The organism is Nocardioides flavescens, assembly GCF_009823805.1.
GTDB lineage: Bacteria > Actinomycetota > Actinomycetes > Propionibacteriales > Nocardioidaceae > Nocardioides > Nocardioides flavescens.
The window spans coordinates 312,631-425,313 of the sequence record NZ_WUEK01000001.1 but is presented as its reverse complement, the minus strand read 5'-3'; the positions used below and the strand labels follow the sequence as shown (position 1 = coordinate 425,313).

Annotated in this window: 110 protein-coding genes, 2 tRNA genes and 1 pseudogene (2 of these 113 cut by a window edge); 74 read left to right on the top strand and 39 right to left on the bottom strand. The window is 73.1% G+C overall.

Annotated elements, in window-relative coordinates; genetic code table 11:
- Window positions 1-776: the 3' portion of a homocysteine S-methyltransferase family protein gene (locus GRQ65_RS02015; protein WP_160874598.1), read on the top strand. Its footprint begins 103 nt before the window's first position; only the last 776 of its 879 coding nucleotides appear in the window; its start codon lies off the left edge, out of view; its stop codon occupies window positions 774-776.
- A 64-nt stretch (window positions 777-840) separates the two neighbouring features.
- Here the strand turns inward: GRQ65_RS02015 and GRQ65_RS02010 are convergent.
- Window positions 841-916, bottom strand: a tRNA-His gene (locus GRQ65_RS02010).
- Window positions 917-949: 33 nt separating this feature from the next.
- A complete protein-coding gene (gene orn, locus GRQ65_RS02005) occupies window positions 950-1,588 on the bottom strand; it encodes an oligoribonuclease (protein ID WP_202387157.1) in 639 nt (212 codons plus the stop codon).
- Between the two features lie 103 nt (window positions 1,589-1,691).
- On the opposite strand from orn, the gene GRQ65_RS02000 reads away from it, so the two are divergent.
- Genes GRQ65_RS02000 through GRQ65_RS01985 form a run of 4 tightly spaced genes read left to right on the top strand, consistent with a single transcriptional unit; the run spans window position 1,692 to window position 4,665 of the window.
- The gene (locus GRQ65_RS02000; RefSeq protein ID WP_160874594.1) at window positions 1,692-2,177 is read left to right on the top strand and encodes a MauE/DoxX family redox-associated membrane protein; all 486 of its coding nucleotides are present in this window, start codon (window positions 1,692-1,694) and stop codon (window positions 2,175-2,177) included.
- Window positions 2,177-2,908, top strand: a complete 732-nt coding sequence (locus tag GRQ65_RS01995) for a DsbA family protein (protein ID WP_160874592.1) — start codon at window positions 2,177-2,179, stop codon at window positions 2,906-2,908. Before GRQ65_RS02000 ends, GRQ65_RS01995 begins: the two co-directional genes overlap by 1 nt.
- A 16-nt stretch (window positions 2,909-2,924) precedes the next feature.
- Complete coding sequence (locus GRQ65_RS01990; protein WP_160874590.1) at window positions 2,925-3,974, top strand: adenosine deaminase; 1,050 nt, start codon at window positions 2,925-2,927, stop codon at window positions 3,972-3,974.
- A 19-nt stretch (window positions 3,975-3,993) separates the two neighbouring features.
- The gene (locus tag GRQ65_RS01985; protein WP_160874588.1) at window positions 3,994-4,665 is read left to right on the top strand and encodes a LuxR C-terminal-related transcriptional regulator; all 672 of its coding nucleotides are present in this window, start codon (window positions 3,994-3,996) and stop codon (window positions 4,663-4,665) included.
- A gap of 4 nt (window positions 4,666-4,669) precedes the next feature.
- On the opposite strand, the gene GRQ65_RS01980 is transcribed toward GRQ65_RS01985, so the two are convergent.
- Window positions 4,670-5,608 carry a M56 family metallopeptidase gene (locus GRQ65_RS01980; RefSeq protein ID WP_160874586.1) on the bottom strand — a complete coding sequence of 313 codons (939 nt, stop codon included), beginning with the start codon at window positions 5,606-5,608 and terminating at the stop codon, window positions 4,670-4,672.
- Window positions 5,605-5,973 (bottom strand): BlaI/MecI/CopY family transcriptional regulator, encoded by a 369-nt coding sequence (locus GRQ65_RS01975; RefSeq protein ID WP_160874584.1) that lies wholly within the window; start codon window positions 5,971-5,973, stop codon window positions 5,605-5,607. Before GRQ65_RS01975 ends, GRQ65_RS01980 begins: the two co-directional genes overlap by 4 nt.
- A 198-nt stretch (window positions 5,974-6,171) precedes the next feature.
- On the opposite strand from GRQ65_RS01975, the gene GRQ65_RS01970 reads away from it, so the two are divergent.
- Window positions 6,172-7,875 carry an alkaline phosphatase gene (locus GRQ65_RS01970; RefSeq protein WP_160874582.1) on the top strand — a complete coding sequence of 568 codons (1,704 nt, stop codon included), beginning with the start codon at window positions 6,172-6,174 and terminating at the stop codon, window positions 7,873-7,875.
- A 63-nt stretch (window positions 7,876-7,938) separates the two neighbouring features.
- On the opposite strand, the gene GRQ65_RS23700 is transcribed toward GRQ65_RS01970, so the two are convergent.
- The gene (locus GRQ65_RS23700) at window positions 7,939-9,756 is read right to left on the bottom strand and encodes a glycoside hydrolase family 15 protein (protein WP_160874580.1); all 1,818 of its coding nucleotides are present in this window, start codon (window positions 9,754-9,756) and stop codon (window positions 7,939-7,941) included.
- Entirely contained in the window at window positions 9,749-11,182 is a 1,434-nt protein-coding gene (zwf, locus tag GRQ65_RS01960; protein WP_160874578.1) for a glucose-6-phosphate dehydrogenase, read from the bottom strand. Before zwf ends, GRQ65_RS23700 begins: the two co-directional genes overlap by 8 nt.
- A 530-nt stretch (window positions 11,183-11,712) precedes the next feature.
- On the opposite strand from zwf, the gene GRQ65_RS23695 reads away from it, so the two are divergent.
- The gene (locus tag GRQ65_RS23695; protein ID WP_160874576.1) at window positions 11,713-12,978 is read left to right on the top strand and encodes an FAD-binding protein; all 1,266 of its coding nucleotides are present in this window, start codon (window positions 11,713-11,715) and stop codon (window positions 12,976-12,978) included.
- Here GRQ65_RS23695 and GRQ65_RS01950 read toward each other — a convergent pair.
- The 3 genes from GRQ65_RS01950 to GRQ65_RS01940 all read right to left on the bottom strand — a co-directional run bounded on the left by GRQ65_RS01950 (window position 12,944) and on the right by GRQ65_RS01940 (window position 15,032).
- A complete protein-coding gene (locus GRQ65_RS01950; protein ID WP_160874574.1) occupies window positions 12,944-13,537 on the bottom strand; it encodes a hypothetical protein in 594 nt (197 codons plus the stop codon). The genes GRQ65_RS23695 and GRQ65_RS01950 overlap by 35 nt on opposite strands.
- A complete protein-coding gene (locus GRQ65_RS01945; RefSeq protein WP_160874572.1) occupies window positions 13,534-14,316 on the bottom strand; it encodes an Abi family protein in 783 nt (260 codons plus the stop codon). The genes GRQ65_RS01950 and GRQ65_RS01945 overlap by 4 nt, the downstream gene beginning before the upstream one ends.
- Window positions 14,317-14,777: 461 nt before the next feature.
- On the bottom strand, window positions 14,778-15,032 hold the full coding sequence (locus tag GRQ65_RS01940; protein ID WP_237447523.1) for a hypothetical protein: 255 nt from the start codon (window positions 15,030-15,032) through the stop codon (window positions 14,778-14,780).
- Window positions 15,033-15,126: 94 nt separating this feature from the next.
- On the opposite strand from GRQ65_RS01940, the gene GRQ65_RS01935 reads away from it, so the two are divergent.
- The 3 genes from GRQ65_RS01935 (at window position 15,127) to GRQ65_RS01925 (ending at window position 18,598) form a co-directional block, all read left to right on the top strand.
- Window positions 15,127-16,506, top strand: coding sequence for a glucose-6-phosphate dehydrogenase (locus GRQ65_RS01935; protein ID WP_160874568.1), 1,380 nt, complete (start codon window positions 15,127-15,129; stop codon window positions 16,504-16,506).
- On the top strand, window positions 16,503-17,435 hold the full coding sequence (locus GRQ65_RS01930; RefSeq protein ID WP_160874566.1) for a formylglycine-generating enzyme family protein: 933 nt from the start codon (window positions 16,503-16,505) through the stop codon (window positions 17,433-17,435). Before GRQ65_RS01935 ends, GRQ65_RS01930 begins: the two co-directional genes overlap by 4 nt.
- A gap of 215 nt (window positions 17,436-17,650) precedes the next feature.
- Entirely contained in the window at window positions 17,651-18,598 is a 948-nt protein-coding gene (locus GRQ65_RS01925) for a TauD/TfdA dioxygenase family protein (protein ID WP_160874564.1), read from the top strand.
- 58 nt (window positions 18,599-18,656) lie between these two features.
- On the opposite strand, the gene GRQ65_RS01920 is transcribed toward GRQ65_RS01925, so the two are convergent.
- On the bottom strand, window positions 18,657-20,579 hold the full coding sequence (locus GRQ65_RS01920; protein WP_160874562.1) for a right-handed parallel beta-helix repeat-containing protein: 1,923 nt from the start codon (window positions 20,577-20,579) through the stop codon (window positions 18,657-18,659).
- Between the two features lie 198 nt (window positions 20,580-20,777).
- On the opposite strand from GRQ65_RS01920, the gene GRQ65_RS01915 reads away from it, so the two are divergent.
- The gene (locus GRQ65_RS01915) at window positions 20,778-21,464 is read left to right on the top strand and encodes a DUF1275 family protein (RefSeq protein ID WP_337191425.1); all 687 of its coding nucleotides are present in this window, start codon (window positions 20,778-20,780) and stop codon (window positions 21,462-21,464) included.
- Window position 21,465: 1 nt separating this feature from the next.
- Window positions 21,466-22,473 carry an alcohol dehydrogenase catalytic domain-containing protein gene (locus GRQ65_RS01910; protein ID WP_160874560.1) on the top strand — a complete coding sequence of 336 codons (1,008 nt, stop codon included), beginning with the start codon at window positions 21,466-21,468 and terminating at the stop codon, window positions 22,471-22,473.
- Window positions 22,474-22,613: 140 nt separating this feature from the next.
- Here the strand turns inward: GRQ65_RS01910 and GRQ65_RS01905 are convergent, their stop codons facing one another.
- From GRQ65_RS01905 to GRQ65_RS22045, 3 genes are read right to left on the bottom strand one after another with little or no spacing between them, the layout of a single operon-like run.
- Window positions 22,614-23,849: a hypothetical protein gene (locus tag GRQ65_RS01905; RefSeq protein WP_160874558.1), complete on the bottom strand. Its 1,236-nt coding sequence runs from the start codon at window positions 23,847-23,849 to the stop codon at window positions 22,614-22,616.
- Window positions 23,846-24,361, bottom strand: a complete 516-nt coding sequence (locus GRQ65_RS01900; RefSeq protein WP_160874556.1) for a SigE family RNA polymerase sigma factor — start codon at window positions 24,359-24,361, stop codon at window positions 23,846-23,848. The genes GRQ65_RS01905 and GRQ65_RS01900 overlap by 4 nt, the downstream gene beginning before the upstream one ends.
- 46 nt (window positions 24,362-24,407) lie before the next feature.
- Window positions 24,408-24,992, bottom strand: a complete 585-nt coding sequence (locus GRQ65_RS22045; RefSeq protein ID WP_202387039.1) for a TetR family transcriptional regulator — start codon at window positions 24,990-24,992, stop codon at window positions 24,408-24,410.
- Window positions 24,993-25,088: 96 nt separating this feature from the next.
- Here GRQ65_RS22045 and GRQ65_RS01890 point away from each other — a divergent pair, with 96 nt between their 5' ends.
- On the top strand, window positions 25,089-26,066 hold the full coding sequence (locus GRQ65_RS01890) for an NADP-dependent oxidoreductase (RefSeq protein ID WP_237447522.1): 978 nt from the start codon (window positions 25,089-25,091) through the stop codon (window positions 26,064-26,066).
- A 105-nt stretch (window positions 26,067-26,171) separates the two neighbouring features.
- Window positions 26,172-26,936, top strand: a complete 765-nt coding sequence (locus GRQ65_RS01885; RefSeq protein ID WP_160874554.1) for an SDR family NAD(P)-dependent oxidoreductase — start codon at window positions 26,172-26,174, stop codon at window positions 26,934-26,936.
- On the opposite strand, the gene GRQ65_RS01880 is transcribed toward GRQ65_RS01885, so the two are convergent.
- The 4 genes from GRQ65_RS01880 to GRQ65_RS01865 all read right to left on the bottom strand — a co-directional run bounded on the left by GRQ65_RS01880 (window position 26,933) and on the right by GRQ65_RS01865 (window position 29,923).
- On the bottom strand, window positions 26,933-27,283 hold the full coding sequence (locus tag GRQ65_RS01880) for an iron chaperone (RefSeq protein WP_160874552.1): 351 nt from the start codon (window positions 27,281-27,283) through the stop codon (window positions 26,933-26,935). The two genes, GRQ65_RS01885 and GRQ65_RS01880, sit on opposite strands and share 4 nt — an antisense overlap.
- Window positions 27,284-27,401: 118 nt before the next feature.
- Complete coding sequence (locus tag GRQ65_RS23690; RefSeq protein WP_202387038.1) at window positions 27,402-27,950, bottom strand: cupin domain-containing protein; 549 nt, start codon at window positions 27,948-27,950, stop codon at window positions 27,402-27,404.
- Window positions 27,947-28,882, bottom strand: a complete 936-nt coding sequence (locus tag GRQ65_RS01870; RefSeq protein WP_160874550.1) for an MBL fold metallo-hydrolase — start codon at window positions 28,880-28,882, stop codon at window positions 27,947-27,949. Before GRQ65_RS01870 ends, GRQ65_RS23690 begins: the two co-directional genes overlap by 4 nt.
- A gap of 102 nt (window positions 28,883-28,984) precedes the next feature.
- Window positions 28,985-29,923, bottom strand: coding sequence for a LysR substrate-binding domain-containing protein (locus GRQ65_RS01865; protein ID WP_160874548.1), 939 nt, complete (start codon window positions 29,921-29,923; stop codon window positions 28,985-28,987).
- Between the two features lie 59 nt (window positions 29,924-29,982).
- On the opposite strand from GRQ65_RS01865, the gene GRQ65_RS01860 reads away from it, so the two are divergent.
- From GRQ65_RS01860 to GRQ65_RS22380, 7 genes and pseudogenes are all read left to right on the top strand, one after another.
- On the top strand, window positions 29,983-30,915 hold the full coding sequence (locus GRQ65_RS01860) for a LysR family transcriptional regulator (protein WP_160874546.1): 933 nt from the start codon (window positions 29,983-29,985) through the stop codon (window positions 30,913-30,915).
- 148 nt (window positions 30,916-31,063) lie between these two features.
- Window positions 31,064-32,227, top strand: a complete 1,164-nt coding sequence (locus GRQ65_RS01855) for a sugar ABC transporter substrate-binding protein (RefSeq protein WP_160874544.1) — start codon at window positions 31,064-31,066, stop codon at window positions 32,225-32,227.
- 1 nt (window position 32,228) lies between these two features.
- Window positions 32,229-33,803: a sugar ABC transporter ATP-binding protein gene (locus GRQ65_RS01850; RefSeq protein WP_160874542.1), complete on the top strand. Its 1,575-nt coding sequence runs from the start codon at window positions 32,229-32,231 to the stop codon at window positions 33,801-33,803.
- The gene (locus GRQ65_RS01845; protein WP_160874540.1) at window positions 33,800-34,891 is read left to right on the top strand and encodes an ABC transporter permease; all 1,092 of its coding nucleotides are present in this window, start codon (window positions 33,800-33,802) and stop codon (window positions 34,889-34,891) included. The genes GRQ65_RS01850 and GRQ65_RS01845 overlap by 4 nt, the downstream gene beginning before the upstream one ends.
- 286 nt (window positions 34,892-35,177) lie before the next feature.
- Window positions 35,178-35,609, top strand: a pseudogene (locus GRQ65_RS24255) (hypothetical protein); the annotation flags it as partial.
- 263 nt (window positions 35,610-35,872) lie between these two features.
- Window positions 35,873-36,370 carry a hypothetical protein gene (locus tag GRQ65_RS22385; RefSeq protein ID WP_237447520.1) on the top strand — a complete coding sequence of 166 codons (498 nt, stop codon included), beginning with the start codon at window positions 35,873-35,875 and terminating at the stop codon, window positions 36,368-36,370.
- Complete coding sequence (locus tag GRQ65_RS22380; RefSeq protein WP_237447519.1) at window positions 36,313-36,819, top strand: hypothetical protein; 507 nt, start codon at window positions 36,313-36,315, stop codon at window positions 36,817-36,819. The genes GRQ65_RS22385 and GRQ65_RS22380 overlap by 58 nt, the downstream gene beginning before the upstream one ends.
- Before the next feature lie 40 nt (window positions 36,820-36,859).
- On the opposite strand, the gene GRQ65_RS01835 is transcribed toward GRQ65_RS22380, so the two are convergent.
- Both GRQ65_RS01835 and GRQ65_RS01830 read right to left on the bottom strand, forming a co-directional pair.
- Entirely contained in the window at window positions 36,860-38,209 is a 1,350-nt protein-coding gene (locus GRQ65_RS01835) for an FAD-binding oxidoreductase (protein WP_160874538.1), read from the bottom strand.
- A complete protein-coding gene (locus GRQ65_RS01830; RefSeq protein WP_160874536.1) occupies window positions 38,209-39,369 on the bottom strand; it encodes an FAD-dependent monooxygenase in 1,161 nt (386 codons plus the stop codon). The genes GRQ65_RS01835 and GRQ65_RS01830 overlap by 1 nt, the downstream gene beginning before the upstream one ends.
- A gap of 215 nt (window positions 39,370-39,584) precedes the next feature.
- Here GRQ65_RS01830 and GRQ65_RS01825 point away from each other — a divergent pair, with 215 nt between their 5' ends.
- The 8 genes from GRQ65_RS01825 to GRQ65_RS01790 all read left to right on the top strand — a co-directional run bounded on the left by GRQ65_RS01825 (window position 39,585) and on the right by GRQ65_RS01790 (window position 46,606).
- On the top strand, window positions 39,585-39,875 hold the full coding sequence (locus tag GRQ65_RS01825; RefSeq protein ID WP_160874534.1) for a putative quinol monooxygenase: 291 nt from the start codon (window positions 39,585-39,587) through the stop codon (window positions 39,873-39,875).
- A gap of 3 nt (window positions 39,876-39,878) precedes the next feature.
- Entirely contained in the window at window positions 39,879-40,862 is a 984-nt protein-coding gene (locus tag GRQ65_RS01820) for a fumarylacetoacetate hydrolase family protein (RefSeq protein ID WP_160874532.1), read from the top strand.
- A complete protein-coding gene (locus tag GRQ65_RS01815; protein ID WP_160874530.1) occupies window positions 40,859-42,235 on the top strand; it encodes an aldehyde dehydrogenase family protein in 1,377 nt (458 codons plus the stop codon). The genes GRQ65_RS01820 and GRQ65_RS01815 overlap by 4 nt, the downstream gene beginning before the upstream one ends.
- Window positions 42,232-42,675, top strand: coding sequence for a VOC family protein (locus tag GRQ65_RS01810; RefSeq protein WP_337191424.1), 444 nt, complete (start codon window positions 42,232-42,234; stop codon window positions 42,673-42,675). Before GRQ65_RS01815 ends, GRQ65_RS01810 begins: the two co-directional genes overlap by 4 nt.
- A gap of 85 nt (window positions 42,676-42,760) precedes the next feature.
- Window positions 42,761-43,708, top strand: coding sequence for a VOC family protein (locus GRQ65_RS01805; protein ID WP_160874528.1), 948 nt, complete (start codon window positions 42,761-42,763; stop codon window positions 43,706-43,708).
- Window positions 43,709-43,712: 4 nt separating this feature from the next.
- Window positions 43,713-44,501, top strand: a complete 789-nt coding sequence (locus GRQ65_RS01800; RefSeq protein WP_160874526.1) for an SDR family oxidoreductase — start codon at window positions 43,713-43,715, stop codon at window positions 44,499-44,501.
- Window positions 44,498-45,370 carry a fumarylacetoacetate hydrolase family protein gene (locus GRQ65_RS01795; RefSeq protein ID WP_160874524.1) on the top strand — a complete coding sequence of 291 codons (873 nt, stop codon included), beginning with the start codon at window positions 44,498-44,500 and terminating at the stop codon, window positions 45,368-45,370. Before GRQ65_RS01800 ends, GRQ65_RS01795 begins: the two co-directional genes overlap by 4 nt.
- Window positions 45,371-45,457: 87 nt before the next feature.
- Window positions 45,458-46,606, top strand: a complete 1,149-nt coding sequence (locus tag GRQ65_RS01790) for an alpha/beta fold hydrolase (protein ID WP_160874522.1) — start codon at window positions 45,458-45,460, stop codon at window positions 46,604-46,606.
- A gap of 19 nt (window positions 46,607-46,625) precedes the next feature.
- On the opposite strand, the gene GRQ65_RS01785 is transcribed toward GRQ65_RS01790, so the two are convergent.
- Window positions 46,626-47,378 carry an IclR family transcriptional regulator domain-containing protein gene (locus GRQ65_RS01785; protein WP_160874520.1) on the bottom strand — a complete coding sequence of 251 codons (753 nt, stop codon included), beginning with the start codon at window positions 47,376-47,378 and terminating at the stop codon, window positions 46,626-46,628.
- 91 nt (window positions 47,379-47,469) lie between these two features.
- Here GRQ65_RS01785 and GRQ65_RS01780 point away from each other — a divergent pair, with 91 nt between their 5' ends.
- From GRQ65_RS01780 to pcaC, 6 genes are read left to right on the top strand one after another with little or no spacing between them, the layout of a single operon-like run.
- Window positions 47,470-48,660, top strand: a complete 1,191-nt coding sequence (locus tag GRQ65_RS01780; RefSeq protein ID WP_160874518.1) for a 4-hydroxybenzoate 3-monooxygenase — start codon at window positions 47,470-47,472, stop codon at window positions 48,658-48,660.
- Complete coding sequence (pcaH, locus tag GRQ65_RS01775) at window positions 48,645-49,466, top strand: protocatechuate 3,4-dioxygenase subunit beta (protein WP_237447518.1); 822 nt, start codon at window positions 48,645-48,647, stop codon at window positions 49,464-49,466. Before GRQ65_RS01780 ends, pcaH begins: the two co-directional genes overlap by 16 nt.
- The gene (gene pcaG, locus GRQ65_RS01770) at window positions 49,463-50,008 is read left to right on the top strand and encodes a protocatechuate 3,4-dioxygenase subunit alpha (RefSeq protein ID WP_160874516.1); all 546 of its coding nucleotides are present in this window, start codon (window positions 49,463-49,465) and stop codon (window positions 50,006-50,008) included. Before pcaH ends, pcaG begins: the two co-directional genes overlap by 4 nt.
- Window positions 50,009-50,012: 4 nt before the next feature.
- Window positions 50,013-50,957, top strand: coding sequence for a lyase family protein (locus GRQ65_RS01765; protein ID WP_160874514.1), 945 nt, complete (start codon window positions 50,013-50,015; stop codon window positions 50,955-50,957).
- On the top strand, window positions 50,954-51,703 hold the full coding sequence (locus GRQ65_RS01760; protein WP_160874512.1) for an alpha/beta fold hydrolase: 750 nt from the start codon (window positions 50,954-50,956) through the stop codon (window positions 51,701-51,703). The genes GRQ65_RS01765 and GRQ65_RS01760 overlap by 4 nt, the downstream gene beginning before the upstream one ends.
- Window positions 51,700-52,077, top strand: coding sequence for a 4-carboxymuconolactone decarboxylase (pcaC, locus tag GRQ65_RS01755; protein WP_237447517.1), 378 nt, complete (start codon window positions 51,700-51,702; stop codon window positions 52,075-52,077). Before GRQ65_RS01760 ends, pcaC begins: the two co-directional genes overlap by 4 nt.
- A gap of 161 nt (window positions 52,078-52,238) precedes the next feature.
- Here the strand turns inward: pcaC and GRQ65_RS23685 are convergent, their stop codons facing one another.
- Window positions 52,239-53,423: an MFS transporter gene (locus GRQ65_RS23685; protein WP_202387036.1), complete on the bottom strand. Its 1,185-nt coding sequence runs from the start codon at window positions 53,421-53,423 to the stop codon at window positions 52,239-52,241.
- A gap of 53 nt (window positions 53,424-53,476) precedes the next feature.
- Between GRQ65_RS23685 and GRQ65_RS01745 the strand changes: the two genes are divergently transcribed.
- On the top strand, window positions 53,477-54,253 hold the full coding sequence (locus tag GRQ65_RS01745; RefSeq protein WP_202387035.1) for a DeoR/GlpR family DNA-binding transcription regulator: 777 nt from the start codon (window positions 53,477-53,479) through the stop codon (window positions 54,251-54,253).
- Window positions 54,254-54,256: 3 nt separating this feature from the next.
- Here the strand turns inward: GRQ65_RS01745 and GRQ65_RS01740 are convergent, their stop codons facing one another.
- The gene (locus GRQ65_RS01740) at window positions 54,257-55,480 is read right to left on the bottom strand and encodes a TerC/Alx family metal homeostasis membrane protein (RefSeq protein WP_160874508.1); all 1,224 of its coding nucleotides are present in this window, start codon (window positions 55,478-55,480) and stop codon (window positions 54,257-54,259) included.
- A gap of 96 nt (window positions 55,481-55,576) precedes the next feature.
- On the opposite strand from GRQ65_RS01740, the gene GRQ65_RS01735 reads away from it, so the two are divergent.
- On the top strand, window positions 55,577-55,930 hold the full coding sequence (locus GRQ65_RS01735; protein ID WP_160874506.1) for a VOC family protein: 354 nt from the start codon (window positions 55,577-55,579) through the stop codon (window positions 55,928-55,930).
- An 11-nt stretch (window positions 55,931-55,941) separates the two neighbouring features.
- Here GRQ65_RS01735 and GRQ65_RS01730 read toward each other — a convergent pair.
- A tRNA-Arg gene (locus GRQ65_RS01730) sits at window positions 55,942-56,015 on the bottom strand.
- A gap of 122 nt (window positions 56,016-56,137) precedes the next feature.
- On the opposite strand from GRQ65_RS01730, the gene GRQ65_RS01725 reads away from it, so the two are divergent.
- Window positions 56,138-57,280, top strand: a complete 1,143-nt coding sequence (locus tag GRQ65_RS01725) for a glycoside hydrolase family 6 protein (protein ID WP_160874504.1) — start codon at window positions 56,138-56,140, stop codon at window positions 57,278-57,280.
- Window positions 57,281-57,528: 248 nt separating this feature from the next.
- Here GRQ65_RS01725 and GRQ65_RS01720 read toward each other — a convergent pair whose 3' ends face one another.
- The gene (locus GRQ65_RS01720; RefSeq protein ID WP_337191423.1) at window positions 57,529-59,022 is read right to left on the bottom strand and encodes an aminopeptidase P family protein; all 1,494 of its coding nucleotides are present in this window, start codon (window positions 59,020-59,022) and stop codon (window positions 57,529-57,531) included.
- 56 nt (window positions 59,023-59,078) lie between these two features.
- On the opposite strand from GRQ65_RS01720, the gene GRQ65_RS01715 reads away from it, so the two are divergent.
- The 3 genes from GRQ65_RS01715 (at window position 59,079) to GRQ65_RS01705 (ending at window position 63,755) form a co-directional block, all read left to right on the top strand.
- Window positions 59,079-60,212: a PrsW family intramembrane metalloprotease gene (locus GRQ65_RS01715; protein WP_160874500.1), complete on the top strand. Its 1,134-nt coding sequence runs from the start codon at window positions 59,079-59,081 to the stop codon at window positions 60,210-60,212.
- Window positions 60,209-61,993 (top strand): dynamin family protein, encoded by a 1,785-nt coding sequence (locus GRQ65_RS01710; RefSeq protein ID WP_237447516.1) that lies wholly within the window; start codon window positions 60,209-60,211, stop codon window positions 61,991-61,993. Before GRQ65_RS01715 ends, GRQ65_RS01710 begins: the two co-directional genes overlap by 4 nt.
- Before the next feature lie 94 nt (window positions 61,994-62,087).
- Window positions 62,088-63,755 carry a GTPase gene (locus GRQ65_RS01705; RefSeq protein ID WP_160874498.1) on the top strand — a complete coding sequence of 556 codons (1,668 nt, stop codon included), beginning with the start codon at window positions 62,088-62,090 and terminating at the stop codon, window positions 63,753-63,755.
- A gap of 60 nt (window positions 63,756-63,815) precedes the next feature.
- On the opposite strand, the gene GRQ65_RS01700 is transcribed toward GRQ65_RS01705, so the two are convergent.
- The gene (locus GRQ65_RS01700) at window positions 63,816-64,196 is read right to left on the bottom strand and encodes a single-stranded DNA-binding protein (RefSeq protein ID WP_160874496.1); all 381 of its coding nucleotides are present in this window, start codon (window positions 64,194-64,196) and stop codon (window positions 63,816-63,818) included.
- A gap of 139 nt (window positions 64,197-64,335) precedes the next feature.
- Here GRQ65_RS01700 and ettA point away from each other — a divergent pair, with 139 nt between their 5' ends.
- Complete coding sequence (ettA, locus tag GRQ65_RS01695; protein ID WP_160874494.1) at window positions 64,336-66,018, top strand: energy-dependent translational throttle protein EttA; 1,683 nt, start codon at window positions 64,336-64,338, stop codon at window positions 66,016-66,018.
- Between the two features lie 28 nt (window positions 66,019-66,046).
- Here ettA and GRQ65_RS01690 read toward each other — a convergent pair whose 3' ends face one another.
- The 3 genes from GRQ65_RS01690 to GRQ65_RS23680 form a co-directional block, all read right to left on the bottom strand.
- Complete coding sequence (locus GRQ65_RS01690; RefSeq protein WP_337191422.1) at window positions 66,047-66,544, bottom strand: MarR family winged helix-turn-helix transcriptional regulator; 498 nt, start codon at window positions 66,542-66,544, stop codon at window positions 66,047-66,049.
- 64 nt (window positions 66,545-66,608) lie between these two features.
- Complete coding sequence (locus GRQ65_RS01685; protein WP_160874492.1) at window positions 66,609-67,835, bottom strand: acetyl-CoA C-acetyltransferase; 1,227 nt, start codon at window positions 67,833-67,835, stop codon at window positions 66,609-66,611.
- Window positions 67,836-67,892: 57 nt separating this feature from the next.
- A complete protein-coding gene (locus tag GRQ65_RS23680; protein WP_160874490.1) occupies window positions 67,893-68,492 on the bottom strand; it encodes a TetR/AcrR family transcriptional regulator in 600 nt (199 codons plus the stop codon).
- A 95-nt stretch (window positions 68,493-68,587) separates the two neighbouring features.
- Between GRQ65_RS23680 and GRQ65_RS01675 the strand changes: the two genes are divergently transcribed.
- Complete coding sequence (locus tag GRQ65_RS01675; RefSeq protein WP_160874488.1) at window positions 68,588-68,767, top strand: hypothetical protein; 180 nt, start codon at window positions 68,588-68,590, stop codon at window positions 68,765-68,767.
- Window positions 68,768-68,806: 39 nt separating this feature from the next.
- Complete coding sequence (locus GRQ65_RS01670; protein WP_337191421.1) at window positions 68,807-69,652, top strand: acyl-CoA thioesterase; 846 nt, start codon at window positions 68,807-68,809, stop codon at window positions 69,650-69,652.
- On the opposite strand, the gene GRQ65_RS01665 is transcribed toward GRQ65_RS01670, so the two are convergent.
- From GRQ65_RS01665 to GRQ65_RS01655, 3 genes are all read right to left on the bottom strand, one after another.
- Entirely contained in the window at window positions 69,639-70,388 is a 750-nt protein-coding gene (locus GRQ65_RS01665) for a HoxN/HupN/NixA family nickel/cobalt transporter (RefSeq protein WP_160874486.1), read from the bottom strand. The two genes, GRQ65_RS01670 and GRQ65_RS01665, sit on opposite strands and share 14 nt — an antisense overlap.
- Window positions 70,388-71,080, bottom strand: coding sequence for a hypothetical protein (locus GRQ65_RS01660; RefSeq protein ID WP_160874484.1), 693 nt, complete (start codon window positions 71,078-71,080; stop codon window positions 70,388-70,390). Before GRQ65_RS01660 ends, GRQ65_RS01665 begins: the two co-directional genes overlap by 1 nt.
- Before the next feature lie 70 nt (window positions 71,081-71,150).
- Complete coding sequence (locus GRQ65_RS01655) at window positions 71,151-76,607, bottom strand: LamG-like jellyroll fold domain-containing protein (protein ID WP_160874482.1); 5,457 nt, start codon at window positions 76,605-76,607, stop codon at window positions 71,151-71,153.
- A 292-nt stretch (window positions 76,608-76,899) separates the two neighbouring features.
- On the opposite strand from GRQ65_RS01655, the gene GRQ65_RS01650 reads away from it, so the two are divergent.
- The gene (locus GRQ65_RS01650; RefSeq protein WP_160874480.1) at window positions 76,900-77,751 is read left to right on the top strand and encodes an alpha/beta fold hydrolase; all 852 of its coding nucleotides are present in this window, start codon (window positions 76,900-76,902) and stop codon (window positions 77,749-77,751) included.
- Between the two features lie 24 nt (window positions 77,752-77,775).
- Here GRQ65_RS01650 and GRQ65_RS22365 read toward each other — a convergent pair whose 3' ends face one another.
- The gene (locus tag GRQ65_RS22365; protein ID WP_237447514.1) at window positions 77,776-77,976 is read right to left on the bottom strand and encodes a hypothetical protein; all 201 of its coding nucleotides are present in this window, start codon (window positions 77,974-77,976) and stop codon (window positions 77,776-77,778) included.
- A gap of 33 nt (window positions 77,977-78,009) precedes the next feature.
- A complete protein-coding gene (locus GRQ65_RS22360) occupies window positions 78,010-78,567 on the bottom strand; it encodes an alpha/beta hydrolase-fold protein (RefSeq protein WP_337191420.1) in 558 nt (185 codons plus the stop codon).
- Window positions 78,568-78,764: 197 nt separating this feature from the next.
- On the opposite strand from GRQ65_RS22360, the gene GRQ65_RS01640 reads away from it, so the two are divergent.
- Genes GRQ65_RS01640 through GRQ65_RS01630 form a run of 3 tightly spaced genes read left to right on the top strand, consistent with a single transcriptional unit; the run spans window position 78,765 to window position 81,015 of the window.
- The gene (locus GRQ65_RS01640) at window positions 78,765-79,364 is read left to right on the top strand and encodes a hypothetical protein (protein WP_160874478.1); all 600 of its coding nucleotides are present in this window, start codon (window positions 78,765-78,767) and stop codon (window positions 79,362-79,364) included.
- Window positions 79,361-80,272 carry a PfkB family carbohydrate kinase gene (locus GRQ65_RS01635; RefSeq protein WP_160874476.1) on the top strand — a complete coding sequence of 304 codons (912 nt, stop codon included), beginning with the start codon at window positions 79,361-79,363 and terminating at the stop codon, window positions 80,270-80,272. Before GRQ65_RS01640 ends, GRQ65_RS01635 begins: the two co-directional genes overlap by 4 nt.
- Window positions 80,273-80,313: 41 nt before the next feature.
- Window positions 80,314-81,015 (top strand): alpha-ketoglutarate-dependent dioxygenase AlkB, encoded by a 702-nt coding sequence (locus tag GRQ65_RS01630; RefSeq protein WP_160874474.1) that lies wholly within the window; start codon window positions 80,314-80,316, stop codon window positions 81,013-81,015.
- A 40-nt stretch (window positions 81,016-81,055) separates the two neighbouring features.
- Here the strand turns inward: GRQ65_RS01630 and GRQ65_RS01625 are convergent, their stop codons facing one another.
- Window positions 81,056-81,424, bottom strand: a complete 369-nt coding sequence (locus tag GRQ65_RS01625) for an immunity protein CdiI family protein (RefSeq protein WP_160874472.1) — start codon at window positions 81,422-81,424, stop codon at window positions 81,056-81,058.
- Between the two features lie 404 nt (window positions 81,425-81,828).
- On the opposite strand from GRQ65_RS01625, the gene GRQ65_RS01620 reads away from it, so the two are divergent.
- A complete protein-coding gene (locus GRQ65_RS01620; RefSeq protein ID WP_202387033.1) occupies window positions 81,829-82,236 on the top strand; it encodes a hypothetical protein in 408 nt (135 codons plus the stop codon).
- Window positions 82,237-82,342: 106 nt separating this feature from the next.
- Here the strand turns inward: GRQ65_RS01620 and GRQ65_RS01615 are convergent, their stop codons facing one another.
- Window positions 82,343-82,762 (bottom strand): globin, encoded by a 420-nt coding sequence (locus GRQ65_RS01615; RefSeq protein ID WP_160874470.1) that lies wholly within the window; start codon window positions 82,760-82,762, stop codon window positions 82,343-82,345.
- 51 nt (window positions 82,763-82,813) lie between these two features.
- Here GRQ65_RS01615 and GRQ65_RS01610 point away from each other — a divergent pair, with 51 nt between their 5' ends.
- On the top strand, window positions 82,814-83,239 hold the full coding sequence (locus GRQ65_RS01610; RefSeq protein WP_160874468.1) for an OsmC family peroxiredoxin: 426 nt from the start codon (window positions 82,814-82,816) through the stop codon (window positions 83,237-83,239).
- Between the two features lie 66 nt (window positions 83,240-83,305).
- On the opposite strand, the gene GRQ65_RS01605 is transcribed toward GRQ65_RS01610, so the two are convergent.
- On the bottom strand, window positions 83,306-84,397 hold the full coding sequence (locus tag GRQ65_RS01605; RefSeq protein WP_160874466.1) for a mechanosensitive ion channel family protein: 1,092 nt from the start codon (window positions 84,395-84,397) through the stop codon (window positions 83,306-83,308).
- A 181-nt stretch (window positions 84,398-84,578) separates the two neighbouring features.
- Between GRQ65_RS01605 and GRQ65_RS01600 the strand changes: the two genes are divergently transcribed.
- On the top strand, window positions 84,579-84,914 hold the full coding sequence (locus GRQ65_RS01600) for a hypothetical protein (RefSeq protein WP_160874464.1): 336 nt from the start codon (window positions 84,579-84,581) through the stop codon (window positions 84,912-84,914).
- A complete protein-coding gene (locus GRQ65_RS01595) occupies window positions 84,895-85,293 on the top strand; it encodes a DUF5130 family protein (RefSeq protein ID WP_337191419.1) in 399 nt (132 codons plus the stop codon). The genes GRQ65_RS01600 and GRQ65_RS01595 overlap by 20 nt, the downstream gene beginning before the upstream one ends.
- 145 nt (window positions 85,294-85,438) lie before the next feature.
- On the opposite strand, the gene valS is transcribed toward GRQ65_RS01595, so the two are convergent.
- Window positions 85,439-88,063 carry a valine--tRNA ligase gene (valS, locus tag GRQ65_RS01590; RefSeq protein WP_160874462.1) on the bottom strand — a complete coding sequence of 875 codons (2,625 nt, stop codon included), beginning with the start codon at window positions 88,061-88,063 and terminating at the stop codon, window positions 85,439-85,441.
- A gap of 152 nt (window positions 88,064-88,215) precedes the next feature.
- On the opposite strand from valS, the gene GRQ65_RS01585 reads away from it, so the two are divergent.
- The 18 genes from GRQ65_RS01585 to malQ all read left to right on the top strand — a co-directional run bounded on the left by GRQ65_RS01585 (window position 88,216) and on the right by malQ (window position 107,624).
- Window positions 88,216-88,689: a holo-ACP synthase gene (locus tag GRQ65_RS01585; protein WP_160874460.1), complete on the top strand. Its 474-nt coding sequence runs from the start codon at window positions 88,216-88,218 to the stop codon at window positions 88,687-88,689.
- On the top strand, window positions 88,686-88,949 hold the full coding sequence (locus GRQ65_RS01580; RefSeq protein WP_160874458.1) for an acyl carrier protein: 264 nt from the start codon (window positions 88,686-88,688) through the stop codon (window positions 88,947-88,949). Before GRQ65_RS01585 ends, GRQ65_RS01580 begins: the two co-directional genes overlap by 4 nt.
- A complete protein-coding gene (locus GRQ65_RS01575; RefSeq protein ID WP_160874456.1) occupies window positions 88,949-90,148 on the top strand; it encodes an acyl-CoA dehydrogenase family protein in 1,200 nt (399 codons plus the stop codon). The genes GRQ65_RS01580 and GRQ65_RS01575 overlap by 1 nt, the downstream gene beginning before the upstream one ends.
- Entirely contained in the window at window positions 90,148-91,068 is a 921-nt protein-coding gene (locus tag GRQ65_RS01570) for an amino acid--[acyl-carrier-protein] ligase (RefSeq protein ID WP_160874454.1), read from the top strand. Before GRQ65_RS01575 ends, GRQ65_RS01570 begins: the two co-directional genes overlap by 1 nt.
- The gene (locus tag GRQ65_RS01565) at window positions 91,062-92,849 is read left to right on the top strand and encodes a hypothetical protein (RefSeq protein ID WP_160874452.1); all 1,788 of its coding nucleotides are present in this window, start codon (window positions 91,062-91,064) and stop codon (window positions 92,847-92,849) included. The genes GRQ65_RS01570 and GRQ65_RS01565 overlap by 7 nt, the downstream gene beginning before the upstream one ends.
- A 5-nt stretch (window positions 92,850-92,854) precedes the next feature.
- Entirely contained in the window at window positions 92,855-93,808 is a 954-nt protein-coding gene (locus tag GRQ65_RS01560) for a DUF1839 family protein (RefSeq protein WP_160874450.1), read from the top strand.
- 7 nt (window positions 93,809-93,815) lie between these two features.
- Window positions 93,816-95,681 (top strand): glycoside hydrolase family 2 protein, encoded by a 1,866-nt coding sequence (locus GRQ65_RS01555; RefSeq protein WP_160874448.1) that lies wholly within the window; start codon window positions 93,816-93,818, stop codon window positions 95,679-95,681.
- Window positions 95,682-95,808: 127 nt separating this feature from the next.
- The gene (locus GRQ65_RS23675) at window positions 95,809-96,711 is read left to right on the top strand and encodes a GNAT family N-acetyltransferase (protein WP_160874446.1); all 903 of its coding nucleotides are present in this window, start codon (window positions 95,809-95,811) and stop codon (window positions 96,709-96,711) included.
- Window positions 96,712-96,723: 12 nt separating this feature from the next.
- On the top strand, window positions 96,724-98,082 hold the full coding sequence (locus GRQ65_RS01545) for a bifunctional folylpolyglutamate synthase/dihydrofolate synthase (RefSeq protein WP_160874444.1): 1,359 nt from the start codon (window positions 96,724-96,726) through the stop codon (window positions 98,080-98,082).
- Window positions 98,079-98,477: a DUF4233 domain-containing protein gene (locus GRQ65_RS01540; RefSeq protein WP_237447513.1), complete on the top strand. Its 399-nt coding sequence runs from the start codon at window positions 98,079-98,081 to the stop codon at window positions 98,475-98,477. Before GRQ65_RS01545 ends, GRQ65_RS01540 begins: the two co-directional genes overlap by 4 nt.
- A gap of 10 nt (window positions 98,478-98,487) precedes the next feature.
- Entirely contained in the window at window positions 98,488-98,892 is a 405-nt protein-coding gene (gene ndk, locus GRQ65_RS01535; RefSeq protein ID WP_160874442.1) for a nucleoside-diphosphate kinase, read from the top strand.
- 355 nt (window positions 98,893-99,247) lie between these two features.
- The gene (locus tag GRQ65_RS01530) at window positions 99,248-100,288 is read left to right on the top strand and encodes a rod shape-determining protein (RefSeq protein WP_160874440.1); all 1,041 of its coding nucleotides are present in this window, start codon (window positions 99,248-99,250) and stop codon (window positions 100,286-100,288) included.
- On the top strand, window positions 100,285-101,211 hold the full coding sequence (mreC, locus tag GRQ65_RS01525) for a rod shape-determining protein MreC (protein WP_160874439.1): 927 nt from the start codon (window positions 100,285-100,287) through the stop codon (window positions 101,209-101,211). The genes GRQ65_RS01530 and mreC overlap by 4 nt, the downstream gene beginning before the upstream one ends.
- Window positions 101,208-101,735 carry a rod shape-determining protein MreD gene (gene mreD, locus GRQ65_RS01520; RefSeq protein ID WP_160874437.1) on the top strand — a complete coding sequence of 176 codons (528 nt, stop codon included), beginning with the start codon at window positions 101,208-101,210 and terminating at the stop codon, window positions 101,733-101,735. The genes mreC and mreD overlap by 4 nt, the downstream gene beginning before the upstream one ends.
- A gap of 29 nt (window positions 101,736-101,764) precedes the next feature.
- Entirely contained in the window at window positions 101,765-103,891 is a 2,127-nt protein-coding gene (mrdA, locus tag GRQ65_RS01515) for a penicillin-binding protein 2 (protein WP_160874435.1), read from the top strand.
- Window positions 103,888-105,075, top strand: a complete 1,188-nt coding sequence (gene rodA, locus GRQ65_RS01510) for a rod shape-determining protein RodA (protein WP_160874433.1) — start codon at window positions 103,888-103,890, stop codon at window positions 105,073-105,075. Before mrdA ends, rodA begins: the two co-directional genes overlap by 4 nt.
- Window positions 105,076-105,269: 194 nt before the next feature.
- A complete protein-coding gene (locus tag GRQ65_RS01505; RefSeq protein ID WP_160874431.1) occupies window positions 105,270-105,695 on the top strand; it encodes a tetratricopeptide repeat protein in 426 nt (141 codons plus the stop codon).
- 51 nt (window positions 105,696-105,746) lie between these two features.
- Complete coding sequence (malQ, locus tag GRQ65_RS01500; RefSeq protein ID WP_160874429.1) at window positions 105,747-107,624, top strand: 4-alpha-glucanotransferase; 1,878 nt, start codon at window positions 105,747-105,749, stop codon at window positions 107,622-107,624.
- 36 nt (window positions 107,625-107,660) lie between these two features.
- On the opposite strand, the gene GRQ65_RS01495 is transcribed toward malQ, so the two are convergent.
- Window positions 107,661-108,233: a TetR/AcrR family transcriptional regulator gene (locus tag GRQ65_RS01495; protein ID WP_337191418.1), complete on the bottom strand. Its 573-nt coding sequence runs from the start codon at window positions 108,231-108,233 to the stop codon at window positions 107,661-107,663.
- A gap of 42 nt (window positions 108,234-108,275) precedes the next feature.
- Here GRQ65_RS01495 and GRQ65_RS01490 point away from each other — a divergent pair, with 42 nt between their 5' ends.
- A complete protein-coding gene (locus GRQ65_RS01490) occupies window positions 108,276-109,247 on the top strand; it encodes an SDR family NAD(P)-dependent oxidoreductase (RefSeq protein WP_160874427.1) in 972 nt (323 codons plus the stop codon).
- Here GRQ65_RS01490 and GRQ65_RS01485 read toward each other — a convergent pair.
- Window positions 109,228-110,496 (bottom strand): FAD-dependent oxidoreductase, encoded by a 1,269-nt coding sequence (locus GRQ65_RS01485; protein ID WP_160874425.1) that lies wholly within the window; start codon window positions 110,494-110,496, stop codon window positions 109,228-109,230. The genes GRQ65_RS01490 and GRQ65_RS01485 overlap by 20 nt on opposite strands.
- 193 nt (window positions 110,497-110,689) lie before the next feature.
- Between GRQ65_RS01485 and GRQ65_RS01480 the strand changes: the two genes are divergently transcribed.
- The 3 genes in view from GRQ65_RS01480 to GRQ65_RS01470 are tightly spaced (at most 51 nt apart) and all read left to right on the top strand, a layout consistent with a single transcriptional unit that may run on beyond the window.
- Entirely contained in the window at window positions 110,690-111,298 is a 609-nt protein-coding gene (locus GRQ65_RS01480) for a molybdopterin-dependent oxidoreductase (RefSeq protein ID WP_160874423.1), read from the top strand.
- Between the two features lie 11 nt (window positions 111,299-111,309).
- Window positions 111,310-112,011: an FAD-binding oxidoreductase gene (locus tag GRQ65_RS01475; RefSeq protein ID WP_337191417.1), complete on the top strand. Its 702-nt coding sequence runs from the start codon at window positions 111,310-111,312 to the stop codon at window positions 112,009-112,011.
- 51 nt (window positions 112,012-112,062) lie between these two features.
- On the top strand, window positions 112,063-112,683 hold the 5' portion of the coding sequence (locus tag GRQ65_RS01470; RefSeq protein WP_160874421.1) for an SDR family NAD(P)-dependent oxidoreductase. 45 nt of this gene lie beyond the right edge of the window; only the first 621 of its 666 coding nucleotides appear in the window; the start codon lies at window positions 112,063-112,065; the stop codon falls past the right edge of the window.

Below are 112,683 nucleotides of genomic sequence, written 5' to 3'. Positions count from 1 at the left end.
GTGAGCTGTGGAACCTCGAGAACCCCGACGCGGTGCGCGCCGCCCACGCGGCGTACGCCGAGGCGGGCGCACGGGTGCTGACGACCAACACCTTCGGCGGCACCCGTCCGCGCCTCGACATGCACGGGCTGGGCGAGCGACTCGCGGAGGTCAACACGACCGCGGCGCGCATCGCCCGGTCGGTCGCCGACGAGCACGCCGGCATCCTGGTTGCGGGCGACCTCGGCCCGACCGGCGAGCTGATGGCGCCCCTCGGCGCCCTGGAGCCGGCCGACGCCCAGGCGCTCTTCGCGGCGCAGGTCGAGGCGCTCGTCGAGGGCGGTGTCGACCTGGTGCTCGTCGAGACCCTCAGCGACCTCGCCGAGGCCGAGGCGGCCGTCGCGGCGGTGCGCCAGGTCGCCCCCGACCTGCCGCTCGCGGTGACGATGAGCTTCGACACCAACCTGCGCACGATGATGGGCGTGCGGCCCGGTGACGCCGTACGCCGCCTCGCCGAGCTCGGGGTGGACGCCGCCGGGGCCAACTGCGGTCGCGGCCCGGGCGAGATGGAGCAGATCGCCCAGGAGATGGCCGAGGCCCGCACCGGCGAGCTGCTGCTCATCGCCCAGTCCAACGCCGGGCTGCCCCAGGTCGTCGGCGACCACTTCGAGTACGACGCCACGCCAGACGACCTCGCCTCCCACGCGCTGCGGCTGCGCGAGCTCGGCATCGACCTCGTCGGCGGCTGCTGCGGCTCGACCCCGGCGCACATCGCCGCGATCGCCGGACGGCTCTGAACCGACCTCTCTGAGCCGGAGACGACAGCAGGCCCCGATCCTCGGATCGGGGCCTGCTGCGTGCTGGGGTGAGTGACGGGACTCGAACCCGCGGCATCTGCGACCACAACGCAGCGCTCTACCAGCTGAGCTACACCCACCGTGGACCTCGGGAGCCGAGGCCGTCGAGAAGTCTAGGGGAGCGGGTCGGGTTCCGCGGAATCGGGTGCGGCTGAGCCGGACGGGGCCTCCGGGGCGGTGATCCCGGTGAGCGCTCCGCCGTGCTTGGCGGCGAGCGCCCGAGCGGTGTCGGAGTCGGGCCCGGGGGCCGGCACGAAGACCGCGTCGCGGTAGTAGCGCAGCTCCTCGATGCTCTCCTGGATGTCGGCGAGCGCCCGGTGGTTGCCGCGCTTCTTCGGGGCCTGGTAGTAGGCCCGGGGGTACCACCGGCGGCTGAGCTCCTTGATGGAGGACACGTCGACGATGCGGTAGTGGAGGAACCCCTCGAGCGTCGGCATGTCGCGGGTGAGGAACGAGCGGTCCGTGGCCACCGTGTTGCCGGCCAGCGGCGGGCGCGACCCCGCGGGGCAGTGCTCGCGGACGTAGGCCAGCACCTGCTCCTCGGCCTCGGCGAGGGTGAGGCCCCCGTCGAGCTCCTCGAGCAGCCCCGACTTCTCGTGCATCGAGCGGACGAAGTCGCCCATCTGGTCGAGCGCCTCGGCCGGGGGCTTGACGATCAGGTCGACGCCCTCGCCGAGCACGGTGAGGTCGTAGTCGGTGACCAGCGCGGCCACCTCGATGAGCGCGTCGGCGCCCAGGTCGAGGCCGGTCATCTCACAGTCGATCCAGACGAGTCTTTCCTTCACCCCCGCACCCTACGCCGGGGAACGGTCCGCCTCTCAGGTCCGGCTCAGCCGAGGTGCCTAGGGTGAGGGGGTGCGTGAGTGGCTCGGGACTGCAGCGCGCCTGGTGACCGGCGCGGTCTGGATCTGGGCGGGTCTGATCAAGCTCCCCCACCCCGAGCAGAGCGTGCTCGCGGTCCGCGCCTACGAGCTGCTGCCCGGCGACACGGCGACCACGGTGGGCCACCTGCTGCCGCCGCTGGAGATCGCGGTGGGGCTGCTGCTCGTGCTGGGGCTGCTCACGCGGTTCGCGGGGGTGCTGTCCGCGCTGCTCTTCGTGGCGTTCATCGTCGGGATCGCCTCGGTGTGGGCGCGCGGGATCAACATCGACTGCGGCTGCTTCGGCGGCGGGGGCTACGACCCCGACGCCGCCTCGAAGTACCCCTGGGAGATCGCCCGCGACGCCGCGCTCCTGCTGGCCTCGGCGTACGTCGCGTGGCAGGGCCGCACGCGCCTCGCTCTCGACCGGCTGATCTTCCGTCCGACGTACGTCCCCGACCACGAGCAGGCAGGAGCCTGATGTCCAAGCAGAACCGTGAACAGCGCGCCGAGCGCGCCGCCGCCCTGGTCAAGGAGCGGGAGCGCAAGGAGCGTCGTCGCCAGGTGCTGAGCGTCGTGGGCGTGGTGCTCGCGATGGTCCTGATCATCGGCGGCGGGTTCCTGATCAACTCGCTGCGCGACGGGAGCGACGACGTGGCCGCCGCTGCCGAGCCCACCGGCAGCGAGCACGGTCTGACGATCGGGGAGGCGTCCGCGCCGCACAAGGTCGTCATCTACGAGGACTTCATCTGCCCCTACTGCGGCGAGCTGGAGAAGCGCACCCACAGCGAGCTGGAGCAGCTCGCGGCCGACGGCAAGGTCCAGGTGGAGTACCGCCCGTTCGTGCTGCTCTCGCGCATCGGCCCCTACTCCCAGTCGGCCACCGAGGCGTTCGGCGTGACGCTCGAGCAGTCGAGCAACGAGGTCGCGCTCGCCCTGCACGACGCGCTCTACGCCGACCAGCCGAGCGAGGAGGGGCCGTTCCCCTCCGAGGACGACATCGCCGAGCTGATGACGAAGGCCGGGGTCAGCGCCGAGACGGTGCAGGCCTACCGCGACGGCGACGGTCAGGCGTGGGCGGAGGCCGCGACGAAGGCCGCGGAGAACGCCGGCGTCCCGGGCACCCCCACGATCATCCTGGACGGCAAGCCGTTCAGCGACGGCGCCAACGTCGACCAGCTGTCCGCCAACTTGCTCGCCGCCGTGAGCTGAGACCACGCTGGCGCGTGTGAGCGACACCCGAGACCTCAGCGCGTTCGTCCGTGGCCTGCCGAAGGCCGAGCTGCACGTCCACCACGTCGGCTCGGCCTCGGCGCGCATCGTCAGCGAGCTGGCCGCGCGCCACCCCGGCACCGTCCCGAGCGACCTCGACGAGCTGCGCCGGTTCTTCGAGTTCCGCGACTTCGCGCACTTCGTCGAGGTCTACCTCGCCGTGGTCGCGCTGATCCGCACCCCCGAGGACATCCACTACCTGACCTACGAGGTCGCCCGCGAGATGGCGACCGAGCAGCAGGTGCGCTACGCCGAGCTCACCTGCACGCCGTTCACCTCCGTGCGCCCCGACAGCGACGAGGTCGGCATGCCGATCGAGGGCTACTCCGAGGCGCTCGAGGCCGCCCGCGTGGAGGCCGAGCGCGACTTCGGGCTCGTGCTGCGCTGGATCTACGACATCCCGGGCGAGTCCGGGGTCCCGGCCGCGGACGCGACGCTGGAGTACGCCACCCGCCACCGCACCGAGGGGCTGATCGGCTTCGGCCTCGGCGGCCCCGAGATCGGGGTCCCGCGCGAGCAGTTCCGGAGCCACTTCGCCACGGCCCGCGCGGCGGGCCTGCACTCGCTGCCGCACGCCGGCGAGACCACCGGCCCGCAGACCGTGTGGGACGCGCTCGACCTGCTCGGCGCCGAACGGATCGGCCACGGCACCTCCTCGGCGCAGGACCCGGCCCTGCTCGCGCGGCTCGCCGAGAGCGGCATCCCGCTCGAGGTCTGCCCCTCCTCCAACGTCGCGACCCGCGCCGTGGCCTCGCTCGGCGAGCACCCGCTCCCGGTGTTCCGCGACGCCGGGGTCGTGGTGACGATCAACTCCGACGACCCCCCGATGTTCGGCACGACGCTCAACCGTGAGTACGACATCGCCGCCGACCTCCTCGGCCTCGACACCGAGGGCGTTCGGGACCTCGCCCGGGCCGCGGTGCACGCGTCGTACGCCGACGAGCCGGTGCGCCGCCGGGTGCTCGCCGAGATCGACGCGTACTCACCCCGACGGGCGGGTGCCTGAGCGTCCTATGCTCTCGGCCATGGCGCAGAGGGACCGCGCGGTGCGCGTCGCCGTGGTCAACGACTACGAGCTCGTCGTGCTGGGGGTCGCGTCGCTCCTGGAGCCGTACGCCGAGCGCGTCGAGGTGGTCGAGCTCGACAGCAAGATGGCGGTCCGCGGCCCCGTCGACGTCGTCCTCTACGACAGCTTCGCGCAGGCCCGCGTCAGCGAGGACCAGCTGCGCGAGCTGATCGGAGAGCAGTCGACCTGCAAGGTCGTCATCTACACCTGGAACGTCTCGCGCCAGCTGGTCGAGGACGCGCTGCGGGCCGGCGCCGCCGGTTTCGTGGCCAAGGGTGCGGACGCCGAGGAGCTGGTGGCCTCGATCGAGGCCGTCCACGCGGGCGAGCGCGTCGTGCCCGGAGGCGGCGACGGGCACGGCGGGGAGCCGTCCCGCGAGCCCGGCCGCTGGCCCGGCCAGCGCGAGGGGCTCACCATGCGTGAGGGCGAGATCATCGCCCTCATCACCCAGGGCTTCTCCAACAAGGAGATCGCCGCGCGCAGCTACCTCTCGATCAACTCGGTCAAGACCTACATCCGCACGGCCTACCGCAAGATGGGCGTCGAACGCCGCTCGCAGGCGGTCGTGTGGGGCATCGAGCACGGCTTCGAGCCCGACAGCGTGCGGATGACCCCGACCGCACCCCGCTGACCGGTCAGGCGCGCACCAGGGGCGCGCAGTGGTGCAGCGCGGCCTCGACGCCCGGGGCCACGGCGAGCAGCGGGGGAGCGGCCAGCACCACGCCGGCCGCAGCCAGGGCCAGCGCCCGTCCGAGGTGCCCCGGCGCCGGCGCGGCCGCCCGCAGCCGGCGCACCCGCCGCAGTGTCGCCGTGCCGCTCGCGGCCAGCCCACCCGACGCAGCCGGGAGGGTGTCGGTGGTGGTGCCCGTGCTGAGGGCGACCAGAGCGCGGCCCAGCACCGCGCGCTCGTGCGGAGCGGCGGCGTCGTCGGCGGCGAGCTCGACGAGCTCGACGACCTCGCGGTGGGCCCGGGCGAAGAGCCCGACGCGACCGAACGTCCCGGACAGCAGCCCGGTCAGCGCGACCGCCCGGTGGTGGCGCGCCTGCAGGTGGCGGTGCTCGTGGCGCAGCGCGACACCGAGCTCGCGCGGCTCGAGCAGCTCGCGCGCGCCGGTCGTGACGACCACCGCCGCGGGCCGGCGCCACCCCCGGGGCAGGCACCACAGCGCGGCGCGTGCGTCGGCGAGCTCGACGTAGCCGTCGGGGTGCGGACGGCCGAGCAGGGTCAGGTCGTCGTGCTGGCGACTCCGGGCCCGGCGGGTGCGGGCGACCTGGCGGACGCCGGTCACCAGCAGCGCCGACAGGGCGGCGGCGAGCGCGACCTGGGCCACGAGGGCGGGCCAGGGGCCGAGCGGGTCGCCGTAGTGGACCCCACCGCCCGGCAGGGGGAGGTACGGGGCGGCGAGGGTCAGCGGCACGAGCGCCGCGGCCAGCAGGACGGAGAGGCACAGGGCCAGCCAGCACCGGACCGCGGCCTGCGGTGAGCGCGACGTCCACGCGGCGTCCTGCAGCAGACGCGGGCCGAGGTGGCCCGCGAGGAGCACGTGCGCGACCAGCGCGGACGCGGCGATCACGCCGGAGGCTCGTCGAGGGCGGCGCGCAGCTCGGCGACCTCCGCCGCCGTGAGCTGGTCGACGAGCCGCAGCAGCACCGCACCGCGGTCGCTGCTGGCGGCCAGCGCCTCGCCCATGACCTGCGCGGTGTGCTCCTCGCGCGAGCAGCGCGGGGTGTAGGCGTAGGCGCGACCGACGCGGCGCCGGGTGAGGTAGCCCTTGGAGTGGAGGTTGTCGACCACGGTCAGCACCGTCGTGTAGGCGAGGCGGCGGGCACCGTCCTGCTCCTCGAGGCCCTCCATCACCTCGCGGACCGACGTCTCGACGTCGCCGCGGGACCACAGCAGCTCCATCACGGCCGCCTCGAGCTGACCCAGTCGTCGCACCCGACCCCACCTCCAAGCGACGAGCGTAGACCGGTCGGGAGGGGGCGTGGAGACGGCTGCCGTCGACGAAGCGTCCTAGTACTACCCGCCTTCGAGACGTTCATCTCGCGTCCATCTCCCGTCCGCCGAGGACGAGGGTGGTTGTTCTGCGCAACCACGACGGTGACCGCGGAAACCCTCTCGAAAGGACCCCACCTCGTGACTCGCAGGACCAGACTTCTCGCCGGCGCGGCGGCTCTCGTCGCCCTCGGCGGCGCCGGCCTCACCGCCGCCCAGGCCGCACCGTTCGGCTTCGCCAACGACCGCTCGGCCGAGCTCGCCGGCCAGATCAATCCCGCCAAGCCGCGCAACGTCATCCTCATCATCGGCGACGGCACGGACGACTCGATCATCACCGCCGCGCGCAACTACGAGCTCGGTGCGGCGGGCCGCTTCGCCCTCGACGAGCTGCCGTTCACCGGCGAGATGACGACCTACGGCCTCAAGACCGCGCCCGACGGCTCGCGCTACCCGATCAACTACGTCTCGGACTCCGCCCCGACCGCCAGCGGCTGGTCGACCGGCAAGAAGACCGTCGACGGTCGCATCTCGCAGGGTCCCAGCTCCGCCGACACCGTGGCGGGCGTCGACTACGACACCGTGCTCGAGATCTACAAGCGCCAGGGCAAGCGCACGGGCAACGTCTCCACCGCGGAGATCACCGACGCGACCCCGGCGGCCGCCGCGTCGCACATCAACGCCCGGGCCTGCCAGGGCCCGGCCAACATGGCGACCTGCCCCTCGGCCCTGAAGGCGGCCGGCGGCAAGGGCTCCATCGCCGAGCAGCTGGTCGACAACAAGGTCGACGTCCTCCTCGGTGGTGGCGCCCAGCGCTACGCGCAGACCCTGCCCAGCGGCGGCACCGTGCTGGACTACGCGACGACCACCCGCGGCTACCAGACCGTCAGCGACAAGGCCGGTCTCGCCGCCGTCACCTCGGTGACGAGCAAGCCGGTCCTCGGCCTGTTCGCCACCGGCAACATGACCCCGCGCTACCAGCCGCTCCCGGTCGCCAGCCCGGCCGGTGCGGGCGACGCCAACACCACCTGCCAGGTCGCCAACCGCGGCAACCAGCCCACGCTCTCGGAGATGACGAGCAAGGCCATCTCGCTGCTGGACAACCCCAACGGGTTCTTCCTGCAGGTCGAGAGCGCGATGATCGACAAGCAGGAGCACGCCGCCGACGTCTGCGGCGCGATCGGCGACGTCGCCGAGATGGACGACACCCTGAAGGTGGCGCAGGCCTACCAGAAGACCCACCCCGACACGCTGATCATCGTCACCGGTGACCACGCGCACTCCACCCAGATCGTGCCCAACAGCACCTCCGCGGGCCGCGCGACGACGACCATCAAGACCAAGGACGGCGACCCGATGACGATCGCCTACTCCACCGCCGACACGACCGCGGCCGGCGGCTTCTCGATGACCCACACCGGCTCGCAGATCCGTGTCGCCGCGTCCGGTCCCCAGGCCGCGAACATCACGGGCACGATCGACCAGACCGACCTGTTCGCCACCCTGCTCGGGCGCACCCCGAGCACGATGCCGACGACGACCACCCCCGCCCCGGCCGCCAAGCCGGTCGCGGCCGTCGCGGCCCAGCCCCGCGTCAGCCGGGTCCAGCTGCGTCGCGGCGTCGTGGTCGACGTCGCCGCCAGCGGCGCCACCACCGTGACCGTAACGATCACCGGCAAGCGCGTCCTCAAGACCGTGACCGTCCCCGCCGCCGGCGGCTCGGTGAAGGTCAAGCTGAAGGCGAAGCAGCTGAAGCAGGTCAAGCGCTCCGTCACCGTCACCGTCACCGCGACGGGCGCCGGTGGCACCACCAGCAGCACGACGAAGATCAAGACCACGCGCTGAGCCTGCGCGTGCACCCGGGGAGGCCGCATCGACGAGGGTGCGGCCTCCCTCTTCGCGTCCGGCTCAGCCCAGCTCTCGGTCGAGGTTGATCGCGGCGCTGATGAGGCTGAGGTGGGTGAAGGCCTGGGGGAAGTTGCCCAGCTGCTCACCGGTGAGGCCGACCTGCTCGGCGTAGAGGCCGAGGTGGTTGGCGTAGGTGAACATCTTCTCCAGCGCGAGCCGGGCGTCGTCGAGGCGGCCGAGCCGGGTCAGTGCCTCGACGTACCAGAACGAGCAGAGGGAGAAGGTCCCCTCGGAGCCGTCGAGACCGTCGGAGGAGCTCTCGACGTCGTAGCGGAACACCAGGCTGTCGGAGACGAGCCGGTCCTCGATGGCGGCCAGTGTCGAGACGAAGCGCGGGTCGTTGGGCGCCACGAACTTCACCAGCGGCATCAGGAGCACGCCCGCGTCGAGGGTGTCGGCACCCTCGTAGGCCATGAACGCCCCGACCTCGTCGTCCCAGCTCTCGGTCATGATCCGCTCGTAGACCGCGTCGCGGACCTCGGCCCAGCCCGACAGGTCGCCGGGCAGGCCGCGCTGGCGGGCGGTGCGCATCATCCGCTCGATCGCCACCCAGCACATCAGCCGTGAGGTGGTGTGGGCCCGGGGCTCGTCGCGGATCTCCCACATGCCCGCGTCGGGGCGGTCCCAGTGCTCCATCACCCACTCCAGGACCCGGGTGAGGTCCTTCCAGGCGTCGTGGCTGATCCCGGGGCCGTACTTGTTGAACAGGTAGACCGAGTCGATGAGCTCGCCGTAGATGTCGAGCTGGAGCTGCTCGACCGCGGCGTTGCCGACCCGCACCGGCCGCGAGTCGCGGTAGCCGCGCAGGTGGTCGAGCTCGTGCTCCTCGTGCGGCACGTTGCCGTCGATGTCGTAGAGCACCCGCAGCGGTCCGAGCTCGTCGTCGAAGTCGTCGCGGTCGCCGAGCCGCTCCGAGAGCCACTCCATGAACGACGCCGCCTCGTCGGTGAAGCCGAGGCGCAGCAGCGCGTAGAGGCTGAACGCCGCGTCGCGGATCCAGACGTAGCGGTAGTCCCAGTTGCGCCCGCCGCCGATCTGCTCGGGCAGGCTGGTCGTGGGGGCGGCCACGATCGCGCCGCTCGGCTCGTGGGTCATCAGCTTCAGCGTCAGCGCGGCCCGGTCGACCATCTCGCGCCAGCGACCCTTGTACGTCGACTGGGAGAGCCAGGTGCGCCAGAACCGCGCGGTCTGCTCGAACAGCTCGGTGGTGCTGTCACCGTCGCTGGCCGTCGGCTCCTCGTCGTCGCCCAGCACCTGCAGCACGAAGATCGCCTCGTCGCCGCCCTCCATGGTGAGCTCGGCGGACGCCGTCCCGTCGTCGAGGTCGAGGCGGGTCGAGGCCATCAGCCCCAGGCGGAGCTCGGGGCCGTCGGTGGTCTCGGCCTCGACGAGGACGCCGCCGCTCACCTCGGTCAACCGCGGGGCCGCCCGGCCGTAGTCGGGCCGCGGCGTGACCTCGGTGCGCACCCGCACCCGGCCGCGCACCGCCACGATCCGGCGTACGAGCCGTTGGCGGTGGTCCTCGTCGTGGGCCTTGAGCAGCGGCATGAAGTCGTGCACCTCGGCCACGCCCTCCTCGGTGAGGAAGCGGGTGACGAGGATGTTGGAGTCGGGGAAGTAGAACTGGTTGGTCCGCACGTCGCCGTCGAGGACGCGCACCGTCCACGAGCCCGCATCGGGGTCGAGGATCGAGCCGAAGACGCTGGGGGAGTCGAAGCGCGGCGCGCAGAACCAGTCGACGGTGCCCTCGTTGCCCACCAGAGCGCAGGTGCGCAGGTCGCCGATCAGGCCGTGGTCGGCGATGGGGAGGTCAGTCACCGAGACGCCAGCCGCCCTCGGGGAGGTCGAGTGCGGCCTGCGGGCCCCACGATCCCGGCTCGTAGGACTGGACCTCGGGGCGGTCGTCGAGCAGCGGCTGGCAGACCTGCCAGAGCCGGTCGACCTCGTCGGCGCGGGTGAAGAGCGTCTGGTCGTCGCGCAGGACGTCGAGCAGCAGCCGCTCGTAGGCCTCGAGCGGGTGCGAGTCGTCGCCGCCGGCCGCGAGCGCGTCGACGAGGTCGAGGCACATCTCGGCCCGCGCCAGCGCCATGTCGGGCCCCGGGCGCTTGGCCCGCAGGTCGACGGTGATCTTCGGGTCGTCGGTGAGCTCGAGGACCAGCTCGTTGGGCCCGGGCTCGCCGTCGAAGAGGGAGGAGTCGGGGGTCCTGAAGCGCAGCGTGATGGTGCGCCGGGTCTCGGCCAGCCGCTTGCCGGTGCGCAGGTAGAACGGCACGTCGCGCCAGCGGTCGTTGTCGACGTGGGCCTCGATCGCCACGAAGGTCTCGACGTCGGAGTCGGCGTCGACGTCGTCCTCGTCGCGGTAGCCGGCGTACTGCCCGAAGACGACGTGCTCCTTGTCGAGCGGGCGCAGGTCCTGGAAGAGCGCGGCCTTGGCGTCGCGCAGCGCCTGCTCGTCGAGGGTGCCCGGGTCCTCCAGGGCCACGAACCCGAGCAGCTGGCACAGGTGGGTCGAGACCATGTCGCGCAGGCAGCCGGTCGACTCGTAGAAGCTGCCGCGACCCTCCATGCCGAGGGTCTCGGGCACGTCGATCTGGACCGAGGCGATGCTGCGGCGGTCCCAGGCCGGCTCGAAGAGCCCGTTGGCGAAGCGGAGGGCGAGGATGTTCTGCACGGCCTCCTTGCCCAGGAAGTGGTCGATGCGGAAGACCTGCGCCTCGTCGACGACGTCCTTCAGCGAGCTGTCGAGGTGGCGCGAGGACTCGAGGTCGAGGCCGAACGGCTTCTCGACGACCAGCCGCGCGCGATCGGTGATCTCCTCGCGCCCCAGCATCGCGATCATGCCGTCCATCGCGCTCGGCGGGACGGAGAGGTAGACGAGCCGGCGCACGTCGTCGACGTCGCTGCCGGTGTCGCCCGCGATCTGCTCCTCGGCGGCGCGCACGGCCTGCGCCAGCTCGCTGCCGTCGTCGGCGTTCGAGGTCTGGAAGCTGAGCCGCTCGAGCAGGGTGCGGGCGGCGTCGTCGTCGAGGTCGTCGACGGTCTCGCGCAGACCGTCGCGGATCTGGTCGCGGAACTCCTCGTCACTGCCGGGGGAGTGGCGACCGCTGCCGATGATGCGGAACTCCTCGGGCAGCCGGTCGGCCACCGCGAGGTGGTAGAGCCCCGGGAAGAGCTTGCGGGCCGCGAGGTCCCCGGTCGCCCCGAAGAGGACCATGACGTACGGCGGGAGGGAGGTGTCGGCCATGCCTGCCCCGTACCCGAGTCGACCCCGGTCCACGTGTGGGAGGAGGACCGGGGTCGACTGCCGGACTGTCCGGCTGGGTGATCCACGCGCCTGCACTCGGGGGGTTGGCACAGGTGAGTGGCTCACGTCATATGCAACTCCCGCGGTCGGACCTCTGCAAGCCGTTTGACAAGTTGTTCATGTCACCCCCGGGGGTGTCGAGAGCCGGCAAGGTGTCAAGCGGTGCCTGACGTCTCGCTGACCTGCGCAAATGTTGACGACTGTCCAGAGGGGTGAGGTCGGCCCAGTGGTCCAGACCAGGTCCCCACAGGTCCGGACCAGGCGCGTGTGAAGGCCTGCGCCGGACGACGTCACGCCGGCGCTGTCGCGACCCGCCCTGAAATGGGCGACGGCCCCGCCTGTTGGGGGTCAGGAGAGGGGCCGTCTGGCCGTCCCCATGGGGTCGAGGGACGGACTACGGCGAGCCTAGGGGTCGGTGATCGGGGTGGGGGGCCTTTTCCGCGCTTTCGTCGGCCGACCAGGATGGTCGGGTGCGCAACTGGGCAGGCAACGTCACCTACACCGCGACCGAGGTGGCCGAGCCGGCCTCCCTCCCCGAGCTGCAGGAGGCGGTCGCCGCGGCCCGGAGGGTGCGGGCCACCGGGTCTGGCCACTCGTTCAACGACGTCGTCGACGTCGTCGCCGCCGACGACCTGCTCGTGTCGACGCGCGGCCTGCCGGGCGAGGTGGTGGTCGACCGCGACGCGGGGCTGGTCGAGGTGCCCGGGCGGACGACGTACGCCGACCTCGGCGCGAGCCTGCACCGCGACGGCTGGGCGCTGCCCAACACCGGGTCGCTGCCCCACATCAGCGTCGCGGGCGCGGCCGCCACCGGCACGCACGGCTCCGGGGTGGGCAACGGCTGCCTGGCCAGCGCGGTCGCGGCCGTCGAGCTCGTGCGCGCCGACGGTGAGCTCGAGACCCTGCGCGAGGGCGACCCGGAGTTCCCCGGCGCAGTGCTCTCGCTCGGCTCCCTCGGCGTGGTCACGCGGCTGTGGCTCCACCTCCAGCCGACGTACGACGTCGCGCAGGACGTGCTGCTCGACGTGCCGTCCGACGTCGTCGTCGAGCGCGGCGCCGACCTGCTGTCGTCGGCGTGGAGCGTCAGCCTGTTCACCCGCTTCTCCGACCCGTCGCGCATCGACTCGGTCTGGCGCAAGCGGCGCGTGGGCCACGGTGGTGACACCGGCGACGCCACCGAGACCTGGGGCGGCCGCGTCGCCGAGACCGCCGTGCACCCGATCGTCGGCCTCGACGCGAGCGCGGCCACCGAGCAGCTCGGCGTGCCCGGCCCGTGGCACGAGCGGCTCCCGCACTTCCGGGCGGCCTTCACCCCCAGCGTCGGCGACGAGCTGCAGTCGGAGTTCTTCGTGCCGCTCGACGTGCTCGGCGAGCTGTGGCCCCGGCTGGTCGAGGCGTCGCCGGAGTTCCGCGACGCCCTGCAGGTCTCCGAGATCCGTGCGATCGCGCCCGACGAGATGTGGCTGAGCCCCTTCCGCGGCGGGCCGATGCTGGCCGTGCACTTCACCTGGGTCAGCGACCTCGAGGTCGTGCGGCCCGCGCTCGCCGCCGCCGAGCGGGTGCTCGCGGCGTACGACCCCCGGCCGCACTGGGGCAAGGTCTACGGCCCCTGGTGGGACACCGCGCGCGTCGCCGCGGCCTACCCCGAGCTGCCACGGTTCCAGGCGCTGGGGGAGCGGCTCGACCCGGAGCGCTGCTTCGTCAACCGGTACGTCGAGCGGCTGGGCGTGAGGTAGTAGCGTCGGCAGAGCGGGCAGCGTCGTAGATGGCGGCCGCCAGTTCGTTGGCGGCGCGTAGCGCGATGGACGTGTGGAGCTGGTGGGCTCCGTGGGTGATGGTCCCGGTCGCGGGGTCGAAGCGGAATCCCCAGTCGTCCCGCGCCACCTCGCGCGGGTCGTCGCCGGCGTCACGGCGGACCTTCTGTGGTCCGTGGCCTCGACCTCCTGACCATTCGTCGAAGTGGATGAGGGCGTTGCGCATGTGTTCGAGGCCGGGGAGATCGTGGAGATAGCGTTCGCGCGCGTCGCGAAGGCGCAGTCGGACGTCGGGGTCGACTTCGAGTTCTTTCAGCGCTGCTTGTTGCAGTGCTTCGGCGCGGAGCAATTGAGCGAGCGCCAGGACGAGGTGCCGGGCGTCGATCTGCCTGGTGCTGACGGGTATGAACCGGCAGTCGTCCTCGCCGGCGAGACGAGCGATGGCCAGTTGTGCCGCCCACTGCCACCACTGGCCCTCGCTGACGGCGATCGCTTCGGGGTGGTCGGCTGGCGACCAGTCGTCGGGAGGCTGAGCGCTCATTGCGCCCCCGCTGGCGTTCCGCCGTCGGTCGTGGGTGTGGCGATGAGTCCCGCGACCGGGCAGTCGTCAACGAGGTTCACGACGCGGGACCGGGCGGCTGCCCAGGCGGCCGCGTGGGGTGCGATGAGGTCGAAGACATAGCGAACGTCGTTCAGCCGCTCGAGCAGACCTGTCCGGGAGGAGAACACCGGCTCGTTGTGAGCCAGCCGGTTGCGAAACCTGTTGATGCGGCTGACGTGATCGTGGATGTCGCTGCGGTTGGTCTTGGCGGGGAAGGCTCTGGAGATCATCGGGTTCCAGAACAGTGGCGCTCGGTCCTTCTCGGTGAGTTTGGTCCAGAAGCCGAAGGTTTGCGCGGCGACGACTTGTCCGTGAGCAGGGTGCGCGCCGTGACCACGTCGCGCGATCTTCAGGTCGACCAGCGAGCGCTCATTCATAGTCCGCTGCTTCGCTCGCGCCGACGGGTGGCCCTGCTCGCGCTGGAACAGCGGACTGTGCGGGTCGATGGCCCAGTTGGGATAGGCGCCAACCAGCTGTCGGTCGTAGGCGTTGCGCAGCGCCACCTCCAGGTGACACGTGTCGGTGAATGCCGCCGCCGCGACCTCACTGTTCCACGCGTACAGTTCGAGTGCGGTCTCGAGGTTGTTGCCGCTTAGACCGCGATACCGGTTGAGACGAGGACTGCTCAACCAGAGCTCGACGTCAGCCTCACTCAACGCCTTCGGATCCGAAGTCTTGGCGGAGGGTGTCAAGCCTTCCGCTTGATTATTTTCGGTCATCTCAAGTAGTCTTTCGTCATCGCCCCGCGGCAACGGCCCTCTGGCTGACTCTCTGAGTCGAGTTAGGCACCGCGGGGCTTAGTCATTTTGTGATCGTGCGTTCCCTTTTAGGGGCTCACCGCACGACTGGTTGTACCGCACAACGATCGTCTACGTCGCGTCGTCTAACGTGGCGGTGCCGCGGCTCGACGCCGCGGTGACCTTGAGGTAGCGATATCGGGTGCGGCGAACAGCGTCGTGGTACCGCAGCGGTAGCAGCCGTCTGAGCGGTGTTCGACCCTGCCCCCCGGGTCGGCAGGACCGCCACGGCTCGGTCGAGGGCCTGAATCTGCGGCTGCTCGCCCACGTAGAGCGCGATCACCTTTTGTGGCGGGCGAGAGCAAGTCCACAGATGTTGGTGGACTTCCTGACCGGTTCGGTAGCGCGTCACAACGGGCGTCTTCGGCGGCGGATTCAGCGCCTCATCCGGTGATCGCGCGATGCTCGAGCTCGCGCGGACCGCCAAACATGAGCGCGTTCGGCAAACCTGCGATCCCGTGCCTCTCATAGCGGCCGCGCCCGTTCAACACAGTCGTGAACGTCGCGTCGGTGCAGTCCGCGATCCTCGCGCTCGCTACGCCGTCAGCGGCCAGCAGCACGATCCTGGCCCGCTTCGCCTTCGCGGCACCGAACCGGTCCGACCGCGCAAGCTCGTCCCGATCGCCGTCACGCTGCACCACCCGAGGGGCAGGACGACTCGCCATGCCCCATGACTCAGATGACGAACCCTCTAGCTGCATACGACACACGCGGTACTAGTAGTTTCGCAGGGTGGCCAGCAACGGTGTCGGGACTCTGGTGGTGCTCGGTGCGGACGGCGACCTCGCGGGGCGGCTGCTGCTGCCCGGCCTGGGTGCACTGCTCGCGAGCGACTGGGAGTCGCGCACGGCGCCGCGGCTGATCGGCGCGGGTCTCTCCGACCTGGACGAGGCGGCCTGGCGCAGGCGCATCCGCGACGCCTTCGCGGCGGGCGGGGCCGGCGAGCGGGTCGACGAGGTCGCGGGGCGCAGCACCTACCGGCGCACCGACGTGACCTCGGTCGAGGAGCTGAAGGCCCTGCTCGAGCAGTGCGACGGCGCCCCCGCGATCTACTTCGCGCTGCCTCCCGCCATCACCGCCCGCGCCTGCCAGGCGCTGCGGCTCATCGACCTGCCCGAGGGCACGGTGCTGGCGATGGAGAAGCCGTTCGGCACCGACCTGGAGGGCGCCCGCGAGCTCAACGCGCTGGTCGCGACGCTCGTGCCCGAGGACCAGATCTTCCGCATCGACCACTTCCTGGGCCGCAGCGACGTCCTCAACATCATCGGCACCCGCTTCGCGAACCGGCTGCTCGAGCCGGTGTGGAGCAACCAGCACGTCGAGTCCATCGAGATCGTCTACGACGAGACGCTCGCCCTCGAGGGCCGCGCCGGCTACTACGACAAGGCCGGCGCCCTCGTCGACATGATCCAGAGCCACCTGCTCCAGATCATGGCGACGCTGATGATGGAGCCGATCAGCCGCGTCCACGAGCGCGACCTGCGCGACGCCAAGGCCGCGGTGCTGCGCGCGACCCGCCTGCACGGCACGCCGGCCCAGGCCTCGCGCCGCGCCCGCTACACCGGCGGGACCATCGACGGACGCGAGCTCCCGGCGTACAGCCGCGAGGAGGGGGTCGACGCCTCGCGGCACACCGAGACGCTCGCCGAGATCACCGTCGAGGTGGCCTCGTGGCGCTGGGCGGGCGTGCCGGTCACGCTGCGCTCCGGCAAGGCGCTCGGCACGGCCCGCAAGGAGGCCGTCGTGACGTTCAAGCCGGCGCCGCACCTGCCGACGGGGCTGAAGGGCAAGGAGACGCCCGACACGATCACCATCGGGTTCAAGCCGCCGCGGCTCGCGGTGCACCTCGACGTCAGCGGCGCGGGCGACCCCTTCGACCTCGAGGACGTCGTCGCGCAGACCGACATCCCCGACGGCGCGCTCCCGGCGTACGGCGAGGTGCTGGGCGGGGTGCTGGAGGGCGACCCGATGCTCGCGGTGCGCGGCGACACCGCCGAGGAGTGCTGGCGCATCGTCGAGCCGGTGCTCGAGGCCTGGCGGGCCGGTGACGTGCCGCTCGAGACCTATGCCGCCGGCTCTGCTGGTCCGCGCTCCTGGGCCAAGGAGCAATGAGCGAGGCCTGCTGCGCCGGCTCGGTCGGCGGCCCGGCTCCGAGCGAGCGGGCCGCGCCGGCCCGGTCGCCGCTGTCGCGGCGCGGTCAGGTGCGGGTGCCCGGCGGCACCTTCGCGATGGGGGACGCGTTCGGCGAGGGCTACCCCTCCGACGGCGAGCGGCCCGTGCACGAGGTCGAGCTGCCGGACTTCTGGATGGACGAGGTCGCGGTCACCAACGCGATGTTCGCGGCGTTCGTCAAGGACACCGGCCACGTCACCGACGCCGAGGAGCTCGGCATCTCGGCGGTCTTCCACCTCGCCGTGGACGCCGAGCGCGCCGACGTGCTCCACCAGGTCGACGCCGCGCCGTGGTGGCTCGCGGTCCGCGGTGCCGACTGGCGCCACCCCGACGGCCCGCGCTCGAGCGTCGACCGGCGACCCCAGCACCCCGTCGTCCACGTCAGCTGGCGCGACGCCACGGCGTACGCCGCGTGGGCGGGCAAGCGGCTGCCGACCGAGGCCGAGTGGGAGTACGCCGCGCGCGGCGGCCTCGACGGCGCGCGCTACGGCTGGGGCGACGAGCTGACCCCGCGCGGGGCCTGGCGGATGAACATCTGGCAGGGCGACTTCCCGCGCACCAACACCCTCGACGACGGCTTTCTCGCCACCGCGCCGGTCAAGAGCTTCCGCCCCAACGGCCACGGCCTGTGGAACATGAGCGGCAACGCCTGGGAGTGGTGCACCGACTGGTTCTCACCCACCTATTACCGCTCCTCGCCGCGCACCGCGCCGACGGGCCCCGAGACCGGGGAGGCGCGGGTCATGCGCGGTGGCTCCTACCTCTGCCACGCGTCGTACTGCCACCGCTACCGGGTCGCCGCACGCTCCTCCAACACCCCCGACTCGGCCTCGGCCAACATCGGGTTCCGCTGCGCCAACGACGCGTAGGTTGCACAGCGTCCGTCTCCACGGTGGTTGAGGAGGTTGCACAGCTTCCGTCTCGAAACCACGCCGGGCTGATCGAGTGGTTTCGAGGCAGGACTTCGTCCTTCCTCAACCACCAGTGCCGGGCTCGCGAGCGATCTCCGGACAAATCTGTAGTAACTTGGTCGAGTTGCTCGGGTCAACCACCGTGCCCGGCTGCCGACCAGGAGGAGACCGCCATGACCATCCACCTCGAGCGCCCCACCCACCAGCGGGCCGAGCTCGCCGTCACCCGGATCGGCGGGCGCATCGGCGCCGTCGTCGAGGGCGTCCGCGTCGGTGGTGACCTCGCTCCCGAGACGGTCGCGGCGGTCCGCGCCGCGCTGCTGGAGCACAAGGTGCTCTTCTTCCGCGACCAGCACCACGTCACCGACGACGACCACATCGACTTCGCCGACCTGTTCGGCGAGACGACCAAGGCGCACCCGACGGTCAACACCGGCAGCGCCAAGGTGCTGAGCGTCGCCGCCAACCGCGGCATGGCCGCCAACAGCTGGCACACCGACGTCACCTTCGTCGACCGGGTCCCGGCGATGAGCACGCTGCGCGCCGTCACCATCCCGGCGTACGGCGGCAACACGGTGTGGGCCAACACCGCCGTGGCCTACGAGCAGCTGCCCCCGTCGCTCAAGGCGCTCGTCGACGACCTGTGGGCCGTGCACAGCAACGACTACGACTACGCGATGGCCACCGAGAACGACGCCGAGAAGGACGACGACAACCTGCAGTTCAAGCGCGACGAGTTCGCCAGCACCGTCTACGAGACCCAGCACCCGGTGGTGCGCGTGCACCCCGAGACCGGCGAGCGGACGCTGCTGCTGGGCCACTTCGTCAAGAAGTTCGTCGGCCTCAACTCCTCGGAGTCGACCGCGATCTACCAGCTGCTGCAGAACCGCGTCACCAAGCTCGAGAACACCGTGCGCTGGCAGTGGCGCGAGGGCGACGTGGCCCTGTGGGACAACCGCGCCACCCAGCACTACGCCGTCGCCGACTTCGGCACCCAGCCGCGCGAGGTGCGTCGCGTGACCGTCGCGGGCGACGTGCCGCGCAGCATCGGCGGTCGCTCGTCGGTGGTGCTGCAGGGCGACGCCACCGAATTCTCGACCGTGGCCTCGCTCGTCAGCTGAGGCGCTGCGGGGCGGGGCTCCCAGACGATCCCGCCCCGCAGCGGGTCTCAGTCGGTCCTCACCGCGCCGTCAGGACCAGGGCCCCGGTGTAGGTGCGACCGGCCTGCAGCGGCGTCGCGACGCCGTCGACGGTGAGCGTGGCGCCGCGGACCGAGGCACGCGAGCCCACCGTCAGCTTCGAGAGGTACGACGTTCCGGTCGGCGTCCAGGTGGTGCGGCCGGCCAGCGTGACGATCACCCCGTTGTTGACGACGGGGCTCGGGGTGTTGGTGACGACCCCGAGCTCGCGGTAGTCGGCCGCGGTGATCGTGTCCTGGCGGTGGCGCGTCCGCGTCGCGGTGACGGCGCCGCGCAGGGTGGCGTCGGTGAGGGTGAGCACGAGGTTCTTGCCCTTCACCCCGGGGCCGAACGGGCCGTCGGGGTTGTTGCCGCGCAGGCCGTTGTAGAGATTGCCCGTGAGGTCGATGTCGCGCAGGTCGAGCACCGCGTCGTCGTCGTGGACCGCCGTGACGTCGAAGTCGGCGACCTTGGTCGGCTCGCCGGTCGGCTCGTGGTAGACGCCGGTGTTGACCAGCTTGCCGTCCACCACGACCGGACCCGGGTCGTCGTCCTCCATCAGCTGGAAGAGCGTGCCGTCGGCCGGCAGCAGCTTCGCGCCGTCCGAGCCGTCGACGGTGACGTCGACCGCCTGCCCCTTGTCGAGGAACGTCGCGCGGCCGGTGCGCACCTGCGTGCCGCCGTCGATGCTCACCGAGCCCGAGCCGTGCCACATCACGCCCCACCGGTCGGAGTCGATGACCGTGCGGCGCCGGTCGAGGGCGCGCAGCTCGCGCTGGCTCAGGCGCAGGTCGAGCGAGGTGTTGAGCGCGGCGACCGAGGCGCGGTCGGAGTCGCCGTAGTGGATGGCCCCGCCGCGGTTGATCGCGGCGTAGGTGTCGACGTCGAAGCGGGTCCCGAGGAACTCCTCGGTAGTCCCTCCGATCGCGTAGGAGCCGTAGCCCTCGTCGCCCGTCGTCGAGACCCTGCTGTTGATCGCCGTGAGCTTGCCGTCGCTGCCGACGTCCGCGGACAGCACGCCCCAGCCCTCGCTCGAGATGTCGGAGTCGACGTACGTCGCGCGGGTGCCGTCGCCGAGCAGGTTGGTCGCGCGGACGTTGCCGACGATGCCGAGCATCCACGGCGCCTGCTGCATGTAGGCGAGCTCGACGGTGGACTGGTAGTCGGCGGGAAGTGTGCCGTCCTCGGTGTGGATCGTGGAGTCCTTCACGATCACGTTGCTGCCGCCGTCGGCCACCACGCCGGTCCGCGCCGCGCCGTGCCCGGTGATGCGGGCGTCGTCGACCACCAGGCGGGCGCCGCCGGTGGCGGTGACCGCCGCGCCGTAGCCGACGAAGTCCGAGCGGCCGTTGCCGGTGAGGCTGACGTCGGGCCGGTCGAGGGTGTAGGAGCCTCCGGCGACGTAGACGCCGTTGAAGTTCTCGCCGGTCGAGCGCACCCGCAGCCCCGTGGCTGCGGAGTCGGTGACCCGTCCGGAGACGGCCGCCGGCACGGAGAGCGAGCCGTCGACGCCGTCGCCGTCGACGTAGAGCGCCTGGCGCAGCGGGAAGGTGAGGCCCTGCCAGGCGACGAGGTTCTGCCCGGTCACGGTCAGCACGACGTCGCCTCGGTAGGTGCCGGGTCGCAGGACGGTCTCCTCGCCGCCGGTGGACTCGATCACGCCGCCCGTCTCGACGCCGTCGACCGTCAGGGTCAGGCTCGAGCCGGCCGGCGCGACGACCTGTCCGCCGGGGCGGATCGTGAGGGAGCGCAGCCGCGTGGTGCGGGTGACGGTCCAGGTCTGGCCCGCGGCCACCACGACGGCGCTCTGGCCGCTCGTCGCCGGTGCCGCCGTCGAGGGAGCCGCGACGGCCGCGGTGGAGAGGGCCAGCACGGTGGCGGCGACGGCGCAGCGCCGGGACGTGCGGGAACGGGGGTGGAGCATGACTGCTTCTCTCTGTGCCGCCACCGGAGGCAGACGGGTCGGTGGAAGGGGTCCTGGGATCCGGTGCCGGAAGTGAAACCGCCAGCCGGACGGGGGAGAACCCACCTCGCGGTGATGTCTGGGATACCTCACGCTGTGACCTCCGTCACCTGTGAGGCGGCTGTGCCGAGAAGGCGCACCGGCTCGTAGAGTTTGCCGGTGCGAGCCCTGCTCCGTCGTACGCCACCGGCGCGACTCGACCTGCTCCTGATGCTGGCCCTGACCTTCGGCACGGGCGTCGTCGACGCCGTCGGCTACCTCGGCCTCGACCGCGTCTTCACCGGCAACATGACCGGCAACGTCGTGGTGCTCGGCATGGGCATCGCCGGGGCCGACGACCTGCCGGTGCTCGGCCCCCTGCTCGCCCTCGCGGGCTTCCTCGCCGGTGCGGCCGTGGGCGGCGTCGTGCTGCGCGACGCCGCTGCGTCGTGGTCGCGGCGCACCGGCTGGCTCGTGCTGGTCGTCGGTGTGGTGGTGACCGGGCTCGGCGTGCTGCTGCTCGTCCTGCGCGACGTGCCGACCCCGGTCGCGGTCTCGGTGACGACCGCGCTCGGCGCCGCGATGGGTCTGCAGGCGGCCACCGCCCGCGTCGTCGCCGTCAAGGACGTCACCACCGTCGTCGTCACCTCGACGATCACCGGGCTCGCGGCCGACCTGTTCCTGCGTCGTGGCGGCGGCGCCCACGCGGTGCGCCGCGCGAGCGCAGTCGTGGCGATCCTGCTCGGTGCCCTGCTGGGAGCCCTCCTCGTGCGCTGGCAGCTCGGCAGCGGTCTCGTGCTCGCCGGGGTCGTCTGCCTGGTGGTCGCCGCCGTCGGCGGCCTCGCCCACCGCGGTCGGACGGCCTGAGGTGCGCGCGCTCGTCCTCACCGGCCCCGGACGCTCCGAGGTCCGCGACGTGCCCGCACCGGTCGCCGGGCCCGGCGAGGTGGTCGTCGAGGTCGCCCGGGTCGGTGTCTGCGGCACCGACGCCGAGCTGTTCAGCGGCGAGATGGAGTACGTCGAGCAGGGCCTCACGACCTACCCCTTCACACCCGGCCACGAGTGGTGCGGCACGGTCGTCGAGGTCGGCTCCGACGTCGACGTCGCGTGGCTCGGACGCCGGGTCACCGGCGACACCATGCTCGGCTGCGGCGTCTGCCCGCGGTGCCGCGCCGGTCGCCACCACGTCTGCGAGCAGCGCTCCGAGATCGGCATCCGCGGCGACTACCCCGGCGCGCTCGCCGAGCGGCTGCGGGTGCCCGCAGGTGCGCTGCTCGCCCTGCCCGACGCCGTCGACGACACCGCCGGCGCCATGGTCGAGCCCGGCGGCAACGCCCTGCGCGCCGTCCGCGCCGCCGCCCTGGCGCCGGGGGAGCGGCTGCTGGTCGTCGGCACCGGCACCATCGGGCTGCTCGTCGCCTCCTTCGCCGGTGCCGCGGGCCTCGAGGTGCACCTCGCCGGTGTCGCCGGGCCCTCGCTGGAGTTCGCCGCGTCGCTGTGGCCCGGGCGCACCTCGACCCTCGGCGAGGTCGAGCCCGGCTGGGACGCCGTCGTCGACGCCTCCAGCGGCTCCGGGGTCCCGGCGACCGCCGTACGACTCGTCGAGCCGGGGCGCCGGGTCGTCCTCATCGGTCTCGCCGCCGGACCCAGCACCCTCGACACCCGCGAGCTCGTGCTGCGCGACGTCACCGCGGTCGGGGTGCTCGCCGCCTCCGCGGGTCTCGACGGCGCCGTCACGGCGTACGCCGAGGGCCGGGTCGACCCGGCGCCGCTCGTCGGCGCCGTCGTCGGCCTCGACGAGGTCCACGACGTCCTCGCCGGGCACCGCCCCGCCGGAGCCGGGGGCCCCAAGGTGCACGTCGACCCGCGCGCCTGAGGCACCCGCCGAACGCATGAACGAAGGGCGGCCCACAGCGCACCCGCCCGCGTGGACCCGGTCCCGCGGGAGGGCGTTCGTTCATGCGTTGCGCCGCGCGGGGGGAGGCCGACCAGGGCGACTGTGCAACGAGAACGGGGTCAGTCGAGCTGCGCCAAGGTGATGGCGAAGGCCGCGTCGTAGGAGGAGACCCGCCACAACCTGCTCGTCTGCGGTGTCCAGCGGACCAGTGTCCGGCGACCTGTGGCGGGGTCGAGGACGGAGAGAAGCAGCACCTCCGACGCGAGCCACTGCACGGGGACCACCTCACCACCGTCGACCCACTGCCCCGATCGACCGGTGAACGCGAGGAATGCCCACGTCGAGGCGGTCGTGCGGTCGAAGACCGCAAGGCCGTCGCGGTCCGTCGCGCTTCCAGGATCGGAGTGACTGGTGTCGATCCTCGTCGCCGCGACCGTCGTCCGATTCGCCGTGAGCGCTCCGATGCCCTCGAGACCACCGATCGGGATCGAGCTCACCGGCACGTCGTCGACCCACTCGTCGACGGTCCGGGGACTGCGCCCGACGGCGAGAACCTCGCCGTCGGGCGTCACCGTCGTAGGCGCCCACCCCTGGAGGAAGGGCAGGCTCAGCACGGAGCCGCTGACGAGGTCGATGCGCTGGCCGCCGCGCCAGCTGTTGAGCACCACCTGGTCCGATGGCGGGAACCACGTGATCTGAACCCCCTCGCCGCGCACCGACCTCGGTGTCTCGACGTCGATCCACGAGGCAGCCGGCAGGTCGGTCAGGTCGAGCCAGGCCAGACCGTTCGAGGTGACCACGGCGGCCTTCCGCCCGTCCGGAGCGAGAGCCGCGGTCGAGCTGGCAGTCAACCCGGGGGGCGTCGGGAGTCTCATCCAACCGGCCGCATCCAGGACGGTGAGTGCGCCGCCCTCGTGTGCGAGGGCCAGGGCCGCCCCGGACAAGGGCCCTGTGGTGCGGACCTGGATCGGGTCGAGATCCGCCGGGAGGCCTTCGTCGGCCGTGGGCAGGGTCGCCGCCGACGCCGGGTCCCAGGTGGCCCGGACGGCGAGTTCGTCGATCGCCGGGGCGGGCGGCACTGACGCCGCATCCTCGCTGGTCTCGACCGGACCGGGCCCGGTCGTCGGGCCAGGGCCGGTCACTGGCTCGGTCCTGGTGACGTCACGCGGCAACAGGGACGCTGTGACAGCGATGGCGAGCACCGCGGCGATGGTGACGGCCCCCGCCGTCAGACGTCGCATGCGCTGCTGGCGGCGGCGCGTGATCCGGACCCGCTCCAGTCGACCCGGGTCGTGCAGGTCGACCGAGGCCTGCGCCTGCAAGGTCTGGCGGATGTCGTGCTCGAGACGGCTCATGGCTGTCCTTCCTGGAGGTGCTCCCCGAGCTTGCGCAGCGCCCGGTGTGCCTGGCTCTTCACGGTGCCGACCGAGCAGCCCATCGTCCGGGCGATCTCGACCTCGCTGAGGTCGTCGAAGTACCGGAGCACCACGACCGCGCGCTGACGACGCGGGAGCCGAGCGATCGCACGTCGGAGGTCGAGATGCGCGTCGAGGTCGGGCGCGGAAGCGGCCTCCTGGGGCAGATCCGCCGTGGGACGTTCCTGGTTCCAGCGTCGACGCCACCAGCTGGCGTAGGTGTTGACCATGATCCGTCGCACGTAGGCCTCGTGGCTCACGTCCACCGCGTGCCAGCGTGGCCAGGCACGGGCGAGGGCGGTCTGCACGAGGTCCTCCGCGGACTGCCTGCTTCCGCAGAGGAGCAGAGCGGTGGCGACCAGGGCGTCGGACCGGCCGCGGACGAACTCCTCGAAGTCCTCCTGTGTGCGGGTGTCCCGGCGCTCGGCCGCCGCGGACACGTCGTTGGTCATGCCCTGGAGACCGGCTGGCTCCTCTCCAGGTTGCACGCGACCCGGATCAGTTCTCCTCCGCCACCCCCAGCCCCGCGAGGTAGGTGTCGAGCAGTCGGGCGCAGACGGCGGCCCACGCGGGTCCGGGGCGTCCGGGCTGGGCGAGGGTGGCGCCGAGCCAGGCGATGTCGGGGACGTCGACGACGCGGCGCACGGAGCCGTCGGTGGCGCCGCGGGCGAGGACCGCCCGGATCGCGCCGTGCAGTCGGCTCTGCACCGCCCGGGTCTCGGCGCCGGTGACCGCCGGACCGCCGGTCGAGGGCAGCAGCATCTCGTCGCGGTCGTCGACGACGGCGGTCAGGAACGCGCGCAGCGCCTCGGTCGCCCGCTCGTGCTCGGCCGCGGCACGCTCGAGGTGACCGAGCATCAGCTCGAAGGAGTCGCGGGTCAGCGCGTCGAGCAGCTCCTCACGGGTGGCGAAGTGACGGTAGACGGTGCCGACCCCGACACCGGCGTCGGCCGCGATCGTCGCCATCGGCACTGCGAGCCCCTCGCGGTGGATCGCCGCCACCGCTGCGCGTGCCACCCGCTCGCGGTTGCGCACCACGTCGCTGCGGGGCGCTCGCGCGGGGCTGCTCGCGGACCTGGCCACGGTCCCAGCCAACCACGCGGGAATGAATCGGACGGATTCGTCCGTTACAGACTCACCGCGGTCGCACCGAGCGCCGCAGGACCCCAGGAGCCCGCCATGACCAGCACCCCCACTTCCAGCGGGACGATGACCGCCGTCCGCTTCCACGCCTATGGCGAGCCCGACGTCCTCTCCCTCGAGGAGGTCGAGCGCCCCGAACCCGGCGCCGGCCAGGTCCGCGTGCGCGTCGCCGCGACGTCGTTCAACGGCATCGACGCCAACGTCCGAGCGGGTCGGATGCAGGGTCCGATCCCGGTGGCGCTCCCGCACACGCCTGGCCGTGACGTGGCTGGCACGGTGGACGCCCTGGGCGAGGGCGTCGAGGGCCTCGAGGTGGGGCGGCCGGTCGTGACGTTCCTGCCCATGACCGAGGACGGCGCCTCGGCGCAGTTCGCGCTGGTGGACGCCGACACCCTGGCCACGGCGCCGGCGAGCCTCCCGCTCCCCGACGCGGCCGCCCTGCCCTTGGTCGGGCTGACGGCCTACCAGGCGCTCTTCGACCACGCCCGTCTTCGCTCCGGGCAGCGGGTGCTGGTCAACGGCGCCTCGGGCGCGGTCGGCGACCACGCCGTGCAGCTCGCGGCGGCCGCCGGCGCCCACGTCATCGCCACGGCGAGCCCACGCACCGCCGAACGGGTCCGCGCGGCCGGGGCGGCCGAGGTCGTCGACCACACGGCCGGCGACGTGGCCGCGGCGCTGACCGAGCCGGTCGACGTGCTGGTGCAGCTCGCCCCGATCGACCCCGAGCGGTTCGCGGCTCTCGCCGCGCGCGTCGCCGACGGGGGTGTCGTGGTCAGCACGACGGTGTGGATGCCGGCTCCCTCCGACGAGACCCGCGGTGTCCGCGCCGTCGACGTCTTCGTCCGCCCTGACCAGGACCAGCTCGCCGAGCTGGTCGCCCGGGTCGACCGCGGTGAGCTCGAGGTGCGCGTCGCTGAGCGGGTGCCGCTGGCCGAGCTCGCCGACGTGCACGCCCGCTCCGCGGCGGGTGAGCTCGACGGCAAGGTCGTCGTGGTGGTCGAGCCTGCCCGCTGACGCGACCATCCCTGGTATCCGCACGGGCGCGTTGTCCCCGGGTGGGACCGACCCGAGGATGGCGGGGCGGCCCCGCCCCGGGGGCGCACCCGACCAGGAGGACCGATGGGACGTCTCGAGGGCAAGGTCGCGCTGATCACCGGCATCGGCGCCGGGATGGGCCGCGAGGCTGCGCGCCGCTTCGCGGCCGAGGGGGCTCGCGTCGTCGGCTGCGACCTCGACGCGGACGGTCTGGAGGAGACGCTCGCGCTGGTGCGGGCCGAGGGCGGTGACGCCTCCGGCGCCGCGCCGGTCGACGCCGGCGACGCGGTGGCCGTGCGCGAGTGGATCGACGCCGCTGCCCGCAGCCACGGTGGGGTCGACGTCCTCTACACCAACGCCTCGGTCCAGCGCTTCGGGGCGATCGACGAGCTCAGCGTGGAGGACTGGGACTTCGCGATCGACATGGAGCTCAACCTCGTCTTCTACGCCGTCCGCGCGGCGTGGCCGCACCTGAAGCAGCGAGGCGGTGTGGTCGTCACGGTGGGCTCGATCGCCGGGATCCGCGGGGTCGAGTTCATGCCCCAGAACGCGCACGGGGCGGCCAAGGCGGGCGTCATCAACCTCACCCAGCAGCTCGCGGTCGAGGGCGGTCCCCACGGCATCCGCGCGGTGTGCGTCTCGCCGGGCTTCGTCGAGACCGCCGCGACGCGGTTCCTCGTGGAGGACCCGCCGCCGGCGCTGCGGGCGACCTGGGACCGCATCCCGCTGCGCCGGGTCGGCCGACCCGAGGACGTCGTGAGCGCGGCGGTCTTCCTGGCCTCCGACGAGGCCTCGTGGATCACCGGCGTCAACCTGGTCGTCGACGGCGGTGGGTCGGTCCTCGGCTAGGAGATGCGGGTGCTCGCCAGGCGGCGCACCGCCCGCTCGACGAGCTCGTAGTCGACCTCGGCGCAGGCGAACCTGAGGGTCCCCTGCGCGCTGACGTACGGCGCCAGGGCGCGGTCGAGGTCGGCATCGCCGGCGGGGGGCGCGGGGTAGATCGCGACGTGCTGCTTCCAGGCGGCGGCGTGGACGAGGGACGAGCCGTCGACCTGCCAGGTCGGCATGGCGTAGCGGATGACCCGGGTCGCACCGGGTGCGGCGGCGAGCACCCGTCGCTCGACCTGCTCGAGGACCGCGCGCTGCTCGTCGGGCAGGGACGCGAGGTAGTCGTCGACAGAGGCGAACGTCGGCACGACGCCATGGTGCGCAAGGTGCGCAAGGTGCGCAAGGTGCGCAAGGTGCGCAAGGTGCGCAAGGTGCGCAAGGTGCGCAAGGTGCGCCCGGTGTGCGGTCGCCGAGCCCGACCGCGCCTCAGTCCCGGGGGCCGCCGTGCATCAGCCCCGCGAGCCCGCCGGGCAGCGTCGCCGCGAGGCCGTCGTCGAACTCACCGTCGACGAGGACGAACACCACGCGGGCTACGACGTCGCCACGGTTGGCCCACGCGTGGTCGGTGCCGCGCTGGACGACCACGTCCCCGGCGCGGGCGGTCACCTCGGAGTCGTCCAGGACGAGCGTGATCTCGCCCTCCAGCACGATGCCGTAGTCGACCGACGCCGTGCGGTGGACCGGCGACTGCAGGCCGCGGTCGTCGAGGTGGCCGGGGGCGAACTCGTTGATGCGGATCTTCGTGCCTCGCGGCGGGGGCGGTACGGCGAGCAGCCGCTCGGTGGGGTCCTGGGGCTCCACGGCGACGATCCGGGCGGGTGCGCCCTCGGTGCTCCAGATCTCGTGGAACGCGACGCCGTCCTCGGGCAGCTCGCGCGAGACCGGCACCGGTCCGTCGGAGACGACGACCGAGACGCCGTCGGGCGTGTGCCCGGTGACGATGCGGCGCGGCACGCGCGGCTCGAGGGCGCTCACGCGTGGCACCCGATCGGCCCGCCGTGGAAGGCGACCATGTCGGGCCACACCTCGCCGACCCCCAGGCGTCGCCACGGCTGCGTGCCGTGCTCGATCTCGAGGTAGGCGCGGTGGAGGTTGCCCACGAACCGCTCGGTCTCGGCCCAGTGCGAGAACGCGTGGTCGCGGTGGTGGCGCGCGGCCTCGAGCGGCGTGAGGCCCGCGGCGTGGGCCTCGCCGGCCACCCCCTCGACGAGCGCGAGGTAGTCGTCCATGGCGCCCAGCAGACGGTCGACGGCGCCGCCGCGGCACACGGGTCCGTGGCCTGGCACCAGCACCTCGGGTCCGAACGCTCGCAGCCACGCGAGCGTCTCGCGGAACCCGGTGAGCGAGCCCTCGAGGACGAACGGCTGCCCGCCATTGAAGGCGAGGTCGCCGGCGAACAGGACGCCCTGCTCCGGGACCCAGACGACCACGTCGTTGGTCGTGTGGGCGGGGCGGCCGACGTGGCGCAGCTCGACGGCCCGGTCCGAGAGGTGGAGGGTCATCGCGTCGCCGAACGTCACGTCCGGCGGACGTACGACGAGCTCGCCGTAGTCGGGCTCGGTGATGACCCGCGTCGCCTCCAGGCCGGCAGCGAGCACCTCCTCACGGCAGCGCTGGTGGCCGACGACCCGGGTCTCGGCCGGCAGGAAGCCGTTGCCGTAGGTGTGGTCGGGGTGGTGGTGGGTGTTGACGACGGCCCGGGGGGCAGCGCCGGCGCGCTCGCGGGCCGCGGCGAGCAGCGCCCGGTTGCGGGCCTCGGTCGAGGTCGTGTCGACGAGCACGCTCGCGCCGTCGGGGTCGACCACGAGGCCGCAGTTGTTGACCATCCACCCGCCGTCGGGTTGCACGAAGGCGTGCACCCCCGGTGCGAGCTCCTCGACGTACGCCGTGCCGTCGTCCCACGTCATGGGCCCAGTCAGCCCCAGCCGCCCCGGCCGGGCAAGGGGCGCCACCATCGCGCCCACCGATCACAACCATGCGCGCGGACCGCGACCACGCGGCGGGAGCGCTCAGCCGCGTGCGTCCTCGACGGCGACGGCGACGTCGTGGAGCAGGTGGCGCAGCCAGACCACGGCCGGGTCGCTCTCGCGCCGGGGGTGCCAGTGCGCCGCCTCGGTGATAGTCACCGGGTCGAGCGGGGTCTCCGCGACCGTGAGGTCGAGGGCCGCGCAGCTGCGCTCCGCCAGGCGCGAGGGGACGAACGCGCACATGTCCGTGCCGGCGACGGCGTAGGGCAGCGTCAGCAGGCTGGTGACCTGCACCAGCACCGCGCGGTCCGCCACGCCCTTCGCCTCGAGCTCCACCTCCAGCGGGCGCTTGCGGGCCCCGGCGGCGGCGAAGACGGCCAGGGCGTGCGGCATCTCGCGCAGGTCGGCGAGGGTGAGGCGGCCGTCGCGCAGGCGGGGATGGGCGACGTCGACGATGCAGACGAGCCGGTCGGTGAAGACCGGCTGGCGACGTCCGGGCCAGTCGAACCCGATCGGACCGATGATCAGGTCGCGCCGCATCAGCTGGGCCTCGAACTGCTCGGGCAGGCGCGCGTCGACCGGGTCGAGGGCGACCGAGCAGCTGGGTGCCTCCTCGGCGAGCCGGCGGGTGAGCGGCTCGGCGAGCACGGTCATGGCGTACTCCGACATGCTCACCTTGAACCGCTTGGCGCTGCTGCGCGGGTCGAACTCGCGCTGGTTGCCGAGCAGGGCCTCGGCCGCCTCCACGGCGTCGGCGACGACCGGGCGCAGCTCGGTGGCGAGCGGCGAGAGCTCGAAGCCGCGCCCGACGCGGACGAGCAGCTCGTCGTCGAAGTGCTTGCGCAGCCGCCCGAGCGCACCGCTCATGGCGGGCTGGCTCATCGTCATCCGCTCGCCGGCGTGGGTCAGGTTGCGCTCCTCCAGCAGGGCGTGGAGCGAGAGCAGCAGGTTGGCGTCGACCTCGCGCAGGCGTTCTTTCACAGCGTCCTCACAGCCCTTCGTGGCCCCGTCGTGACGGCTGTCACCCTAGTGTTCCGGCCATGGCTCTGGGAGGCACCGACCTCAACCTGCTGCTGCCCCTCAAGGTGCTGCTCGAGGAGGGCAACGTCACCCGCGCCGGGCTACGCCTCGAGCTCAGCCAGCCCGCGATGAGCGCTGCGCTCGCCCGGCTGCGGCGCCGCTTCGACGACGAGCTGCTCGTGCGGACGGGCCGCGACTACGAGCTCACGCCGTTCGCTCGCGACCTGCTGCCCGAGGTGCAGCGCGCGCTGCGGCTGATGGGCTCGGCGCTGCACCTCGAGGACGAGTTCGACCCCGCCACCGCGCAGCGCGAGTTCCGCCTGGCCATGAGCGACTACGCGATCTCCGTCGTGCACGAGCCGCTGGTCCGGATGGTCGAGGCGCAGGCGCCCGGGGTGCGGCTCGCGATCGACGGCCTGAGTCCGCAGGCCCGGCAGTCCGAGCGGGTCCTGCTGGAGTACGACGCGCTGATCGCGCCACTCGGGTTCGGCTTCCCGGGCCGGTCCCGGCCCCTGTGGCGCGACCGGATGGTCCTGCTCGTCGACCGGCGCAACCGGTGTCTCCGCGACGGCGCGCTGAGCCTGGCCGACCTGGCCGAGCTGCCGCACGCCACCGCCGAGTTCGGGCCCGGTGTGCTGACGCCGGTCGACCGGGTGTTCGGCGAGCTGGGCATCGAGCGCCGGGTGACGCTGCAGGTCTACGGCTTCCTGCCCCTGGCCTTCGTGGTCACCGGCACCGACCTGGTCGCGGTGGTCCCCGAGCGCCTCGCCCGGCTGCAGGCCCGCGGCCACGCGGACCTGACGGTCGTCGAGCCGCCGTTCGACGACGTGGTCCTCGCGGAGGGCTACTGGTTCGCGCCCGACCGGCTCTCCGACCCCGCCCACCGCTGGCTGTTCGGCCGGCTCGACGCGGTGCGCGAGCAGCTGTCGACCGCCTCGGGTCCCGGGAGCTGACCCCGGGCCCGCCCCCGACCGCGCCCGGGGCGTATGCCAGGCATCAGCACCGGCTGCTTCTTCTCGGCAGGGGATCGGGGTCAGGCTCCCCCGTGACTGAGGTCACAGGCCCCGGCGGCCGAGCCGCCGACACACGAAGGAGCTCCAGATGCGCCACACGTCCATGCCGGCCCTGCGGGGGGTGGCCCTCGTCGGGGTCGTCCTCGGCACGATGCTCGCGGCCGGCTGCTCCAGCGGGTCCTCGGAAGCAGGCGACACCGGTGCCGCCGCCGCGACCAGCGACGAGGCCAAGCAGGCCCTCGAGGCGGCGTACGCCGGCGACACGGGGACGCCGCCCACGGTCGCGACCACGCCGAAGTCCGGGGTGAACGCCTGGGTCATCTCGTGCGGCGAGCAGGTGCCGTCGTGCGCGACGCCGACCGCCGGCATCGTCGAGGCCGCCGAGGCGGTCGGCTGGACGGCGAAGGTGTGCGACGGCCAGCTCAACCCCGACGGTTGGGCGACCTGCGTCGACCAGGCGACGACCGCGGGCGCCGACGTCGTGTTCCCGGTCGGCATCGACTGCGCCAGCATCCAGGAGCCCTTCACGCAGGCCAAGGCGGCCGGTGTCGCCATCGTCGGTGCCGGCGGCGCGGACTGCGCGGCGACCGGTGGTGAGTCGGTCTTCGACTCCGAGCGGCTCCAGCTGCCCGACACCACGATCGAGGAGTACTGGAAGAAGGCCGGCGCGACCGTCGCGGACTACCTCATCGGCAGCACCGACGCCAAGGCCAAGGTCATCGAGTACAAGTTCACCTCGCCGCTGTGGGGACCGTGGCTGAGCGAGGGCTTCGAGACCCAGCTCGCCACCTGTGGCGACTGCGAGATCGTCGGCAGCGTCGACATCTCCAACGACGACTTCGCCGGCACGGCGGCGGTCGACAAGTTCGCGGCCGGCCTGCAGAAGTACCCGGACGCCAACGCGGTCTACGTGCCCGTCGGGGGCTGGATGCCGACCGGCTTCGGTGCGGCCGTCAAGGCCTCGGGTCGCGACCAGGACCTCGTGGTGGCCTCCGGGTTCGGTGACGCCGCGGCGATGGACCTCATCCGCGACGACGGGGGACTCGACGCCGCGCTCGGGTACGCCACCGAGTGGGGCTCCTACGGCTCCGTCGACACCGCCATCCGGGTCCTGAACGGCGAGGAGCCGCAGGTCGAGGGCGACGGCTTCCAGGTCGTCGACGCCGACCACAACATGCCGGCCTCGGGCGACTACGTCGGCGGTGACGTGGACTTCAAGGCTGAGTACCTGAAGCTGTGGGGCGTCAGCTGAGATGACGCTCGCTCCCGACCTGCCCACCGCACCGGTCGCCGGTGACGAGGCGCTGGCCATCCACGGCCTCACCAAGAGGTTCGGCGCCACCACGGCGCTCGACAGGGCCTCGCTCGTCGTCCGGCCCGGCACCGTGCACGCCCTCCTGGGCGGCAACGGCTCCGGCAAGAGCACGACGATCAAGGTGCTGGCCGGGGTCCACCAGGCCGACGCCGGCCGCCTCGCGGTGGGCGGTCGGGAGCACGACCTCGCGACGTTCTCGGCCGCGGACGCCCGCGCCGCCGGGCTCCGCTTCGTCCACCAGGACCTGGGGTTGTTCTCCGGGCTCTCGGTCGCCGAGAACGTCGCGCTCGACGCCGGCTACCCGGTGCAGGCCCGCAGCCGGGTGCAGTGGCGCGAGCTGCACCGCCGGGTGGGCCGGCTGCTGCACGAGCACGAGCTGGACGTCGACCCGCGCACGCCGATCGACGAGCTGCGACCCGCCGAGCGGACCATGGTCGCGATCGCGCGAGCCCTCCAGGACGCCGGCCCCGACAGCCGGGAGCGGCTGGTCCTGGTGCTCGACGAGCCCACGGCCTCCCTGGCCCAGCACGAGTCGGCCGAGCTGCTGGACCGGGTCCGGCGCCTCGCCGACACCGGGCAGACGGTGGTGATGGTCAGCCACCGCATGAGCGAGGTGCTCTCGGTCGCCGACGACTTCACCGTCTTCCTCGACGGCCGCACCGTCGCCACCCTCACCGACGCCTCGCCCACGGAGGACGAGCTCGTCGAGCTGATGGCCGGACGAGCGGTCGAGGCGCTGCGCCCGGTCGACTCGTCCAGCGCGACCGAGACGCTGCGCCTGCGGACCGAGGCGCTCGCGGGCGGGCCGTTGCGCGGTGTCGACCTGGCGCTCCACGCCGGCGAGATCGTGGGCGTGGCCGGCCTGGTCGGCTCTGGACGCAGCTCGCTGCTGCGGATGCTCTTCGGCGACCTCCCGAGCACGAGCGGGACCGCGCACCTGGACGGCTCGGCCTACGCGCCGACCTCGGTGGCGGACGCCATGGCCCGCGGGGTGGCGCTGGTGCCCGAGGACCGCGGCCGCGAGGCGGCGTTCGCCCCGCTCAGCGTCGCCGACAACCTCTCCGTCACCCGCCTGCGCCGCTTCTGGGGCTGGCGCGGCATGGACCGGCGGGCGGAGTACGCCGAGGCCCGGCGGCTCATCGCCGACTTCAAGGTCAAGGTGGGCGGCCCCGAGGCGGGGTTCACCTCGATGTCGGGCGGCAACCAGCAGAAGGTCGTGCTGGCCCGGTGGCTGCAGCGCGACCCCACCCTGCTGCTGCTGGACGAACCGACCCAGGGCGTCGACGTGATGTCGCGCGTCGACATCTACCGCACCGTGCGCGAGGCCGCGCGGCGCGGCTCCGCCGTGCTCGTCGCCTCGTCCGACGCCAGCGAGCTGCTGGCCCTGTGCGACCGGATCCTCATCCTTCGCGAGGGGCGCGTGGACGAGGACCTGACCGCCGAGTCCCTGCACCCCGACGACCTGACCCGCAAGCTGCTGCGCGCGACGAGCGTGCGCGAGGAGGACCGATGAACCAGACCGAGCAACCGCGCCTCGCGACCGGACCGCTCCCGACGGCGGAGGCGGCGGCCGGTGCCGACCCGACGGCCCCGACCGCCTCCGCCGCGCCCCCCGCCCCCGGGCGGACGCGGCCGTCCTCGCTGTCGGCGCTCGGCCTCGCCGAGCGCTACGCCCTCCTCGCGCTGCTGGTCGTGATCTGCGTGGGGTTCACCGTGATCCCGACGAGCGGCGAGGTCTTCTCCTCGCTCAACAACGTCAACTCCGTCCTGCGGGGACAGACCGCGGTGGCGCTCATCGCGCTCGCAGCGGTCTTCCCGCTGGTGACCGGGCACATCGACTTCTCGCTCGGTGCCACCACGGCGTCGTCGATGGTCCTCTCGGCCGGGCTCATGTCGGACCACGGCACGCCACTCGTGGTCTGCGCCCTGGCCTCGGTCGCGCTCGGTGCCCTGATCGGGCTCTTCAACGGGGTGATGGTGACCCGGTTCCGGCTCGACCCGTTCGTCACGACCCTGGGCGTCGCGACCCTGCTCGGCGGCCTCATCCAGTGGTACACCGGCGGCCAGACGATCTTCCGCGGGATCTCCTCGACCCTCACCGACTACAGCTACTCGAAGGTCGCGGGGCTCCCGCAGGTCACGGCGATCGTCGCCGTCATCGCCGTCGTCGCGTGGTACCTCCTCGCCCACACCCCCTTCGGGCGTTCGCTCTACGCCATCGGCGCCAACCAGGAGTCGGCCCGCCTGGTCGGGCTGCCGGTGCGTCGCAACGTGATGCTGAGCTTCGTCATCGCCGGCACCATCGCCGGCGCGGCGGGGCTGCTCAGGCTCGCGGTGCAGGGCAGTGCGACCTCGGACTCGGGCACGTCGCTGCTGTTCCCTGCCCTCGCGGCGGTCTTCCTCGGGGCCACGGCGATCCGGCCTGGCTTCTTCAACGTCGCCGGCACCGTGATCGGGGTCCTGTTCGTGTCGTTCTCGGTCAACGGGCTGACGCTGTCGGGGGTGGACTCGGCCGTGCAGTACGTCTTCAACGGCGTGGCGCTGCTCGCGGCGGTCGGGCTGTCGACCTACCTCGGCCTGCGCCGGCGCTCCCGGGGCTAGGTCCGGGTGGACGAGCAGACGCCGTCGACGCTGGTGCTCGACGACCGGGCGGTCCGCGAGGTCTTCGACTTGGCGCCGGCCGTCGCGGCCCTGCGGGCCGCCTACGCCGCCGAGGTCGAGGACGTGCGCTTCCCGGCCCGCCGGATGGCCCGGGGCGACCACGGCTGGCTGCGCACCCTGAGCGGCGTGCCCGGCGCCTCGCCCCTGATGGGGCTCGAGGTGATCGCCGCGTCATCGTCCCACGGTCGCGTGTCCTACCTGGTGCCGCTGTTCGACCAGCGCAGCGCTGGTCGCCCTCCTCGACGGACACTCCGTCACCGGCTACCGGACGGCGGCCACCTCGGCGCTGGCGGTCGGCGGGCTCGCCGCCCGGGGACCGCTCGACGTCGCGGTGATCGGCTCGGGGTTCGAGGCGCGCCACCACCTGCGCGCGCTCGCCGTGGTGCGCTCGCTGCGACGGGTGCGGGTCTTCAGCCCCCGGGCCACCAGCCGCGCGGCGTACGCCGACGCGCTCGCCGACGTCGCGGAGGTCGAGCCGGCGGAGTCGGCCGAGTCGGCCGTCGCCGCGGCGAGCGTCGTCATCTGCGCAGCACGCTCGCGCGACGAGAGCCCGACCCTGCTCGGGGCGTGGCTCGCTCCCGGGGCCACCGTCGTGTCGGTCGGCTCCACCCTCCCCGAGCAGCGCGAGGTCGACGTGACGGTGCTCGAGCGGGCCGGCCTGCTGGTCGCCGACGTCGTCGAGGAGGTGCTGGAGGAGACCGGCGACCTGCTCGTCGCCCGCGCCGCCGGTGTCGACGTGCGCGCGGACCGTGGCGCTGGCCGACGTGGTCGCCGGCCGCCACGCCGGGCGCACCTGCACGGCCGAGCCGACGGACTCGTACACGACGACCTGCTTGGGGGTCGAGCTCGACCTCGGCCTGCGGCCCGTGGCCACGCGAGCGCACCGCACCCGGTCCCACCGTCGCGAGAGGAAGAGCAGACGTGCCCGCCTACACCCGTGGCGAGGCCCGAGAGTGGGCGCGCGAGCGCCTCGTCGGCGCCGTCGACTGCACCATCCCGTCGTTCTCGAACGACCTGCGCACGCTCAACGAGCGCGCCATCCGCCACGACGTCCGCCTGGCCCGTGAGCACGGCTTCCTCGGGACGCTCACGGTCTCGGAGGTCGCCATCGACCTGGAGGAGTACCTCGAGTTCATGCGCATCGCACGCGACGAGGCGGGCGACGACCTCGTCATCGTCCACCACGCGAGCTGGAGCGACCTCGAGCAGAACCTCGGGGCGGTCCGCGGCGCCGAGGACGCCGGTGCCGAGCTGGTGCTGCTGTCCTGCCCGCCATCTTCTACCCCGAGACCCAGCAGGAGGTCTACGACGACACCCGCGCGGTGTGCGACGCGACCGACCTGGCGGTCATCCTGTTCCCGATGTTCCTGTGGGGCTTCGGCTCGCGCATCCACCCCTCCGACCTCCCGGTGCGCCTGATCCGACGCCTCCTCGACGACTGCCCGAACATCGCGGTGATCAGGGCCGAGGGCGGCTTCCCCAGCATCATGAGCATCGTCGAGTGCCACCGCCACTTCGGTGAGGAGGCCGTCATCTCGTGCCCGATCGGTCCGGTGATCCCGCGGGTCATGCGGCTGCTGCGGGAGGGACGCTTCGACGAGGTGACGCAGACGTACTGGCAGCTGCACCCGGCCCGCAAGGTCACGCAGGGGCTCGCCGCGCAGCTCCACGGGGGAGCGTTCATCAACCGTCAGGCCTGGAAGTTCCAGGGCTGGCTCCAGGGCTACAACGGCGGTCCGCTGCGCCAGCCCACCCAGCGGATCCACGACGCGCAGATGCACGCGCTCCGCAAGGGGCTCGTCGACGCCGGTCTGGAGCCGAGCACGGACCCGCTGCGCGACTTCCTCGTCGGCCGTTACCCGGGGTAGGGCGCGTGGACTCGGTCCACGCGCGCTGTGACCGCTCCGGTCAGTCCCAGTGGTTGCGGTTCGTGGCGCCGTCGGGGCCGGCGAGGTAGCCGACGAACAGGCCGTCGGGGTCCCGCGCGGCGCGGACCCGCTGCAAGCGGGCCCACGCCTCGTCGGACATGAAGCGGACCTGGCGGTGCGCCAGGTCGCTGTCGCCGAGGTACTGCCCGAGGGTCACCGGCTCCAGCGACGCCATCACGTCGTCGAGCCAGCGGCGGTGGTGGCCGTCGCCGCCCGCCTCGGGCCAGCAGACGTAGGCGGCGAGGTAGATCTCCGACTGCAGCGAGAAGGCCATGTCCGGCAGCGCGCGCAGCGGCGCCATCGAGAACCAGATCGTGAACGCCTGCGGCCCGGGGAGCGTCGTGAACGCCGGTCGTATGGCCGCCACGACGTCGGCGGCGGAGCCGGAGAGCCAGGCGTTGTCGACGACCCAGCGGTGGCCCTCGGGGTTGTCGTGCAGCTGGCGCGACCGCTGCTCCTCGGCGGTGGTCGGCTCCGCGTCGATCACGAACACCGCCCGGTCGAGGGCCGGGTTGGACCGGAACGGCGCCAGGGCGTCGTCGGCCTCGGCCGGGGTGTCGACCAGCGCGAGGGCGGTGACCAGCAGCACCGGCTCCGGGGAGATCGCCGCGTCGGTCTTGGTCAGCGCGACGATCTCGACGGTGTCGGCGACGTCCTGGTGGGTGTCGTGCAGCCAGGTCATCACCTCGTCGAAGTCCCGCAGCCCGAAGCACTGCACGGTCTGGGCCAGGTGGCGCGGCGCGGGCATCGTGCGCAGGTGGAAGCGGGTCACGACGCCCGGGAAGCCCGGGCCCGCCCCGCGCGCGGCCCAGAACAGGTCGCTGTGGTGCTCGGCGTCGGCGTGCACCAGCTCGCCCTCGGCAGTGACGACGTCGACCGCCTCGACGTGCTCGGCCGCCCACCCCCAGCCGCGGGCGTTCCAGCCCTGCCCGCCCTGGAGCAGGAAGCCGCCGATGCCCACGGTGGGGCAGTGGCCGCCGGGGAAGAACCGACCGCGCTCGGCGAGGAACGGCGCCAGCTCGGCGCCGCCCTGGGTGGCGGGGGAGGCGCGCACGATCCCCGTCGTCTCGTCGTAGGCGAGCTCATGGAGCCCGCCGAGATCGATGACCAGGGCGTCGTCGCGCACGGACCACTGGGCCCACGAGTGCCCGCCCGAGCGGACCGCGACCTGCCAGCCTCGGGCCCGGGCGAGCCGCACGGCGTCGACCACCTCGGCCTCCGAGGTGGGCCGTACGACGGCCGCCGGCTGCCGGTCGGTGAGCCGGCGGTTGAAGACGCGGTCGACGCGGGCGTCCTCGAACCCCTCGCTGCCGCGCTCGACCAGGTCCATCAGGCGGGCTCGACCAGGGCGTGCAGGGTCTCGGCCATGATCCGGCCGGGGTCGGCGCCGGGGGTGTCGGGGTGCATCTCCCACTCGGCGAGCTGGAGGCTGTTGCCCAGCACGAGCTCCACGCGCGGACGCCGCCGGTCGACGTACGCCGGCAGGACGGCCTCGACGGGCTCGCCGGCGGTCAGCATCTCGGCGAGCACGACGGCGTCCTCGGCGCACATGGCGGCGCCCTGGGCGATCAGCGGCGGGCAGGCGTGGGCGGCGTCGCCGATCACGATCGTGCGCCCGCGGAACCACGCCTCGTCGACCTGCACGGACTCGATCCACTGGTAGTTGACCAGCGCGTCGTCGGCGAGGCTGTCGCGCATCTCGCCCCACGCGCCGCCGTAGCCGGCGCCGCGCTGCTTCAGCTCGGCGCCGCGGGGGCCCTCACCGACGGCGGAGCGCTCGAGGTTCTCCTCGATGAGGAAGGCGTAGCAGAGGTCCTCGGAGATCGGGGTGTAGCCGGCCTTGTACTTCGGGCCGCCGTAGTAGAGCTCTGAGCAGTCCGCCTCCGGCGGGCGCTTGGCCACGGTGCGCCAGATGCCCATGCCGACCGGTCGGGGTTGCACGTCGATGCCGATCATCGCGCGCACCGAGGAGCGGATGCCGTCGGCCCCGACCAGCAGGTCGACCGTCTCCGTGGTCCCGTCCGACAGGGTGGCGACGACGTGGTCGCCCCGGTCGTCGATCTCGGTGACCGTGGTCCGCAGGCGCACGTCGACCCCGGCGGCGACGACCTCCTCGGCGAGCAGGTCGGCCAGGTCGCCGCGGACCGCACCCATGGTGCCGGGCAGGTCCGGGCCACCCATGGGCGGCGTGGGGATCTCGGCGATGAGGTGCCCGTCCGCCGTGCGCAGCCGCACGTGGTCGAAGGCGTAGCCGCGCTCGGCGAGCCGGTCGTAGATGCCGACGGAGCGGAACGCCTTGAGCGCGTTGCCCTGCAGCGTGATCCCGTGACCCACCCCGCCGAGCTCGCTGCGCAGGTCGACGAGGACGACCTCGACGCCGCGCTGGGCCAGGGCGAGGCCGAGCACCCCTCCGGTGATGCCGCCGCCGACGACGAGCACCCGGGAGACCCCGGTTCGAGTCGGCTCCGGTGCGGTCTGGGACGTGGTCATGGGTCGCTCCTCGGTGCTCCGTGCTGCGGGTCTGGCCCGGGTCTGGCTGCAGGTCTGGCTGTGCAGTCGGTCACAGCAAACCGCCGTCGACCCCGGCCGGGAACCCCCAGGCGCGTGATGCCAGGCATCGGCTCGCGCTGGTTCCCGGGCCGCGGACGCCGACCTAGCGTGAGGCCGCCGCACCCCCATCGAGAACGAGAACGAGGAGCCACGCCATGGCCTACGTCGTCAGCGCCACCTGGACCGCCCAGCCGGGTCAGGAGGACGTCGTCCGCGACGCGATCGAGAAGCTCACCCCCGCGTCCCGCGAGGAGCCGGGCAACCGCTTCTACCAGGCCTACCAGGACCCGGCCGAGCCCGGCGTCTTCCGGCTCTTCGAGGTCTACGACGACGAGGCGGCCTACGCCGCGCACGGCGCGTCCGAGCACTTCCGCCAGTACGCCCTCGAGCAGGCGATCCCCGTCCTCACCGACCGGGCCCGGGCGTTCTACGAGACGCTCGGCTGAGCCGTGAGACTCGCCGCCTTCCGACGTCCGCACGAGGCCGCGGGGACCCGGCGCACCGGTCTCGTGCTCGGTGACGGCGCGGCGTGGTTCGTCCACCCCTTCCCCGACGGCGTCGACCTGCTCGAGCTGCTCGCCGCGGAGCCGGGCGAGCGCGAGGCGCTGGCCGACGCCGCCGCCCGCGAGGACGGTCTGCCGCCGGCCGAGGTCGTGCTCCTGCCGCCGGTCTACCCCGTGGCGATGCGCGACTTCCTGACCTTCGAGGCCCACGTCGACGGGATGGAGCGCGGTCACGGCAACCCCGGCCCGCCCCCGGAGTGGTACGACGCGCCCGTCTTCCTCTTCATGGCCCCGCACGCCGTCACCGGCCCCTTCGACCCCGTCGAGATGGCGCCGGACACCGAGCGCTTCGACTTCGAGCTCGAGCTCGCCGCGGTGGTCTGCCGCGACGTGCGCAACGTGACGCCGACCGAGGCGCGCGCGGCGATCGGCGGCTACGTGGTGATGAACGACTGGTCGGCCCGCGACGTGCAGGGCCGGGAGATGCGGCTCAAGCTGGGGCCCTCCAAGGGCAAGGACTTCGCGACCACCATCGGGCCGTGGGTCGTGACCGCCGACGAGCTGGACGGCTGCCGCGACGCCGACGGCGTGCTCGACCTCGCGATGAGCGTGCGCGTCAACGGCGTCGAGGTCGGGCAGGACCGCTCCGGTCACATGGGCTGGTCCTTCGAGCAGCTCGTCTCCCACGCCTCGCGCGCCTCGTGGGTCAAGGCGGGGGAGGTGCTCGCCTCGGGGACCTGCTCGGGCGGGTCGCTGGCCGAGGCGTGGGGACGCAGCGGCACGCTGAGCCCGCGACCGCTCCAGGTGGGCGACGTCGTCGAGATGACCATCGAGCGGCTCGGCACGATCCGCAACGAGGTGGTGCCGACCGGCGCCACGGTGGCCCCGGTCGCCCCGGCCCGCTCGACCCGCCTGGAGGTGCCCGCGTGAGCCATGTCGTCACCCGCAACCCGGCCACCGGCGAGGTGCTCGCGCACTACCCGGCCCACGACGCCGCCGGCGTCGAGGCCGCCCTCGCCGCGACGTACGCCGCCTCGCTCACCTGGCGCGACACGTCCCTGCCCGATCGGCTCGCGCTCGTGGGCCGCATCGGCGGGCTGCTCCGCGAGCGCCGCGAGCGCTATGCGGCACTGATCACCGCGGAGATGGGCAAACCGGTCGCCGAGGCGCTCGCCGAGGTCGACAAGTGCGCGCTCAACTGCGAGGTCGTCGCCGAGCTGGCTCCCGCGTGGCTCGCGGACCACCCGGTGGACTCGGCCGCCAGCCGCTCGTGGCTGAGCTACGAGCCGCTCGGTGTGGTCTTCGCCGTGATGCCCTGGAACTACCCGTTCTGGCAGGTGCTGCGGTTCGCCTGCGCGGCCCTCGCGGCGGGCGACGCCGCGCTGCTCAAGCACAGTCCCGACGTCACCGGCTCGGCGCTGGCCCTCGAGCAGCTCGTCGCGGACGCCGGGGCGCCTCCCGGCCTGCTCCGCTCGATCGTGGTGGCCGCCGACGACGTCGCGGAGGTGTCGCGCCGCATCCTCGCCGACGACCGGGTCGCCGCCGTGACCCTGACCGGCAGCGAGCGGGCCGGAGCCGCGGTGGCGGCCGCGGCCGGCGCCGCGATCAAGAAGTCGGTGCTCGAGCTGGGCGGCTCCGACCCGTTCGTCGTCCTCGCCGACGCGGACGTCGCCCAGGCCGCCGCGACCGCCGTGAAGGCCCGCTTCGTCAACGCCGGGCAGAGCTGCGTGTGCGCGAAGCGCTTCATCGTGCACACCGATGTCGCCGAGGAGTTCCTCGAGCGGTTCGTCGCCGGGGTGGCCGCGCTGCAGGTCGGCGATCCGACCGACCCCGCCACGACGATCGGTCCGATGGCCCGCGTCGACCTGCGCGACGCGCTGGTGGCCCAGGTCGAGCGCAGCGTCGCCCAGGGGGCGCGCCTCGTGACCGGCGGGCGGGCGATCGAGGCCGCCGGCGCGTGGATCGAGCCCACCGTGCTCGACGGGGTCGAGCCCGGCATGACGGCGTTCGTCGAGGAGACCTTCGGCCCCGTCGCGGCCGTCGTGCGCGCCCGCGACGACGACCACGCGGTCGAGCTCGCCAACGACACGACCTTCGGGCTGGGCGCCTCGGTCTGGGGTGCCACCGAGCACGCGCTCGCGGTGGGTCGCCGGATCCGCTCGGGGGCGCTCTTCGTCAACGCGATGGTCGCCTCCGATCCGCGGCTGCCGTTCGGCGGGACCGGACGCAGCGGCTACGGCCGCGAGCTGTCGGCCGAGGGCGTGCGCGAGTTCACCAACGTGCGCACGGTGGTCGTCGCGTGAGGCTCGACCACATCGGCCTCAACGTCACGGACCTGTCGGCCATGACCCGCTGGTACGCCGCCGCCCTCGACCTGGTCGTCGAGTTCGAGTTCGCGATCGAGGCGGTCGGACTGACCGGGGTGATGTTGCGCTCCGCTGACGACTCGGCGGACGCCTCGGCCGACGACCCTGCCGATGTCTACCGGATCGAGCTGCTCCACCGCCCGGACGCCGTCGCGGGCATCCAGGCGAGCAGCCCCGTCGACGCCGCGCTCACGCTCGGCTTCAGCCACCTCGCGCTCGACGTGCCCGACGTCGACGCGGTGCACGCCGCGCTGCTCGGCGCCGGCGCGAGCGACCGGATGTCGCCGCGCCCCTCGCCCGAGCCCGGCGTCCGGGTCGCCTTCGTGGCCGATCCCGAGGGCAACCTGATCGAGCTGCTGGACCGGACCCGGACCTGATGCCTGGCATCACCTGCGGCTGGTTCCGCGCAGGTGACGCCGGTCATAGCGTCGAGGCACCGAGATGGAGACGGAGACGGAGACCATGAGCCACCTGAACGAGCACGGCATCACCCACCTGCGCCACGTCGACCTGGCGGTGCCCGACTACGACGTGCAGCGCCGCTTCTACACCGAGACCTGGGGCCTCACCGAGGTCGGCACGGACGGTCGGCTGTCCTACCTCGCCGCCGAGGGCTCGCCCGAGCAGTACGTCATCCGCCTGCGCGGCGGCGACGACAAGCGGCTCGACCTCATCGCCTTCGGCGCCGACAGCCCCGCGTCCGTCGACGCGCTGGCCGCCCGACTGGGCAGCCAGGGGGTGCAGCTGATCAGCGACCCCGCGGCCCTGCAGACCGCGGGCGGCGGATACGGCTTCCGCTTCTTCGACATCGACGGGCGCACCATCGAGATCTCCTCGGACGTGGAGACCCGGCAGCACCGGGCCGTCGAGGAGGGCGAGGCGATCCCGGTGCGCATCTCGCACGCGGTGATGAACAGCGACGACCCCAACCGCACCCGCGACTTCTACGCGCGCGTGCTGGGCTTCAAGCTCTCCGACACGCTCTGGGGCGAGCACATGGGCGAGATGATGCACTTCATGCGGTGCAACGACTGGCACCACAGCCTGGCCATCGCCCGCGGTCCGCACACCTCGGTGCACCACGTCTCCTTCGAGATGCGCGGCCTCGACGAGTACATGCGCGGCACCGGCCGGGTCGTGCGGGCCGGGATCAAGAAGATCTGGGGGCCGGGCCGGCACAACGCCGGCAACAACACCTTCTCCTACTTCCTCGACCCCAGCGGCAACACGATGGAGTACACCACCGAGCTCGAGAAGATCGAGACCGACCAGTGGCACCCGTCGGTCTACGACATCGCCGACCCGATGACCCAGGACGTCTGGGGCACCGCGGACCCGATGTCGGAGCTCATCGCCCGCGACTCGTTCAACGACCCCGACAAGGGCGTCTTCGTCGCTCCGCCGGTCTGAGCCGGTGACTGCTGGAGACGGGCGGCTGGAGGGCAAGGTCGTCGTCCTCACCGGTGCCGCGCGGGGGCAGGGGGCCGCGGAGGCGTCGGCGCTGCTGAGCGCGGGCGCCACCGTGGTCGCGACCGACGTCCTCGACTTCGAGACGGCGGACCCGCAGGCCCAGGGGTGGGACGCCGGCCGGCTGGTCCGGCGCCACCTCGACGTGACCGACGCCGACGGCTGGGCCGGGCTCGCCGCCTGGCTGGCCGAGACGCACGGCCGCGTCGACGCCCTGGTCAACAACGCCGGTGTCGCCGCCCGCGAGCGGCTGCCGCACGTCACCCTCGACGCCTGGCGGCGCACCTTCGACGTCAACGTCACCGGACCGATGCTGGGCATCCAGGCCCTCGTGCCGCTGATGGCGCCGGGCTCCTCAATCGTCAACATCTGCTCCGTCGCCGCCGTCAGCGGTCACGCCGCCGCCGCCTACACCGCCTCGAAGTGGGCGCTGCGCGGTCTGACCCGGTCGGCGTCGCTCGAGCTCGGAGCACGCGGCATCCGCGTCAACGCCGTCATGCCGGGGCTCGTCGACACGCCGCTGATGGCGTCGGCCTCACCGGCGTTCGTCGACGCTGCGCTCGCCGAGATCCCGCTCGGGCGGATCGGCACCCCGGCCGACATCGCACCCGCCGTGGTGTTCCTGTGCTCCGACGACTCGGCGTACTTCAACGGCGCGGAGCTGGTCATCGACGGCGGCCTCACCGCGCACGTGTCGCACAAGCGGATAGCCGACGACACCCGGCCGCCGGCGTGAGGTTCGCGAGCCTGCGCCAGGGCCCCGCGGTGCTCGGTGACGGGGGTGCGCACCTGCTGCCCGAACCCGTGGCCGACCTGGTCGCGGGTGGGCTCGACCGGGCGCTCGAGATCGGCGCGACGGCGCTCGCGGGCCCGACGGTGGCGTGGACACCCGCCGACCTTCGGCTGCCGTACCGGCCGCCCTCGCTGCGCGACTTCGTGACCTTCGAGTCCCACGTCGAGGGCGTCCGCCGCTCGATCGACCACGCGGTCGGCGTGCCCGAGGCGTGGTACGACGCGCCGCAGTTCTACTTCACCAACCCGCACGCGCTCTACGGGCCGGGCGAGCCCGTCCCGCGGCCGGTCGGCTGCCGCGCGCTCGACTTCGAGATGGAGGTCGCCTGCGTGGTCGGCCGCACGCTGCGCTCGGCCACGCTCGACGAGGCCGAGGGGGCGGTCTTCGGCTACACCGTGCTCAACGACTGGTCGGCGCGCGACATCCAGTCGCGCGAGATGCAGGTCGGGCTCGGGCCCGCGAAGGGCAAGGACTTCGCGACGTCGTTCGGCCCCTGGATCACGACCGCCGACGAGCTCGACACGCTCGACCTCGAGTGCCGGGCCTTCGTCAACGGCGAGCTCGTCGGCCACGACCGCCTCGGCCGCATGCACTTCGGCTTCCCCGAGATGGTCGCCTACGCCTCGCGCGACTCGGTCGTCCTCGCCGGCGACCTGCTCGCCTCCGGCACCACCGGGGGCGGCGGGTGTCTCGCCGAGCTCTGGGGACGGCGCGGGGAGCAGAGCCCGCCGCCGCTGGAGCCCGGCGACGTCGTGCGGCTCGAGGTCGAGCGGCTCGGGGTGCTCGAGGCAAGCGTGCGCCGCGACGGCTGACGGGTCAGCGGCTCATCGCCGGCGCCGATGGTCACCATCACGGCTGTGCGCTTCCGCGCCCGGGTGACGGGCGGCACAGTCGCTGTCGTGTTCGAGTACTTCACCGGCCCCAAGTACGTCTGGAACCTCGGCGTCTGCGCCACCCTCAACAACGGCGGCGCGATCGACGAGGTGGACCGGGCGTGCCGTCCGGCCCGTGACGCCCCCGACGTCGACTCGGGCAGCCGGGTCTTCATGGAGTCGTGGAAGGCGGTGGCCGACCAGCTCGCCGACCAGGCCCGCGCCTCCGAGGCCGCCGGCCACCTGCGCACGGCCGGCCAGCAGTGGTACCGCTCCGGGCTCTACGTGTGCCAGGCCGAGCGGATGCTGAGCAACACCGACCCGGGCCGCCGCGCGTTCTACCAGCAGGCCCTCGACGCCTTCGCCAAGGTCTTCGAGCTCGCCGACCCCGCCACCGGCCGGGTCGAGGTGCCGTTCGAGGGCACCACGCTGCCGGCGTACTTCTCCGACGCGAGCGTCGACGGAGCCCCGGCCCCCTGCGTGGTCATGTGGAACGGGCTCGACTCGACCAAGGAGCACATGTACACCTCGGGCTGGCCGCAGGAGATGCGCGCCCGCGGCGTCTCGGTGCTGATGGTCGACTGCCCGGGCTCGGGGGAGGCGCTGCGGTTCCAGGGACTCACCGCCCGCATCGAGACCGAGGGCTGGGCCACGGCGTGCGTCGACTACCTCGAGTCGCGCGGCGACGTCGACCCCGACCGGATCGGTCTGGCCGCCTGGTCCCTCGGTGGCTACTACGCGCCCCGCGCCGCGGCGTTCGAGAAGCGGCTGGCCTTCGTCGCGGTGTGGGGTGCCAACCACGACTGGGGCGAGGTGCAGCGCCGGCGGCTCCAGCGCGAGGGTGAGAACCCGGTGCCGCACTACTGGGAGCACGTGCTGTGGGTGTGGGGCTTCGACGACGTCGAGGCGTTCGTCGACCACGCGGCGGGGGTCAACCTCGACGGCGTCGTCGAGCAGATCACCGTGCCGTTCCTCATCGCCCACGGCGAGGGGGACCGGCAGATCCCGGTCGCGTACGCCCACCGCTCCTACGAGCAGGCGGTCAACAGCCCGCGCCGGGAGCTGCGGGTCTTCACTGCCGACGAGGGCGCGACCGAGCACGTCGGCCTCGACCACATGCCCCACGTCAACGCCTTCGTCGCCGACTGGGTCGAGGACGTGCTCGCCGGACGCTGAGGCGAGGCGTCGCGGCGGGTCAGCGCCGCAGCTCGCGCTCGATGCCGGCGGCGGCCACCTCGAGCGCCGCGACGAGCCGCGGCCGGTCGCGCCGCAGCGAGGCGACGACCGCCCCGAGCGCCGCGACCACGCGAGCGTCGGGGCGGCGCACCGGCACCGCCACCGAGCACGCCCCCAGGGTCATCTCCTCCTGGGTGGTCGCCCACCCGTCGCGACGCACCCGCGCGAGCTGGGCGGACAGCACGCGCGGCGCGGTCACGGTGAACGCCGTCACGCGGGGCAGCTCGCTCTCGAGCACCCGGCCGAGCACCTCCTCCGGCGCGTGGGCGAGCAGCACCTTGCCGACCCCGGTGGCGTGCAGCGGCAGCCGCGTGCCGACCCGGCTCACCACCGGCACGGAGGCCCGTCCCGAGAGGCGGTCGAGGTAGAGCACCCGGTCGCCGTCGCGCTGCGCCAGGTGCACGGTCGCGCCGGTGGCGGCCTGCAGGTCCTGGAGGTACGGCGCGGCCAGCTCGCGCAGCCCCGTCTGCACCGGTGCGAGGAGGCCGAGGTCCCACAGACCCCGCCCCACGACGTACGTCGCGTCGGGGCGTCGTTCGAGCAGCCCGCCCGCGACCAGGCGCCGCACGATGCGCAGCGCGGTCGGCGGGGTGAGGCCGCTGCGGGCGGCGACGTCGGCGAGCCGCAGCCTGCGGTGCCGGTCGTCGAAGGCGCGCAGGACGGCCACGGTGCGGTCCACCAGCGACGCCCCCGGGTCCGACCCCCCTGCCACTCGGGCACGCTACCGCGGATCGCGGCGGATGTTCCACTGAGTGACATCGTGGCCTCGACGGCCACCCGGGCCGCTGCCTAGCGTGCGCTGCATGACGCCTCACCGCAGCCAGGTCGCGATCGTCGGCGGTGGGCCGGCCGGCCTGATGCTGTCGCACCTGCTGGGGCGGGCCGGGATCGACTCCGTCGTCGTCGACCACCGCGAGGTGGAGGAGATCCGGACCACCCACCGCGCCGGCATCCTCGAGCGCGACAGCGTCCGCCTCCTGACGGACACGGGCGTCTACGCGGGCGGACCCGAGCGGGTGCTGACCGAGGGCGACCGCCACGGTGGCATCTACCTGCGCTTCGGCGGTGGGAGCCACCACGTCGACTTCGAGCGGCTGGTCGGTGCCTCGGTGTGGCTCTACCCGCAGACCGAGGTGTTCGCCGACCTGCACGCCGCCCGGACCCGCGACGGCGGCGACCTGCACTACGCGGTCTCAGGTGTCCGCGTCCACGACGTCGGGACCGATCGTCCCCGGGTCACCTTCACCGGTGCGGACGGTGCCGAGCACGAGCTGGTCGCCGACCTCGTCGTCGGCGCCGACGGCTCGCGCAGCGTCTGCCGCGACCTCGTCGAGGGCCGCGAGCGCTGGACGCGCACCTACCCGTTCGCCTGGTTCGGCATCCTCTGCCAGGCGCCGCCCAGTGCGCCGGAGCTCGTCTACGCCCGCTCCGAGCGCGGCTTCGCGCTGATCAGCCAGCGCACCGACGACGTGCAGCGGATGTACTTCGAGTGCGACCCGGACGAGGACCCCGCGGACTGGTCCGACGACCGGATCTGGACCGAGCTCCAGGCGCGGGTCGCGGGAGGCGACGGCTTCGAGCTGCGCGAGGGCCCGGTGCTCGAGCGCACGGTGCTGCCGTTCCGCAGCTTCGTGCAGGCGCCGATGCGCAGCGGCCGGCTGCTGCTCGCCGGCGACGCCGCCCACACCGTGCCGCCGACCGGGGCGAAGGGGCTCAACCTCGCCCTCGCTGACACCCGGGTGCTCGCCGAGGTGCTCGTCGACGCCCTCGGTGGCGCCGGCTCCGCCGCGCTCGACACCTACACCGACCGCGCGCTGGCCCGGGTCTGGAAGGCCCAGCACTTCTCCTACTGGATGACGACGATGCTCCACCAGGGTGAGCGGCGGGACGGCTTCGACGAGCGTCGCCAGCTCGGCGAGCTCACCAGCCTGGTCTCCTCCGAGGCCGGCTCCACCTACCTCGCGGAGGGCTACACCGGATGGCCGACCCCATGACCCAGCCGACCCCGCCGACCCCGCCGCACCCGACCACCGGCCTCGAGCCGCAGGCGGCGCTGGACGCCGAGATGGCCGCGATCTCGTCGTCCTACGCCGCGACCCTCGACGCCACGGGCGCGTCGGAGGCCGGCGTGCGACGCGACTACCCGCCGTACCGCTCCAGCCGGCTGCGCCACCCCACCAAGGACCCGCACCAGGTCGACCCCGAGGGCATCGAGCTGTGGTCGCCGGTCTTCGGCGCGCGCGACGTCGACCCGCTGGAGGCCGACCTGACCATCCAGCGCGGCGGCGAGCCGCAGGGCGAGCGGATGGTCGTGACCGGCCGTGTCGTCGACGGCGACGGGCGACCGGTGCGCCGTCAGCTCGTCGAGATCTGGCAGGCCAATGCGGGTGGTCGCTACGTCCACCAGCGCGACCAGCACCCGGCGCCGCTCGACCCGCACTTCACCGGGATGGGGCGCTGCCTCACCGACGACGACGGCACCTACCGCTTCACCACGATCCGGCCGGGTCCCTACCCGTGGCGCAACCACCACAACGCCTGGCGGCCCGGGCACATCCACTTCTCGGTCTTCGGCACGCAGTTCACCCAGCGGCTCGTCACGCAGATGTACTTCCCGGGCGACCCGCTCACGGCCCTCGACCCGATCTGCCAGGCAGTCGTCGACCCGGCGGCGCGGGCGCGCCTGGTCGCGGCCTACGACCACGACGTGACCCAGCACGAGTGGGCCACGGGGTACCGCTGGGACATCGTGCTCACCGGCGCCCACCGCACCCCGCTGGAGCCCGAGGAGGACGCGTGACCAGCACCCCGACCAGCACTCCGACCAGCACTCCCGGTCAGACGGCCGGCCCCTTCTTCCACTACGCCCTGCCCTACGACGGCGACCACCTGCTGGTGCCGCCGGGCAGCCCGGGCGCGACCTGGCTGCACGGCACCGTGCGCGACGGTGAGGGCACCCCGGTGCCGGACGCGCTGGTGGAGGTGTGGCAGAGCGACGCCGCGGGCGAGGTGCCGCGCCTGGCCGGCTCGCTGCGCCGAGACGGGCGCTCCTTCACCGGCTTCGGGCGCTGCGCGACCGACGCCGAGGGCCGCTACGGCTTCTCGACGCTCGTGCCCGGCACGCCGTTCTTCGCGGTCGCGGTCTTCGCCCGCGGCCTGCTCCACCGCCTCGCCACCCGGGCCTACCTGCCCGGGAGCAGCGACGCACTCCTCGACGCGCTGCCGGCGGAGCGCCGCGCCACGCTGATGACCACAGAGGACGCGCACGGGCTCCGCTTCGACGTGCACCTGCAGGGGCCCCACGAGACCGTGTTCCTGACCTACCCGGGTGAGGCCGGGTGAGCCGGTGAGCGACCTGTTCTGGCCCGGCGACCACCGCGCGGGGGAGGTCTGCAGCGACCGCGCGTTCGTCGCGGCGATGGTGGCCGTCGAGTCGGCGTGGGTCGGGGTGGAGCTGACCGTCCCGGAGGTCGCCGCCCTCGGTGGCGACGTCGACCCGGAGGCCGGCGGCAACCCGCTCATCGCGCTGCTCCCGCTCCTGCGCGCCGCGCACCCGCACCTCGAGCTGCACACCGGCCTCACGAGCCAGGACGTCGTCGACACCGCGGTCGTGCTGATGATGCGCGACGCCGCGGCCGTCGTACGCCGGCACCTCGCTCGTGCGGTCGCCGCGGTCGACGACCTCGTCAGCCGACACGGCGACGTCGTGCTGGACGGGCGCACGCTGACCCAGCCGGCGCTGCCGGTGACCGTCGGCCACCGGCTGGCCGGGTGGCAGCGGGGGCTGTCCGAGGCCGGCGAGGAGCTGTCCGCACTGCGCTGGCCCGCGCAGTGCGGCGGACCCGTGGGGACCCTGCGCGACGCACGGCTCGCCGAGCGGCTCGGCCTCGACGACGTGCCGGCGTGGCACACGCACCGCCGTCCGGTGACCCGGATCGGCGACACACTGGTGGCCGCGGTCGACGCGTGCGGCCACGTCGCCCGCGACGTCCTGGAGGGCTCCCGGCTCGGCGAGCTGTCGGAGGGGCGCGGGGGCGGCTCGTCGTCGATGCCCCACAAGCACAACCCGGTGCTCGCCGTCCTGGTGCGTCGCGCGGCGCTGACCGCACCGCAGCTCGGGGCGACCCTGCACCTGGGCGCGGCCGACCAGGTCGAGGAGCGGGCCGACGGCGCCTGGCACGCCGAGTGGGACACCCTGCGACTGCTCGCCCGACGAGCGGTGGTGGCGGCGGCCCAGACCGCCGACCTCCTCGAGGGGTTGCGGGTGCACCCGGGGGAGGCGGCGCGGTGACCACGCTCGTGCTCGGCCCCTCGCTCGGCACCTCGGCCGCGGCCTGCTGGGGCCCCGTCGCGACGCTGCTCGCCGGCGAGCTCGACGTCGTGGCGTGGGAGCTGCCGGGGCACGGCGGCGACACCACCGCCGCGCCCGACGACCTGCTCGTCGTCGACCTCGCGGCACGGGTGCTCGACGCGGTCGAGGGGCCCTTCGTCTACGCCGGTGACTCCGTCGGCGGGCAGGTGGGCCTGCAGCTCCTGATCGACGCACCCGACCGGGTGCTGGGGGCCGTGCTCTGCTGCACCGGCGCCCGCATCGGCGGGGCCGACACCTGGACCGACCGCGTCGCCCAGGTGCGCGCCTCCGGCACCGCCTCGCTCGTGGGAGCGACGGCGCAGCGCTGGTTCGCGCCCGGCTTCCTCGAGCGGCATCCGGACCGGGCCTCGGCCCTGCTCCACGCGCTGCGCGACGCCGACGACGACGGCTACGTCGCCGTCTGCCACGCCCTGGCCCGCTTCGACGCGCGCGAGCGCCTCGGCGAGATCACCGCACCCGTGGTCGCGGTCGCCGGCGCCCACGACGCGGTGTGCCCGCCGGACTCGCTGCGCGAGATCGCCGACGGGGTGCGGCACGGCCGGCTCGTCGTCCTCGACGACGTCGGTCACCAGGCGCCGGCGGAGGCGCCGGAGCAGGTCGCCGAGCTGGTGCGCGAGCTGGTGCGCGAGCTGGACCGAGGACCCACCGACGAGGAGGCACGTTGAGCGGCTACGACGACGGCATGGCGGTGCGCCGCGAGGTGCTCGGCGACGAGCACGTCGACCGGGCGACCGCGAGCGCAGACGCGCTGACCGAGGACTTCCAGCGCTTCATCACCGAGTACGCGTGGGGTGGCATCTGGACCCGCCCCGGCCTCGACCGCCGCACCCGCTCGCTCATCACCATCACAGCGCTGGTCGCCCGCGGTCACCACGAGGAGCTGCGGATGCACCTGCGCGCAGCGCTGCGCAACGGGGTGAGCGTGGCCGAGATCCAGGAGACGCTGCTCCAGAGCGCGGTCTACTGTGGCGTCCCCGACGCCAACACGGCGTTCCGCATCGCCCAGGAGGTGCTGGGAGAGTCGGCGGACCGGGACTGAGTGACGCCGTTCCGCTGCCTCGGCGGAGGATGAGAACGGCGACGTTCCGCACTCGGTGGTCGAGGAAGGACGAAGGCCTGTCTCGAAACCTCTGTCGGGGGTCGTGTGGTTTCGGGACGGCCGTAGCCGGCCTCCTCGACCACCGGGGTGACGGCCGCGCCTCACTGCCCGGTCGACTCGCGCACGTGCTCACGGTGGGCGAGCGTCGCGGCGACCAGCCCGGCCGCGACCGGTACGAGCATGGCCCAGCGCAGGCTGGTGAGGTCGGACAGCCCACCGATGGCGGGTGAGGTCACGAGGAACCCGAGTCGCATCAGCCAGCCGAGCATCGCGATGCCGGTGCCCTCGGGCAGGCCCGGCACCCTCCCCGCGGCGGCGAACGCCGCAGGGACGAGGGTGGCGCAGCCCAGCCCCGTGAGGGCGAACCCGGCCAGGGCGACCGGCCACACGGGTGCCCCCACGACGACCAGGGCGCCGGCGGCGATGAGCAGGCCGCCGGCCCGGGCGACCCGGTCGCGTCCCCACCGGTCGGTCAGCGGGTCGCCGGTGAGGCGGCCGACGAACTGGGCGACGAGCACGGCGCTGACGCCGAGCCCGGCGATCGCGACGGGCGCGTCAACCACGGTGCCGAGGTAGAGCACGGCCCAGTTGTTGGCGACGTCCTCGACGAGGGTGCCGCAGATGGCGAGCGCCACGAGGGGGGCGAGCAGCAGCCAGGCCCGGCGCGCGGTCCGGGCGCCGACGGGGGCGTCGACGGCGTCCGCCTCGTCCTGGACGGCGACGTCGGCCGGCACCGCCGCCAGTCGGCACGCGACCAGCGCCACCACGCCCCAGACCAGCCCGTTGACCAGCATCTGCACCGCCGGGCCCACGTCGAGGGCCGCGGCCCCGGCCCCGATCGCGCCGCCGGTGGCCGCGCCGGCCGACCAGACGGCGTGCAGCGAGTTGATGACCGAGCGCCCGCGCCACTGCTCGACGAGCACGCCCTGGACGTTCTGCGCGGCGTCGACGACAGAGTCCACCGCCCCAGCGACCAGCAGGGCGAGCGCGAAGAGCCACACCCGGCCGCTCGCACCCGCGACGGCCATCGCGGCGGCCAGCGTCAGCGACCCCGCGGCGTTGGTGGGCAGGGTGCCGAAGCGGCGGATCAGCCGACCGGCGTACGCCGCCGCGAGCAGCGCCCCGGCCGGGAAGGCCACCACGAGCAGCCCGAACTCCGAGTTGGAGAGCCCGAACGCCGCCTTGAACTCGGGGTAGCGCGGCAGGAGCGCGCTGAACAGCACCCCGTTGGTGAAGAACATCAGCGAGACGCCGAGGCGCGCGCGAGCAGGGTAGGGGACGGGCACGCCGGGACCGTAGGTGGTCTGATGATCACGTGCAACGATCACTTCGGCACCGCATGATCATCCGGGCGGTCGCCACCGGGGCCACCGTGACGGTCGAGGGGCTCTGCCAGCTCACCGGAGCCGCACCGATCACGGTGCGCCGCGACCTGGCCGAGCTCGCCGAGCTCGGCATGGTGCGCCGCGTGCGCGGCGGGGCGACCCGGGCGGAGCTGCGCGGCTCGGCGATGCCGTTCTCGGTCCGCTTCGAGTCCGACCGCGCCCGCAAGGACGCCCTCGCGAGCGCCGTCGTCGGTCTCGTCGAGGACGGGCAGTCGCTCGTGCTCGACAACGGCACGACCTGTTATGCCGTCGCCCGCCAGCTCGTCGGTCGCCCGCTCACGGTCCTCGCGCTCTCGCTGCACGCCGCCGCGGCGCTGGCGACACGTCCGGGCGTGCGCGTCGTGGTGCCCGGGGGGCTCGTCGAGAACGACACCCTCGCCTTCACCGGCCACGACGCCGTGCGCGCGGTGCAGGACACCCACGCCGACCTCGCCGTCCTCGGTGCCTGCTCGGCCCAGCCCGGCTTCGGGCTGACCTCGACGACCTACGAGGACGCGCAGGTCAAGCGCGCGTGCCTCGCGGCCGCCGCCCAGAGGGTGCTCGTCACCACCGCCGACAAGCTCGCGCGCACCTCGACGTTCCGCTTCGGCACCCCGGCCGACCTCACCCACCTCGTGACCACCGACGACGTCGCCGACGACGTGGTCACAGCCTTCGAGGCGGAGGGGGTCGCCGTCCTCGCGGTGGCCGCCCCGGCCGCCCCGGACGCTCCGGACGCTCCGGGCGACTGAGGGTCAGTCCAGGATCTTCGACGGCCCGGCCGGCTGGGCCTCGCCGCGCTCGACCGCCTGCTCGTGGCTGTCGCGAGCCCGCTCGAGAAGCGCCATGAGCTCCTCCTCGCGACGCACCTTGGCGCGGTACTTCGGGCCGAGGGCGATGATCTGGTCGCGCTCCTCGAGCAGCTTGGCGAAGATCCGCTCGCGCTCGTCGGCGTCCTTCGTGTACTCCGCGTCGAGGTACGACGTGGCGTGGCGCCGGGCGCCGTTGATGGCGTTCTGCGCCCGGCCGGCGGGGCTCAGCAGCGACGCGGCCACGGTGACGACCAGGACGCCGATGATCACCGAGAGCGAGACGGCGGTGCTGACCTCGATCACCGGCACGTGCTCGCCGTCGTTGATGAACGGCAGGTTGTTCTCGTGCAGCGCGTGGAGGATCAGCTTCACGCCGATGAAGGCGAGGATCGCGGCCAGGCCGTAGGAGAGGTAGATGAGCCGGTCGAGCAGGCCCTCGATCAGGAAGAACAGCTGGCGCAGACCCAGCAGCGAGAACGCCACCGCGGTGAAGACCAGGAAGGTGTCCTGGGTCAGCCCGAAGATCGCGGGGATCGAGTCGAGCGCGAACAGGATGTCGGTCGCGCCGATCGCGATCATCACCAGCAGCATCGGCGTCATCGCCCGCTTGCCGTCGACCTCGGTGAACAGCTTGTCGCCGTCGTAGTGGTCGGTCGTGTGCACGAGCTTCTTGGCCGCGCGCACGGCGATGTTGTCGGCCTCGTCGTCCTCGTCGTCGGACTTGAGCATGTTGCCGGCGGTGAGGATCAGGATCACGCCGAAGAGGTAGAAGATCCAGGCGAACTGGTTGATGAGCGCGGCGCCCAGGAAGATGAAGCCGGTGCGCGCCACGAGCGCGAAGGCGATGCCGAACAGCAGCACCTTCTGCTGGTCCTCCCGCGGCACCCGGAAGCTCTGCATGATGATGAGGAAGACGAAGAGGTTGTCGACCGAGAGCGCCTTCTCGGTGATGTAGCCGGCGAAGTACTCTCCGCCCGGGCCCCCGCCGCCGAAGACCAGCACGCCGAGGCCGAACAGCACCGCGACACCGACGTACGCCGCCGACCAGATCGCCGACTCCCGCAGCGTCGGGATGTGGGCCTTGCGGACGTGGAAGAAGTAGTCGAAGGCCAGCAGCGCGAGGATCACGACGATCGTCACGATCCACACGAGGGGGGAGACGGTCACGGCTTCCTGCCTTCTGCGTCGGACCCGACCGCGTCGGGAGCGTGCCAGACGGGTACCCGACGGCGCCTCCCGGCTACCCGTGCCAGGCTGACTGCTGTGGAACGCGTGCTGGGTGTCGGTGGCTGGTTCGTGCGCTCGCGGGACCCCGCGGCGCTCACGGCGTGGTACCGCGACGTCCTGGGGCTCGACCTCGACGAGCACGGGCAGTGGCGTGCGCAGGCGGGCCCCACCGTCTTCGCGGCGTTCGACGCCGACACCGACCACCTCGGCCGGCGCGACCAGCAGACGATGCTCAACCTGCGCGTGCGCGACCTCGACGCGATGCTCGCGCAGCTGCGCGCCGCCGGCGCCGAGGTCGTCGACGGCATCGAGGACCTCGAGGGAGTCGGCCGGTTCGGCTGGGTCGTCGACCCCGAGGGGCGGCGCATCGAGCTGTGGCAGCCCGCCTGAGGCGGAACGGGCGCCCCCGGCAGGATTCGAACCTGCGACCGGCGGATTAGAAGGCCGCTGCTCTGTCCAGCTGAGCTACGGAGGCTTGGGTCCTCCCATTCTGGCGCACGGGTCGGGACGGTCCCGACCCGGTGACCGAACGGATGAATCTGCGTCGTTCCGCGGCGCGTCGCCTTGACGCGTGGTGACCTGCCTGTCGTGGACGTGATGAACAGGTGGGCTCGAGCGCGGCGGCTGGGACTCGCCCTCGTCGTCGTGCTGGCCTCGCTGCTGGCGGGTGCCGCCGTCGCCGTCGAGCCGGCCCGTGACGCCCGTGGCGCCGGGACCGACCGGTCGGACGTCGTACGACGGACGCCGGACGGGGAGAACCCGCTCGCCGGGCGCCGGTGGGGCGTCTACCAGGGCTCGGGCGACCAGGCGTGGGACCCCTTCGTCCGCGCCCGAGGCAAGAAGAAGGCGCTGCTCGCGCGGATCGCGCTGGCGCCCAAGGCCAAGTGGTACGGCATGTGGATCCCGAAGAGCCAGATCCAGGCCAAGGTCGCCGACCACGTCCGCAACGCGCAGGCGGGCGACCCGGAGACGCTCGTGCAGCTGACCGTCTTCGCGCTCAAGCCCTGGGAGGACGAGGCGTGCAAGCGGCTCCCGACCGCGAAGGAGCAGCGCACCTACAAGACCTGGATCGACCGGTTCGCCGCCGGTGTCGGGTCCGCGCACGTCGCGCTCGTCCTGCAGCCCGACGGCCCCTTCGCGCTCTGCGCCCCCGGTGGCTCGACGCTGCCCTCCAGCCTGGTCGGGTACGCCGCGCGGGTGTTCGCGGCGCTGCCGAACACGTCGGTCTACATCGACGCCGGGGCCTCCGACTGGCTGCGCAACGACCCGGCGAAGGCGCTGCAGATCCTGCTGCCCGCGGGCATCGACGTGGCGCGTGGCTTCGCGCTCAACTCCACGCACTACGCCTCGACCTCCGCCGAGGTCGCCTACGGAGCCTCGGTGGTGCAGGCGCTGGCCGCCGCCGGGCTGCCCGGCAAGCACTTCGTCGTCAACACCGCCGCCAACGGTGCGCCGTTCAACGGCTACGAATACCGCGGCAAGGGTCACTTCGACAACGCCGACACCTGCCGCGCCCCGGGCCAGACCGCCTGCGTCACCCTCGGCATCCCGCCCACCGCCGACGTCGCCAACCCGGCCTGGGGCCTCTCGGCCACCGACGCCGCCAGCGCTGCGGCGTACGTCGACGGCTACCTCTGGATCGGTCGCCCCTGGCTGCGCATGCAGGCCGACCCCTTCGACATGAGGCGCGCCCTCGCCGTCGCCCGCACCACGCCCTTCACCTCGCCGTACGCCCCCTGAGCCGGATGTTCGACTGTCGATCTCCCTCACCCGACAGTCCCGACTTCTGACCCTCTGGGTGACTGCAGACCTCGACTGTCGGTGGAGACCGGGCCCGCTGGCGATCAGTGCAGGTTCGGTGTCGCCAGGTGACTGCGATCCTGCACAGACGACGAGGGTGGAGCATCACGCCCCGACAGTCCCGGCTCGTGACCCTCTGAGTGACTGCAGACCTCGACTGTCGGAGGACGGACCGGCGAAGGCCCGGCTCAGGGCAGGTGGCGACCCATCCAGGCCTCGACGTCGGCGGAGGTGCGGGGGAGGGCGGCGGAGAGGTTCCGGGTGCCGTCGGCGGTGACGAGGATGTCGTCCTCGATCCGGATGCCGATGCCGCGCAGCTCGGCGGGGACCAGCTCGTCGTTGTCCTGGAAGTACAGACCCGGCTCGACCGTGAGCACCATGCCCTCGGCGAGGTCGCCCTTGGGGTAGACGTCGGGAGAGGTGCCGGCGCAGTCGTGCACGTCGAGGCCGAGCATGTGGCTGACGCCGTGCAGCGTCCAGCGGGCGTAGGTCTTGTTGTCGGGGTCGAGCGCCTGCTCGACCGGCACGGGCAGCAGGTCGAGGTCGGCGAGGCCGTGCGCGATCACCGACATCGCGGCGTCGTGACCGGCGAGGAAGGGACCGCCCGGGTGCAGGGCGTCGATGCCGGCCTGCTGGGCGTTGTGGACGAGGTCGTAGAGGTCGCGCTGCAGCGGGGTGAAGGTGCCGTCGACCGGCAGCGTACGGGTGACGTCGGCGGTGTAGAGGTTGCGGCCCTCGACGCCCATGTCGAGCAGGACCAGGGTGCCCGGGGTGATCGGGCCGGTGTTCTCGATCCAGTGCAGCGTCGTCGCGTGCGACCCGCCGCCGACGATCGAGTCGTAGCCGATGTCGTTGCCCATCGCGCGGGCGCGGCGGAAGAAGGTGCCCTCGATCCAGCGCTCGCCGTACTCCTGGACCTGGCTCCACTCGCGCACGGAGTCCTCGAAGCCGAGCGTGGTCGCGTCGCACGCCGCCTGCAGCTCGGCGATCTCCCAGGCGCTCTTGACCAAGCGCATCTCGCCGACGACGCGGGCGAGGTCGCCGTCGAGGACCGTGTCGCCGGGGACCATCCGGTCGACGGAGGCCGAGAGACCGCGCAGCACGCGGGTCTTGCCCGAGCCGCCCTTGGCGCCGAGGCGGTCCTGCAGCCGGTCGAGGTGGCGGCACTCGATGCCGAGCGCGGTCGACAGCTCCTCGAGGGAGGGACGACGCCCGACCCACAGCTCGCCGTACTGCCGGTCGCGGAAGAACTCGTCGCTGTCGCGCCCCGAGCTCGGGCGGGCGTAGAGCACGGCCTCGCCGTCCTCGATCACCAGCACCGCGTCGCTGGTCTGGTTGCCGGTGAAGTAGGTGTGGGCGGTGTCGGGGCGGAAGCGGTAGTCGGTGTCGTTGGAGCGCACCTTGAAGCCGCCGGCGGGCAGCACCAGCCGCTCACCCGGGAACGCCGCCGCGAGCCGCTCGCGCCGGGCCGCGGCCTCGTCGGCGACCGGGAGCCGCGTCACGTCGAGGGAGCGCTCGCCCCACCCGGTCCGCATGAAGGCGGCGTAGGCCTCCGGGACGGCGGGATCGTGCGACTCGGTGTGGAGCTCGGTGTCGGTCCCGGTGGTGGGCCTGGTGGTGGGCCCGGTGGTGGGCTGGGTGTCGGCACTGCTGTGGTCGGCGTTCGTCGTCTGCTCGCTCACGGCAGCAGCGTACGCCGCACGCCCCGCGCGCAGGCGCGCCCTCATAGACTCCCCACATGGCCGCCTTCCCCCGCGCAGCGCGCCGCGACAGCGTGGCCTTCACGGTCGTCGTGGCGGTGCTGGTGTGCCTCGGCGCCATCCCGATGCTGCTCATCATCGCGCTGTCCAGCGCACCCGGCATCGCGGTGCTCGCGACCGTCCTGGCGGCTCTGCCTGTCGTGCCCCTCGTCCTGTGCTACCTCTGGCTCGACCGCTACGAGCCCGAACCCCGCCGCCTGCTGCTCGCGGGCCTGCTGTGGGGCGCCTTCGTCGCGACCTTCGGGGCGCTCGTCGTGCAGGGCGTCGGCGGCATCTTCGTCGGCGTCACCGACGAGGTCAGCCTCGCGGTCCTCGCGCCGATCACGGAGGAGGCGAGCAAGGGACTGTTCCTGCTCCTGCTGCTGTGGTGGCGCCGCGCCGAGCTCGACGGCATCCTCGACGGCATCGTCTACGCCGGCATGGTCGGGATCGGCTTCGCCTTCACCGAGAACATCCTCTACCTCGGCGCCGCCTACGACGGCACGGACGGCACCGCGCCCGGCGGGCTCGCCGGCGTCACCGGCACCTTCGTGGTGCGCTGCCTGTTCAGCCCGTTCGCGCACCCGCTCTTCACGGCGTTCACCGGCATCGGGATCGGCATCGCCGTGAGCACCCGCCGTCCGGTGCTGCGGTGGGTGGCGCCGCTGGGCGGCTACGTCCTGGCCGTGCTCGCCCACGCGACCTGGAACGCCTCGACCATCTTCGGCTTCGAGGGGTTCGTCGGCGCCTACGTGCTCATCATGCTGCCGGCGTTCGCCGGGCTGATCTGGCTCGGGGTCTGGTCGCGCTCACGCGAGCGGTCCATGCTCACCGCCGCGCTCGGCGACGCCGCCCAGCGCGGGCTGTTCCCGGCGACCGACATCGGCTGGGTCGTCGACCTGCGGGCGCGCCGCGCCGCGCGCTCCTACGCCCGCCAGCTCGGCGGCAAGCCCGCCGAGGAGTCGATGCGCGACTACCAGCAGGCCGCGATCGAGCTCGGCTTCCTGCACCACCGCTACCTGCGCGGCACGGCCCCGGCCGACTTCGCCGCTCGCGGCCAGGAGTTCCTGCGCCGCATCGACGCGATCCGACCCGGCATCGCCTTCCCCGGACAGGTGGTGCCGACGCGATGAGCGACGACCCCAGCGACACGACCGGCACCGCCGCCCCCGGCTCGGCCCCGGTCCTCGGCAGCCCCACGCCCGCGTCGTACGGCACCGTGATGCTGACGGCCCTGGTGCGCCTGCACCACGCCCTGCAGGCCGTGCAGCTGCCGCTCGAGCTGCCGGGCGCCGCCGCCCACCGCACCGAGCTGCGCGAGATGGTCGACCAGCTCGAGGACTACGTCATCCCGCGCGTGACGACGCTCGAGGCCCCGCTGCTCACGGTCGTCGGCGGCTCGACGGGCGCCGGCAAGTCGACCCTCGTCAACTCCCTCGTGGGTCACCGGGTGACGCAGCCGGGCCTGCTGCGGCCCACGACCCGCTCGCCGGTGCTGGTGCACCACCCCGACGACCGCGAGTGGTTCGGCGCCGAGCGGCTGCTGCCCGACCTCGAGCGCGTCGACCACGCGACCACCGACCCCCAGGCGTTGCAGCTCGTCGAGTCCGACACGGTGCCCGCCGGACTCGCGATCCTCGACGCCCCCGACGTCGACTCGGTCGTCGACCAGAACCGCGAGCTCGCCGCGCAGCTCCTCGCCGCCGGCGACCTGTGGCTGTTCGTCACCTCCGCCGCGAGGTACGCCGACCAGGTGCCGTGGGAGTTCCTGCACCGCGCCGCCGAGCGGTCGACGGCCGTGGCGATCGTGCTCGACCGCACGCCCGAGGAGGCCGTGCAGACCGTCGCCACCCACCTCGGCCGGATGCTCGCCAGCCGCGGACTGAAGGACTCCCCGCTCTTCGTGGTGCACGAGGGGCCGATCTCCGAGGACGGGCTGCTGCCCGCGGGCCACGTCGCCGACATCCGCGACTGGCTGGCCTCGCTGGCCGCCGACGCGGCCGCGCGGCAGAGCGTCGTGATCCAGACCCTCGATGGGGCGGTCCGCACGCTCACCCGGCGCACCTACCCGCTCGCCGACGCGGCCACCGAGCAGGTGCGGGCCGTGCAGCGCCTGCGCGAGGACGCCGACGCGGCGTACGAGGAGGGCGTGCAGGCCGTGCTGTCCGCGATGGCGGACGGCACCCTGCTGCGCGGTGAGGTGCTCGCGCGCTGGCAGGAGTTCGTGGGGACCGGCGAGCTGCTGCGCACCCTCGAGAGCCGCGTCGGGTGGCTGCGCGACCGCATCGTGGGTGCCGTCAAGGGCAAGCCCCAGCAGGCCGAGCGGGTCACGGTCGCGGTCGAGTCGGGGCTCGAGATGCTGATCCTCGAGCACGCCGAGGCGGCCGCGGAGCGTGCCGAGGCCGCGTGGCGCCAGACGCCGTCGGGGGTGGCGCTCATCGCCGACGCCGGCTCCGAGCTCGGTCGCGCCTCGCGCCAGCTGCGCCGCGACGCCGAGCGCTCGGTGCGCGAATGGCAGGCCGACGTGCTCGAGATGGTGCGCACCCAGGGCCAGGACAAGCGCACGACCGCGCGGTTCCTCGCCTTCGGGGTCAACGGGCTCTCGGTGGCGCTGATGGTCGTCGTCTTCTCCTACTCCTACGGCCTCACCGGCGCCGAGGTCGGCATCGCCGGCGGCTCGGCGGTGATCGGGCAGAAGCTGCTCGAGGCCGTCTTCGGCGACCAGGCCGTGCGCAGCCTCGCCGAGCGGGCCCGCAAGGCGCTCGAGGTGCGGGTGCGCGAGCTGTTCGCCGCCGAGGAGGCCCGCTACGTCGCGCTGCTCGACAGCCTGGGCCTCGACGCCGACACCGCCGAGGAGCTGCGCCGGGCCTCGCGCCGGGTGGAGGACGCGCGGTACGCCGGTCTCGTCCGCTGACGAGTCGGCTCACGAGTCGGCCGACAAGTAGGGTGGGCCGCACCCACCATCCAGCGCCGACGACCGCAGCACGCGCCGAGACCCGAGGGAGACGATGACGTCCTTGCTCGAGGGGGCCAAGAGGCTCCTCTCGCGCGGCTCCGACCTCGGCACCCGACTCGAGGCGCTCGAGGCCGCGACCGAGGCATCGCGAGGTCGTCTCGACGACTCGGTCGTCGACGACGCCCAAGGCGTCGTCGACCGCGCTGCCGGCCGGCTGCGCCTGTCGGCGGAGCACACGGTCGTCGCGATCGCCGGGGCCACCGGATCGGGCAAGTCCTCGACGTTCAACGCCCTCACCGGCCTCGAGCTCTCCGCGGTCGGTGTGCGTCGCCCCACCACGTCGTGGGCGACCGCCTGCGTGTGGGGCGCCGAGGGTGCCGGTGAGCTGCTCGAGTGGCTGGGCATCCCCCCGCGCCACCAGATCACCCGCGACTCGATGCTCGACTCCTCGCGCCCCGACCGGCGCTCGCAGCGCGACCGGGAGCTCGACGGTGTCGTGCTGCTCGACCTGCCCGACCACGACTCGACCGAGGTCGCCCACCACCTCGAGGTCGACCGCATCGTGCGCCTGGCCGACCTGCTCGTGTGGGTGCTCGACCCGCAGAAGTACGCCGACGCCGCGATCCACGACCGCTACCTCGCGCCGCTCGCCTCCCACCAGGGCGTCATGGTCGTCGTGCTCAACCACATCGACACCGTGCCGGCCGACCGCCGGGCCTCGATGCTCGAGGACGTACGTCGCCTGCTCGACGCCGACGGCCTCACCGACGTGCCGGTCATCGCGACCAGCGCGCGGCACGGCGACGGCGTCGCCGAGCTCCGTGCCGAGATCGCCCGCCGGGTCTCCGACAAGGCCGCCACCCGCGGCCGGCTCGCCGCCGACCTCCGCGCCGTCGCCACCCGCCTGGACGAGGAGTGCGGCGGGGGCCGCCCCCGCTCGCTCGCCTCGGGCCGGGTGCAGGCGATGGAGGAGGCGCTGGCCGACTCGGCCGGAGTGCCCACCGTCGTCTCCGCCATCGAGCGCTCGACGCGGATGCGGGCCCGCCAGGCCACCGGCTGGCCGGTCGTCTCCTGGGTCTCGCGCCTGCGCCCCGACCCGCTGCGCCGCCTCCACCTCGACCTCGGCTCCGAGGGCAAGCAGCTCCTCGCCCGCAACCGTTCCTCGATCCCGACCGCGACGCCGGTCCAGCGCGCCAAGGTCGACACCGAGGTGCGGGCGCTGGCCGACGACGTCTCGGCCGGGATGAGCCGCCCGTGGGCCGACTCACTGCGCCGCGCATCGGTCTCGCGCGTCGACGACCTCGGCGACCGCCTCGACGTCGAGATCGGCCAGACCGACCTCGGCGTCGCCGGCATCCCCGCCTGGGCCGGCATCGTCCGCGTCCTGCAGTGGGCCCTCCTCCTCACCGCCGTCGCCGGTCTCGTGTGGACGCTCGCGCTCGTCTTCTCCGGTGGGCTCGGCGACGCCGCCGTGCCGTCGTACGCCGGGGTCGACCTGCCGTTCCTCCTGCTGATCGGGGGAGTGGTCGCCGGCATCGTGCTCGCCCTGCTCTGCCGGGTGCTGGTCGACCTCACCGCCCGCAAGCGGGCCGCGACCGCCGACCGGCGCCTGCGCGAGGCGGTGCACCGCGTCGCCCAGGAGCTGGTGGTCGCGCCGGTCGAGACCGAGCTCGACGCGTTCCGGACGGTGCGCACGGGGCTCGACACCGTCTTGCAGTAGACCTGACGGCTCGGGTGGTTTCGAGACGGGACTTCGTCCCTCCTCAACCACCGCCCGGGGTCAGGCGGCCTCCGCTTCCGCGCGGACCGCGCGGGTGAAGGCCGACGTGCCGCGGGCGAGGTCGTGGCCGACCGTGCGGGCGGTGAGCTCGAGGTCGGTGTGCGGCTTGCCGTCGGCGTCCTCCCAGGTGCGCATGGTGAGCCGGCCGTGCACCACGACGGGGTCGCCGGCCGACAGCGAGGCGCTGCAGTGGGTGGCCAGGGCGCGCCAGGCGGACACGGAGTACCACTGCGTCTCGCCCTCGACCCACTGCTGGGTGCGGCGGTCGAACCAGGACGGGGTGCAGCCCAGCCGGAAGCTCGCGACCGGCCCGTTGGCGGTCTCGTGGTGGCGGACCGGGCCGCCGAGGTTGCCCTGCACGGTGACGTGGACGTCGTTCACGGATCTCTCCTTCTCGAGGTGACCCGACCAGCCTGCGCGTGCTCGCGCTCACCCGTCGTACGACGGCCCGCGGCTGTGGAGAGAGCGCCGTGAGTCGCCGGTTGTGGAGGGTTCCGGGACACGCCGTAGGTTGATGACCATGGCGGAATATGTCTTCTCCCTGCGCAACGTGCGCAAGGCCCACGGTGACAAGGTCGTCCTCGACAACGTCACCCTCTCGTTCCTGCACGGCGCCAAGATCGGCGTCGTCGGACCCAACGGCACCGGCAAGTCGACCCTGCTCAAGATCATGGCGGGGATCGAGCACGCCAACAACGGCGACACCGTCAAGGACCCCGACGCCACGGTCGGCATGCTCCAGCAGGAGCCGCCGCTGACCGAGGGCAAGACGGTGCTGGAGAACGTCGAGGAGGCCGTCTCCGACATCAAGGGCAAGATGAAGCGCCTCGAGGACGCCTACATGGAGATGGGCGACCCCGACGCCGACCAGGACGCCCTGATGGAGGAGACGGGCAACCTGCAGACCGAGCTCGACAACATCAACGCCTGGGACGTCGACAGCCGTCTGGAGCAGGCGATGGACGCGCTGCGGTGCCCGCCCTCCGACGCGATCGTCGACAACCTCTCGGGTGGTGAGCGCCGCCGCGTCGCGCTGTGCAAGCTGCTGCTGCAGCAGCCGAGTCTGCTGCTGCTCGACGAGCCCACCAACCACCTCGACGCCGAGTCGGTCCAGTGGCTCGAGGGCCACCTCAAGAGCTACCCCGGCGCCGTGCTCGCCATCACGCACGACCGGTACTTCCTCGACAACGTCGCCGAGTGGATCCTCGAGCTCGACCGCGGCAAGACCCACCCCTACGAGGGCAACTACTCGACCTACCTCGAGACCAAGAAGGAACGGCTCAAGATCGAGGGGCAGAAGGACGCCAAGCGCGCCAAGATGCTCGAGAAGGAGCTGGAGTGGGTCCGGTCCAACGCCAAGGCGCGTCAGACCAAGAGCCGCTCGCGCCTCGCGCGCTACGAGGAGATGGCGGCCGAGGCCGACCGCGCCCGCAAGATCGACACCTCCGAGATCAACATCCCCGCCGGACCGCGTCTCGGTGACGTGGTGCTCGAGGCGAAGGGTCTGACCAAGGGCTTCGAGGGTCGCACCCTCATGCACGACCTGTCGTTCTCCCTGCCGCGCGCCGGCATCGTCGGCGTCATCGGCCCCAACGGCGTCGGCAAGACCACCCTGTTCCGGATGATCACCGGCAGCGAGCAGCCCGACGAGGGCTCGCTCACGGTCGGCCAGACCGTCAAGCTGTCGTACGTCGACCAGAGCCGCGGCGGCATCGACCCGAACAAGAACGTCTGGGAGGTCGTCTCCGACGGGCTCGACTTCATCAAGGTCGCCAACTTCGAGATGAACTCGCGCGCCTACGTCGCGTCGTTCGGCTTCAAGGGCCCCGACCAGCAGAAGAAGGCCGGCGTGCTCTCCGGTGGTGAGCGCAACCGCCTCAACCTGGCGCTGACCCTCAAGATGGGCGGCAACCTGCTGCTGCTCGACGAGCCCACCAACGACCTCGACGTCGAGACGCTGTCCTCGCTCGAGGACGCGCTGCTCGACTTCCCGGGCTGTGCCGTGGTCACCTCGCACGACCGGTGGTTCCTCGACCGCATCGCCACCCACATCCTGGCGTGGGAGGGCAACGAGGACGACCCCGCGTCGTGGTTCTGGTTCGAGGGCAACTACGCGGCGTACGAGGAGAACAAGATCGAGCGCCTCGGCATCGAGGCGGCCCGCCCGCACCGCGTCACCCACCGCCGCCTGACCCGCGACTGACACCCGCCGGAGCGGGGATCCGCAGGGCTCACCCCCTGCGGATCTCCATCTCGGGGTGGTCGGCGATGAGGTGGTCGGAGACGGCGTCCATCACCCGGCCGAGGGCGGCGAAGTCGGCCGGGTCGGCGAGGTCGACGAGGTGGCGGCGCACGTCCATGACGTGGTCGTGCGCGGCCCGCTCGAGCACGTCGAGCCCCTTGTCGGTCAGCGTGCACACGATGCCGCGACCGTCCTCGGGCGAGCTCGAGCGCTGCACGAGCCCGGCCTTCTCCATCCGGGTGACCGTGTGGGTGACGCGGCTGCGGCTGTGGGCGAGGGCGTCGGCGAGTGCCGCCATCCGCATCTGGCCCTCGCGCTCGGAGAGCCGCACGAGGATCTCGTACTCGACCAGCGACAGGTCGTAGCCGCGGCGCAGGTCGTCGTCGAGCCGGTCGAAGAGCAGGGTGGTGCCCATGACGAGGGCACGCCACGCGCGCTGCTGATCGACGTCGAGCCAGCGCGTGGGTTCGTCTGGCACAGGCTGCACAGGCGAATCCTAGGGGCAGGCGGTCAGGTTCGCGCTGTCGCCTGCCCCCGGGACTGGACGAGTGTCAGGACATCCGCTCGAGGATGAGCGCCATGCCCTGGCCGCCGCCGACGCACATGGTGATGAGACCGGTCTGCTTGTCGTGGAAGTCCAGGCTGTTGATCATGGTGTTCTGCAGGCGGGCGCCGGTCATGCCGAACGGGTGACCGACGGCGATGGCGCCGCCGTTGACGTTGAGGCGGTCGAGGTCGATGTCGAGGTCCTGGTAGGACGGTACGACCTGCGCGGCGAAGGCCTCGTTGATCTCGACGAGGTCGATGTCGCCGATCGACATGCCGGCGTTGGCCAGGGCGTTCTTGGTGGCCTCGACGGGGCCGAGGCCCATGATCTCGGGCGAGAGGCCGGAGACGCCGGTGGAGACGATGCGGGCCAGCGGGGTCAGGCCGAGCTCGGCGGCGCGGGTGTCGCTCATGACGATCACGGCGGCGGCGCCGTCGTTGAGGGCGCAGCAGTTGCCGGCGGTGACGACGCCGTCGGGGCGGAAGACGGGCTTGAGCTGGGAGATGGCCTCGATGGTGACGCCGGCGCGGGGGCCGTCGTCGGCGGAGACGACGCTGCCGTCGGGGGTGGTGACGGGGGTGATCTCGCGCTGCCAGAAGCCGGCCTGGAGGGCCTTCTCGGCGAGGTTCTGGGAGCGGACGCCGAACTCGTCGAGCTCGGCGCGGTCGAGCCCGCGCAGGGTGGCGACGTTCTCGGCGGTCTGGCCCATCGCGATGTAGGCGTCGGGCAGCAGGCCGTCCTCGCGGGGGTCGTGCCACGGGCCGGCGGCGTTGCCGGCCTCGGCGGTCGTCTTGGTGCGGGTCTGGGCGTCGTCGAAGCGGTGGTTGACGGTGTCGGGGAGGTGGTCGCTGGTGCCCTTGGCGAAGCGCGAGACGGTCTCGACGCCCGAGGAGATGAAGGTGTGGCCCTCGCCGGCCTTGATCGCGTGGAAGGCCATCCGGGTGGTCTGCACCGAGGAGGAGCAGTAGCGGGTGATGGTGGCGCCGGGGACGGAGTCGAGGCCGAGGAGCACGTTGACGACGCGGCCGAGGTTGTTGCCGGACTCGCCGCCGGGCAGACCGCAGCCGAGGTAGTGGTCGTCGATGGTGGTCGGGTCGAGCTCGGGGACCTTGTCGAGAGCGGCCTGCACGATGAGTGCGGTCAGGTCGTCGGGTCGGAACTCGGTGAGCGAGCCCTTGTTGGCTCGGCCGATGGGGGAGCGGGCAGCGGAGACGATCACGGCTTCGGGCATGTACTGCACAGTAACCGCCCCGGCCGGGCCGTGTGCGGGAGCCGGACCAGTGCTCGATCAGGGCTGGGTGAGCCCGTGGAGCACCAGCGACATCGAGTCGGCGAGGAAGCGGTGGCGCTCGGCCGGCGGTCGCTGCAGGGCGGCCAGCAGCAGGCCGTCGAGGGCGGCGACGAGCACCTCGGCGCGCGCGGCGCCGGCCTCGGGGGCCACCCGGCTCACGAGCTGGTCGACGACCGCGACGAGGCGCGATCGCCACGAGATCAGCACGGCCGCGACCTCGGGGTTGCGGGAGGCCTCGACCGCGAGCTCGGCCTTGGCGAGGGTGAGCTCGGGCCGGTCGAGCCAGCGCCCCAGCAGGTCGGTGGTCAGCTCGACGGCGAGCGGCTCGTCGCGCTCCGGGTCGCCCGCGCGGGCCTCCTCGAGACGGGCCGCCAGCACGTCGACGTCGTGGGCGAGGGAGCGCCCGACGTGCTCGGCAAGACCGACCTGGAGGGCCTGGCGGCTGCGGAGGTACGCCGAGCAGGTGCCCTCCGCTAGCCCGGCGCGACGGTCGACCGCACGGTGGGTGAGGCCGCGCAGCCCCTCGGTGGCGATGACGTGGACGGCAGCGTCGAGCAGCTCGCGGCGGCGACCGCTCGGGGCTGTGTCCGAGACCACCCTCGCAACGCTACCGGCGGCCTTGTCCGGTCTGCTCCTGCGGCGTACCTTCTACATCAGTAGAGATTCTACGAACGTAGAAGAAGGAGCCTCTCGTGCTGTTCGACCTCAGCGGCGTCACCGCCCTCTCCATCGTCATCGTCGTCATCGCCGCTGCGGCCTCGCTGACCGCGCTCGCGTCGATCGCCGTCAGCCTGACCCGGCACCACCGGGTCCGGCTCGCGCGCCATCAGAGCATCCCGGCCTACTACCGCCGTCTCACGCTGGCCCACTGATCGCCCGTCGCGCGCGCCCGATCTGACAGAGTCGGGCGCGTGCGACACCGCTACGAGTGCCCGATGCGGTGGGCCGACCTCGACCAGCTGCGCCACGTCAACAACGTCGTCTACGTCGACTACCTCCAAGAGGCCCGCGTCGACATGCTCCGCGCCCACGGGCGCGGCCCGGGCGCGCTGGTCGAGGGCCTGGTGGTCGTGCGCCACGAGGTCACCTACGTCGCCCCGCTGACCTTCGGCTTCCGCCCCGTCTCCATCGAGTGCTGGGTCACCGAGATCCGCGCTGCGACGTTCACCATGGCCTACGAGCTGTTCCAGACCGACGAGCACGGCGATCGCACCGTCCACCTGCGCGCCCGCACCGTGCTGACGCCGTTCGTCTTCGCCGAGGAGCGGCCGCGTCGGATCACCGCCGAGGAGCGCGAGGCGCTGACCCAGCACCTCGAGCCCGACGAGCATCCCGCACGACGGTGCGTCTCGCCGGCCGAGCCGGTCGCGTCGACGTACGACGTGCACGTGCGCTTCTCCGACGTCGACGTCTACGGCCACGTCAACAACGTGAAGTACTTCGAGTACCTCCAGGAAGCGCGCATCCTCTTCCTGCACGAGCTGACCGACGGTGAGCGCGACTTCCACCTCGTCGTCGCCCAGGTCGACGTCGACTACCGCGCCCCGATCCTGTTCCGCGAGGCGCCCTACGAGTGCCGCACGTCGGTGGCGGACGTCGGCACGAAGTCGATGACGCTGGAGTCCGACATCCGTGACGGTGACCGCGTGCTCGCCCGGGCCCGCGCCGTGCTCGTCTTCTTCGATCTCGACGAGCAGCGCTCGACCGAGCCGCCGGCGGCCGTGCGCGAGAGGCTGGTCGCCCTCACCACGAGGTGAGCGCCAGGGTGGTGATCACGCCACCCATCGCGGTGATGCCGCACGCCGCGAGGATCGGCGCGACCCGGCTCGCCACCGCCAGCGCCGCCCGAGACTCCGCGCCCCGGATGACCGCGTTGTTGCCGGCGAGGGCCAGCAGCCCGACTCCCACGAGCACGACAGCCATGCCCAGCCCGAAGGTCACCACGAGCAGCAGGGCGAACCCGGAGCGGCCCAGGAACAACCCCGTCGCCAGGGCCAGGAACGCCGACGGCGAGGGCACCAGCCCGCCCGAGATGCCGAGCAGGACCATGCTCGGGCGGCTGCTCGACGACGGCTCGTGCCCGTGCCCGTGCCCGTGCCCGTGCCCGTGGCCGTGGCCGTGGCCGTGCCCCGACCTCCACTCGCGCACCCAGCGGCGCAGCAGCCACACCCCGGTCGCGACGACGAGCAGGCCCGCGACGAGCTGCAGCGAGGTCGTCAGGGTGTGCAGGCCGACCACGTCGGAGAGGGACAGGAAGGTCCACGCCACCGCGAGCACCAGCACCGAGGCCGTGTGCATGAGCGCGACCGAGCCACCCATGAGCACGGCGTCGCGCACCCGGCCGCGCGAGCCGACGAGGTACGCCGCCGCGAGGCTCTTGCCGTGCCCCGGTCCGACGGCGTGGGCGGCACCGGCCGCGAAGGCGAGCGCGAACGCCGCCGGCGTCACGCCGGGCGTGTCGACGAGGTGCTGGAACTGTTCGGCGAGCGCCATCAGGCGACCTTCCGGCGCGAGACCCGGCGCCAGGCGACGGTGCCCAGACCGGCGGCTGCGGCGAACCCGGTGAGCACCCCGCCGAGCTGGAGGGCCGCGCTGGTGGCAGCGCCGGACGCGGCGCTCGAGCCGGGGTCGGCCGCGGTGACGGTGGTCAGCGACCAGTCGTGGGAGGGCGTCTCCGCGGTGTAGACCGCGCGCTGTCCGCCGGGGCCCGTCGCGAGGGTGCGGTAGGCCGGGTGCAGATCGGTGAGCATGTCGACGGCGACCGTGACCGGACCGTCGCCGGCCGGGCAGGTCAGCGCGACGACCACACCGTCGTCGCGGAGGTCCTCAGCCGGACGCGTGGCGCCCTCGCACGGCTCGCCGTCGCGCTGCGCGCGCAGGTGCGTCTCGGCGTACGCCGCGAAGGAGGGGTCGCCGGCGAGCAGGTCGTCGTCGCCGTCGGTGTAGAGCACGACCCCGTCCAGCAGCACCCGGTCGGCGGGCAGGACGCCGAGCGAGGCGGCCAGGGCCGAGAGGTCGTCGTCGGCGCCGAAGCGCCAGCGGACCAGCACCTCGTCGCCGGCCGTCGTGACCTCGGCGGTCTGGGGCGGGCCGAACGGGTGCGCGTCGGCGGGGGAGGGCGCCGACGCCAGAGCGGCGGCTGCCAGCGGCAGCGCCGCGAGGCGCAGGGAGAGGGAGCGGGACACGATCAGGCCTTCTCGGGTGGGTGGTCCCGGGTGCGCCGCGCGGAGGGCGCGGCACACCCGGGACCGGGGACTACTTCCTCAGGGTGAGCGTGGTGCGGGCCGACGAGCCGGTGGCGAACGCGTCACCGGCCCACGTCGCGCTCACCGTGACCCGGCGCTTCCCCCCGACGGGGAGGACGATCCGGGCTCCGCCGCCGTTGAGCGCCACGGTCCGGATGCGCGAGCCGACCCGCACCGTGACCGTGCCCGAGGCGGTGACCTCGGAGCCTGCCGTGACGGCGACCTTGACGCGCACCTTGCCGCGGGTGAGCCGCTTGGCCTTCACCGTGGCGCTCGAGGCGACCTTGGCCACCGTGACCGGGACCGTGGTGCTCGCCCCGGCGTACGACGCCGTCAGGACGTGCGCCCCCGGAGCCAGGCTCCGGGCCGGCAGGGCGATGGTCGCGACCCCGCCCGTGACGGCCGTCGAGGCGAGCGTCCGGGTGCCGTCGCGCAGGGTCACGACGCTGCCCGCCGGGACCCCCGAGGCGCTCACCGTGACGGTGGCCGCCTCGCCGTAGGCCAGCGCGGTCGGGCCCGCCGAGAGACCCACGCTGGCCGCGGGTGCGGCCGGCGCCTCGGCGATGCTGACCACGATCGGCACCTCGGACCCGGCGTGGGTGGTGTCGCCCGAGTAGATCGCGCGCACCGCGTAGCTGCCGGGCGGCGGGAGGGTCTGCGGCGAGCAGCTCGCCGCGCCGCGCACGACCGGGGCCGTGCACCAGACCTCCTCGCCGGTGAGGAAGGTGACCGTGCCCGTGGCCGTCGCGGGGGAGACGTCGGCGCTCAGCGTCAGCGTGCTGACCCCGAACGTCGCCGCGGCGTTGCGCGAGGTCACCTTCGTGGAGGTCTTGTCCGGCACGGGGATGGCCCGCACCGTGACCGACCGCGACGCCGCCACCTGGTTGCCGTTGGTGTCGGCGGCCAGGTAGGTCAGCGCGTAGCTGCCCGGGGTGGCCACGTCGACCGAGCCGACGACCTGGACCCTCGACGACACGTCGCCGTCGGAGTCGTCGACGGCCCTGACGCCGGTCATCGGGTCGAACGCCTCGCCCTGGGTCACCGTCGTGGACGGCGGCACCGTGAGGACCGGAGCCGTGGTGTCGGTGCCGCGAGCGGTGGCGACGAAGACCCCGCCGAACTGGTCGACGGTGCCGACCTCCTCGCCGGCCGCGTTGCGGCTGGTCGCCGTCCAGGCGTAGACCTCGCCCTTCTGCAGCCCCGACCAGGTCACCGACGCGGGCCAGCCCGAGCGGGCCGTGGCGGTGCCGATCACCGTGGTGCCGGGCGTGACGACCGTGAGCCCGTCGGTGCCGAAGCTCGTGGTGCGCGACGACAGGTCGACCGGCAGCGTGAGGTTGTCCTCCGAGCCGTTGTAGCGCTTGCGGTCGTCGTACTCCGTCGCGCCGAAGTTCTTGAGCAGCGGGGAGTAGGTGTCGATCGTGACCTCGGAGCGCTCCACGTCGAACTGCAGCAGGCGCATGAAGCTCGCGCCGAACTGCAGCATGTCGCTGGCCTTGCGGTCGGTGACACCGTCGCCGTCGAGGTCGATGTTGCCGTTCGCGTCGGCCTTGCCGGGGAACAGCTCGCCCGCGGAGACCTTGTAGAACTGGTAGTCCGCCAGCAGCTCCACCACGTCGTGCGCGACCGTGGCGCCGATGCCGCTCTTGAGGTTGGTGCCGACCCCGTGCTCGTGGCCCGAGAGGACCAGGAAGACGTTGGGGTTGGCCTTGACGACCTGGTCGAACAGCCGGGAGCCGTCCGTCGAGAAGCCCGCGCCGCGCCCGTCGGGCGCCGTGGAGGGCGCCAGGTAGGCGTGGGTCAGCAGGATGCCGTTGCGGTCGTGGTAGCGCTCGAACACCGAGCCGGCCCAGGCGGCCTCCTCGGCCGTGACGCCGTACGACAGCCCGACCGCGACGAAGTCGAGGCCACCGGCCGAGAACAGCACGTAGTTGTTCTGGCTGTCCTTGCCCGGCACCGTGACCGCACCGCTGGCGTCGGTCTGCTCGTCCCAGGCGTGGAACGACGCCTTCGACGCCGTCGGCCAGCCCTTCGCCGCCTGGTAGTAGCGGTCGGCGCTGAAGGTGCGGCTGAACCGGCTGGTGGGCCCGGTCTCGACGCCCAGCTGGTTGTCGTGGTTGCCGGCGATGACCTGGTTGACCAGACCGGCCCCGTCGAGGATGCCCTGCGCGCCCGAGGTGAAGGCGAGCTCGCGGTCGACCTGCTCGTCGAGCCCCGGGTAGAGCAGCTTGCCCTGCGAGTCGGTCTTGAGCGGGTCGTAGTAGTCGTTCTCGATGACGTCGCCGGTGTGGGCGGCGTAGGCGATCTTGCGCGACCCTGCGTTGTCACGGAGCCACTCCGTCTCCGCCAGGTAGGCCCGCTGCCAGACCGCCTGCTCCTCGATGGTCATCACGTCGCTGGGCTCGGCCACGCCGTCCCAGTCGTCGTAGGTGCCGCCCGCGGCGCCCTCGGCGAGGTACTGCGTGTCGGTGAAGTGCGCCAGCGAGAAGTCGTAGTCCGCCGGGTCCTGGAAGCGGTCCTTGTCGGCCTGTGCCGAGGAGTCGTGCGGCGACAGGTCGTCGGCGAACGGGTCCTCCCCGGTGACGAGCACGTGGACGACTCCCGTGCCCGACGTCGGGTCGAGCAGCGCCGGACGGACCGCGCCGGCGAGCGTGGTGTCGCCCTCGGCGCTGCCGCGGGCGGTGTCGAGCACGTCCCAGCGCTTCAGGGTCGTGTTCCAGGCGCGCAGGGTCACCGCGCGCTCGGGGTCGACGACACCGGTCCAGACGATCTCCTGGCCCTCGACGTACGACGCGATGGCGAGGTCGTAGCGCTGGAAGGGGATGCGGCCGGTCGAGACGCTGTCGAAGGTCGTGCCGTCGGGGGCCAGCGCGCCGGTGATCGGGGCACCCTGCTCGTAGGTGAAGGTCAGGCTGGTGGGCAGCACCGGCACGACGCCCTGGACGCCGCCCTCGGCGCTGGTGGTGGTGGCCTGGGTGAACGTCGTGGTCACGTCACCGCCGTCGTTGGAGCGGGCGATGGTCGACAGCGTGACGCGGCCGTTGCCCTGGCCGGTGTCGGTGCCGCCCTCGGACGGGATGTCGGCCGAGGTGAAGGGCACCTCCCAGCGCAGCGCCTTGCCGAACACGTCGGTCGCGGTCACGACCAGCGTGTGGGCGCCGGCCCGCAGCCCGGCGCCGATGCGCTGGCCGGGGTTCACCGGCGTGCCGTCGAGCAGGTAGGTCCAGCCCGTCGCGCTGGCCTGGCGCTCCACGTCGACGGCGAACTCCACGGGCTTCGTGATCCTCGCCCCGGTCGCCGGGGTGGTCGAGCGCAGCTGCACCTTCGCGTCGCGGGTCTCGCCGAGCGCGGCGACGTTCAGCCCGAGGGCGTCGGGGGCCGACAGCGCCCGGCTGTAGATGCGTGCGTTGGCGACGGTGCTGGCCGACCAGAACTGGCCGCCGGCGCTCGTGTTGGTGTCGGCGCCCACCATGAACGCCGTCTTGGCGTTGCCGCTCGGCAGGCCGAGGGTGCCGGTCGCGGCGGTCGAGCCGGCGAGCTGACCGTCGACGTAGACCTTGACCGTGGAGCCGTCCCACGTGGCGAGGGTGTGGTACCACTGGCCGCTCTTGGCCGGCACCGCGACGGAGCGGTAGCCGCCGCCGACGTAGGCCATGAAGGTGATGCCCGAGCCGGTCACGACGGTGGCGAAGCCGCCGGCCTCCTTGTCGGAGCAGACGGCGTTCTCGGTCGAGACGGGCAGCGGTCGGTTGAAGCGGAACGTGCACTCGAGCGAGAACCCGCCCGCCAGCTTGCTCCACTGCTCACCGAAGCCGTAGGACAGCGCGTCGTCGGTGCCGTCGAGGGTGACGACGTCACGACCGAGTGCCTCCTCCGCACCGATCTGCGGGTCGCCGAGCCGGGTGAGCGTGAGCCCCTGGGCGGCGTCCTTGGCGGTGCCGTCGGCGAAGTCGACGTCGAGGACGTCGGCCTTCGGGGTCGGCGGTGTCGTGTCCCACTCCTGGGCGAGCAGCAGGGCCTCGTCGGCGGTCACCGCGCGGGCGAAGACCCCCGCGGCGGCGTACGTCGAGGGCGGGGCCCACTGACCGACGGCGGGGCCGGGGGAGGCGTCGCCGCCGATGACGAAGTGGCGGGCGGTGGCGTTGGGCGGGATCGTCAGGGCGCCGGTGGCGGCGGTCGTGGCGACGAGCGCGCCGTTGACGTAGAGCCTGACGGCGCTGCCGTCCCAGGTGCCGAGCACGTGGTACCACCGCTGGCCGTCGACGGGGGCGGAGGCGATCTTGTAGCCGCCGCCGACGTGAGCCGAGAAGCCGAGGTTGGAGCCGTTCACGTAGAGGCTGGCGCCGCCGGCCTCCTTGTCGGAGCAGAGGTCCTTCTCGTTGGCGGTCGGCAGGGCGACGTCGATGCGCACGACGCACTCGAAGGTGAAGCCGGACGAGAGCTTCGACCACTGGCTCGCGAACGCCGGGAACGACACCGCGTCGTCGACGCCGTCGACGGTCATGGTGCCGGTCGAGGCGACGCCGGGCGTGACGGTGGCGTCGGTGCCGAACGTCGGCGTGCCGTGGGTGGTCGCCGGCATGGTCGCGACCCGCTCGGTCGGCTTGCCGTCACGGAAGTCGACGTCGAGGACGTCGGGGGTCGGCGCCTTCGGGGCGAGGCCCTCGGCGCGCGCGAGCGCGAGCACGGAGTCCGCCGGCAGGGCACCGCTGTAGATGCGCACGGTGGCGATCGAGGCCGGCGCGGGGAACTCCGCGGTGCCGGTCGCGCTCGTGTCGGCCCCGACGCCGAACCAGCTGCCCGTCGGCGGGGTCACCGTGCCGGTGACCGGGGTCGTCGCGGCGAGGCGGCCGTTGACGTAGAGGCTCACCGCGCTGCCGTCGTACGTCGCGACCGCGTGGGTCCAGGTGCCCGCGGTCAGCGGCGCCTCGGCGTAGCGGTAGGCGCCGCCGACGTAGAACTGCGCCTGGAGGTTCGAGCCGTTGGCACGGATCGTGTAGCCGCCGCTGTGCTTGCCCGAGCAGAGGTCCTTCTCGGCGGTGGTGGGCAGGGTGCCGTTGAAGCGGAAGGTGCACTCGAGGGTGACCGAGGTCGTGATGTTGGGCTTCGACGCGGGGTTCCAGGCGTCGGTGAGGGAGTAGACGACCGCGTCGTCGACGCCGTCGTAGGTGGTCACCGTGCGCTTCAGGGTCGGGTCGACCGACTGCGTCGGCGCGCCGCGGACGACGGCGGGCCGTGCGGCGGCGCGATCGGCGTAGGGCTTGGCGGGGTCGCTGCCGTCGACGTCGAGGACGTCGGCTCTCGGCAGAGCGCTGGCGGTGATGGCTGGAACGGCGATCGTCGGCGACGTGACGGCGGCCGGGGCCGGGGCAGGCACGGCGAGCGCGGCGGCGCTCGCGATGACCAGCCCCAGGGTGGCGGTCGCGGTGCGACGCCACGACCGTCCTGGGGTGCGTCGTGAGGACACGACATCTCCTTCTCGAGTGGGTGGCGGGCAGCACCGAGCGCCTCGGAGCCGGGCCGGGTCGCCCGGGACCGAGGTGCCGGTGGTGCGGCGTCCGGTCGGGTCGTGGGTGCGAGGTCCGCGGACGCGCTCGAATCGTCAGGGCTCTCAGTGGCCGACCCGGGGGTGGTCAGGGAACGTCGTACGGACGCGGGGTGAACGGCATGGGGTGGTCTCTGCGCGCGGCTCGACGGCACGGCTCCATCACCGGTTTGCCACAGTGGGGGAGTCGTGTCGTCGTGAGGGGGGAGCGCCGGTGAGCGAGGGTCCGCTGCCCGTCGTCTACGACCGCCGTCGCGGCGCCGCCCACGCACGCACCGCCGACCTGCCGCCCGGGGCGGTGGCGCCCTCCGAGCTGGGCCCGTGCGACGCGACGCCGGTCGTGCTCGTGCACGGCCTCGACGGGGTCGCCGCCCGCGACTGGTTCACCGCGGCGCCGCTGCTGGCCAACCTGGGGTTGCCGGTCGTGACCTTCTCCTGGACCAGCGACGAGCCGACCCTGCCGTGCGCGGGACGGCTCGCCGCCCTCGTCGACGAGGTCGCCGAGCGCACCGGCTCCGACCGGGTCGACCTGGTGGGGCACTCCTGGGGCGCCGTGCTCGCCCGAGCCGTCGTCCGGCTGCCGGAGCACGCCGCGACCTCACCGCTCGTGCGGCGGCTCGTCGGCCTCGCCCCGACGTACGCCGGGACGACACTGCACGGCCTCGCCGGGCTCGCCGACCACCCGCGCACCGAGGGCGCCCGGGCCTGGCTCGACGCGCACCGTCCGACCTGGCGCGAGCAGATGGCCGGCTCGACCGTCCTCGACGGCCTGGCGCGCCCGGAGCTCGATGCCCACGACGCCCACGTCGCCTACACGAGCATCGTCACCCGCTTCGACCAGGTCGTGACGCCCTACCGCGCCTCGCTCACGGCCGAGCCGCGCGCCGAGGCCGTCGTGGTGCAGGACGTCTGCGGCTCCGACCTCACCGACCACGTCGCGATCACCCACGACGCCGTCGCGCTGTGGCACGTCGTGAGGGCGCTCGCGCCCGGGCGGGAGGGGCGGCGTCCCCGGGGTCTCGTGCTGCCGTTCGTGGGTGGACCGGCGAGCGCATCGACGCGCTGACGTCCGCGGGGCGACCCGAAGTCGTCAGAGGTGCCGGCCGAGGAACCCCACCTGCGGGCTGGCCATCCGCCGCCAGTAGCCGAGGTCGTGGTCCCCGCGCTGGAAGCCGCCGGCCGGTGCCTGGGCGAAGCCGGCGACGTAGTCCTGTGCGGCTCCGCAGAACGGGTCGCCCAGCCCACAGTCGATCCGCGTCGCGATGCCGGCGAGGCGGTCCTGGCGGCCCATGACGGTCGTCGCCGCGAAGTCCTGCGGGCCGTCCTACGCCCCGGGTGCGGTGTCGGCGTAGTCGCGCCAGAGGGCCGGGCTCATCGCGGCGACGGCGCTAACCCGGTCGCGGCCGAGCACCCCTGCGAGGTGCAGTGCGCCGTACCCGCCCATCGACCTGCCGAGCAACCCGAGACGGGAGGTGTCGAGGCCGCGCTCGGCGAGGAGCGGGAGGAACTCGTCCACCACCATCGCGGCGGGGTCGTCGCCGTCGGCGCGGGCGTGCCAGTACTCCTCGCCGCCGTCGACGCTCGCCAGGGCGTACGCCGGCACACCGGTCACGACGGTCGCGTCGCGGAACCGGTCGAGGCCGAGGTAAGTGGGGGAGAAGGCCGAGGAGTGGTCGCCGCCGCGCCCGTGCAGCACGACCACGACCGGCAGCCCCGCCCGCGGACCCGCCGGACAGGCGATGCTCCAGCCGCACCGCCGGCCGTTGCGAGCCCGCGAGGTGAGCACGCCGTTCTCGGTCTCGCCGGTGCTCGAGGTCGGCACCACCCCGTCCGGTCCGTCGAGGTGGAGGTGGCGGTAGAGCGACGTCCGCCCGGGCAGCACGCCCTCGGCGACGCCCGCCGCAGCCCCTGCCGCGACCGCGCCCGTCGCGCCCGCCGTCAGCAGCGCCCGTCTCGTGATCGCCGTCGCTGCCTCCCCTCCGTCGGCGGCGCGCTGCCTCCCCCGGGGAGATGGTTGCCCGCGGGGCCGGCCCAGCCCGTCACAGCCGTGCCCGCCCCAGATCGTGCCAGGATCGACATGTGCGCTGCCTCCTCGCCACTCGGCTGCTCGCCGTGCTCCTTGCAGCGTCGGCCGCGGGCCAGGGCGGACCCGTCGCTGCCGACGGAGGCGACTCGATCACCCATGAGGACGCACGCAACGACGTCCGCATCGCGACGGGCGAGCCTGGTTTGGGCCGCGACTCTCGGCACAGCGTCGACCTGACCCGGCTCACCGTCGTTCCAGGAGCGGAGGGCTCGACCTACGCGCTGCGGCTGCGGCGGGTCACGACCGCTGAGCGGTTCGACCAGTACTTCTTCCTCTACGTCGAGACCGCCGGCGACGGGCTGCCGTTCGGCTTCCTCATGCTGAAGGCCTCCGACCTGCGCGGCGAGATGGTGGTCGAGGGCACCGATGATCCCGAGGGCTACGTCAGCTGCCGGGTGCGAGCCACGGTGGCGGACCGACGCCACTCGTTGATCTTCACGGTGCCGAGCCGCTGCACCCCCGCTGGACCGGTCACGATCGAGATGCTCGCCTACACGACCCCGAGAGGGCGGAAGGGTGGCGAGGTCGTCTGGTCCCGCGACCGCGTGCGCATTCCCGGTCTTGTCGACCTGCACGGCGGCGCTGCCGGATGATCGCGGAGGAGTCCGGTGCCGGTGGGGCGCGCGGTGGCGCCACACCCGCGGTCGCCGTCGTCGGCAGCTTGAACGTCGACCGGGTCGTCCCGGTCCGGGAGCTGCCGGCGCCGGGGGCGACCGTCATCGGGACGGGTGCGTCCCGGCTCGGGCCCGGCGGCAAGGGCGCCAACCAGGCCGCGGCGGCGGCCGCCGCCTCGGGCCGACCGGGTGCCGTCGTCATGGTGGGTGCCGTCGGTGACGACGACGGTGCCGACCTGTGCCTCGACGACCTGGCCGGCCGCGGTGTCGACACCTCACGGGTCCGACGGGTGGCGAGGGTGTCGACAGGTCTGGCCACCGTCGTGCTCGACGACGCGTCGCAGAACCTCATCGTGGTCGACCCCGGCGCCAACGCCGGGCTCACCCCGGACGACGTGCGCTGCGACGAGGTGCGCGACGCGGCCGTGGTGCTGCTGCAGCTCGAGGTGCCGACCGCAGCCGTGCTCGCGGCGGCCGCACACGCCACCGGCGAGGTGGTGCTGAACCCCGCACCGTCGCCGGGCCCGGACGACGTGGGGGAGCTGCTCGCCGCAGCCGACGTGCTCGTGCCCAACCGCGGGGAGCTGGCCGATCTCGTCGGGGAGCCGGAGGCCTCCGGCGTCGACGGTGTGGTCGCCCAGGTGCGAGCGCTCCCGTTCGACGGGGTCGTCGTGGTCACGATGGGCGCCGACGGGGCGCTCGTCGTCGCCGAGACCGTCGAGCACGTCGAGGCGCCCCGCGTCGCCGCCGTCGACACCACGGGCGCCGGCGACTGCTTCTGCGGCGCGCTGGCCGTGGGTCTCGCCGAGGGGACGCCGCTGCTCGAGGCCGTGCGGGCCGCCGTACGCGCGGCCGCCGAGTCGGTGACCCGTCCGGGCGCGCGGTAGGTGCAGGCCGCCTGTCGGTGGCCGCTGGTAGTCCTGGACGCATGACCGACGCCGCCCTCCCGCTCTTCGGCGGGCCCGACGACGCGGGCGAGCCGTCCGTGGACGAGTCGTTCGCGTCCGCCTACCGCGTCTCGCTCGACGAGCACTCCTGGATCGAGCACGTCCCGGGGTTGCTGCGCGGCGCCGACGCCGTCTTCGAGGAGCTCCACGCGCTGGAGGAGTGGGAGCAGCGCGACCGCTGGATGTACACCCGGCGCGTCGACGAGCCGCGACTGACCGCGGAGTTCCCGGACCTGGCCGAGGCACCCGCGGTGCTGCAGACCGTGGCGCGGGCGCTGAGCGCGCACTACGGCGTGACCTACGACCGCCTGTGGCTCAACCTCTACCGCGACCACCGCGACAGCACCGGGTGGCACGGCGACGGGGCGACCGCGCTCAAGCGCAGCAGCATCGTCCCCGTGCTGAGCCTCGGCGCGGCCCGTCGCTTCCTGGTGCGGCCCACCCAGGGCGGGATGAGCAGCACCTGGCACCCGCTCGCCGGCGACCTGATCGTGATGGGCGGGCGCTGCCAGACCGACTGGCGCCACTGCGTCCCCAAGCAGAGCGCTCCGTCCGGGCCCCGGATCAGCGTCAACTTCGCCGCGTCGAGCCAGGCGCGTCCCGACTCCCCGGAGCCCGCCACGCGTCGTGCGACCAACCGCTTCCACAGAGACGGGTCGATGGAGGCTGGGCCGACCTGGTGACGGGGGACGGCTGGGGAGGCCAGGGCGGCACCGCCGGACGTCACGAGGCAGTCCATCCAGGGCAGGGATCGTCTGCGACGGTGGTCAGCCACTTCGCGCGCGCACCAGCGAACGTGAAGAAGTAGTGCACGGCGTACTGCCGTCCGAGTTCACGCTGCAACTCTCTGCTCATGTGCATGCCGCGCCCGTCGAAGTCCCACATGTCGAGCTCACGTTCGCCACCGTCGTAGCGGCGGTAGCGATCGGCCCACGCGAGGATGCGATCGCGGAGGTCGTCCGACACAGGCAGCACGTGCTCCAGGTCTTCGACGTCGTGGTCACCGCTGGCCGGGCACGGACGCCACGGGTCGCCCCAGAGGGCGTACTCGCATCCGACCTCGGCCATGAACCTGACCCGATAGGGCTTCACGACGCTCAGTCTCGGGCATTCGAGCGTCCGAGCGCTGCGATGGCTGAGCCGTACGGTCCACCGGGAGTCGAGGGGCGACGTCGCCGATCCGCGGACGCATGGTGCAGATGGCCCTCAGCCGTCTCTGTCGTTCGTGGCCGCGTGTCCACGCACGAGCCCCTTCCGGATCCCGGCACCGGGATGACAGGGCGGTCATGTCGCGTGGGAGCGTCCGGCCCTGCCGTGGCTGCCCCCGGTGCACCACGCCGACCGACCTACCCACCGGTCGCGTTCGCCTCCCGGACTCTGGCTGGAGGATGCAGCCGGGCGGGGCTCCCTGATCACGCAGACAGCGCGGGCCATTCCTGCTCCGGGCCACGAGCGGCGTGCGCTCGATGAGGGGAGCGCCGTGCTCCAATGCCGCTGTGTACATCCGCTTCCAGTCGCCCACTGCCGGGAAGCGAGGCGTTCACACGGGTGTCTTCGGCCTGATGAACCTGCTCGGCCGCGCCGGCCGGCTCACCGCTCGAGAGGAGCAGGACTGGCGCGTCGGCAACGACTGGTTCGACGCCGCGTACCCGGATCCCTCCGTCAGCGATCCCACGGTGTACGACGAGCACCTCAACCCGCTCGCCACCGCATGGTTCAGGACCTCCGCGACTCATCTGCTCGAGCGCGTTCCGCGTTGTCTGGAGATCCTGGCTGCACACGACGTGGCGTGTAAGCGCGTCGAGGTCGAGGACCCGGGGCGGATCATCTACGAGGACGACGTCCAGATCGTCGTGGTGCCCCACGACCCCCGCGCGACGACGTCGTTCCATCCCTCGCGCTGACGCACTCTGCTGGTCGACGCTCTCTGCTGGTCGACGCATCTGCTGGTCCGTCGCGCCGACCCATTCCGGCCGCTGTGCGTGCACGGGGCCGTCGCGAGAATCCTGCTCAGGCCTGGGATCCGGTGTTCTGGGGCTCCTCGAACGTGTTGACCATGAACTGCGCCGCGTGGGTGACGTACTCCCAGAACTGGGTGTCCTGCTCCGGCGTGATCCGACCCTCGGCGAGAGCCTCGTCGAGGCCGGCGCGGAAGTGCAGCAGCCAGTGGTCGCGGGCCCGGGGGGTGACGGCGAACGGCGCGTGCCGCATCCGCAGGCGCGGGTGGCCGCGCTCGTCGCTGTAGGTGGTCGGCCCGCCCCAGTACTGCATCAGGAACAGCGCGAAGCGCTCCTCGGCGGGGCCGAGGTCCTCCTCGGGGTAGAGCGGTCGCAGCACCGGGTCGTCGGCCACCCCGGCGTAGAAGCGGCCGACGATGCGACGGATCGTCTCCTCGCCGCCGATCTCGTCGTAGAAACTCACCTGCCCCATTGTGCCGAGCGGCCCGAACGCCCCTCGCACCCGCTCTGCAAGACTCGGAGCATGGCGACCACACGCAAGGCGAACACCACCTGGCAGGGCTCCCTCTTCGAGGGCTCCGGCACCGTCGAGCTGGCCTCCTCGGGCCTCGGCACCTACGACGTCTCCTGGCCGGCGCGCTCGGAGGAGCCGAACGGCAAGACGAGCCCCGAGGAGCTCATCGCGGCGGCCCACTCGGCCTGCTTCTCGATGGCGCTGTCCAACGGACTGGCCAAGGCCGATCACGCCCCGCAGAAGCTCGAGACCTCCGCCGAGGTCGACTTCGTGCCGGGGACCGGCATCACCGAGATCCGGCTGACGGTCGTCGGCACCGTCGAGGGCATGAGCGAGGAGGAGTTCGTCGAGGCCGCGGAGGCCGCCAAGGCCGGCTGCCCGGTCTCGCAGGCGCTCGCCGGCACCACCATCACCCTCTCGGCCTCGCTGGCCTGAGGCTACCGACCCGACCCGACCCGACCCCACTCCCGACGTACGACGACCCGGCGGCGCCGGCGCGGCTCAGGCCGTGCCGGCGCCGTTGTCGTCCCGGGCGTCGTCGCGGGCGTCGTCGCGGGCGCCGTCGCGAGCGGGCGGGGGAGTCGCCTTGTGGCGCTCGTCGTCGCGGTGCCAGACCACCCGCTGAGCGAACGGGATCTCGATGCCCTCGTGGTCGAAGCGGGCCTTGATCCGCTGGCGCAGCTCGCGGGCGACCGCCCACTGCTCGAGCGGGGCCGTCTTGACCAGCACGCGCAGCGTGACCGAGTCGGCCATCAGCGCCTCGACGCCGGTCACCTCCGGCTCCTCGATGATCACGTGGCGGAAGTCGTCGTCCTCCCACATCGCGTGGGCGACCTCGGTGAGAACCGTCGTGACCCGGGCGAGGTCCTCGCCGTAGGCGACGCCGACGTCGACCACCGCGCGCGACCAGTTCTGGCTCTTGTTGCCGACGCGCAGGATCTCGCCGTTGGGGACGTACCAGACCGTCCCGTCGAGGTCCCGCAGCCGCGTCACCCGCAGGCTCACCGCCTCGACGGTGCCCGTGGCCTCGCCGACGTCGACGACGTCACCGACGCCGTACTGGTCCTCGAAGATCATGAAGATGCCCGAGAGGAAGTCCTTGACCAGCGACTGGGCGCCGAAGCCGAGCGCGATGCCGATGATGCCGGCGCTGGCGATGATCGGGGCGATGTTGACCCCGAGCTCGCTCAGCATCATCGTGCCGAAGATCGCGACCAGGACGCCCGTGATGATGCTCTTGAGCAGGCTGCCCATCGTCTTGGCCCGCTGGATGCGACGGTTGCGCACCGACATGTCGCGGGCCTCCTCGGCCGGCGTCAGGTCGTGCTGACGCTTGCGCGAGAAGCGGCGCGTGCGCCCGGACCGGTCGGTGCTGAGCACGCCGTCCTCGGCTCCGACGACGACGCGGTCGACGATCCGGTGCAGCACGAACCGCACGAGCACGCCCAGCGCCAGCAGACCCAGCAGGGCCAGCGGCTTGCCGATGACGACGTCCGCGACCCGGGCGAAGGTGTCGTTGGGCCACAGGTCGAAGGCGACGTTGCAGGTCTGCTCCTCGGAGTCGCACGGACTGGTGGCGGCGAGCACAAGCATGGCGCCCAGTATGTCGAGCGGTGGGTGAGGACGACGGTCCCCGGGGGTCGGTGCGGACACGGCGTCCGACCAGGCGTCCGACCCGGCGTCCGACCCGGCTCGGGGTGTGACCGTCGGCACCTCGCACGACGTCGACCGGACCGTGGCGCGAGCAGGTGCACGACACCGATATCCTCGCCCTGTGAGCCTGTCGTCGACCGCCCTGGCAGATGCCGTCCCGGCCTTGATCCCGATGGACGTGCCGGTCGGGTGGAGCGATCCCGACCAGGTCAGCATCGTCCACGCCCTGCTGGTGCTCGGCGGCATCCCGGTGCTGCTGTTCATCCTGATCGGGCTCGCGATCTACGCCCCGGCGCTGGCGCGCGGGGAGCGGATCGCCCCCGGTGCGCAGCCGATGCAGAACCAGTGGCTCGGCGGTCCGCGCGGCGACGCCGGACAGCTGAGCGCCGGCTCCAGCACCTCCACCGCCTCCGCCGACGCGGAGTCCCAGACCGGCGGTGCCAGTGGCCGCTGGTGAGCGCTTCTCGTCCTCCGAGCGCGCCGCTCTCGACGAGACCATCCGTCTGGCCGAGCGCGTCTCCCGCGTCGAGTTCTCCGTCTTCGTCGGGCGCGCCGAGGGTGACCCCCGCGGCTTCGCCGAGGGGCTGCACGGCTCGCTCGTCGCGCCCGCGCGCAGCGTCCTGGTGATGGTCGACCCCGAGGCCCGCGCAGTCGAGGTGGTCACCGGGGCCGACGTGCGTCGTACCCTCTCGGACCGTCAGGTCGAGTTCGCGGTCGCCGAGATGCAGTCCCGTTTCGCCGCCGGTGACCTCGTCGGCGGCCTGCGTCGCGGCGTCCAGATGCTCGCCGAGCACTCCCGCGCCCCCCAGACGCTCCACGCGCCCCACCAGGGCTGACCTCCCGCCCGACCCGGCGTACCGCCAGGCACGTCACACGCGTCACGAGAACCCCAGCATCTGCTGGGGTTCCTGACGTTCTGGGGTGTTGCAACACCCCAGAACGTTGGCGATCCCAGCAGATGCTGGGATTCCGCCGCCCCCGTCAGCCCTCGGCGACGGGGGCGAGCTCGGCGTCGACGCTGAGCTCGGTGGCGTCGGGGGAGACCGTGAAGACGAGGTCACCGGTGATGCGGCCGGTGCGGCGCAGGTCGTCGGCGGCGGACTCGGCGGCGCGCACGAGCTCCTCGGGACCGGAGATCTCGACGCGTGACAGCTCGGCGCGCATCGAGACCTTGGCCGTCGACTTGGCGCCGCGGATGCCGATGAGGGCGGCGGCGACGGCGTCGATCATCGAGGCGTCCGCCGCGGCAGCGGCCCCGAGGTCGACGACGGAGGGCCACGGGGCGCGGTGGATCGAGCCCTCGCGCCACCACGACCAGACCTCCTCGGTCACGTAGGGCAGGAACGGCGCGAGCAGGCGCAGCTGCACCTCGAGGGCGATCGCGAGCGTCGCCTGGGCCGAGGCGGTGGCGGTCGCGTCGGCAGGTTCCTCCGAGTAGGCGCGCTCCTTGACCAGCTCCAGGTAGTCGTCGCAGAACTCCCAGAAGAAGCGCTCGGTGACCTCGAGGGCGGTGGTGTAGTCGTAGGCCTCGAACGCCTCGGTGGCGCGCGTGACGACGTTGGCCAGGCGACCGAGCAGCGCGCAGTCGACCGGGGCGGAGACCTCGAAGGCGTTGAGCGAGGTCGCGCCGACGTTGCCCAGCACGAACTTGGAGGCGTTGAGGACCTTCATGGCCAGGCGGCGCCCGACCTTCATCTGGGTCTCGTCGAACGGCGAGTCGAGGCCCGGACGGGCCATCGCGGCGCGCCAGCGCACGGCGTCGGCGCCGAACTTGTCGAGGATGTCGGTCGGGACGACGACGTTGCCCTTCGACTTCGACATCTTCTTGCGGTCGGGGTCGAGGATGAAGCCCGAGACCAGCGCGTGGCTCCACGGCGAGGCGTGGTGCTCGAAGTGGGCACGCACCACGCGGGCGAAGAGCCAGGTGCGGATGATGTCGTGGGCCTGGGTGCACAGGTCCATCGGGAAGACCCGCGAGAACAGGTCGGGGTCGGACTCCCAGCCACCGGCGATCTGCGGAGTGAGCGAGGAGGTCGCCCAGGTGTCCATCACGTCGGGGTCGCCGATGAACCCGCCGGGCTTGCCGCGCTGGTCGTCGGAGTAGCCGCTCGGGGCCTGCGTCGACGGGTCGACCGGCAGGTCGGCCTCGCGGGGCAGCAGGGGGTGGTCGTAGTCGGGGGCGCCCTCGTCGTCGAGGGGGTACCACACCGGGAACGGGATGCCGAAGAACCGCTGGCGCGAGATGAGCCAGTCACCGTTCAGCCCGCCGACCCAGTTGTCGTAGCGGTGCTTCATGTGCGGCGGGACCCACTCGATCTCGCCGCTGCGCTCGAGCATCTCCGCGCGCAGGCCGGCGTCGCGACCGCCGTTGCGGATGTACCACTGACGGGTGGCGACGATCTCGAGGGGCTTGTCGCCCTTCTCGTAGAAGTTCGTCATCCGCTGGGTGGGCTCCGGGTCGCCGTCGAGGTCGCCGCTCTCGCGCAGCGCCGCGACGACCGCCTCGCGCGCGGAGAAGGCGGTCTTGCCCTTCAGCTCCTCGTACGCCGTGGCCGCGGGCTCGTGGGACAGCCACTCGGGCGTCTCGCGGGTCAGGCGGCCGTCGCGGCCGATGACGGTGCGCACCGGCAGGTCGAGCTCGCGCCACCACTGCACGTCGGTGAGGTCGCCGAAGGTGCAGCACATGACGAGGCCCGAGCCCTTGTCGGGCTCGGCGGCGGGGTGGGGGAGCACCGGGATCTCGACGCCGAAGACGGGCGAGGTGACGGTGCTGCCGAACAGCGGCTGGTAGCGCTCGTCGTCGGGGTGCGCGATCAGGGCGACGACCGAGGGGATCAGCTCGGGACGCGTGGTCTCGATGAAGACCCGCTCACCGTCGGGGCGGTGGAACGCGACGCGGTGGTAGGCGCCGGCGTAGTCACGGGCCTCGAGCTCGGCCTGCGCGACCGCGGTCTGGAAGGTGACGTCCCACAGGGTCGGCGCTTCCTGGAGGTAGGCCTCCCCGCGGGCGAAGTTGCGCAGGAACGCCCGCTGGCTGACGGTCTGCGCCTTGGCGCCGATCGTCGTGTAGTGCTGTGACCAGTCGACCGAGAGGCCGAGGGTGCGCCACAGGGACTCGAAGACCTGCTCGTCCTGCTCGACGAGCCGCTCGCACAGCTCGATGAAGTTGGGCCGGCTGATCGGCACCTGCTTCTTGGCGTCGGGCTTCTCCGGCGGGGTGAACTCCGGGTCGTAGGGCAGCGAGGGGTCGCAGCGCACGCCGAAGTAGTTCTGCACCCGGCGCTCGGTCGGCAGGCCGTTGTCGTCCCAGCCCATGGGGTAGAAGACCGACTTCCCGCGCATCCGCTGGAAGCGGGCGATCAGGTCGGTGTGGGTGTAGGAGAAGACGTGGCCCACGTGCAGGCTGCCGCTCACGGTGGGCGGCGGGGTGTCGATGGAGTAGACGTCGGCGCGCTCTGCGGTGCGGTCGAAGGCGTAGGTGTCGTCGTCCTTCCACCGCTGCGACCAGGTCGCCTCGAGGCCCTCGAGGGCCGGCTTGTCGGGTACGTCGACGGCACGGTCGGCCGTCGTCGTCTCCGGGGCGCGGTCCTGCGAGGTCTCGGTCATGGCGAAATCCTAGGGTCCGCCCGCCGGTGACGACGAACACGGGTGGGCGGGCTGTGCAAAGCCGCCACCGCGCCCCACCTGCGGCGATAGGCTCTACGGGCGCATGATGAATGCGCACGGAGCAGTGCACACACGTTGGGGGACGAGGGCCCATGCGGGCACGCACACATCCACCCCGGGTCCGGACGGGGTGCGACCTGCAGCGGATCGAGGACGTCGCGGACGCGATCCGCACCTTCGGTGACCGCTACCTCGACCGCGTCTACACCCCGGTCGAGCAGCGTGCGGGCCGGATCGGCGGCGCGGCCTCGCTGGCTGCGCGGTTCGCCGCCAAGGAGGCGGTGCTCAAGCTGATCGGCACCGCGGACGGCGTCGACCTGCGCTCCGTCGAGGTCGACCAAGAAGCCGGCCGGCCTGTCGTGCGCCTGACAGACCGCGCCCGCGATCTCGCCGAGGCTGTCGGCCTCGGGCCCGTCGACGTGAGCCTCAGCCACAGCGGCGACCACGCGATGGCCGTCGCCGTGGCGATGGTCGCGCCCACCACGGACCCACACCACCAGCACACCGATCAGCACGACGACCACCACACCGACCACCACACCGAGCACGGGGGAACCACCGCATGAGCAGCACCGTCACCGACTCCATCCGCGCGCTCCTCGCCGAGCACGCCCGGCTCGGCGTCGACGTCGCGTCGCTCTCCGACACCGACGACCTCTACACCGCAGGCATGACCTCGCACGCGTCGGTCACGGTCATGCTCGCCTGCGAGGACGAGTGGGACGTGGAGTTCCCCCAGCAGATGCTGAAGAAGTCGACGTTCGCCTCCATCGCCAACATCCGCGCGGCGCTCGCCGAGCTCGAGGTCGAGGGAGCGAGCGCCTGATGAGCATCCTCACCGCCCCGGGCACGACCGACCCGTCCGTGCTGCGCGAGGCCGTCGCGCTCGCCCACCGGATCGGCAAGGAGACCGCGGCGGTCCACGCCGCCGACGTCGACCGCGAGGGCCGGTTCCCGAAGGAGACCGTCGACGCGTTCCGCGCCGAGCGCCTGCTCGGGGCGATGGTGCCGACCGAGCTCGGCGGCCTCGGCCACGACGTGCGGACCACCGCGGCGATCGTGCGCACCGTCGCGCGCTACTGCGCCTCCTCGGCGATGATCCTCGCGATGCACCACATCCAGGTGGCCAGCCTGGTGCGTCACGGCCGCTCCGAGGCGCTGCGCGACTACGCCCGCCGCGTCGCGGCGGAGCAGCTGCTGCTCGCCTCGGCGACCACCGAGGTGGGCATCGGCGGCAACACCCGCAACTCCTCCTGCTACGTCGAGCGCGTCGGCGACGACGGCCCCGGCCAGACCTTCAAGGTCACCAAGCAGGCGCCGGTCATCTCCTACGGCCAGTACGCCGACGCGATCTTCACGACCGCCCGCCGCGCCGAGGACAGCCCGGCCAGCGACCAGGTGCTCGCGGTCTGCGAGTCCGCCGCCGTGCACCTGACACCGCTCAGCGGCTGGGACACGATGGGCTTCCGCGGCACCTGCTCGCTGGGCTTCACCCTCGAGGCGACCGGCGACGCGGCGCTGATCCACGACGACTCGTTCGGCGACATCTCGGCGCAGACGATGCTGCCGGTGGCCCACCTGCTGTGGGGCTCGCTGTGGCTCGGGCTCGCCGAGGAGGCCTCGTGGCGCGCCCAGCGCTTCGTGCAGAAGGCCGCCCGCAAGAACCCCGGCCAGACCCCGCCCGCCTCGGCCCGCCTCGCCGCGCTCATGGTGACGCGTCAGGAGTTCGCCGCCTCGGTCGACTCGATGATGACCCGCTACGAGCAGATCCAGGACGACCCGGAGGCGCTCGGCTCGATCGACTTCATGGTCGCGATCAACACCCTGAAGATCTCGGCCTCGACCGAGGTCGTCGACGTGGTCAACCAGGCGCTGCTGATCTGCGGCATCCAGGGCTACCGCGAGGACACGGAGTTCTCGCTCGGCCGTCTGCTGCGCGACGCCCACGGCGCGGCCGTGATGGTCAACAACGACCGCATCGCCGGCAACACCGCCCAGCTCGCGCTGATGCAGCGGGAGTTCTGATGGCCGAGGGCGGGGCGCCGTACACCACCCCCGACGACCTGCGCACGACGCTCGAGGAGGCCGGGGTCTTCCGGACCACCGCGGTCGACGGCGTCTACCACCGCTCCTGGGACTGGGAGCGGGTCCTGCGCGGCGTCGAGCAGCACGTCATGGGCAAGCGCGTCGCGACCGACGCGCCGCGCCGGTGGTTCCCGCCGGTCATGCCGCGCGAGGAGTTCCTCAAGACCGACTACCTGCGCTCCTTCCCCGACCTCGTCGGCTCCATCGACGTCTTCGACGGCACCGACAAGGAGCACCGCGCGCTGCTCGCCGTCCTCGAGGACGGCGGCGACTGGACCTCGCACCTGACGCCCGGCGAGGTCGTGCTGCCCTCCTCGGTCTGCCACCCGCTCTACGGCACCCTGCCCACCGACGTGCCCGAGGACGGGCTGGACGAAGAGTGCAGCGGCTGGTCGTTCCGCCACGAGCCGAGCCTCGACCCGGCCCGGATGCAGATGTTCCGCATCTACGAGTACGTCCGCATCGGCACCCCGGCGCAGGCCCTCGCCCACCGCGACGAGTGGCTCGACCGCGGGCTCGCGGCGCTCGGCGAGCTCGGGCTGCCGGTGCGCTCCGAGGCCGCCAACGACCCCTTCTTCGGCCGGGTCGGCAAGATGCTCGCGGCCAACCAGCTCGAGTCGTCGCTGAAGTACGAGATGGTCGTCGACCTCACCGACGTGCGCCCGACCGCCATCGGCTCCTCGAACTACCACGAGGACCACTTCGGGGACACCTTCGGCCTGCACCTGGCCGACGGCACCCCGGCCCACAGCTCGTGCATCGGCTTCGGTCTCGACCGGATCACCCTCGCGCTCTTCGCCGTCCACGGGGTCGACGTCGCGGGGTGGCCCGCAGAGGTGAGGTCGGCCCTGCAGTGCTGACCGCGGACGTCAGCCGGGTCGAGAGCGGGGTCACCAGCACCCAGGTCTGGTTCGGACCCGAGGACCGGCCCCTGTGGGGCTGGGTCTCGCGGCCGTCTGACGGCACAGCGCGCGGCGGGGTCGTGCTGTGCCCGCCGGTCGGCGAGGAGGGGCGCGCCGCGCACCGCACGTTCCGCCGGCTCGCCGAGGCCCTCGCGGGACGCGGGCTGGTCGCGCTGCGCTTCGACTACGACGGCACCGGCGACTCGGCCGGGCTGCAGGACGAGCCCGATCGGGTCGAGGCCTGGCTCGCCTCGATCGAGGCGGCCCGCCAGCACCTGCTCGACCTCGGCGTCCCCGCCGAGCCCGGGGTCGCCGCCGTCGGGATGCGCCTCGGCGCCACGCTCGCCGGCGTCCACGCCGCGGCGGGCGAGGAGCCGGCGTTCTCCTCGCTCGTGCTCTGGGACCCCTGCGTCTCGGGGCGCACCTTCCTGCGCGAGGGCGAGGCGCTCTTCGGCTTCGGTGAGAACGCCGACTCGGCCGAGGGGCTCGAGGAGGGGTGGCGCCACACGCCGGGGTTCCAGTACGACACCGCGACCGCCTCGGGGCTGCGCCGCGTCGACCTCGGCAAGCTGCCCGCCACGCGGCCGCTCGCCGAGCGGACCCTGCTGCTGACCCGCGTCGACCGCCCGGTCGCTCCCGCACTGTCGACGCGGATGCAGGCCGAGGGGGAGCGGCTCGAGACCGGTGCCGCCGACGGCCAGGGCCAGCTGCTCGACGTACCCCCCGAGCTGAGCGTCGTGCCCGAGGCGCCGCTGCGCCGGGTCGTGGAGTTCGTGGCCGACGGCTTCGCCGACCAGGCGCCGGTGCCGGTCAAGGCACCCGAGGAGCGCGCGGTCGTGATCGGGTCGGAGGCCGACGGTGGCTCGCCGGTGCGTGAGCGGGTGGCCCGCTCCGGGCCCGCGCGCATCGTCGGCATCGTCGACGAGCCGCTCGACCTCGCCGAGCGCTCCGCCCACGGGCCGGTGCCGTGGGTCGTCCTGGTCAACGTCGCCGCCGAGCACCACATCGGCCCCGGCCGCCGCTGGGTCGAGTGGGCGCGCCGGTGGGCCGCCCAGGGCTACCGCGTGGTGCGCATCGACCAGAGCGGGGTCGGCGACAGCCCGACGCCGCCCGGGCAGGCCGACGACCGGGCGTTCGCCCCGGAGTGGATCGACGACATGCGCCACCTCGTCACCGAGCTGCGCGCCGACGGCGCCCGCGTCGGCATCGTCGGGCTCTGCTCCGGCTCCTACTCCGCCCTCGAGGTCGCGATGTGGGAGCACGTCGACGCGGTCTTCGCCATCAACCCGCGCCTCACGCTCTACCCCGCGGCCAAGGGCACCGCCGTCTACACCGACCGGCGCCGCGCCGCGGCCCTGCCGGTCGCCCCGATCGCCCGACTGGCACGGCACCGGCGGATCCTGGCGGGCGGCATCTGGCGCATCTACCGCGAGTTCGCGCTGTGGCACGCCCCGTTGCTGATCCTGTGGCGCGTCCTGCGCCGCGGCACGGCCGTCGAGGTCATCGCCTGTCACGACGACGCGCAGCACTTCACCGAGGTCTACGCCCTGCGTCCGCTGTTCTGGTGGATGCGGCGCACCGGGCGCTTCGGCTTCACCGACGACGACGCCATCGACCACTCGCTGCTCTCGCGCCGTGCGCAGCTGCTCGGCTACGAGCGCGCGACGGCGTTCCTGTCCCGTCAGCTGCCCCTGACCTCTCCACCCCGGTCCTCGAACCCCACCGCCAGGAAGGCGTGAGCCGCGTGAGCCTCGTCCGACTCTTCGACCTCGACCCCGCGGCGTACGCCGTGCACCCGCTGCACGACGACGAGCGGACCTACTCCGAGACCAACTGCTACGTCGACTGCCTGGTCGAGCTGATCGCCTCGGCCGGCCTCGAGCCCGAGGCGATGCTCGGCGGCGCGGTGATGGCCGACCTCGAGCTCGACCAGTGGACCTTCTTCAAGCCGACCCCCGGCGACCTGTTCGCTCTCTACGGCATCGACCTGCACGAGGTGCAGCCCTACCGCGGCTTCCCCGACCTCATCGCCTCCCGCCTGGCGGTCGGGCAGACGGTGATGCCGGAGGTCGACTCGTTCTACCTGCCCGACGTCGCCGCGACCTCCTACCGCAGCGCCCACGTGAAGTCGACGATCGTCGCCGAGTCGATCGACGTCGAGGCGAAGGTCCTGCGCTACTTCCACAACACCGCCTACCACGAGCTCAGCGGTGAGGACTTCGACAAGCTGTTCGCGACCTACGACGGCGACGGCCACCTGCCGACGTACGTCGAGCTGATCCGCTTCGGCGCCGGACCGGTGCCGACCGGTGAGGAGCTCAAGGCGGTGGCGCGGGGCCGGTTCGCCGAGTTCCTCGCCCGACGCCCGGCCGACAACCCCTTCGTGCGGTTCGCCGCGACCCTGGCCGCCGACCTGCCGGTGCTGCTCGAGGGCTCGACGGAGGACTACCACGCCTACGCCTTCCACAACCCGCGCATGGTGGGAGCGTCGATGGAGCTGCTCTCCGCGCACGTGCGGTGGCTCTTCGGCGAGGAGGGCGAGAAGGCCGCCGCCCACCTCGACGACGTCGTCGGCGGCTCCAAGATGCTGCTCTTCCGCCTCGCCCGGCAGCGCGCCTTCTCCGTCGAGGGGGTCGTCGGGCCGATGGCCGAGGCCTACGACGCCGCGATGACCGAGCTGGACGCACTGGTCCGGTGAGGGTCCCGTGACCCGCTCGGTCCTCTCCTTCACCCGGCTCACGCCGGAGCCGGGGCCGGACGCCGACGAGGTCGAGCACGTCTTCGTCGCCCGCGTCGAGGCACCCGAGGACGGCGTCCTCGAGGTCGAGGGCATCGCGACGGTCTGGGACCTGCTGGTCGACGGCGAGGTCGCGGCGTCGGGACGCTCGCAGTTCGAGCGCCACGAGGTGCCGGTGGGAGCCGGGGCCCACGAGGTGCGCATCGTCGTGCACCCGCTGGCGCCCGTCCTCGACGAGACGGCCCGCAAGCCGCGTCAGCGCTGGCGCACGATGCTGGTCGAGGACGCGCGGCTGCGCTGGGTGCGCACCCAGCTGCTGGGGCGCGCGCCCGGCTTCTCGCCCGGCCCGCCCGTGGTCGGGCCGCACCTGCCGGTGACGCTGGTGACGGGTCCTCGCCCGCCGCGCGTCGTACGCACGTGGCTGGACGGCACCACCGGGGTCGTCGAGCTGTCCGACGGGCGCTCGGTGCGGGTGCCCGACGCGCAGCCGTGGTGGCCCCACACCCACGGCACGCCCCACCTCCACGACGTCGAGGTCGACGGGCACGTGCTGCGGGTCGGCTTCCGCACGGTCGAGAACCGCTCGACCGACTCCCTCGACCTGTGGGTCAACGGCGTGCGCGTCTTCGCCCGCGGTGCGGTGTGGACGCCCGGTCCGCTCGACGCGCTCGACGAGGCCGTCGCGCTCGGGCTCAACCTGGTGCGGGTGCCGGGCATCGCGGCCTACGAGTCGGAGGCGTTCCACGCCCGCTGCGACGAGCTAGGGCTGCTGGTCTGGCAGGACCTGATGTTCGCGACGTTCGACTACCCGCTCGCCGACCCCGGCTTCGCCGCCACCGTCGAGGGCGAGGTGCGCGTCGTCACGGCACTGCTCGCGCGCCACCCGTCGACCGCCGTCGTCTGCGGCTCCGCCGAGCACGAGCAGCAGGCGGCGATGTTCGGCGTCAGCCCCTCGACCGGGGCGGCCCGCGAGCTCGCCGCGTTGCTCGCGCTCTTGGTCCGCGGGTCGGCGACCGACGCCGTGTGGGTCGACTCCTCGCCCTCGGGCGGCGACCCGGTCATCCGCGTCGACACCGGCATCGCGCAGTACTTCGGCGTCGGCGCCTACCTCCGTGCCCTCCCCGACGCCCGGCACAGCCGGGTGGGCTTCGCGGCCGAGTGCCTGGCCTTCTCGAACCTCCCCGCGCCCGACTCTCCTGCTGACGTACGAGGGGGAGTGCCGCAGGACAACGGCGCCGACTGGGACTTCGCCGACGTGCGCGAGCACTACCTGCGCGAGCGGTACGGCGCCGACGCGACGCCCGACGGCGACGAGGCCCGGCGGGTGACCGGCGAGGTGATGGCCGACGTGTTCGGCGAGTGGCGCCGCCCGGGGTCGGGCTGCGGCGGCGGCATCGTGCTGTGGCTGCGCGACGTGCAGCCGGGCGCGGGCTGGGGGCTGCTCGACAGCACCGGCCGTCCCAAGCCCGCGGCGCTCGCGCTGGCGCCGGTGCTGCAGCCGACCGCGGTGTGGGTCGTCGACGAGGGGCTCAACGGCCTCGACGTGCACGTGGCCCACGACGGTCCTGCGCCGCTGGAGGCCACCCTCGAGGTGGAGCTGCTGCGCCCCGACGGCTCGGTCGGTGAGACCTGCGCCGCGGAGGTGTCGCTGCCGGCGCACGGCCACGCGTCGTACGGCGTCGAGGCCCTGCTCGGCCGCTTCGCCGACGTCTCCTACGCCTACCGCTTCGGCCCGCCCCAGCACGCCGGCGTCCGCGCCCGCCTCAGCGCCCCCGACCTCGGCCTCGAGCGCACCGCCACCTGGCTGATCCCCCTCGCCGCCCGCCAGCTGTAACGCGGAGTTGGTGATCCTGGCGACCCGTTGCAACGGGTCGGAACCGTCACCAACTCCGCGTTACAAGCGGGAGGGGCGGGGCGGAAACCGGAGGCGGTCGGGCGCCGCGCGCCGTTAACGTCGCCGAGTGACCTACACGCTGGAGTGGTACGACGAGCCGCGGGCCTTCCTCGACCGGGCCGGTGCCTGGCTCGACGCGGATCCGGTCGTCACGACGGTGGTCGGGTCGGTCGCCGTCCGGGCGGTCGAGGACGACGAGGCCGGGCGGCCCGTCGGTGACCACCCCCGGTGGTGGGTGGTCGCCGCCGACGAGCGCGGCGAGGTCGTCGGCGTCGCGATGCGCACAGCGCCGTTCGCGCCGCACCCCCTCTACGCCCTGCCGATGCCTGACGTGGCCGCGCGCGAGCTGGGGCGGGCGCTGCGCGCGCGAGGCGAGGCGATCACCGCGGTCAACGGCGCGCTGCCGGCGGTCGAGCTGGTCGCGACCGAGCTGGCGGCGGGCACCGGGACGGTGCGTGTGCACGAGGGCATGCGACTCCACGTCGTCGACGACCTCGCCGCGCTGGTGGAGCCCGACCGGCCCGGCCGCGCGCGGCTCGCGACCGCGGCCGACGAGGAGGTCGCGTTCGCGTGGTTCACGGCGTTCCACCACGACGCGGCGGTGCAGGCGGGGCGCGACCCGGCGGGGGAGACCGAGGTCTTCGAGGGCGGTGAGGTGCAGGCCCGCGTCGAGTCGGGTCGGGTCTGGCTGTGGGAGGACGCCGACGGGGTCCCGGTCAGCCTCGTCGCCCACAACCCGTCGGCCGGGGGCGTGGTGCGGATCGGGCCGGTCTTCACCCCGCCCGAGCAGCGCGGTCGCGGCTGGGCGGGCGCGCTGACCGCCCACGTCACCCGGCGGATCCTGGAGGACGGCGACCTGGCGTGCCTGTTCACCGACGTCGACAACCCCGTCTCCAACCACGTCTACGCCGCCATCGGCTACCGCGCGGTCGTCGACATGGCCAACCTCGTGATCGAGCCACCCAACTAGACTCACAGGACCATGACCGAGACCGACGCACCCCGGCTCGCCCAGACCTTCGCGGAGGCCGAGGACGCCCTGCTCTCGCGCTGGCCCGAGACCCGGCTGGAGCCCTCGCTCGACCGGATCCGGGCCTTCGTCGACCTGCTCGGCGACCCCCAGACGGCCTACCCCGTCGTCCACCTCACCGGCACCAACGGCAAGACCTCGACCAGCCGGATGATCGACACCCTGCTGCGCGCGCTCGACCTGCGCACCGGCCGCTTCACCAGCCCCCACGTGGAGTCGATGACCGAGCGCATCTCGATCGACGGCGAGCCGCTCGGCGAGGAGGAGTTCGTCGCGGCGTTCAACGACGTCGCGCCGTACGTCGGCATGGTGGACGAGTCCGAGGCCCACCCGGTGTCGTTCTTCGAGACCGTGGTGGCGATGGCCTACGCGAAGTTCGCCGAGGCCCCGGTCGACGTCGCCGTCGTCGAGGTCGGCATGGGCGGCACGTGGGACGCGACCAACGTCGTCGACGCGGCCGTCGCGGTGGTGCTGCCGATCGCGGTCGACCACGCGAAGTACCTCGGCGAGACGCCGGCCGCCATCGCCGTCGAGAAGGCCGGGATCATCAAGCCCGGCTCCGTCGTCGTGATCGCCGAGCAGGAGCCCGAGGTGGCCCAGGTGCTCGCCGCGCGCATCGCCGAGGTCGGCGCGACCGCGGTGCGCGAGGGCGTCGACTACGGGGTCGTGTCCCGCACGCCCGCCGTCGGCGGCCAGGTCGTGTCCCTGCAGGGGGTGCGGGCGCGCTACGACGAGGTCTTCCTCCCGCTCTACGGCGCCCACCAGGCGCAGAACGCCGCCGTCGCGCTGGCCGCGGTCGAGTCGTTCGTCGGCGGCTCGGAGCCGCTCGACGCCGAGCTCGTCCACGCGGCGTTCGGCCAGGTCACCTCGCCCGGGCGCCTCGAGATCGTGCGCCAGGGCCCGACGGTCATCCTGGACGCCGCCCACAACCCGCACGGCGCCGAGGCCACCGCCGCCGCGCTCGAGGACTCCTTCACCCTCGACCCGCTCATCGGGGTCATCGGCGTCATGGGCGACAAGGACGCCGAGGGCCTGCTCGCGGCGTTCGAGCCGCACCTGGCCCACCTCGTCGTCACCCAGAGCTCGACCGACCGGGCCATGCCGGCCGAGGAGCTGGCGGAGGTCGCGCGCGAGATCTACGGCGAGGACCGCGTCACCGTCGTACCCCGCCTCGACGACGCGCTCGAGGAGGCCACGACGCTGGCCGAGGAGGGCGCGACCGCCTCGATCGGCACCGGCGGAGTGCTCGTCACCGGCTCGGTCGTCACCGCGGGCGAGGCTCGCGCGATGCTGAAGCGGGGCCGTCGATGAGCGAGCAGGGCCCGGTCGGGGCACCCGTCGACCGCGAGCGCACCCGTTCCCCGCGCCGCGGCATGTGCGCGGCCACGCTCAGCCTGGAGGCGATCGTCCTCGCCCTCACGACGCCGGTGATGATCGTGATCGCCGACGTCTCCGCACCCATCGCCGTGACGGTCGGCATCGGGCTCGCCGTGCTGTGCCTGCTCACCGCCGGCGCTCTGCGCAGCGAGGGGGCCTACCTGCTCGGGTGGGCGATCCAGGTGGCGGCCATCTGCCTGGGGTTCGTCGTCACGCTGATGTTCTTCCTCGGCGCGGTCTTCGCCGCGCTCTGGGCCACGGCCTACCTGCTCGGCCGCAAGATCGAGGCCGAGCGGGCTGCGGCCTACGCCGCCTACGACGCCCAGTAGGGTCGGCGCCATGGCGCGCACCCTGGTCCTGCTCAAGCCCGACGCCGTCCGCCGCGGACTCGTCGGACAGATCCTGTCCCGCTACGAGGCCAAGGGGCTCACGCTCACCGCGCTCGAGCACCGGACGATCGACGCCGAGACGGCCGACCGCCACTACGCCGAGCACGTCGAGAAGGAGTGGTACCCGCCGCTTCGTGACTTCGTGACCAGCGGCCCCCTCGTCGCGATGGTGCTCGAGGGCGACGAGGCGGTCGAGGTCGTGCGCGGCCTCAACGGCGCCACCGACGGTCGCAAGGCCGCCCCCGGCACCATCCGCGGCGACCTCTCGCTCAGCGGCCGCGAGAACCTCGTCCACGGCTCCGACTCCGCCGAGTCCGCCGAGCGCGAGATCGGGCTCTGGTTCCCCGGTCTCTGACCCCCCTCCTCCCGCCGTACGGCGGACCGAGCCGACCCGGCGCACTGTGCGCCGGGTCGGCCTCATTTCGGCAGCACTTCGCGCCGGTCGGCGTACGCACAGCAGCAGTTCGCGCCGGGTGGGCGTACGCACAGCCGCACTTCGCGCCGGGTCGGCGTACGCACAGCAGCAGTTCGCGCCGGGTCGGCGTGGAAAGCCACCTCCAGTCACATCCGTCACTCCCGTCTCGGCGAGTCTCCCGGGAGGGGCCGGTTGCGCCACCTAGCCTCGGAGGGCCAGAGGCGGGTGCGGCGCGCGTCTCTGTCTTCCCCGCAGCTTCCCCGGCAGCACCACGACGCACGAAGGACTAACCCGGATGGCGAACAACCTCGTCGGCCGTGACATGGCGGTCGACCTCGGGACCGCCAACACGCTCGTCTACGTCCGAGGCAAGGGCGTGCTCGTCGACGAGCCCAGCGTCGTCGCCGTCAACGAGAAGACGGGCGAGCTGGTCGCGGTCGGCCACGACGCCAAGCGGATGGTCGGGCGCACGCCCGAGGACATCACGACGGTGCGCCCCCTCCAGGACGGCGTCATCGCCGACTTCGAGGCGACCGAGCAGATGCTGCGCCACTTCATCGCGCTGGTGCACCGCCGCCGCTACCTCGCCAAGCCGCGGATGGTCGTGTGCGTGCCGAGCGGCATCACCGCGGTCGAGCAGCGGGCGGTCAAGGAGGCCGGCTACCAGGCCGGCGCGCGCCGGGTCTACATCATCGAGGAGCCGATGGCCGCCGCCATCGGCGCCGGGCTGCCCGTGCACCAGGCCACCGGCAACATGGTCGTCGACGTCGGCGGCGGCACCACCGAGGTCGCGGTCATCAGCCTCGGCGGCATCGTCACCAGCCTGAGCGTGCGCACCGCGGGCGACGAGCTCGACCGCGCCATCACGACGTGGATGAAGAAGGAGCACGGCCTCCTGCTCGGCGAGGCGACCGCCGAGGAGGTCAAGCAGACCCTCGGCTCGGCGTACCCCGGCCCGGCCGACCGCCAGGCCGAGATCCGCGGTCGAGACCTGGTCAGCGGCCTGCCCCGCAGCATCACGCTGACCAGCGCCGACGTGCGCAAGGCGCTCGAGGAGCCGCTGCACGCGATCGTCGACGCCGTGCGGGTCACCCTCGACCAGACCCCGCCCGAGCTGGCCGGCGACATCATGGACCGCGGCATCGTGCTGACCGGCGGGGGAGCGCTGCTGCGCGGCCTCGACGAGCGGCTGCGCCACGAGACCGGCATGCCCGTGCACGTGGCCGACGAGCCGTTGACCAGCGTGGCGCTCGGCGCCGGTCGCTGCGTCGAGGAGTTCGAGGCGCTGCAGCAGGTGCTGGTCACCGAGCGCCGCAGGCTGGCGCGATCGGCATGAGCGACCGGCTCAACCGCCGCGGCAGCCTCGAGCCCCACGACCCGCGCCGCCCCCGGCGCTCGCTCGTGACCGCGCTCGTGCTCACCAGCCTCGCGCTGATGGCTGTCGACCAGGTCGCCGGCGCCGACGGCTCCTCACCGGTCGACCCGCTGCGCCGCGCGGTCGGTGAGGTCTACGGCCCCGTCGAGAACGCCGCCACCACGGTCGTCGACCCGGTCGCCGCGCTCCCGTCGTGGGTGCGCAGCCGCCGCGAGATGGCCGCCGACCTCGCCTCCGCCCGCTCAGAGGCCGACCAGCTGCGCGCCCAGCTCGCGAGCGACGACTACGACCGCAACCGCCTGCAGGAGTACGACGACCTCACCGCGACCGCCGAGTCGCTCGGCTACGCCCTCGTGCCCGCCCGGGTCACCGCGATGGGCTCGGCGCAGTCGTTCTCGCGCACCGTCACCATCGACGCCGGCGCCCGCGCTGGTCTCGCACCCGACATGACCGTCGTCAACGGCCAGGGACTCGTCGGGCGCGTCCTGCGCGTCAGCGCCACCACCGCCACGGTCCTGCTCGTCACCGACGCCGACTCCACCGTCGGCGGCCGGGTCGGCTCGAGCATGAAGGTGGGCTTCCTCCACGGGCGCGGCGACCTCGGCGACGGCTCGCGGCTCGACCTCGAGCTCGTCGACCAGACCTACGTGCCGAAGGCGGGCGAGCCGGTGGTCACCTGGGGCAGCCAGGACGGCGCGCCGTACGTCTCCGGGGTGCCGATCGGCACCGTCGAGTCGGTCTACTCCAGCCTGCGCGAGACGACCCAGCGCGCCGTCATCACGCCCTACGTCGACTTCTCGGCGCTCGACCAGGTCGGCGTCGTCGTCCCGTCGGGCACCACGAGCGACCGCGCCGTCATCGAGGTCGACGGGAGCCTGCGGTGAACGCCCGCAACCTCGCGATCGCCTTCGCGGTCTCGGTCGCGCTGGTGCTCCAGACGACGGTCTTCTCGCGGCTCACCGTCGAGGGCGTCGGCCCGGACCTCGTGCTGCTGGTCGTCGCCGCGGTCGCGCTGCGCCACGGCTCGCAGGTCGGCCTCGCCACCGGCTTCGTCGCCGGGCTGCTGCTAGACCTCGCCCCGCCGGCCGACCACGTCGCCGGCCGCTGGGCGCTCGCCCTGCTCGTCGTCGGCTACGTCGCCGGTCGGCTCACCAGCACCGGTGAGCCCCGCCCGGTCCAGTGGCTCGGCGCGGCCGCCGCGTCGTCGTTCGTCGGCACGTCCGTCTTCGCCCTGAGCGGGATCGTGCTGAGCGACCCCGCGGTCGCCACCGGCGAGCTGCTGCGCACGAGCGCGGTCGCGCTCGGCTACGACGTCGTGCTCGCCCTGGCCGTCGTGCCGCTGACCCTGGCCCTGCTGGAGCGCGTCGAGCCCGACCGGGTGCGCGTGCTGGGCCTGAGCCGCCCGTGACCGGCCGATGAGCAGCCGATGAGCAGCCGATGAGCAGGACAGGCGAGAACCGCAGCCGCCTGCGCCTGGTGGTCGTCCAGGCGCTGGTCTTCTCCCTCTTCGCGACCCTGCTGGTGCGTCTCTACTACCTCCAGGTCGTCGACGGCGACCAGTACGCCGCGCAGGCCGCCGACCAGTCGGTGCGGGAGGTCGTCACACAGCCCCAGCGCGGGCTGATCGTCGACGACGTCGGGCGCCCGCTCGTCGCCAACCGCACCTCGTGGGTCGTCTCGATCGACCGCGGCACGCTCGCCAAGCTGCCCGACGACGAGCAGCGCCAGCTCCTGCAGCGCGTGCGCACCGTGACCGACGTGCCGGTCAAGAAGATCCAGCGCAAGCTCGTCACCTGCGGCGACGACGACGCCGTGATCGGCGAGTGCTGGAACGGCTCGCCGTTCCAGCCTGTGCCGGTCGCCTCCGACGTGCCGCAGCCGATGGCGCTGCGGGTGCTCGAGCAGCCCGAGGACTTCCCGGGCGTCACCGCCGAGCAGCAGAGCCTGCGCGCCTACCCCGCGCCGTACGGCATCAACGCCGCCCACGTGCTCGGCTACCTCAGCCCCGTCACCGGGGAGGAGTACGACGCCGCGAAGGCCGACGGCGACGACTCCCTCAACGGCGCGTCGGTCGTCGGACGGGCCGGGGTCGAGAAGGAGTACGACTCCTGGCTGCGCGGGATGCCCGGCTACACCTCGGTGCAGGTCGACTCGATGGGTCGCGTGATCGGCGACGCCGACGAGGTCGAGGCCCAGCCCGGCGACACGCTGGTCACCTCGCTCGACGCCCGTGTGCAGTCGGTCGTCGAGCAGCAGCTCGCCACGGCCATCTCCACCGCCCGCGCCACCCTCGACCCGGTCACCGGGCGCAACTACGTCGCCGACTCCGGCGCCGCAGTGGTGATGGAGGCCAAGACCGGCCGCATCGTCGCGATGGCCAGCCAGCCGACGTACGACCCCTCGGTCTGGGTCGGCGGCATCACCAACAAGGAGCTCTCGCGGCTCTACTCCAAGGCCGCCGGCGAGCCGCTGCTCGGCCGGGCGACCCAGGGCCAGTTCGCACCCGGCTCGACCTGGAAGCCGTTCATGACCGCGGGGGCGCTCACCCACGGCTACTCCACCGACACCCACCTCGACTGCTCCTCGTCGTTCCGCGTCGGCAACCGCGACTTCAAGAACTACGAGTCCGGCGCCTACGGCTCGATCGACTTCGCCAAGGCGCTCGAGGTCTCCTGCAACACCTTCTTCTACCGCGTCGGCTACGACTACTGGCAGCGCTTCGGCTCCGACGTCGACGACGTCAAGGCCAAGGACCCGCTCGTCGACGAGGCCAAGGCGTTCGGCTTCGGCTCGCGCACCGGCATCGACATCCCCGGCGAGGCGCCCGGTCGCATCGCCGACCGGGAGTGGAAGCGGTCGTACTGGAAGCAGATGCGCTCGTTCTACTGCGACATCGCCGACAAGCCGCAGGACGGCACCACGAGCGACTTCGTCTACAAGTTCGCCCAGGAGTTCTGCGTCGAGGGCTACGCCTACCGCGCCGGCGACGCGGTGAACTTCGCGATCGGACAGGGCGACACGATCGTCACCCCGCTCCAGCTCGCCCGCGCGTACGCCGCCCTGTCGAACGGCGGCACGCTCTACGCCCCGCGCGTCGCCAAGGCCGTCGTCAGCCCCGACGGCGAGGTGCTGCGCCGGTTCGCGCCGAAGAAGACCGGCGAGCTCGACCTGCCGAAGAGCGTCATCGACTACATCGACCAGGCCCTGCAGGGCGTCACCCGCGAGGGCACCATGGCCTGGAAGATGGGCGGCTTCCCCCTCGACCAGGTGCCCATCCGGTCCAAGACCGGCTCCGCCGAGGTCTACGGCAAGCAGTCGACCTCCTGGGTCGCGTCCTACGACGACGACTACGTGGTCGTGATGATGGTCAGCCAGGGCGGCACCGGCTCCGGCACCTCCGGCGAGGGCGTCCGCGCCATCTGGGAGGCGCTCTACGGCATCGACGGGGAGAGTGTTGACCCCGCGAACGCCGCCATCGCCGGCACGACCCCGCCCAGCGGGCTGCCGACGTTCATGGACGACGGCTCGATCCTGCCGCCCACCCGCTCCGAGGAGGACGAGTGACCACTGCGACCGCGACCTCCCGGGCCTTCTCCCTGCGCCGTCTCGACTGGGTCCTGCTCGGCTCGGTCCTCGCGCTCCTCGTGCTCTCGGCGCTGCTCGTCTGGTCGGCGACCAGCAGCCGCGACGTGCTCACGGGGGGCGACCCGACGGCGTACCTGCGCAAGCAGCTGGTCAACATCGCCATCGGCCTCGTGCTGCTCACGGTCGTGACCGTCACCGAGCACCGGTGGGTGCGCATCGTGGTGCCGGTGATCTACGCCGCCTCGATCGCGGGGCTCGTGCTCGTGCTGACGGCGGGGTCGACGATCAACGGCTCGCGCTCGTGGGTGCGCCTGGCCGGCATGTCGATCCAGCCGTCGGAGTTCGCCAAGCTCGCGGTCGTCGTCGGCATGGCGCTCGTGATCGCCGAGCGCGCCGAGGGGCGCTGGCGCTCGCGGGTCGGCACCGCCGAGGTGGTGCTGATGCTGGCCATCGCCGGCCTGCCCGCCGCGCTGATCCTGCTGCAGCCCGACCTCGGCACGATGCTGGTCCTCTCGGCGACGGTCTTCGGCGTCCTCGCCGTCTCCGGCGCCCGACGTCGCTGGCTGGTCGGTGTGGTCGTCACGGCCGTGTCCGTCGCCGTCGGCGCGGTCACCGCCGGGGTGCTGAAGGCCTACCAGGTCGACCGGTTCCTGGCCTTCGTCGACCCCGACCTCGACCCCCGCGGTGCCGGCTACAACGTCGAGCAGGCCCGTATCGCCATCGGCAACGGCGGCCTCCTCGGCCAGGGCCTCTTCCAGGGCTCGCAGACCCGCTCGGGGTTCGTGCCCGAGCAGCAGACCGACTTCGTCTTCACCGTCGCCGGCGAGGAGCTCGGCCTGGTCGGCGCCGGCCTCCTCGTCGCGCTGCTCGCCGTCGTCATCTGGCGCGCCCTGGTCATCGCCCGCCGCGCCGAGGACGTCTTCGGCCGCGTCGCCGCCGCCGGCATCGCCTGCTGGTTCGGCTTCCAGGCCTTCCAGAACGTCGGCATGTGCCTCGGCATCATGCCCGTCACCGGCGTGCCGCTGCCGTTCGTGTCGTACGGCGGCTCGTCCCTCTTCGCCGGCATGCTCGCGGTCGGGCTCCTGCTCAACATCCACCTGCGCGCCCAGACCCCGACGTACGCCGCCCCGATGGCCGAGCGGCGGGTCCTCGTCGGCCGCTGAGCGTCACGAGGGAGGTCGCGGCGGCGACCGTCGCCCCGGTGGTTGAGGAGGGCCGCTGGGCCGTCCCCGCCGGTGGTTGAGGAGGGCCGCTAGGCCCGTCTCGAAACCACTCTCCCGGTCGGGTGGTTCCGAGACGGGACTTCGTCCTCGACCACCGGTCGGAATGGTGAGTGCGCACGCAGCGTTGTCAGGACATGAGCGACGAGACCGAGTCCGAGCTGGTCGCCCCGGCCCTGGTGTTCCCGGGCCAGGAGGCGCCCGAGTCCGCCTTCCGCGTGGCCTACGACCTGCTGGAGCGCAGCGCTCCCGCGGGGGCCCTGGCCGTCATCGAGCCCGCCTTGGCGGAGGACCCGCGCAACACCGGGCTGCGCACGCTGCGCGCGTGGGCCTTCCTCGCCCGCGCCCAGCTGGGCCGCGCGACCGAGGAGCTGACGTCGCTGGTCGAGGACGACCCCACCGACGTGTGGAGCCGCCACGCGCTGGGTCGCGCGCTGGAGCGCCAGTCGCGCCCGGCCGAGGCGCTGCCGCACCTGCGGCTGGCCGCGGTGATGAGCGGCGACCCGGAGCACGCCGCCGCCGTGACGCGGGTGCAGTCCCGCCTCGCCGCGGCGCGCAACTGACGCGCGGCTGAGAGCCCGTCTGACGGGGGCCCGGATGGCTACCGGGCCCTCGTGAGTCAGACCCCCACCGACGCCGCCTTCGACTCCGCTGTGGACGACTGGGGCGTCCAGCACCGCTGGCTCGACGCCGCCGACGAGGTGCACGAGGCCGACGCCGACACGGTCCGCCGCCTGCGCGAGGCGATCGGCACCCCGCCGGCGGACCTCGAGGACCGGGCGCCCGTCGTGACCCGGCCCGGGCGCGAGCTGGGCCTCGGTCGGGTGCAGGTGCGCTGCGAGGACGGCACCGAGCGCGAGGTCGACGGGCGGCTGCCCGAGGACTTCCCGCTCGGCTACCACCGGCTCACGACCGCCGCGGGCATGGAGCGCCGGCTGGTCGTGTCACCGGGCCGGTGCTGGCTGCCGGACGAGCCCACCTGGGGCTGGGCGGTCCAGCTGTACGCCGCCCGCTCGACGCGCAGCTGGGGCATCGGCGACCTCGGCGACCTGCGCACCCTGCGGGAGTTGACCGAGGCCGCCGGCGGCGGGTTCGTGCTGGTCAACCCGCTCCACGCGGTCGCGCCGGTGGTCGAGGGCTCCTCGATGGAGGCGAGCCCCTACCTGCCCGCCACCCGGAGGTTCCGCAACCCCGTCTACCTCCGCGTCGAGGACGTCCCCGGCCACGAGCCCGGCGACGTCGACACGGCCCGCCGTGACGCCGTGGCCGCCACCGACCTCGTCGACCGCGACGCGGCCTGGGCCCTCAAGCGCGCGGCCCTTCGCGCGGCGTACGACCGCAGCGGCGGAGCGGACAGCGCCTTCGCCGCCTGGCGCGACGAGCAGGGCGAGCCGCTCGAGGAGTTCGCGACCTGGAGCGCGCTGGCCGAGGCGCTCGGCGCCCAGCACGGCATCGACTGGCACGGCTGGCCCACGGAGCTGCGCGACCCGCGCGGCGACGGCGTGGCGACGTGGCGGGCCGAGCACGCCGAGGACGTCGGCTTCCACGCCTGGCTGCAGTGGCAGCTCGACGCCCAGCTGCGCGCGGCCTCCGGCGACCTCATCGTCATCCAGGACCTCCCCATCGGGGTGTCGGGCGGCGGTGCCGACGCGTGGGCGTGGCAGGACGTTCTCGCGGAGGGCGTGAGCGTGGGCGCACCGCCCGACGCGCTCAACACCCTCGGCCAGGACTGGGGCTCGCCGCCCCTCGTGCCGTGGCGGCTGCGGGCGGCCGACTACGAGCCGTTCGTCGAGTCGGTGCGCGCGACCATCGCGGGCGCGGGTGGGCTGCGCATCGACCACGTGATGGGGCTGTTCCGGCTCTGGTGGATCCCGGAGGAGGGCGACGCCCGGGGCGGCGGCTACGTGCGCTACCCGAGCGACGACCTGCTCGACATCGTGGCGCTCGAGTCGCACCGGGCGCAGGCCGTGGTGGTGGGGGAGGACCTCGGCACCGTCGAGCCCGGGGTCGCCGAGGCGCTCGCGGAGCGGCGCATCCTGTCCTACAAGGTGCTGTGGTTCGAGGACGACGCCCCGTCCTCGTGGCCGCGCGAGGCGCTCGCGACCGTGACCACCCACGACCTGCCGACCGTCGCGGGGCTGTGGACCGGCGCGGACGCCAGGGACCAGCTCGACGCCACCGACATGCCCGAGGACGACGTGCGCAGCGGCCGCGAGGAGCTGCTCTCCCGGCTCACCCGGGAGCCGCTGGACGACGGCGCGGGTCCGGCCGACGCCGTTCAGGCGGCCTACCGCCAGCTCGTCGAGGCGCCCTCGCTGCTCGTCGCGCTGTCGCTCGAGGACGCCGTGCTGGAGGAGCGCCGGCCCAACGTGCCGGGCACGACCGAGCGCGAGAACTGGCGCATCCCGCTCGCCGTCCCCGTCGACCGCCTCGGCGACTCGCCCGAGGTGGGCCGGCTGCTCGACCTCGTGCGGGCGGCGTACGGCGGCTGAGGGTCGCGCTCTGGGGGTCGGGCGGGGAGCGGAGCGTCAGGACGGCACGAGGGCGCGGGTCACGACGTCGCGCAGGGTCGCGCGCCGGCGCTCGTGGTCGGCTTCGGGGTCCGAGCCCGACGCGGTGAAGGTGCCGCTCACCGGCGACCAGGTGCCGGCCAGCGCGATGAGCAGCGCGTAGACCTCGTCGGGTCGGATGCCGTCGACGATGCGGCCCTCGCGCTGGGCCCGGGCGATGGCCTCGAGCTTGGGGTCGGTCAGGTCGGCGCGGCCGGAGAGCAGCGCCCCGGTGGGCACCTTCTCCAGGCGGTACCAGCTGGAGAGGCGGACCAGCTCGGGGTCGGTGAGGTAGGAGTCGTAGAGCCGGGTGACGTAGCCGGGGAGGTCGTCGGCGGTGAGCGGCACCGAGTCGACGATCGCCTGGAGGTGGCGGGCGAAGACCGCCTCGAAGAGGCCGTCCTTCGAGCCGTACCACGCGTACATCTGCGCCTTGTTGACCCCGGCCGCCTCGGCGATCCGGTCGACCCGCGCGCCGGCGATGCCGTGCTCGGCGAACTCCGCCGTCGCGGCGACCATCAGCCGCTCCCTGCTCTCGTCCCCTCGCGCCACGGCTCCAGTTTAGTCAAACCAACTAGTTGGTATGTTCGTGGCATGACCAAGACCGAGAACGACCACACCGACCGCACCACGGCCCTGGAGGTCGTCGAGGGCGTCGACCTGACCGGACGCCGCGCCCTGGTGACCGGCGCGTCGTCGGGCATCGGCGTCGAGACGGCCCGCGCCCTGGCCCACGCCGGCGCCCAGGTCACGCTCGCCGTGCGCGACACCGAGGCGGGTCGGCGGGTCGCCGACGACATCGCCGCCACCAGCGGACGCGACGACCTCGTGGTCGCAGCGCTCGACCTGTCCGACCTCGCGAGCGTCGACGCCCTCGTCGCCTCGTGGGAGGGTCCGCTCCACGTGCTCGTCAACAACGCGGGTGTGATGGACACGCCGTTCGGGCGCACGGCCCAGGGGTGGGAGACGCAGTTCGGCGTCAACCACCTCGGCCACTTCGCGCTGACGACCGGTCTCCACGCGGCGCTGGCGGCCGGCGCGTCGCCCGAGCGCGGCGCCCGGGCCGTCTCCGTGTCGTCCTCGGGCCACGCGGCCTCGCCGGTGGTGTTCGACGACCTGTTCTTCGAGCGTCGCGCCTACGACCCCGGGCTGGCCTACGGCCAGTCCAAGACGGCCAACTCCCTCTTCGCCGTCGAGCTCACCCGGCGGTGGGGCAGCGAGGGCATCACGGCCAACGCACTGATGCCCGGCGGCATCTGGACGCCGCTGCAGCGGCACTGGAGCGACGAGCAGCGCGCGGCCGCCGAGGAGCAGTCGCGGCGCGCCGAGCAGAGCGGCGCCTTCCGGATGAAGTCGGTCGAGCAGGGCGCCGCGACGTCGGTCTTCCTCGCCACCTCACCGCAGGTCGAGGGCATCGGCGGGCGCTACTTCGAGGACTGCCACGAGGCGGAGGTCGTCGAGCGGCTCGACGGTCTCGCCGGGGTGCTGCCGCACGCCCTCGACCCCGAGGACGCCCGGCGGCTGTGGGAGGTCTCCGAGGAGCTGCTCAGCGACGCCCGGCGCTGAGTCCCTCCAGCACGGCCTGGGCCGCGCGCTGACCCGACACGAGCGCGCCCTGGATCGACCCGGTGTCGCGGTGGTCGCCGCACACGACGAGGTCGCCGACGCGGACCGGCCGGGCGTCGGAGTACGGCGCGGGCTGGGCGGGGAGCGCGTGCGGGACCTCGTGGCGGGCCACGACGTCCCACCCGCTCGGGTCGAGTCCGAGCAGCTCGCCCGCGTGGCGGCGCTGGTCGGCCTCGGACGGCGTGCGCCCGGCCGCGGTGTCGAGCAGCGCCGAGCCCTGCACGAGGTGGCGACCGGGCGGGGCGTAGCTCGGCGCCGCCCGCGAGACGACGGCGGCGTTGACCAGCGGCCCGGTCGGGCGCACGCGGGCGTCGACGTGCAGCAGGTCGGTGTCGGGTGACTCGGGCGCCGACCACCAGGTGGTGACGACACCCTTGGTGGCCGGCACCGGCGCTCCGGTGAGCTCGTGCGCGGCCGGGGCGCCGGTCGCCACCACGACGCGCCGGGCGCTCACGCTGCCCTGGTCGGTCTCGACGGCGGTGCCGGTGACGGCGGTGACCCCGTGGCCGAGCCGGACCCGGTCGCCGAGGGGCGCCGCGAGCTGCTCCGGCAGCGCCTGCATGCCCCGCTCGGGCAGCGCGGGCACCCCGCGGGCGAAGGTCCAGGCCAGCAGCAGTGCGTAGGCGTCGGCGGTGCTGCCGTCGTCCTCCAGCAGCACTCCGGCCAGGAACCCGTCGACCACGCGGCGCAGCAGGCCGTCCACGCCCGCGCGGTCGAGCGCCGTACGCCGGTCGACGTCGTGGCGCGTCCCCCGGGCGGCGAGGACGTCGGTGAGCGTGCGGTCCGGTCGCGGGCGCAGCAGCGGCGCGGCCCAGCGCGCGAGGCCCAGCACCTCGCGCAGCCGGGGGAGCGCCGTCGTCGCGGTGCGGGGCAGCAGCCCGGGAGCGCGCAGCGGGTGGCCGAGGGTGCGCGGGCCGTCGTCCGTCACGGCGGTCACCCCCGCACCGAAGGGCTGCAGGCGCAGCGCGTCAGCGTCCACCCACCGCCGTACGGCGGGGTAGGCCGGGTTGAGCAGCTGGAACCCACGGTCGACCAGGAACCCGTCGACCCGGTCGGTGCGGATCCGCCCACCCACGGCGTCGTCCGCCTCCAGCACGACGACCTCGTGGCCCGCCCCGTGCAGCACCGCCGCGCACCGCAGCCCCGCCAGCCCCGCTCCCACGACCGCCACGTCCACCTCGGTGCGCACGGGGCGAACCTATCCGGGCGGCCCAGTCCCGTGGTCGGGTCTTGGCCCCTCGGTGGTTGAGGAAGGACGAAGTCCTGTCTCGAGACCACTTCCGGCCGGGAGTGGTCTCGAGACAGCCGTGGCCGGCCTCCTCGACCACCGTGGGCGGCGGCTCGACTGTTCGTCCACCGGCGGCTCTGGCACGCTGGGAGGCGTGCCTGTGACGCGTGGGTTCTTCCGCAAGCGGCCCGAGAGCCCGGCGGGGCGGCTGCCCCCCGGCCAGTACGACACCGGGTCGGGCTGGCCGGTGCTGACCGCCGAGGCGACGCCGCGGATCCGGCCCGAGCAGTGGAGCATCGCCGTGGACGGCCTCGTCGAGCGGCCCACGACCTGGAGCTGGGACGAGGCGCACGCGCTCCCGCGCTCGTCGTACTCCGGCGACATCCACTGCGTGACGACGTGGTCGAAGTTCGACGTGACCTTCTCCGGCGTGAGTGTCGACGAGCTGCTCTCGGCGGCCGGCCCCGGCGACGACGCGCGCTTCGCGCTGGTGCACTCCAGCACCGGCTACACGACCAACCTGCCGCTGGCCGACCTCACCGGCGGCAAGGCGTGGGTGGTCTGGGAGGTCGACGGCAAGCCGCTGCCGACGCAGCACGGCGGGCCGGCGCGGCTGCTCGTGCCGCACCTGTACTTCTGGAAGTCGGCCAAGTGGGTCAGCCGGATCGAGCTGCTCGCCGAGGACCAGCAGGGCTTCTGGGAGCGCAACGGCTACCACGACCGCGGCGACCCGTGGCTCGAGCAGCGCTACCAGGGCGACTGAGGACGACGACGGTGTCGCTCGAGACCTCCTGGACCACCGGCACGATCATCGCGAAGGACCAGCCCAGCCGCGACGTCGTGCGCCTGCGCATGCACGTCGACGACCGCCAGCGCCACCGGCCGGGTCAGCACTACGTCATCCGGCTGCGCGCCCCCGACGACTACACCGCGCAGCGCTCCTACTCCATCGCCTCCGACGACGACGACCCGCTCGTGGAGTTCCTCGTCGAGCGGCTGCCCGGGGGAGAGGTGTCGGGGCACCTGTCCGACGTCGCCGAGGTGGGCGACGTGCTCGAGCTCCGCGGCCCGATCGGGCGGTGGTTCCTCTGGGACACCCGCACCCCGGCGCTCGCCCTCGTCGGCGGCACCGGCGTCGTGCCGGCCGTCGCGATGACCCGCACCGCGCGCCGACTCGGCCGCACCGACCTGCTGCACGTCGTCGCCGTCGGGCGCGACCCGCGCTCCCTGCCGTACGCCGACGAGCTCGCCCGGTCCGGCGCCACCGTCGCCTTCACCCGCCACGACGACGGCACCCGCCCGGCCGGTGCGCCGAGCGTCGCCGAGCTCGCGCCGTACGCCGCCGCCGCGGAGGTCGCCTTCGTCTGCGGCTCGCCCCGCTTCGCCGAGTACGCCGCGCCCCTGCTCATCGAGGCCGGCGTCGACCCGACCGTCATCCGGGTCGAGCAGTTCGGCGCCACCGGCAACGCTGGTTGACCGCGTCCGGTTGACCGCTCAACCACCTCGCCCAGCGGGTACCGCGCGAGCATGACGACACTCGCGATCATCGGTGCAGGCAAGGGGCTCGGGGCCGCGGTGGCGCGCCGGTTCGGACGCGAGGGGTTCGCGGTCGCGCTCATCTCGCGCCACCAGGGCCGCGTCGACGCGCTGGCCGCCGAGCTGGAGGGTGACGGAGTGCAGGCCAAGGGCTACGCCGCCGACGTGCGCGACCCCGACTCGATCGCGAAGGTGCTCGAGCGGGCGACCCAGGAGCTCGGCCCGATCGAGGTCCTCCAGTACAGCCCGCTGCCGCAGAAGGACTTCATGCGGCCGGTGCTCGAGACCGTGCCCGCCGACCTCGTCGGCCCCGTCGAGTTCTCGATCTACGGCCCCGTCGCCGCCGTGCACGCGGTCGTCCCGGGCATGCGGTTCCTCGGCGAGGACCGCGGCACGATCCTCTTCGTCAACGGCGGTTCGGCGGTCAAGCCGGGGCGCAACGTGACGGGCACCTCGATCGCCTTCGCCGGGCAGGCGGCGTACGCCGAGCTGCTGCACGAGGTGCTGGGCGAGGAGGGCATCGCCGTCTCGCAGCTCATCATCGGCGGCGAGATCATCGAGGGCGACGACGAGAAGGACCCGGCCGTGCTCGCCGACCACCTGTGGGACCTC

Excerpts from the sequence above, each read along its gene's own strand:
- GRQ65_RS01545 (WP_160874444.1), top strand. The coding sequence starts at position 96,724 with ATGACCGAGACCGACGCACCCCGGCTCGCCCAGACCTTCGCGGAGGCC.
- GRQ65_RS01925 (WP_160874564.1), top strand. The coding sequence starts at position 17,651 with ATGACCATCCACCTCGAGCGCCCCACCCACCAGCGGGCCGAGCTCGCC.
- GRQ65_RS01905 (WP_160874558.1), bottom strand. The coding sequence starts at position 23,849 with ATGAGCCGTCTCGAGCACGACATCCGCCAGACCTTGCAGGCGCAGGCC.
- GRQ65_RS01635 (WP_160874476.1), top strand. The coding sequence starts at position 79,361 with ATGATCGCGGAGGAGTCCGGTGCCGGTGGGGCGCGCGGTGGCGCCACA.
- GRQ65_RS01505 (WP_160874431.1), top strand. The coding sequence starts at position 105,270 with ATGAGCGACGAGACCGAGTCCGAGCTGGTCGCCCCGGCCCTGGTGTTC.
- GRQ65_RS01825 (WP_160874534.1), top strand. The coding sequence starts at position 39,585 with ATGGCCTACGTCGTCAGCGCCACCTGGACCGCCCAGCCGGGTCAGGAG.
- zwf (WP_160874578.1), bottom strand. The coding sequence starts at position 11,182 with ATGGCCGACACCTCCCTCCCGCCGTACGTCATGGTCCTCTTCGGGGCG.
- GRQ65_RS01780 (WP_160874518.1), top strand. The coding sequence starts at position 47,470 with ATGACGCCTCACCGCAGCCAGGTCGCGATCGTCGGCGGTGGGCCGGCC.
- GRQ65_RS01540 (WP_237447513.1), top strand. The coding sequence starts at position 98,079 with ATGAGCGAGCAGGGCCCGGTCGGGGCACCCGTCGACCGCGAGCGCACC.
- GRQ65_RS22380 (WP_237447519.1), top strand. The coding sequence starts at position 36,313 with ATGTTCCTGTGGGGCTTCGGCTCGCGCATCCACCCCTCCGACCTCCCG.
- GRQ65_RS01530 (WP_160874440.1), top strand. The coding sequence starts at position 99,248 with ATGGCGAACAACCTCGTCGGCCGTGACATGGCGGTCGACCTCGGGACC.
- GRQ65_RS01710 (WP_237447516.1), top strand. The coding sequence starts at position 60,209 with ATGAGCGACGACCCCAGCGACACGACCGGCACCGCCGCCCCCGGCTCG.
- GRQ65_RS01725 (WP_160874504.1), top strand. The coding sequence starts at position 56,138 with ATGAACAGGTGGGCTCGAGCGCGGCGGCTGGGACTCGCCCTCGTCGTC.
- pcaH (WP_237447518.1), top strand. The coding sequence starts at position 48,645 with ATGGCCGACCCCATGACCCAGCCGACCCCGCCGACCCCGCCGCACCCG.
- mrdA (WP_160874435.1), top strand. The coding sequence starts at position 101,765 with ATGAGCAGGACAGGCGAGAACCGCAGCCGCCTGCGCCTGGTGGTCGTC.
- GRQ65_RS01585 (WP_160874460.1), top strand. The coding sequence starts at position 88,216 with ATGCGGGCACGCACACATCCACCCCGGGTCCGGACGGGGTGCGACCTG.
- valS (WP_160874462.1), bottom strand. The coding sequence starts at position 88,063 with ATGACCGAGACCTCGCAGGACCGCGCCCCGGAGACGACGACGGCCGAC.
- GRQ65_RS01845 (WP_160874540.1), top strand. The coding sequence starts at position 33,800 with ATGAACCAGACCGAGCAACCGCGCCTCGCGACCGGACCGCTCCCGACG.
- GRQ65_RS01890 (WP_237447522.1), top strand. The coding sequence starts at position 25,089 with ATGACCAGCACCCCCACTTCCAGCGGGACGATGACCGCCGTCCGCTTC.
- GRQ65_RS01605 (WP_160874466.1), bottom strand. The coding sequence starts at position 84,397 with ATGCTTGTGCTCGCCGCCACCAGTCCGTGCGACTCCGAGGAGCAGACC.
- GRQ65_RS01630 (WP_160874474.1), top strand. The coding sequence starts at position 80,314 with ATGACCGACGCCGCCCTCCCGCTCTTCGGCGGGCCCGACGACGCGGGC.
- GRQ65_RS01985 (WP_160874588.1), top strand. The coding sequence starts at position 3,994 with ATGGCGCAGAGGGACCGCGCGGTGCGCGTCGCCGTGGTCAACGACTAC.
- GRQ65_RS01745 (WP_202387035.1), top strand. The coding sequence starts at position 53,477 with ATGATCATCCGGGCGGTCGCCACCGGGGCCACCGTGACGGTCGAGGGG.
- GRQ65_RS01920 (WP_160874562.1), bottom strand. The coding sequence starts at position 20,579 with ATGCTCCACCCCCGTTCCCGCACGTCCCGGCGCTGCGCCGTCGCCGCC.
- GRQ65_RS01870 (WP_160874550.1), bottom strand. The coding sequence starts at position 28,882 with ATGACGTGGGACGACGGCACGGCGTACGTCGAGGAGCTCGCACCGGGG.
- GRQ65_RS01575 (WP_160874456.1), top strand. The coding sequence starts at position 88,949 with ATGAGCATCCTCACCGCCCCGGGCACGACCGACCCGTCCGTGCTGCGC.
- GRQ65_RS01580 (WP_160874458.1), top strand. The coding sequence starts at position 88,686 with ATGAGCAGCACCGTCACCGACTCCATCCGCGCGCTCCTCGCCGAGCAC.
- GRQ65_RS01900 (WP_160874556.1), bottom strand. The coding sequence starts at position 24,361 with ATGACCAACGACGTGTCCGCGGCGGCCGAGCGCCGGGACACCCGCACA.
- GRQ65_RS01855 (WP_160874544.1), top strand. The coding sequence starts at position 31,064 with ATGCGCCACACGTCCATGCCGGCCCTGCGGGGGGTGGCCCTCGTCGGG.
- GRQ65_RS01835 (WP_160874538.1), bottom strand. The coding sequence starts at position 38,209 with ATGGACCTGGTCGAGCGCGGCAGCGAGGGGTTCGAGGACGCCCGCGTC.
- GRQ65_RS01805 (WP_160874528.1), top strand. The coding sequence starts at position 42,761 with ATGAGCCACCTGAACGAGCACGGCATCACCCACCTGCGCCACGTCGAC.
- GRQ65_RS01665 (WP_160874486.1), bottom strand. The coding sequence starts at position 70,388 with ATGGCGCTCGCCGAACAGTTCCAGCACCTCGTCGACACGCCCGGCGTG.
- GRQ65_RS01995 (WP_160874592.1), top strand. The coding sequence starts at position 2,177 with ATGTCCAAGCAGAACCGTGAACAGCGCGCCGAGCGCGCCGCCGCCCTG.
- GRQ65_RS01490 (WP_160874427.1), top strand. The coding sequence starts at position 108,276 with ATGACCAAGACCGAGAACGACCACACCGACCGCACCACGGCCCTGGAG.
- GRQ65_RS01715 (WP_160874500.1), top strand. The coding sequence starts at position 59,079 with ATGGCCGCCTTCCCCCGCGCAGCGCGCCGCGACAGCGTGGCCTTCACG.
- GRQ65_RS01850 (WP_160874542.1), top strand. The coding sequence starts at position 32,229 with ATGACGCTCGCTCCCGACCTGCCCACCGCACCGGTCGCCGGTGACGAG.
- ndk (WP_160874442.1), top strand. The coding sequence starts at position 98,488 with ATGGCGCGCACCCTGGTCCTGCTCAAGCCCGACGCCGTCCGCCGCGGA.
- GRQ65_RS01705 (WP_160874498.1), top strand. The coding sequence starts at position 62,088 with ATGACGTCCTTGCTCGAGGGGGCCAAGAGGCTCCTCTCGCGCGGCTCC.
- GRQ65_RS01885 (WP_160874554.1), top strand. The coding sequence starts at position 26,172 with ATGGGACGTCTCGAGGGCAAGGTCGCGCTGATCACCGGCATCGGCGCC.
- GRQ65_RS01570 (WP_160874454.1), top strand. The coding sequence starts at position 90,148 with ATGGCCGAGGGCGGGGCGCCGTACACCACCCCCGACGACCTGCGCACG.
- GRQ65_RS01950 (WP_160874574.1), bottom strand. The coding sequence starts at position 13,537 with ATGAGCGCTCAGCCTCCCGACGACTGGTCGCCAGCCGACCACCCCGAA.
- GRQ65_RS01830 (WP_160874536.1), bottom strand. The coding sequence starts at position 39,369 with ATGACCACGTCCCAGACCGCACCGGAGCCGACTCGAACCGGGGTCTCC.
- orn (WP_202387157.1), bottom strand. The coding sequence starts at position 1,588 with ATGACCGGCCTCGACCTGGGCGCCGACGCGCTCATCGAGGTGGCCGCG.
- GRQ65_RS01930 (WP_160874566.1), top strand. The coding sequence starts at position 16,503 with ATGAGCGAGGCCTGCTGCGCCGGCTCGGTCGGCGGCCCGGCTCCGAGC.
- mreC (WP_160874439.1), top strand. The coding sequence starts at position 100,285 with ATGAGCGACCGGCTCAACCGCCGCGGCAGCCTCGAGCCCCACGACCCG.
- GRQ65_RS01685 (WP_160874492.1), bottom strand. The coding sequence starts at position 67,835 with ATGCCCGAAGCCGTGATCGTCTCCGCTGCCCGCTCCCCCATCGGCCGA.
- GRQ65_RS01615 (WP_160874470.1), bottom strand. The coding sequence starts at position 82,762 with ATGGGGCAGGTGAGTTTCTACGACGAGATCGGCGGCGAGGAGACGATC.
- GRQ65_RS01610 (WP_160874468.1), top strand. The coding sequence starts at position 82,814 with ATGGCGACCACACGCAAGGCGAACACCACCTGGCAGGGCTCCCTCTTC.
- GRQ65_RS22365 (WP_237447514.1), bottom strand. The coding sequence starts at position 77,976 with ATGGGCCGCCAGGACCGCCTCGCCGGCATCGCGACGCGGATCGACTGT.
- GRQ65_RS01945 (WP_160874572.1), bottom strand. The coding sequence starts at position 14,316 with ATGACCGAAAATAATCAAGCGGAAGGCTTGACACCCTCCGCCAAGACT.
- GRQ65_RS01860 (WP_160874546.1), top strand. The coding sequence starts at position 29,983 with ATGGCTCTGGGAGGCACCGACCTCAACCTGCTGCTGCCCCTCAAGGTG.
- ettA (WP_160874494.1), top strand. The coding sequence starts at position 64,336 with ATGGCGGAATATGTCTTCTCCCTGCGCAACGTGCGCAAGGCCCACGGT.